Annotated in this window: 93 protein-coding genes, 1 tRNA gene and 4 pseudogenes (3 of these 98 only partly in view); 55 read left to right on the top strand and 43 right to left on the bottom strand. The window is 73.8% G+C overall.

The window, feature by feature from the left end; translation table 11 throughout:
* Positions 1-23, bottom strand: a pseudogene (locus GR130_RS40940) (STM4011 family radical SAM protein) (its annotated part extends 163 nt beyond the left edge of the window); the annotation flags it as partial.
* Between GR130_RS40940 and GR130_RS42035 the strand changes: the two are divergent.
* A protein-coding gene (locus tag GR130_RS42035; protein ID WP_443043779.1) for a DUF6745 domain-containing protein crosses the window boundary here: on the top strand, positions 1-171 show its 3' portion. It extends 54 nt beyond the left edge of the window; 171 of the gene's 225 nt are visible here — the last part of the coding sequence; its start codon lies off the left edge, out of view; its stop codon occupies positions 169-171. The pseudogene GR130_RS40940 and the gene GR130_RS42035 sit on opposite strands and share 77 nt — an antisense overlap.
* On the opposite strand, the gene GR130_RS26650 is transcribed toward GR130_RS42035, so the two are convergent.
* Positions 121-1,095, bottom strand: a complete 975-nt coding sequence (locus tag GR130_RS26650) for a carbohydrate kinase family protein (RefSeq protein WP_159507062.1) — start codon at positions 1,093-1,095, stop codon at positions 121-123. The two genes, GR130_RS42035 and GR130_RS26650, sit on opposite strands and share 51 nt — an antisense overlap.
* A 1,224-nt stretch (positions 1,096-2,319) precedes the next feature.
* Between GR130_RS26650 and GR130_RS26645 the strand changes: the two genes are divergently transcribed.
* From GR130_RS26645 to GR130_RS26620, 6 genes are all read left to right on the top strand, one after another.
* Positions 2,320-3,522, top strand: a complete 1,203-nt coding sequence (locus tag GR130_RS26645; RefSeq protein ID WP_236573516.1) for an MBL fold metallo-hydrolase — start codon at positions 2,320-2,322, stop codon at positions 3,520-3,522.
* A gap of 283 nt (positions 3,523-3,805) precedes the next feature.
* Complete coding sequence (locus tag GR130_RS26640; RefSeq protein ID WP_159507061.1) at positions 3,806-5,839, top strand: sensor histidine kinase; 2,034 nt, start codon at positions 3,806-3,808, stop codon at positions 5,837-5,839.
* Entirely contained in the window at positions 5,829-6,278 is a 450-nt protein-coding gene (locus GR130_RS26635) for a roadblock/LC7 domain-containing protein (RefSeq protein ID WP_159507060.1), read from the top strand. Before GR130_RS26640 ends, GR130_RS26635 begins: the two co-directional genes overlap by 11 nt.
* 41 nt (positions 6,279-6,319) lie before the next feature.
* The gene (locus GR130_RS26630; RefSeq protein WP_159507059.1) at positions 6,320-6,679 is read left to right on the top strand and encodes a DUF742 domain-containing protein; all 360 of its coding nucleotides are present in this window, start codon (positions 6,320-6,322) and stop codon (positions 6,677-6,679) included.
* Positions 6,657-7,277: a GTP-binding protein gene (locus GR130_RS26625; protein WP_159507058.1), complete on the top strand. Its 621-nt coding sequence runs from the start codon at positions 6,657-6,659 to the stop codon at positions 7,275-7,277. Before GR130_RS26630 ends, GR130_RS26625 begins: the two co-directional genes overlap by 23 nt.
* A gap of 68 nt (positions 7,278-7,345) precedes the next feature.
* The gene (locus tag GR130_RS26620; RefSeq protein ID WP_159510236.1) at positions 7,346-7,942 is read left to right on the top strand and encodes a GAF domain-containing protein; all 597 of its coding nucleotides are present in this window, start codon (positions 7,346-7,348) and stop codon (positions 7,940-7,942) included.
* Between the two features lie 90 nt (positions 7,943-8,032).
* On the opposite strand, the gene GR130_RS26615 is transcribed toward GR130_RS26620, so the two are convergent.
* Positions 8,033-9,283 (bottom strand): acyl-CoA dehydrogenase family protein, encoded by a 1,251-nt coding sequence (locus tag GR130_RS26615; protein ID WP_159507057.1) that lies wholly within the window; start codon positions 9,281-9,283, stop codon positions 8,033-8,035.
* A 295-nt stretch (positions 9,284-9,578) separates the two neighbouring features.
* The gene (locus GR130_RS26610; RefSeq protein WP_159507056.1) at positions 9,579-12,794 is read right to left on the bottom strand and encodes an amidohydrolase family protein; all 3,216 of its coding nucleotides are present in this window, start codon (positions 12,792-12,794) and stop codon (positions 9,579-9,581) included.
* Between the two features lie 166 nt (positions 12,795-12,960).
* Between GR130_RS26610 and GR130_RS26605 the strand changes: the two genes are divergently transcribed.
* Positions 12,961-13,875: an alpha/beta fold hydrolase gene (locus tag GR130_RS26605; protein WP_159507055.1), complete on the top strand. Its 915-nt coding sequence runs from the start codon at positions 12,961-12,963 to the stop codon at positions 13,873-13,875.
* Between the two features lie 28 nt (positions 13,876-13,903).
* On the opposite strand, the gene GR130_RS26600 is transcribed toward GR130_RS26605, so the two are convergent.
* Positions 13,904-14,806 carry a transketolase family protein gene (locus GR130_RS26600; RefSeq protein ID WP_159507054.1) on the bottom strand — a complete coding sequence of 301 codons (903 nt, stop codon included), beginning with the start codon at positions 14,804-14,806 and terminating at the stop codon, positions 13,904-13,906.
* Between the two features lie 79 nt (positions 14,807-14,885).
* Complete coding sequence (locus tag GR130_RS26595; protein WP_159507053.1) at positions 14,886-15,626, bottom strand: transketolase; 741 nt, start codon at positions 15,624-15,626, stop codon at positions 14,886-14,888.
* 226 nt (positions 15,627-15,852) lie between these two features.
* Between GR130_RS26595 and GR130_RS26590 the strand changes: the two genes are divergently transcribed.
* The 6 genes from GR130_RS26590 (at position 15,853) to GR130_RS26565 (ending at position 21,185) form a co-directional block, all read left to right on the top strand.
* Positions 15,853-15,926, top strand: a tRNA-Pro gene (locus tag GR130_RS26590).
* A 330-nt stretch (positions 15,927-16,256) separates the two neighbouring features.
* On the top strand, positions 16,257-16,763 hold the full coding sequence (locus GR130_RS26585) for a helix-turn-helix domain-containing protein (protein WP_159507052.1): 507 nt from the start codon (positions 16,257-16,259) through the stop codon (positions 16,761-16,763).
* Positions 16,764-16,824: 61 nt separating this feature from the next.
* The gene (locus GR130_RS26580) at positions 16,825-17,397 is read left to right on the top strand and encodes a hypothetical protein (RefSeq protein ID WP_159510235.1); all 573 of its coding nucleotides are present in this window, start codon (positions 16,825-16,827) and stop codon (positions 17,395-17,397) included.
* Entirely contained in the window at positions 17,390-18,619 is a 1,230-nt protein-coding gene (locus GR130_RS26575) for an MAB_1171c family putative transporter (RefSeq protein ID WP_159507051.1), read from the top strand. Before GR130_RS26580 ends, GR130_RS26575 begins: the two co-directional genes overlap by 8 nt.
* Before the next feature lie 161 nt (positions 18,620-18,780).
* The gene (locus tag GR130_RS26570; protein ID WP_159507050.1) at positions 18,781-20,013 is read left to right on the top strand and encodes a cytochrome P450 family protein; all 1,233 of its coding nucleotides are present in this window, start codon (positions 18,781-18,783) and stop codon (positions 20,011-20,013) included.
* Positions 20,014-20,219: 206 nt separating this feature from the next.
* Complete coding sequence (locus GR130_RS26565; RefSeq protein ID WP_159507049.1) at positions 20,220-21,185, top strand: D-alanyl-D-alanine carboxypeptidase family protein; 966 nt, start codon at positions 20,220-20,222, stop codon at positions 21,183-21,185.
* A gap of 50 nt (positions 21,186-21,235) precedes the next feature.
* Here the strand turns inward: GR130_RS26565 and GR130_RS26560 are convergent, their stop codons facing one another.
* The 3 genes and pseudogenes from GR130_RS26560 to GR130_RS26550 all read right to left on the bottom strand — a co-directional run.
* On the bottom strand, positions 21,236-21,850 hold the full coding sequence (locus GR130_RS26560) for a DUF309 domain-containing protein (protein ID WP_443043778.1): 615 nt from the start codon (positions 21,848-21,850) through the stop codon (positions 21,236-21,238).
* 373 nt (positions 21,851-22,223) lie between these two features.
* Positions 22,224-22,553 (bottom strand): DUF427 domain-containing protein, encoded by a 330-nt coding sequence (locus tag GR130_RS26555; RefSeq protein WP_159507048.1) that lies wholly within the window; start codon positions 22,551-22,553, stop codon positions 22,224-22,226.
* A gap of 448 nt (positions 22,554-23,001) precedes the next feature.
* A pseudogene (locus GR130_RS26550) lies at positions 23,002-23,395 on the bottom strand (helix-turn-helix domain-containing protein); the annotation flags it as partial.
* 41 nt (positions 23,396-23,436) lie between these two features.
* Here GR130_RS26550 and GR130_RS26545 point away from each other — a divergent pair.
* The 5 genes from GR130_RS26545 to GR130_RS26525 all read left to right on the top strand — a co-directional run bounded on the left by GR130_RS26545 (position 23,437) and on the right by GR130_RS26525 (position 31,456).
* Positions 23,437-25,500, top strand: a complete 2,064-nt coding sequence (locus GR130_RS26545; protein WP_159507047.1) for a SpoIIE family protein phosphatase — start codon at positions 23,437-23,439, stop codon at positions 25,498-25,500.
* A 78-nt stretch (positions 25,501-25,578) separates the two neighbouring features.
* Complete coding sequence (locus GR130_RS26540; protein WP_159507046.1) at positions 25,579-26,955, top strand: glutamine synthetase family protein; 1,377 nt, start codon at positions 25,579-25,581, stop codon at positions 26,953-26,955.
* Between the two features lie 5 nt (positions 26,956-26,960).
* Entirely contained in the window at positions 26,961-28,100 is a 1,140-nt protein-coding gene (locus GR130_RS26535) for an amidohydrolase family protein (RefSeq protein ID WP_159510233.1), read from the top strand.
* A gap of 79 nt (positions 28,101-28,179) precedes the next feature.
* Positions 28,180-29,478: an MFS transporter gene (locus GR130_RS26530; protein ID WP_236573511.1), complete on the top strand. Its 1,299-nt coding sequence runs from the start codon at positions 28,180-28,182 to the stop codon at positions 29,476-29,478.
* A gap of 580 nt (positions 29,479-30,058) precedes the next feature.
* Positions 30,059-31,456, top strand: coding sequence for an NADP-dependent succinic semialdehyde dehydrogenase (locus GR130_RS26525; RefSeq protein WP_159507044.1), 1,398 nt, complete (start codon positions 30,059-30,061; stop codon positions 31,454-31,456).
* A gap of 27 nt (positions 31,457-31,483) precedes the next feature.
* On the opposite strand, the gene GR130_RS26520 is transcribed toward GR130_RS26525, so the two are convergent.
* The 5 genes from GR130_RS26520 to GR130_RS26500 form a co-directional block, all read right to left on the bottom strand.
* Positions 31,484-32,992 carry a caspase family protein gene (locus GR130_RS26520; RefSeq protein WP_159507043.1) on the bottom strand — a complete coding sequence of 503 codons (1,509 nt, stop codon included), beginning with the start codon at positions 32,990-32,992 and terminating at the stop codon, positions 31,484-31,486.
* 124 nt (positions 32,993-33,116) lie between these two features.
* Positions 33,117-35,264, bottom strand: a complete 2,148-nt coding sequence (locus tag GR130_RS26515; RefSeq protein ID WP_159507042.1) for a SpoIIE family protein phosphatase — start codon at positions 35,262-35,264, stop codon at positions 33,117-33,119.
* A gap of 114 nt (positions 35,265-35,378) precedes the next feature.
* The gene (locus GR130_RS26510; protein ID WP_159507041.1) at positions 35,379-35,921 is read right to left on the bottom strand and encodes a DUF1990 family protein; all 543 of its coding nucleotides are present in this window, start codon (positions 35,919-35,921) and stop codon (positions 35,379-35,381) included.
* On the bottom strand, positions 35,918-36,685 hold the full coding sequence (locus tag GR130_RS26505) for a crotonase/enoyl-CoA hydratase family protein (protein WP_159507040.1): 768 nt from the start codon (positions 36,683-36,685) through the stop codon (positions 35,918-35,920). The genes GR130_RS26510 and GR130_RS26505 overlap by 4 nt, the downstream gene beginning before the upstream one ends.
* Entirely contained in the window at positions 36,685-38,334 is a 1,650-nt protein-coding gene (locus GR130_RS26500) for an acyl-CoA dehydrogenase family protein (RefSeq protein ID WP_159507039.1), read from the bottom strand. Before GR130_RS26500 ends, GR130_RS26505 begins: the two co-directional genes overlap by 1 nt.
* A 139-nt stretch (positions 38,335-38,473) precedes the next feature.
* Here GR130_RS26500 and GR130_RS26495 point away from each other — a divergent pair, with 139 nt between their 5' ends.
* A complete protein-coding gene (locus tag GR130_RS26495; protein ID WP_159510232.1) occupies positions 38,474-39,226 on the top strand; it encodes a PaaX family transcriptional regulator C-terminal domain-containing protein in 753 nt (250 codons plus the stop codon).
* 661 nt (positions 39,227-39,887) lie between these two features.
* Positions 39,888-40,589, top strand: coding sequence for a LysM peptidoglycan-binding domain-containing protein (locus GR130_RS41655; protein ID WP_159507038.1), 702 nt, complete (start codon positions 39,888-39,890; stop codon positions 40,587-40,589).
* Positions 40,590-40,746: 157 nt separating this feature from the next.
* Here the strand turns inward: GR130_RS41655 and GR130_RS26485 are convergent, their stop codons facing one another.
* Positions 40,747-41,556, bottom strand: coding sequence for an amino acid permease (locus tag GR130_RS26485; RefSeq protein WP_268977979.1), 810 nt, complete (start codon positions 41,554-41,556; stop codon positions 40,747-40,749).
* Between the two features lie 83 nt (positions 41,557-41,639).
* Positions 41,640-42,815 carry a lactonase family protein gene (locus GR130_RS26480; protein ID WP_159507037.1) on the bottom strand — a complete coding sequence of 392 codons (1,176 nt, stop codon included), beginning with the start codon at positions 42,813-42,815 and terminating at the stop codon, positions 41,640-41,642.
* A 245-nt stretch (positions 42,816-43,060) separates the two neighbouring features.
* Here GR130_RS26480 and GR130_RS26475 point away from each other — a divergent pair, with 245 nt between their 5' ends.
* Positions 43,061-44,149, top strand: coding sequence for a tetratricopeptide repeat protein (locus GR130_RS26475; RefSeq protein ID WP_159507036.1), 1,089 nt, complete (start codon positions 43,061-43,063; stop codon positions 44,147-44,149).
* Here the strand turns inward: GR130_RS26475 and GR130_RS26470 are convergent.
* A complete protein-coding gene (locus GR130_RS26470; RefSeq protein WP_159510231.1) occupies positions 44,043-45,467 on the bottom strand; it encodes a lipase maturation factor family protein in 1,425 nt (474 codons plus the stop codon). The two genes, GR130_RS26475 and GR130_RS26470, sit on opposite strands and share 107 nt — an antisense overlap.
* A gap of 397 nt (positions 45,468-45,864) precedes the next feature.
* On the opposite strand from GR130_RS26470, the gene GR130_RS26465 reads away from it, so the two are divergent.
* Positions 45,865-46,050: a hypothetical protein gene (locus GR130_RS26465; protein ID WP_159507035.1), complete on the top strand. Its 186-nt coding sequence runs from the start codon at positions 45,865-45,867 to the stop codon at positions 46,048-46,050.
* A gap of 81 nt (positions 46,051-46,131) precedes the next feature.
* On the opposite strand, the gene GR130_RS26460 is transcribed toward GR130_RS26465, so the two are convergent.
* Positions 46,132-46,707: a TIGR03086 family metal-binding protein gene (locus tag GR130_RS26460; protein WP_159507034.1), complete on the bottom strand. Its 576-nt coding sequence runs from the start codon at positions 46,705-46,707 to the stop codon at positions 46,132-46,134.
* A gap of 749 nt (positions 46,708-47,456) precedes the next feature.
* On the opposite strand from GR130_RS26460, the gene GR130_RS26455 reads away from it, so the two are divergent.
* The gene (locus GR130_RS26455) at positions 47,457-49,019 is read left to right on the top strand and encodes an AMP-binding protein (RefSeq protein ID WP_159507033.1); all 1,563 of its coding nucleotides are present in this window, start codon (positions 47,457-47,459) and stop codon (positions 49,017-49,019) included.
* A gap of 25 nt (positions 49,020-49,044) precedes the next feature.
* On the opposite strand, the gene GR130_RS26450 is transcribed toward GR130_RS26455, so the two are convergent.
* Entirely contained in the window at positions 49,045-49,887 is an 843-nt protein-coding gene (locus GR130_RS26450; RefSeq protein ID WP_159507032.1) for a nitroreductase/quinone reductase family protein, read from the bottom strand.
* 402 nt (positions 49,888-50,289) lie between these two features.
* Here GR130_RS26450 and GR130_RS26445 point away from each other — a divergent pair, with 402 nt between their 5' ends.
* Entirely contained in the window at positions 50,290-51,432 is a 1,143-nt protein-coding gene (locus GR130_RS26445) for a glycoside hydrolase family 88 protein (protein WP_159507031.1), read from the top strand.
* A 412-nt stretch (positions 51,433-51,844) separates the two neighbouring features.
* Positions 51,845-53,983 (top strand): restriction endonuclease, encoded by a 2,139-nt coding sequence (locus GR130_RS26440; protein WP_159507030.1) that lies wholly within the window; start codon positions 51,845-51,847, stop codon positions 53,981-53,983.
* A 109-nt stretch (positions 53,984-54,092) separates the two neighbouring features.
* Here the strand turns inward: GR130_RS26440 and GR130_RS26435 are convergent, their stop codons facing one another.
* The gene (locus GR130_RS26435; protein WP_159507029.1) at positions 54,093-55,049 is read right to left on the bottom strand and encodes an aminoglycoside phosphotransferase family protein; all 957 of its coding nucleotides are present in this window, start codon (positions 55,047-55,049) and stop codon (positions 54,093-54,095) included.
* Between the two features lie 157 nt (positions 55,050-55,206).
* Between GR130_RS26435 and GR130_RS26430 the strand changes: the two genes are divergently transcribed.
* The 7 genes from GR130_RS26430 to GR130_RS26400 all read left to right on the top strand — a co-directional run bounded on the left by GR130_RS26430 (position 55,207) and on the right by GR130_RS26400 (position 63,228).
* Entirely contained in the window at positions 55,207-56,478 is a 1,272-nt protein-coding gene (locus tag GR130_RS26430) for a CapA family protein (RefSeq protein WP_159507028.1), read from the top strand.
* Between the two features lie 250 nt (positions 56,479-56,728).
* Entirely contained in the window at positions 56,729-57,349 is a 621-nt protein-coding gene (locus GR130_RS26425; protein ID WP_201305006.1) for a TetR/AcrR family transcriptional regulator, read from the top strand.
* 243 nt (positions 57,350-57,592) lie between these two features.
* Complete coding sequence (locus GR130_RS26420; RefSeq protein ID WP_159510229.1) at positions 57,593-58,822, top strand: cytochrome P450; 1,230 nt, start codon at positions 57,593-57,595, stop codon at positions 58,820-58,822.
* A 65-nt stretch (positions 58,823-58,887) separates the two neighbouring features.
* Positions 58,888-59,082 (top strand): ferredoxin, encoded by a 195-nt coding sequence (locus tag GR130_RS26415; protein ID WP_159507027.1) that lies wholly within the window; start codon positions 58,888-58,890, stop codon positions 59,080-59,082.
* Entirely contained in the window at positions 59,079-60,386 is a 1,308-nt protein-coding gene (locus tag GR130_RS26410; protein WP_159507026.1) for an NAD(P)/FAD-dependent oxidoreductase, read from the top strand. Before GR130_RS26415 ends, GR130_RS26410 begins: the two co-directional genes overlap by 4 nt.
* 77 nt (positions 60,387-60,463) lie before the next feature.
* Positions 60,464-62,935 (top strand): excinuclease ABC subunit UvrA, encoded by a 2,472-nt coding sequence (uvrA, locus tag GR130_RS26405; protein WP_159507025.1) that lies wholly within the window; start codon positions 60,464-60,466, stop codon positions 62,933-62,935.
* 80 nt (positions 62,936-63,015) lie between these two features.
* Positions 63,016-63,228, top strand: coding sequence for an EF-hand domain-containing protein (locus GR130_RS26400; protein ID WP_159507024.1), 213 nt, complete (start codon positions 63,016-63,018; stop codon positions 63,226-63,228).
* Positions 63,229-63,276: 48 nt separating this feature from the next.
* On the opposite strand, the gene GR130_RS26395 is transcribed toward GR130_RS26400, so the two are convergent.
* The 5 genes from GR130_RS26395 to GR130_RS26375 form a co-directional block, all read right to left on the bottom strand.
* Positions 63,277-65,655: a GH92 family glycosyl hydrolase gene (locus GR130_RS26395; RefSeq protein WP_159507023.1), complete on the bottom strand. Its 2,379-nt coding sequence runs from the start codon at positions 65,653-65,655 to the stop codon at positions 63,277-63,279.
* 171 nt (positions 65,656-65,826) lie between these two features.
* Positions 65,827-67,266 carry an amino acid permease gene (locus tag GR130_RS26390; RefSeq protein ID WP_159507022.1) on the bottom strand — a complete coding sequence of 480 codons (1,440 nt, stop codon included), beginning with the start codon at positions 67,264-67,266 and terminating at the stop codon, positions 65,827-65,829.
* Positions 67,267-67,385: 119 nt separating this feature from the next.
* The gene (locus GR130_RS26385; RefSeq protein WP_159507021.1) at positions 67,386-67,601 is read right to left on the bottom strand and encodes a dodecin; all 216 of its coding nucleotides are present in this window, start codon (positions 67,599-67,601) and stop codon (positions 67,386-67,388) included.
* 94 nt (positions 67,602-67,695) lie between these two features.
* Entirely contained in the window at positions 67,696-68,157 is a 462-nt protein-coding gene (locus GR130_RS26380; RefSeq protein WP_159507020.1) for a universal stress protein, read from the bottom strand.
* Positions 68,158-68,230: 73 nt separating this feature from the next.
* Positions 68,231-69,025 (bottom strand): PAS domain-containing protein, encoded by a 795-nt coding sequence (locus GR130_RS26375; RefSeq protein WP_443043666.1) that lies wholly within the window; start codon positions 69,023-69,025, stop codon positions 68,231-68,233.
* Positions 69,026-69,172: 147 nt separating this feature from the next.
* Here GR130_RS26375 and GR130_RS26370 point away from each other — a divergent pair, with 147 nt between their 5' ends.
* Entirely contained in the window at positions 69,173-72,358 is a 3,186-nt protein-coding gene (locus GR130_RS26370) for a cytochrome P450 (RefSeq protein ID WP_159507019.1), read from the top strand.
* An 82-nt stretch (positions 72,359-72,440) separates the two neighbouring features.
* Here the strand turns inward: GR130_RS26370 and GR130_RS26365 are convergent, their stop codons facing one another.
* The gene (locus GR130_RS26365; RefSeq protein ID WP_159507018.1) at positions 72,441-72,992 is read right to left on the bottom strand and encodes a DUF2165 domain-containing protein; all 552 of its coding nucleotides are present in this window, start codon (positions 72,990-72,992) and stop codon (positions 72,441-72,443) included.
* 176 nt (positions 72,993-73,168) lie between these two features.
* Between GR130_RS26365 and GR130_RS26360 the strand changes: the two are divergent.
* Positions 73,169-74,249, top strand: a pseudogene (locus GR130_RS26360) (phosphatidylinositol-specific phospholipase C domain-containing protein).
* On the opposite strand, the gene GR130_RS26355 reads toward GR130_RS26360, so the two are convergent.
* From GR130_RS26355 to GR130_RS26325, 7 genes are all read right to left on the bottom strand, one after another.
* Positions 74,246-75,298, bottom strand: coding sequence for a trypsin-like serine peptidase (locus GR130_RS26355; RefSeq protein WP_159507017.1), 1,053 nt, complete (start codon positions 75,296-75,298; stop codon positions 74,246-74,248). The pseudogene GR130_RS26360 and the gene GR130_RS26355 sit on opposite strands and share 4 nt — an antisense overlap.
* Before the next feature lie 229 nt (positions 75,299-75,527).
* Positions 75,528-76,460, bottom strand: coding sequence for a phosphatidylinositol-specific phospholipase C (locus tag GR130_RS26350; protein ID WP_159507016.1), 933 nt, complete (start codon positions 76,458-76,460; stop codon positions 75,528-75,530).
* Positions 76,461-76,570: 110 nt separating this feature from the next.
* Positions 76,571-77,533: an L-histidine N(alpha)-methyltransferase gene (egtD, locus tag GR130_RS26345; RefSeq protein WP_159507015.1), complete on the bottom strand. Its 963-nt coding sequence runs from the start codon at positions 77,531-77,533 to the stop codon at positions 76,571-76,573.
* Positions 77,530-78,285: an ergothioneine biosynthesis protein EgtC gene (egtC, locus tag GR130_RS26340; RefSeq protein WP_159507014.1), complete on the bottom strand. Its 756-nt coding sequence runs from the start codon at positions 78,283-78,285 to the stop codon at positions 77,530-77,532. The genes egtD and egtC overlap by 4 nt, the downstream gene beginning before the upstream one ends.
* Entirely contained in the window at positions 78,285-79,610 is a 1,326-nt protein-coding gene (egtB, locus tag GR130_RS26335; protein WP_159507013.1) for an ergothioneine biosynthesis protein EgtB, read from the bottom strand. Before egtB ends, egtC begins: the two co-directional genes overlap by 1 nt.
* Positions 79,607-80,944 (bottom strand): ergothioneine biosynthesis glutamate--cysteine ligase EgtA, encoded by a 1,338-nt coding sequence (egtA, locus tag GR130_RS26330; RefSeq protein ID WP_159507012.1) that lies wholly within the window; start codon positions 80,942-80,944, stop codon positions 79,607-79,609. The genes egtB and egtA overlap by 4 nt, the downstream gene beginning before the upstream one ends.
* A 212-nt stretch (positions 80,945-81,156) precedes the next feature.
* Positions 81,157-82,368 carry a pyridoxal phosphate-dependent aminotransferase gene (locus GR130_RS26325; protein ID WP_159507011.1) on the bottom strand — a complete coding sequence of 404 codons (1,212 nt, stop codon included), beginning with the start codon at positions 82,366-82,368 and terminating at the stop codon, positions 81,157-81,159.
* A 112-nt stretch (positions 82,369-82,480) separates the two neighbouring features.
* Here GR130_RS26325 and GR130_RS26320 point away from each other — a divergent pair, with 112 nt between their 5' ends.
* From GR130_RS26320 to GR130_RS26310, 3 genes are all read left to right on the top strand, one after another.
* Complete coding sequence (locus tag GR130_RS26320; RefSeq protein ID WP_159507010.1) at positions 82,481-83,143, top strand: winged helix-turn-helix transcriptional regulator; 663 nt, start codon at positions 82,481-82,483, stop codon at positions 83,141-83,143.
* A gap of 23 nt (positions 83,144-83,166) precedes the next feature.
* Complete coding sequence (locus tag GR130_RS26315) at positions 83,167-83,649, top strand: phosphatase domain-containing protein (protein WP_159507009.1); 483 nt, start codon at positions 83,167-83,169, stop codon at positions 83,647-83,649.
* Between the two features lie 93 nt (positions 83,650-83,742).
* Positions 83,743-84,075, top strand: a complete 333-nt coding sequence (locus GR130_RS26310; protein WP_201305005.1) for a hypothetical protein — start codon at positions 83,743-83,745, stop codon at positions 84,073-84,075.
* Here GR130_RS26310 and GR130_RS26305 read toward each other — a convergent pair.
* Complete coding sequence (locus GR130_RS26305) at positions 84,013-84,906, bottom strand: helix-turn-helix transcriptional regulator (protein ID WP_159507008.1); 894 nt, start codon at positions 84,904-84,906, stop codon at positions 84,013-84,015. The genes GR130_RS26310 and GR130_RS26305 overlap by 63 nt on opposite strands.
* A gap of 199 nt (positions 84,907-85,105) precedes the next feature.
* Here GR130_RS26305 and GR130_RS26300 point away from each other — a divergent pair, with 199 nt between their 5' ends.
* From GR130_RS26300 to GR130_RS26290, 3 genes are read left to right on the top strand one after another with little or no spacing between them, the layout of a single operon-like run.
* Positions 85,106-86,101, top strand: a complete 996-nt coding sequence (locus GR130_RS26300) for an NADPH:quinone oxidoreductase family protein (protein WP_159507007.1) — start codon at positions 85,106-85,108, stop codon at positions 86,099-86,101.
* Complete coding sequence (locus GR130_RS26295) at positions 86,101-87,312, top strand: acyl-CoA dehydrogenase family protein (protein WP_159507006.1); 1,212 nt, start codon at positions 86,101-86,103, stop codon at positions 87,310-87,312. The genes GR130_RS26300 and GR130_RS26295 overlap by 1 nt, the downstream gene beginning before the upstream one ends.
* The gene (locus GR130_RS26290) at positions 87,309-88,454 is read left to right on the top strand and encodes an acyl-CoA dehydrogenase family protein (protein WP_159507005.1); all 1,146 of its coding nucleotides are present in this window, start codon (positions 87,309-87,311) and stop codon (positions 88,452-88,454) included. The genes GR130_RS26295 and GR130_RS26290 overlap by 4 nt, the downstream gene beginning before the upstream one ends.
* A gap of 110 nt (positions 88,455-88,564) precedes the next feature.
* On the opposite strand, the gene GR130_RS26285 is transcribed toward GR130_RS26290, so the two are convergent.
* Complete coding sequence (locus GR130_RS26285) at positions 88,565-89,125, bottom strand: hypothetical protein (RefSeq protein ID WP_159507004.1); 561 nt, start codon at positions 89,123-89,125, stop codon at positions 88,565-88,567.
* Positions 89,126-89,342: 217 nt separating this feature from the next.
* Between GR130_RS26285 and GR130_RS26280 the strand changes: the two genes are divergently transcribed.
* Positions 89,343-90,689: a hypothetical protein gene (locus GR130_RS26280; protein ID WP_159507003.1), complete on the top strand. Its 1,347-nt coding sequence runs from the start codon at positions 89,343-89,345 to the stop codon at positions 90,687-90,689.
* Between the two features lie 69 nt (positions 90,690-90,758).
* On the opposite strand, the gene GR130_RS26275 is transcribed toward GR130_RS26280, so the two are convergent.
* Positions 90,759-91,280 (bottom strand): cell wall hydrolase, encoded by a 522-nt coding sequence (locus GR130_RS26275; protein WP_159507002.1) that lies wholly within the window; start codon positions 91,278-91,280, stop codon positions 90,759-90,761.
* Positions 91,281-91,392: 112 nt separating this feature from the next.
* On the opposite strand from GR130_RS26275, the gene GR130_RS26270 reads away from it, so the two are divergent.
* The 7 genes and pseudogenes from GR130_RS26270 to GR130_RS26240 all read left to right on the top strand — a co-directional run bounded on the left by GR130_RS26270 (position 91,393) and on the right by GR130_RS26240 (position 98,474).
* Complete coding sequence (locus GR130_RS26270) at positions 91,393-92,619, top strand: S1 family peptidase (RefSeq protein ID WP_159507001.1); 1,227 nt, start codon at positions 91,393-91,395, stop codon at positions 92,617-92,619.
* 131 nt (positions 92,620-92,750) lie between these two features.
* The gene (locus GR130_RS26265) at positions 92,751-94,346 is read left to right on the top strand and encodes an ABC transporter substrate-binding protein (protein WP_159507000.1); all 1,596 of its coding nucleotides are present in this window, start codon (positions 92,751-92,753) and stop codon (positions 94,344-94,346) included.
* 29 nt (positions 94,347-94,375) lie between these two features.
* Positions 94,376-95,341 carry an ABC transporter permease gene (locus GR130_RS26260; RefSeq protein ID WP_159510227.1) on the top strand — a complete coding sequence of 322 codons (966 nt, stop codon included), beginning with the start codon at positions 94,376-94,378 and terminating at the stop codon, positions 95,339-95,341.
* Complete coding sequence (locus tag GR130_RS26255) at positions 95,334-96,239, top strand: ABC transporter permease (RefSeq protein WP_159506999.1); 906 nt, start codon at positions 95,334-95,336, stop codon at positions 96,237-96,239. Before GR130_RS26260 ends, GR130_RS26255 begins: the two co-directional genes overlap by 8 nt.
* Before the next feature lie 71 nt (positions 96,240-96,310).
* Positions 96,311-97,236: pseudogene (locus GR130_RS26250) on the top strand (ABC transporter ATP-binding protein).
* Positions 97,229-97,909 carry an ABC transporter ATP-binding protein gene (locus GR130_RS26245; protein ID WP_159506998.1) on the top strand — a complete coding sequence of 227 codons (681 nt, stop codon included), beginning with the start codon at positions 97,229-97,231 and terminating at the stop codon, positions 97,907-97,909. Before GR130_RS26250 ends, GR130_RS26245 begins: the two are co-directional and overlap by 8 nt.
* Positions 97,910-97,988: 79 nt before the next feature.
* Positions 97,989-98,474, top strand: a complete 486-nt coding sequence (locus tag GR130_RS26240; RefSeq protein ID WP_236573507.1) for an acyl-CoA thioesterase — start codon at positions 97,989-97,991, stop codon at positions 98,472-98,474.
* A 37-nt stretch (positions 98,475-98,511) separates the two neighbouring features.
* Here GR130_RS26240 and GR130_RS26235 read toward each other — a convergent pair whose 3' ends face one another.
* Positions 98,512-99,300, bottom strand: a complete 789-nt coding sequence (locus tag GR130_RS26235; protein WP_159506997.1) for a DeoR/GlpR family DNA-binding transcription regulator — start codon at positions 99,298-99,300, stop codon at positions 98,512-98,514.
* Between the two features lie 283 nt (positions 99,301-99,583).
* On the opposite strand from GR130_RS26235, the gene GR130_RS26230 reads away from it, so the two are divergent.
* The 5 genes from GR130_RS26230 (at position 99,584) to GR130_RS26210 (ending at position 105,840) form a co-directional block, all read left to right on the top strand.
* The gene (locus GR130_RS26230) at positions 99,584-100,903 is read left to right on the top strand and encodes an MFS transporter (protein ID WP_159506996.1); all 1,320 of its coding nucleotides are present in this window, start codon (positions 99,584-99,586) and stop codon (positions 100,901-100,903) included.
* A gap of 13 nt (positions 100,904-100,916) precedes the next feature.
* Positions 100,917-102,563 carry an FGGY-family carbohydrate kinase gene (locus tag GR130_RS26225; protein WP_236573505.1) on the top strand — a complete coding sequence of 549 codons (1,647 nt, stop codon included), beginning with the start codon at positions 100,917-100,919 and terminating at the stop codon, positions 102,561-102,563.
* Positions 102,556-104,064: an FGGY-family carbohydrate kinase gene (locus tag GR130_RS26220; protein WP_201305004.1), complete on the top strand. Its 1,509-nt coding sequence runs from the start codon at positions 102,556-102,558 to the stop codon at positions 104,062-104,064. The genes GR130_RS26225 and GR130_RS26220 overlap by 8 nt, the downstream gene beginning before the upstream one ends.
* Positions 104,061-104,687: a histidine phosphatase family protein gene (locus GR130_RS26215; protein WP_159506995.1), complete on the top strand. Its 627-nt coding sequence runs from the start codon at positions 104,061-104,063 to the stop codon at positions 104,685-104,687. Before GR130_RS26220 ends, GR130_RS26215 begins: the two co-directional genes overlap by 4 nt.
* 127 nt (positions 104,688-104,814) lie before the next feature.
* Complete coding sequence (locus GR130_RS26210; protein ID WP_159506994.1) at positions 104,815-105,840, top strand: 2-hydroxyacid dehydrogenase; 1,026 nt, start codon at positions 104,815-104,817, stop codon at positions 105,838-105,840.
* A gap of 128 nt (positions 105,841-105,968) precedes the next feature.
* Here GR130_RS26210 and lysX read toward each other — a convergent pair whose 3' ends face one another.
* Together lysX and GR130_RS26200 are read right to left on the bottom strand one after the other, a co-directional pair.
* Positions 105,969-109,286: a bifunctional lysylphosphatidylglycerol synthetase/lysine--tRNA ligase LysX gene (gene lysX / locus GR130_RS26205; RefSeq protein WP_159506993.1), complete on the bottom strand. Its 3,318-nt coding sequence runs from the start codon at positions 109,284-109,286 to the stop codon at positions 105,969-105,971.
* A 175-nt stretch (positions 109,287-109,461) separates the two neighbouring features.
* Positions 109,462-110,283 (bottom strand): Ig-like domain-containing protein, encoded by an 822-nt coding sequence (locus GR130_RS26200; protein WP_159506992.1) that lies wholly within the window; start codon positions 110,281-110,283, stop codon positions 109,462-109,464.
* A 345-nt stretch (positions 110,284-110,628) separates the two neighbouring features.
* Between GR130_RS26200 and GR130_RS26195 the strand changes: the two genes are divergently transcribed.
* Positions 110,629-110,823 (top strand): hypothetical protein, encoded by a 195-nt coding sequence (locus GR130_RS26195; protein WP_159510224.1) that lies wholly within the window; start codon positions 110,629-110,631, stop codon positions 110,821-110,823.
* 99 nt (positions 110,824-110,922) lie between these two features.
* Here GR130_RS26195 and GR130_RS26190 read toward each other — a convergent pair whose 3' ends face one another.
* The 4 genes from GR130_RS26190 to GR130_RS26175 form a co-directional block, all read right to left on the bottom strand.
* Positions 110,923-112,170, bottom strand: coding sequence for a phosphodiester glycosidase family protein (locus GR130_RS26190; protein ID WP_159506991.1), 1,248 nt, complete (start codon positions 112,168-112,170; stop codon positions 110,923-110,925).
* 140 nt (positions 112,171-112,310) lie between these two features.
* The gene (locus GR130_RS26185; protein WP_159506990.1) at positions 112,311-112,961 is read right to left on the bottom strand and encodes an N-acetylmuramoyl-L-alanine amidase; all 651 of its coding nucleotides are present in this window, start codon (positions 112,959-112,961) and stop codon (positions 112,311-112,313) included.
* A 251-nt stretch (positions 112,962-113,212) separates the two neighbouring features.
* Positions 113,213-114,628, bottom strand: a complete 1,416-nt coding sequence (locus GR130_RS26180; RefSeq protein ID WP_159506989.1) for a family 2B encapsulin nanocompartment shell protein — start codon at positions 114,626-114,628, stop codon at positions 113,213-113,215.
* A 144-nt stretch (positions 114,629-114,772) separates the two neighbouring features.
* Positions 114,773-115,343 carry the end of a family 2B encapsulin nanocompartment shell protein gene (locus GR130_RS26175; protein ID WP_159510223.1) on the bottom strand. It continues 842 nt past the right edge of the window, so 571 of the gene's 1,413 nt are visible here — the last part of the coding sequence; its start codon lies off the right edge, out of view; it ends in the stop codon at positions 114,773-114,775.

The following is a 115,343-nucleotide window of genomic DNA, read 5'->3' as shown; positions in this document are numbered from 1 at the left end:
CTGTACGGGAAGAGCGGGTCCGAACCGGACGGCACCCACCGCACGTATCGGCTGCGGGTGCCGCCGTGGACGCCTACGGCCCAGGAGGGCTTGTTCGGACCTTCGAGCGGGGGCGGAGGGCTATGCGCCGGCAGTGGAGACCTGGGCGTCGGCCGCGGCCGGCACCGGTGACGGGGGAGAAGGGGTGAGCACGGCGCGCAGTGCGGCCCGGCCGACGAGGGCGGTGTGGGTGCCCTCCGCGGTGCAGGCGTAGGCGCCCGCGACGGCGCCCAGGCGTGCGCACTCCTCCAGGTCCCGGCCCCTGCGCCGCCCGTAGAGGAATCCGCAGGTGAAGGCGTCGCCGGCGCCGTTGCTGTCCACGACGGGGGCGGGCGGGACCGCGGCGGGCACCAGACGCGGGGTGCGGTCCTCGGGCGTGAGGAGGTAGGCACCGCCGGCGCCGGCCGTGGCGATCACCGCTTCGGCGCGGCCGTCGCGGAGGATCTCCCGCATGACGGAGCTGATCCGCTCCCCGGCGCCGACCGTGCTGAGGAAGACCAGGTCCGAACGGAGCGCGAAGTCGCGGTGGTGTTCGGTGAGGCCGTCCCAGTCGTGCAGGTCCGTGGAGACGGGCAGCCCCAGTGCCTCGATGTCGTCGTACAGGAAGCGGGCGAAGTGGGTGATGGACAGATGGACGTGCCGGGTGCGGCGCAGGAGCGGGAGGTAGTGCTCCGGCGGCATCCGCAGATCGAGCGGGTCGCGGGCGTCGTAGAAGGACATCCGACGGCCGTCGGGGGAAACGAGGTTGACGGCCCGCCGGGTGCCGTGCGGAGAGATCAGCGGATGGAAGTCGACACCGCTGCCGGCGAGGCGCTCGCGGATCAGGCTGCCTGGATGGTCGTCGCCGAGGAAGTCGACGAATCCGGTGGTGAGCCCCAGCGCCGCGCAGCCGAGCGCGACACCGGTGCCCGTGTGCCCCGCGTCTTCGCGGATCGGCGGCACTCCGTGGCTGTCGGCGGGCGGTACGGGCAGTGCATCGACCCGCACGGTGGTGTCCACGCCCGATCCGCCGACGACGAGGACGTCATATGGCTCAGATTCCTGCTCGAAGGTCACAAGCGTCCCTGAATCCCTTGCTGAAGAGACGAATCCCGTTGCTGGTGGGAGCGGCTGCGGGCGCGGCGCGCCCGCTGTCGGGAGTGTAGACGCACAGTCGCCGCATATCGGGATTGTCAGGGACGGGTGTGACCCGCGGGAGGGACGGGGGTGCGCCGAAACCTGTGGGGCGGCGCGGCGCCCGGAGGCGAGCGGGTGCGGCGGCGCGGCTGACGGTGTGTGATGCGCGGTGCGGGGCCCGTGCCGGAGCCGCGGAAGGGCTCTACTCGGCGGCGGGAAGGGGGCGTTGGGACGGTCGTTGCCGGGATGCGGAGGGCGCTGAAGCCTGCGGACCGTCAGGGATCGAGGTCCCGGGAACGGTGGCCGGGGGCCGACCGGCCGGCAGCGCAGCTTCGGCGACCGCCGGTATCCGACGCTCAGCGTCACCCGACCGGTCCTGGACGCCGTGGTCCGCGAACGCGCACTGCGGGCGGCGGCCGGCTCACCGCCCCGCCCTCCCGCCTGATGGCCCCGCGCATCCTCCCGCGCACCGTCTCCTGCCCCGCCGCGCAGGCCGGCAGCCGCCGTCGAACGTGCCTGCCACCGGGACCTGCCGGGCCGGCCCCGGTTCGGAGCGGGCCCCGGTCCCCGGAGCGGCCGGTTGCCGGACGGCGGCGGAGGAGGGAGCGGGGCCGGGCCCGGCCCCGACAGGGGGACGGAGGGGGCGGCAGGTAACCGGGGTGAGTGGGGGTGGCGCGTGTACGGGGTCGGGCGGGGCGGGTGCTCGCGCCGTGGCTGCCCGGGGCGCCGCCGGTGCGATTCGGCGCCGCGGCACTCGGTTCCGTTCCGTTCTCGTTCTCACCCGAATGGCCGCGTCCGAGTTGCGGTATGCATCCGGGGGTCGCAAGGGTCGAGGTGCCGTAGCGGTCGGTCGGCACGGGGCCGCAGTGCGCCCGTGAGCGCCGGACACCTACGGCCGACCGGGACGGCGGACCGGGGCAGCGGAGCGGCACGGCGGGCCCGAAGGGGGATGCCTGACACGGAGGGGGCACGTCTGACGCGGCGCAGCTCACACCGCTGACCGGAATGTCGCGGCAGGTCGCGCGGTTGGTATCGGAGGGCGATGGTGTTGAGTCCGGGGGCCGCGTGCACCGCCGTACGGCGGTGCGGGGCGGCTCGGGCGTGCCGGAACCCTCCGCTCACCCGGCCCGTTCACTTCGCGACCGCCCCGACCATGGAGGTGCCGTGACCGCATCCCGACCCCGTCGTTCGCCGCTCACCGCGCTGCGCCCCGCGAGCTTCGGCGCCGAGCCCACCGGGGAGCGGCTGGCCAGGATGCGCAGTTCGCCGCAGTTCGTGGACGGGCAGTTCCGCAATCCGGCGCCCACCCGGCAGTTGCTCCGGGGTGCCGCGCTGCCGATGGCCCGTACGCAGCTGAGCCGTGAGGGCCGGTTGCGGCGGGCACCGGTGGGCCGGATCCCGGTGTACCGCCCGACCGCCGCGGACTGGGGCCGCCCGCCCGCCTCCGGGCTGCGGATCACCTGGATGGGGCATTCGAGCGTGCTCGCAGAGATCGACGGCCATCGGGTGCTCTTCGACCCGGTCTGGGGTGAGCGCTGCTCCCCCTTCAGCTGGGCCGGGCCCAAGCGGCTGCATCCGGTGCCGGTGGAGCTGGCGGAGCTGGATCCGGTCGACGCCGTGGTGATCTCGCACGACCACTACGACCACCTCGACATGCCCACGGTCCGGGGCCTGATCCGCTCCGGCGCGGCCTTCGTCGCGCCGCTCGGCATCGGCGCCGACCTGGAGTTCTGGGGTGTCCCCCCGGAGCGCATCACCGAGCTCGACTGGCATGAGTCGACCCGGGTCGGCGGGCTGACGCTGACCGCCACGCCCGCCCAGCACTTCTGCGGGCGCGGCCTGCGCGGCCCGCAGCACACGCTCTGGGCCTCCTGGGTCGTCGCCGGTGCCGAGCACCGGATCTTCCACAGCGGCGACACCGGCTACTTCCCCGGTTTCGCGGAGATAGCGGCACACGGCCCGTTCGACCTGACCATGATCCAGGTCGGCGCGTATTCGGACTTCTGGCCGGACATCCACATGACGCCGGCGCAGGGGGTGCAGTCCCATCTCGACCTCCAGGGCGGCGAGCCCGCCGGGGCGCTGCTGCCGATCCACTGGGGCACCTTCAATCTGGCCCCGCACCCGTGGGCGGAGCCGGCGGAGTGGATGATGTCCGCGGCCCACGAGGCCGGCGTGGCGTCCGTCGCGCCGCGGCCGGGGGAGCCGTTCGAGCCGGCCGACAAGCCGGCCGTGGATCCGTGGTGGCGGGCGGTGGCGGTGCCGCCGGTCCATGGCTGGCCTGCCTGGCCGCCGGTGGCGGCGACCCGGGAGTCCGCGGGGGCGGCGGACGCGTTCGTGGGCGACGACCTCGTCGGCGAGCGGTGACCGCGCGGCGAGGAACACGGAGGGGGCGCAGGGGCACGGAAGGGGATTCGCGGCCGGGGTGGCGTGGCGGTGCGGGGGCGGCCGCCGTCCGGACGTGGTCGTTGCGGTATCAATTCCCCTTCGCTGAACGGGGGTTCGTATCTTTTCGCACTGTCGTGCGCGCCATGCCTACCCAAGGAGGTGGCGTGGGGTAGCGAAACCCCGAAGTGGGTCCGGACACCACCCCCGTACCAACTAGCGTGCGAACTCCGCGAACTGCCAACGGCCGATCCGGAGGGCGCCCATGCCTACCGCACCCCCCCACAGGACCCAGACGTCCCAGGAGGCTCAGAGGTCCCATGGGGGACGGCACGGTCGGGCTTCCTTCCCCGATTCGGCCGCCGACTCGGCGATACGCTCCCGGCTGGTCCGGCTCGCCGCCGTTCCCTGTCTGCTCGTCGCCGTCATCTGCACCGGCGTCGCCGCCTTCGTCGTCCAGAGCGGCGGTGCCCGACTGACCGGCAGGGAATGGCCGGTGCTCACCAGCGGGCTCGTCGTGGTCTGCGTCATCGTGCTGATCGCCGGCGTCGCCGGGAACTCCGAGGCGCGCGCGGTGGTGAACCGCTATGCGCGGCTGCGCCAGGTGTGCGCCCGCAGCCAGTCCGAGCTGTACGACCTCCTCGACCGCGTCCGCCGTGACGAGTGGATCGAGCACCGCGAACCCGAGCCGGTGCCGGAGCCCGGCGGCGACGCCCTCGACCTGCTCGCCCAGGAAGTCGCCGCCGCGGGCCGGGCCGCCGAGGCGGCCGTCATCGACGCGGTGGGCATCGCCCGCTCCAACGCCACCGGGAACGAGCAGAAGCTGGAGGTCTTCGTCAACCTCGCCCGGCGGCTGCAATCCCTGGTGCACCGTCAGATCCAGGTGCTGGACGAGCTGGAGCACCAGGTCGAGGACCCGGACCTGCTCAAGGGCCTGTTCGTCGTCGACCATCTGGCCACCCGGGTCCGCCGGCACGCCGAGAACCTCGCCGTGCTCGGCGGCGCCGTCTCCCGCCGACAGTGGACCCGCCCGATCACCATGACCGAGGTACTGCGCTCCTCGACCGCCGAGGTCGAGCAGTATCCGAGGATCAAGCTGGTGCCGCCGGTGGAGGGCACCCTGCGCGGCACCGCCGTCGCCGATGTCGTCCACCTCCTCGCCGAGCTGGTCGAGAACGCCACCATCTACTCCGCGCCGGAGACGCCGGTCACGGTGCGCGCGCAGCACGTCAAGGCGGGGCTCGCGATCGAGGTCGAGGACCGCGGCCTGGGCATGTCGGCGGAAGAGCAGGACCAGATGAACCGGCTGCTCGCCGACCCCGAGCAGATGGATCTCACCGAGCTGCTGGACGACGGCCGGATCGGTCTCTACGTGGTCTCCTCGCTCGCCCAGCGGCACGGCATCGTCGTCCAGTTGCAGAGCAACATCTACGGCGGCGTGCAGGCCGTGCTGATCCTGCCGCCGTCGCTGCTCGGCGCCAACTCCGCCCAGGTGCGAGACGAGTTCGACGGCTCGGTGGTGCCCCAGGCGTCCCTGGAATACCGCGAAGAACCCGCCGCCGACCAGGGGCGCGCCCCGGGCGACGGGTACGACGAGGGCGGCGCCGGCCCCTCGTACGACGGCGGGGGCGGACGGCACGACGACCTCATCTATCCCGGCGGGGGATTCGACGCGACGACCGACGCCGGTACCGAGGCCGCCCGTATGGTCGCCTATCACCGGGCGATGGCCCGGCTCGCGACCGACGCCGACATCGACGCCGGCGCGATCGAGATCCGGCCGCCGGCCGGCGCCAAGGCCCGCCCGGCCGCGCCCGCCGAGGGCCGTCCCGCCGCGCCCGTCGCCTCCCGCCCGGCCGCGAACGCCGACGGCCGGCCCGCTCCGTCCGCCGACCCGCGTCCGGGTGCCCCCGCCGAGCGCCGGCCCGCGGACCCGGGACCCGTCGTCCTGCCGCCCCCGCCGCCGGTCGACGACGACGCGTCCCGGCCGCGGCTGCCGCGCCGGATCAAGCAGACCCACATCGCGCCCCAACTCCGCGACGACCCGAGGCAGTTGCCCCGCCGCGAGGGGACCGAGCGCATCCACGACCCCAACCTGATGGCCGCCTTCCAGCGCGGTTTCAGCCTCGGGGACCCCAGCTACGCGGCCGGCCTCACCACGGCCGGCCAGACCGCCGCCGTCCCCGGCCACACTCCGGGCCGGGACGGCGGCCCCGCCGACCCCGACCCGCTCTTCGACCCTGACCACGACGCCCCGAAGGCCCGCCCCCGAGGAGACGACCACAACCATGGTGAGTGATGTGCATGCGCAGACGCACGCCGAGTTCCGCGGCAGTCAGCACACCGACCTTTCCTGGCTGCTGACCGGACTCGTACAGCGCGTACCGCACACCCGAAGCGCCGTTCTGCTGTCCTCCGACGGCCTCGTCAAGGCATCCCACGGCTTCGAACCGGATGTCGCCGACCATATGGCGGCGCTGGCCTCCGGTCTGTACTCGCTCGCCCGCAGCGCCGGTGCGCGCTTCGGGGAGGGCAGCGACGTCCTCCAGGTCGTCGTCGAGCTGGAGGAGACCTTCCTGTTCGTCTCGGCCGCCGGCACCGGCGCCTGCCTGGCGGTGCTCGCCGGGCGCGACGCCGACGCCGCGGTGCTCGGCTACGAGATGGGGATGCTCGTCAAGAGCGTCCGGCCGTATCTGTCCACCCCCGCACGCCATCAGGCCCCGGCGGGCGGTCGTTGACCGTGGCCCTGCCTCGCCGACGGTGGCCGGGCGGGCAACCCATGTACGACGGTGCAGCGGGCGAGATGATCCGCCCGTTCACCGTCAGTACCGGCCGGACCCGCCCCACGGCGCAGTTCGACCTGCTGACCCTGGTGCTGGCGACCGGACGGCGGCCCGCCGGCTCCCAGGGGCCCGACCACGTCCGCGTCCTCGGGCTGTGCGACCGGCCGGTCTCGGTCGCCGAGATCGCCGCGCACATACGGCTTCCGGCCGTGGTCACCAAGGTGCTCCTCGCCGACCTCGTCGCCTGCGGCGCGCTCACCGCGCGGGCCCCCGCCGCCGTTTCGGCGGGGGCCGCGTCCCGTACCGACCGTGCGCTGCTGGAGGCGGTGCTGCATGGACTTCGTCAACGACTGTGACCCCCCGGCCACGGGGGAACCCGGACCCGATCCCTTCCCGACCGCGCTCAAGATCCTGGTCGCGGGCGGTTTCGGGGTCGGCAAGACCACCTTCGTCGGTGCGGTGAGCGAGATCGAGCCGCTCAGCACCGAGGAGGTCATCACCCAGATCAGTGTCGGCACCGACGACCTGGCCGGGGTCGAGGAGAAGACCACCACGACCGTCGCGATGGACTTCGGCCGGATCACCCTCGACTCGGACCATGTCCTCTACCTCTTCGGCACGCCCGGTCAGACCCGCTTCTGGTTCCTGTGGAACGAGCTGTCCGACGGCGCGCTCGGCGCGGTCATCCTCGCCGACACCCGGCGCCTCGACCAGTGCTTCGCCGCGGTCGACTTCTTCGAGCGCCGCGGCATCCAATTCATCGTCGCCGTCAACGAGTTCGACGGCTCCCACCACTACGAGCCCGACGAGATCCGGGCCGCAATAGACCTCGCGCCGGAGATCCCCGTCGTCCTCTGCGACGCCCGGCAGTGTTCCTCCGGCACCCATGTCCTGGTGTCCCTCGTCGAGTACCTGCTCACCCCCGCCCTCGCCGCCACCCCGGAGCTACCGTGAACCACCCGGCCCGTTACCCCTTCGCCCATTTCCCCCATTTCCCCGCCTCGCGCTACCCCTCTTCCCGTATCCCTTACGCGTCGTACGACCCGACCCGCCATCTGCTGCTCACGCCGCAGGACGACGAGGCCCCGGCCCGGGTCCGCCGGCTGCGCGAGCTGGGCATCGGCAAGGATCCGCTGCCCGCTTTCGACGACTTCGCGCGCAAGCTCGCGCGCACCACCGATACCCCGTATGCCATGGTCAACTTCATCGACGAGCACGAGCAGTACTTCGCCGGTCTCTACGTACCCGGCCAGGACAAGGCCGTCGAGCTGGGCCCGGCGCCCGCCAGCGGCCGGCCGGGCCGGGTGATGGCCCGCGACCACGGCTACTGTCCGCACGTCGTGGTACGGCGCAAGGCGCTGGTCCTGGAGGACGTCTGCGACTACCCGCGGTTCGCCGGCAACCCCGTCGTCGACGAGCTCGGCATCCGCACCTATATGGGCGCGCCGCTGATCGACCATACGGGGACGACGCTGGGCACCGTCTGCGTGGTCGACCTCGAACCGCGCCCCTGGGGGCGGGAGGGACTGCACACGATCAAGTCGCTGGCCGCCGAACTCGTCGAGCAGATTCACGAGATGGAGCGCCGGCAGAAGGCGTCCGAGTCCGGGGAGTCCTGAACCGGAGCACCCGGCCCCGGGGTCCGTCCGGCCGGCTCCGGGGCCCGGCACGGCGGTGGCCGCGCCCGGCGTCGAGCCGCCGGACGGACCCTAGATCAGGCGCGCGAGCGGCGCCGTCCCGTCCGGCAGCTCCGCCTCCTCCGGCCAGTCGGCCGGATCCCGCCGCACCAGCTCCGCGAGTCGGCTGGACCACTCGCCCTTGGCCTGGCCCAGCGCCAGTTCGCCGAGCCGCAGCAGCTGGATGTCCGAGGTGCCGGCCGGCGCGAAGATGTGGTGCGCGTCGCGCAGGAAGCGCTCCACGGGCCGGTCGGTGAACAGTCCGCAGGCGGCGTGGATGTCCATCGCGTCGCGCGCCGACTCCAGGGCCGACTCCACGTTGACCAGCTTGGCGTTCATCAGCTCCGCGTCGCACGGCAGCCCCTGGTCCAGGAGATGGACCGCGTGGTACGCGGACAGCCGGGCGAGCAGCAACCGGGACTGGATTCGGCCGAGTTTGAGCTTGACGGCGCCCAGGGAGGCCAGCGGTTTTCCGTAGCGCTGCCGCTCGGTGCAGAAGCGCGTGGTCTCGTCCAGCACCGCCTGGTGGATGCCCAGTGACACCGCGGTCAGGTTGGGCCGCCCGTACAGCACGCTGGAGGAGTACGCCACGGACAGGCCGTCGCCCTCCTCGCCCAGCAGATTGGCCGCCGGCACCCGGCAGTCGTCGAAGAACAGCTCGCCGAAGCTGAACCCGTGCAGTCCCATGGTGGGCTGCTCGGCGCCGACCCGGAAGCCGGGGGTACCGGTCTCGACAAGGAAGGCCGACAGGCCCCTGGAACCCTCGCCGGTGCGGACCACCACACCGTGCAGATCGCCGACATGGCTGTTGCCCACGTAGATCTTGCGGCCGTTGAGGACGTAGTCGTCGCCGTCCCGGACCGCGGTGGAGGCCATGCCCAGCACATGGCCGCCGGACTGCGGTTCGGTGACCGCGATGGTCGGCAGGCAGTCGCCCGACGCGATGGCCGGCAGCCAGGTCTTCTTCTGCTCCTCGCTGCCGAAGTGGACGATCTTCGCGACGCCCAGTTGGGACGCCTGCACCATGGCGCCCATCGCGGCGCTGACCCGCGAGATCTCCTCGATGACGAGGGTCTTGGCGACATGGCCCGCGCCCATCCCGCCGTAGGCGCGGTGCACCGTCGCGCCGATCCAGCCCTGCCGGGCGATCAGTCGCGACAGGTCGTGGCAGACCGTGCGGTGCGCCTCCATCTCCGCAATCCGGGGCCGCACCTCGCGCTCGGCGAAGTCCCGCACCCGCTGTCGGAGTGCCTCGTGCCGCTGGTCGGTGAAGTAGCGCTGCAAGGCTAGCCCTCCTCCGCGAACTGGCCCGCGCCGGCCGCTCCCTCCTCGGGGCGGCACCGGCGGCGCCGCCTGTGGTCGTACCGGAACGTGATGTGTCGCTTACCGCGTGCAACACCCGTTGGCATACCTACTGCGGCCGGCGTGAAACATCAACCGGGTGCGTTTGCGTCAGCGGCTGGCGCACGCGGAACGGCCGCACAACCCCCCGTGCCCGCAACGCCGATGGCGCGGCCCCGGGCCGTCCCGGAACCGCGCCACCCCGAGCCACCTGCCCCGCGGTGATCGATACCGCAGGTCAGTGGCCGGTGCCGCAGCAGGACTCGCGCCGCTGCTGGCGGCCCACCTCCAGCCAGTCGGTACCGGCCGCGGAAGCCGAGCGCAGCGCGGGCCCGCCGGGCGCGGGGAAGGCGTCCACCAATGCCCGCTGCTCGTACAGCCGTCCGCCCTTGACCACCGCCGAGGTCCGCACCAGGGTGCTGAAGTCGCTGAACGGATCGCCGTCCACCAGCGTCATGTCGCCCAGCTTGCCGACCTCCAGCGTCCCCAGGTCCCGCTCCGCGCCGAACACCCGGGCCGGCAGCGCGGTCGCCGTCCGCAGTGTCTGACTCACCGTCAGTCCGCCGCGGTGCAGCGCCCGCAGCGCCAGATGCAGGGACAGCCCGACCGCCACCAGCGGCTGGTCGGTGCCCAGCGCGATCAGCCCGCCGCCGCCCAGAATCCGCCGGTAGGCGTCCACTTCGGTCTGGATGTCGGCCAGTTGCGCGGGCGTCGGCCGGTGCCCGGCGCCCTCCCGTACGACCGCGGTGTCCCACGGCGGCATCAGCCTGGTCACCCGCACGTCCTCGGCCAGCGCAGGATCCTCGCCGATCAGCGCGGTCGCCGAGAACGGGGTGGCGAGCATGTGGAAGCCGCCGCCCGTGTAGACCTCCTCGACGTCCTGGTACGCATGTCCGGTGCTGGACACCGCGTGCCCGAACTCCAGCCTCTGGGTGGCTTGGAGATGGGTCGTCAGGTCCTGACCCAGCTGCACGCCCGGGGTGAGCAGATGGCTCCCGGAGCGCACGCCGAGCCGCTCGTGGGCGAACCGCGCGGCCTCCGCCATCACCCAACCCGGCGCCCTGACATAGGTCTTGACGAAGTCCCAGTCCAGCGCCGCGCCACGCTCCAGCGACCGCCGCAGCCCCTCCCGTGTGCGGTGCGCCCGCCCCATGCTGTACGCGACCCGGCCGCCGTCCAGCAGCTCACCGCAGGTCAGCAGCCGCGGCCCGGTGAGCGCCCCGGCGGCCAACGCCTCCCGGAGCCGGGCCTGTTCGTAGGAGAAGCCGCCGCACGAGACGGTGGTGGTGATGCCGTACGCGAGCTGGAGCGCGGTCTGCCGGCCGCCGTAAGTTGTCTGCCAGGGGTGCGTGTGTGCGTCCCAGAAGCCGGGCAGCACGGTCCTCGCCGAGGCGTCCACCCGCCGGGCGGTACCGGCACGCGACGCCCGGTGCGGCTCAATGGCCGTGATCCGCCCCTCCCGTACGACGACGTCGACGTCCTCGCGCACCGCCTCGCCGGTCCCGTCCCAGAACCGGCCCGCGTGCACGACGGTGTCCCGGGCGCGCGACCCGCGGCGCTGCAGGGCGACCGGCACGGTCCGCGCCGGACCGCCGGCCGCCGGGATCAGCCGCAGCTTCCCGGCGGAGAGGTACAGCAGCGTCGCGGAGTCCCCGGACCAGGAGGGATGGTCGGCGCTCTCCTCGGTCAGCTGCCGAGGGGCACCGTCCGGCGTGCCGTCGGGCCGCACCGGCAGCACCCACAGCGCCGACTCGGCGATCAGCGCCAGCTGCCGGCCGTCCGGCGACCAGACCGGGCCGGAGTCGTAGCGGTCGGCGATCGAGACGTGCTCGGCGACCGGGTGCAGCCGGTCCTTGCCGGACTCGGCGTCGACGATCCGGATGACGTTGTAGCCCTCGCGGAACCGGCGGTTGAGCCGGTTGCGGTCGCACAGCGCCAGATAGCGCCCGTCCGGCGACCAGCTGGGCCGGCCCGGCAGCCCGCCCGCGCCCATCGGCGCGGCCAGCACCTTCTCCGTGCCGTCCGCCAGGCTCCGCACGACGAGATTGCCCGACATGTCGAGCGCGGCCAGCCGCCCGCCGTCGGGGGACAGCGCCGGCTGCACCCGCCCGCCGGCCGCCAGCACCGTCTCCGCCCCGGACTCCAGGTCCCGGCGGCGCACCGCGAACAGCCCGTCCCGGTCGTCCGCGTACACCAGCGACCGGCCGTCGCGCGACCAGCTCGGCGCGAGCACATAGCGGGTGGCGTCGGCGGCGGTGATCCGGCGCGGCGCACCGCCTCCCGAAGTGGGCGCCAGCCAGAGGGAGTTGAGCGCCGCGAAGGCGACCTTGCGGCCGTCGGGGGAGAGTGCGGGCAGATGGACCCCGCGCACCGGACCGGCCGCGGTGCGCTCGAAGCCGTAGTCCTTGAGGCGGTAATCGGGGCGGTGCAGCGGCAGCCGGGCGGTGAACGGGATGTGCTCGGCCCGCTCCGGGGTGTCCGGCCGTACGATCCGGAACTGGCCGCCGACCGTCAGCAGCAGCTCGTCGCGCGACACCCACCGCGGCGGCACCGGCTCCACGTCGCCGCCGACCGCGACCGCGGCACCGTCCACCACCAGCGTGCAGGTCGGCCCCGGATAGTCGGTGGTCCGCAGGTACGCCAGCCGGCCGGCCGGGGAGAGCGCCGGCACCATCACCTGCGCCGTGGCGGTCTCGGTGTGCTCGGTGCGCACCGAGCCCCGCCCGTCGGCGGGCACCGACGCGACCGTACGGGACGCCAGCGCGGCGCCGGCCACCTGTCCGCGGACGAAGAAGAGCCGCGAACCGTCCGGCGACCAGCACGGGTCGAAGTCCTCCCAGGCGCCGTCCTGATGGGGACCCTCCTGGCCGGGCAGCCCGGTCACCCGGGTCAGCCGCCCGGTGTCGACCTCCAGCACCCATAACCGGTACGGGCTGCCGCTCACCGCGTCGCCACCGCGCTCCGAGGCGAACGCGATCCGGGTCCCGTCCGGCGACCAGGCGGGCCCGCGGTCGTCCCAGGGGCCGTCGGTCAGCTGCCGGAGGCCGGAGCCGTCGGGGTGCAGCGTCCAGAGGTGGAAGTTGCCGCCCCGGTAGGCGCAGACGGCGATCCGGCGGCCGTCGGGGGAGTGCACCGGACGGGTCGGCTCCAGGTCGGGCGGGGTGAGCGCCACCGCGTCGCCGCCGGTGCGGGGCAGCGACCACAGGACGTTCTGGACCTCGGCGACCAGCCGGTCGCCGGAGGGGGCCAGGGAGGCCGCGCCATTGGTCGCGGCGGTGAAGGAGAGGGCGGCGCCGGACGCGCCGGCGGCGGGCTGCGCCGCCGCGGGCGCCGGGGCGGCGACCCCGGCGAGCCCGGCCGCCGCGGCGGCCGAGGCGGTGCCCTGGAGAAATCTGCGGCGGGACAGTGGCGAACGCCGGATCGGAGCGTCGCCGGAAGGGTCTGCGGTGTCCAACGGTCCTCCTGCGAAAGGGGGTTGCGGCACAGGGCCGACACAGAACCGCCCGATCGTGCCATGCCGCACGGGCCGCGGGCCAACTCCGCCGCGCGCCCCGTGGCGCACCGCCGCCCGGCGGGACAGAGTGGGCGCGACCGACGCCCGCCAGCCCCAGGAGGCAGCGATGCAGCAGGACTTCCACCAGGCCCCCGACGGCGCCCGTATCGCCACCTACACCTGGCTCCCGGAGTCCGGGGCGCCGCGCGCCCTCGTCCAGATCGCCCACGGCGCCGCCGAACACGGCCGCCGCTACGACCGCTTCGCCCGTTTCCTGACCGGCCACGGCTACGCGGTCGTCGCCTCCGACCACCGCGGCCACGGTGCCACCGCCGCCACCACCGGCGGCCTCGGCGTGGTCGGCGAGGACGCCTGGCGGGCGATCGTCGGCGACCTCAAGGGCATCGGCGACCACGCCGCCGCGGCCCACCCCGGCGTCCCGCTCGTCCTCCTCGGCCACAGCATGGGCGCGATGCTGGCCCGCGACTACGCCCAGGAATACGGCGCCGACCTCGCCGGACTGATCCTCACCGGCACCTTCCGCACGCTGCCGGGCCTGGACATCGACGCCGCGTCCGCCGCACTGGAGGCGGAGATCACGGCCCACGGCCGCGCCCACCTCTCGTCCTTCATCCCGCGCACCTTCGGCTTCTTCAACGACGCCTTCCCGCACCGCACCGGCTACGAATGGCTCTCCCGCGACACCGCCGAGGTGGACCGCTACGTGGCCGACGAGCGGTGCGGCTTCCCGTTCTGCGCCGGGCTCGCCCTCGACTGGGTACGGGCCGTCCGCAAGGTCAACGACCCGGCCCACCTCGCCCGCATCCCGCGCGGCCTGCCCGTCCACGTCGCGGTCGGCGACCAGGACCCCTGCCACCAGCGGATGACCCTGGTCCATGAACTCCTGGAGGACTTCCGCTATCTCGGCATCCGCGAGCTGACCTGGCGCGGCTACCCCGGCGCCCGCCACGAGATCCTCAACGAGACCCACCGCGACGAGGTCCAGCGCGATCTGGTCCGCTGGCTCGGCAAGCACGTCTGACCCCGCCGCGGCCGGTCCCCCGGAGGTGTCATGCGCCCAGGAACCCGGTGATGCGGGCCCGCAGGCCCCACGGGTCGAGCCCGTGCCCCGCCAGGTGCTCGTCGAGCCGTCCGTAGCGGCGCAGCTCCCGGCGGCCCACGCCGAGCCCGAGCACCCGGTGCGGCCGGTCGGCGAGCGCGTCGTTGGCGTACCGGGTGGAGGTGCCCGCCAGGTACGGCTCGACCAGCACCACGTCGGCGGCGTCGGCGGCCCCGGCGGCGGCGCGCAGGGTCCGGGCGTCGAAGGGCCGCACGCTCGTCGCGTACAGCACGGTCACGTCCAGGCCCTCGGTGGCGGTCAGCACGTTGTCCAGCATCGGCCCCACGGCGGCCACCACCCCGCGGCGGCCCTGCCGCAGGGTCAGGAACCCGTCCCCGCCCACCGGCCGCGGGGACGCGTTGACCTGGAGGGACAGCCGTACGTAGACCTTGTCGTCGCCGGCCGCCGTGGCCTGCCGGAGCAGGGTCTCGGCCTCGTCCGGGTGGCCGGGAACGTGCACCGTCCAGCCGTCGAGGGTGTCCAGCAGTGCCACGTCGCCCGGTGCCATGTGCGTGAAACCGCCGCTCGGCCAGTCGTAGGAGGCGCCGGCGCTCACCAGGACGCCGCCGGTGCCCTGGTGGCCGAAGTCCAGCTTCAGCTGCTCGAAGGGCCGCTCCACCAGGAAGCTGGCGAAGGTGTGCATGACCGGCCGCAGTCCGGTCAGCGCCAGCCCGCCGCCGACGCCGATGAGCAACTGCTCGCGGATGCCGACGTTGACCACCCGCTCGGGGTGCCGACGGGCCGCGTCGGCGAAGCCGTCCAGGCCGATGTCGGCGAGGACGAGGGCGAGCCGCGGGTCCTCGTCCAGCAGCCGCGAGGTGACCGCGGCGAAACGCTCACGCATGGTGTCCATCACTGAGAACCTCTCGAAGTCGGGGCAAGTCATGGTTGGTGGGGGAAGTCGGGGAAATCGGGGAAGGCGGCGGGGGCCGTCAGAAGACCCGCTTCTCCTTGGGCTCCACGCGGGCCACCACCGCATGCGGACGGCCCGGGTGCGGTGCGCTGAACGCCTCGTACAGCGCCTGGTGGTCGCGGCCGTCCACGGTCGCCGTGGACCAGCCGGCGGCTGTGAACCGGGAGGCGATGCCGCCGTACCAGCCGTGGGTGGCGGAGGAGTTGTCGATGACGAGGGTGTGCAGCCGGTCGAGGCCGGCGGCGCCCGCGAAGGCGAGCGCCTCGTGATTGCTGCCCTCGTCCAGTTCCGCGTCGCCGATCAGCACCCAGACCGCCGGCTCCGGGCGGCCCTGGGCGCGCAGGCCGAGCGCGGTGCCGACGGCCAGCGGCAGCCCGTGCCCGAGCGATCCGCTGCCGATCTCGGCGCCGGGCACCAGCTCCCGGTCGGGGTGGTGGCCGAGCGGCGAATCGTATGCGCCGAAGCCCGGCAGCCAGTCGGTCGGGAAGAAGCCCTTGGCGGCCAGCACCGCGTAGTAGGCCATGGGGCCGTGGCCCTTGGAGAGCAGGAAGCGGTCCCGCCCGGGGTCGGCGGCGGTGGCGGGGGAGACCCGCAGCACCCGGTCGTAGAGGACCCACAGGGCGTCGAGGGTGGAGGTGGCGGCCGGACCGTGCTTCTCATCGCCCGTCATCAGGCCCATGAGGCGGGGCAGTTCGCCGAATCCGATCGGGGTGTCGCCGGTGCGGGCTTCCGGTGTGGTGTCCGTCGCTGTGTTCGTCATGCCGGAAACGGTGCAACCTCAAGCTTGGTCGAGGTCAAGTGGGGGTCGCGGGTCCCCCGCGTCGGCCCGGTGGTCCCGATCGCCGGTGCGGCCGGAGGGCGGTGCGGCCGCTCACCCCGTCCGCCGCCCCTCGTGCCCGGTCCGGCCGGAATGTGGCGACGCGGACCCTCTGACATGGGGTATTGTTCTCGTGCACGACCGGCCGGGGTTTTGGCAGGACGGGCATCGGGACGTGGCGCAGCTTGGTAGCGCACTTGACTGGGGGTCAAGGGGTCGCAGGTTCAAATCCTGTCGTCCCGACTTGTGACAGCACAGGTCGGAAACCGTCTCCTCATCAGAGGAGGCGGTTTTTTCGTCGTCCCCGCCGTATGCGTCGCACCCCGCCGTCCCGGACGCGCCCGCCGTTCCCGGCCCGCTCGCCGTCCCCGCCGTCCCGCGCACCCCTTCCGTCCCTCTTGCCAGGGCTGTCCCGGCGCGCGGCCGTTGCCCGGTCACTCAACTCGTGGTTAAGTCCAGCCGCCCTCACTGTCCGCATATGGACTGGTGCGGCGCGTTCCGGGCATGACAGGATGGAGAGCACGGTTTCCGCGGCCTTAACTGTTCGTTGGGCTCGATCGATGGGACGGTGGCATGGCAGTGGGGGGCGACGGCCGGTCCAAGGGGACGGGGGGCCTGCTCGCGGAACGGCTCAACCACCTCTTCGCGCACATGCACCCGCCCGGCGCGCCGTACACCAACGCCTTCGTGGCCGACGAGATCAGCGGCGGGGCGGCGGAGTACGGCGGGGTCAAGGTCACCGAGCAGTATCTGTCGATGCTGCGCAACGGACGGCGGACGAACCCGAGCCCCGAACTCCTGCGCGCGCTGGCCAAGTTCTTCGCCGTGCCGGTCGGGTATCTGCTGGGTGACCTCTCTCAGCCGCAGGCCGCTCGGGTGGAGGAGGAGGTCCGGTTCCTGGCCGCCATGCGGGACCAGCGGGTGCGGGCCATCGCCCTGCGCTCGGTCGGGCTGCCGCCAGAGGTGCAGGACAGCCTGACGACGATCATCTCCCAGTTCCGCCGGCAGATGAACCTGCCGGCCGAACCGCCGGAGCAGGGTGGTGATCGACGTGGCGAACGGCCCGATACGGACCGCTGAGCACGACCGCATCTTCACTACCTGGCGGCGGGCCGCAGACGAGGACGGGACGAGCATGCGAGTGGGGCGGATACGCAGGCGGTGCAAGCAGCTCATCAAGGAACTGGAGCTGCCCGCCTCGACCGATCTGCGGGGGGTCTGCGACATCGTCGCGGCACGGGTGGAGCGGCCGGTCCACCTGGTGCCGATGAGCCTGGGCGGGGTGGTCTCGGGGATGACCGCCACCACGGACGACGGCTACTGGGTCTTCTACGAACTCAAGACCTCCCCCTGGCACCAGACCCATATCGTGCTGCACGAACTCAGCCACCTGCTGCTCGGGCACGCCCAGGACCCGGCCGTCACCGAAGAGGCGCTGCGGATCTGGACACCGTCCGTCGACGTCGCCACCGCCATGCGGCGGATGGGCCTGACCATGGGCTTCGCCCGGCACCACGGCTATGACAGCCTCGCCGAGCGGGAGACGGAGGTGCTCGGCACGCTCCTGATGGAGCGGGTGGTGCCGTCGGAGGTGGAGCGGGAGGTCCCCCTGGAGGGGCCGGCCGCCGAGGTGGCGGCGGCGCTCGGGCCCGCGCTCCAGCACATCCGGCGCCAGCAGGAGGACGCCGGGCAGGCGGGAGGTACCGGTGTTTGACGTCGTCTACCTCTGCTTCGGAGCCGCCGCCTGGGCGCTCGTGGCGTACAAGTCCGTCGCCTGGTTCCGGGACCGCAGCAACACGGACCTGGGGCTCGCCTGTGTGATGACCGGTGGAGTGGCGACCGTCTTCCTCTTCTCCGCGCCCAGCCTCTACCGGGGATTCGACCGGCTGCTCGGGGTGGCCAACCTCGCCATGGTCTTCCTCTACTCCTCCGTCGTGGTCTTCGCGGCCGGTGCGCTGGTGCTGCTGCTGCGCTGGACGACGGGGGACGCCGAGGCGGCGCGGGCCCGTGCGCGGGTCAGGGCACGGGTGGCGGTCGGGGTGGTGGCCGCGCTCTGGGCGGTGGCCGTCACCGGCTTCGCGGCCGGCCGGCCGGACGCCGTCGAGCACCCCCGCGACTTCAGCACCGCCTACACCGGCGCACCCGGTGTGATGCTCTTCCTGGTGCTGTATCTGGCCATCCTGGGATCGAGCCTGGCGGGCCTGGGGACGCTCTGCCCGCGATACGCCGCCCGGCTCGGCGGATCGTGGCTGGCGCGCGGGCTGCGGGTGCTGGGCGCCGGCTGCTGGCTCGGCCTGGTCTACTGCGCCTGCAAGGTCATCGGCTTCGTCCTGTCCTGGTGCGGGCATCCGGCGCTCTGGCTCTCCAACGGCGTCGCCCCGCTGAGCGCCTCCGTCGCCGCGATCCTGGTCCTGGCCGGATTCTCGCTGCCGGCGGCCGGCCCGCGCGTCGCCGCCTGGCGCCGGCTGCGCCGCCTCTCCCCGCTCTGGCGGACCGTCACCGCGCAGAGCCCCGAGGTCACCATGGACGGCTCGCGGTGGTCGGGCCGCTGGCCGTTCGCCGACCTGGAGTGGCGGGCCAACCGGCAGATGGCCGAGATCCGCGACGTACAGCGCGGGATCCGCCGCCATGTGGAGTCCGACGCGGTCGACATCGTCCTCGAACGGGCCCGCGCGGTCGCGCTGGACGACCGGCAGCTGGCCGCGGTCGCCGAGGCGGCGGCGCTGCGGCGCGGCCTGGAGAACCGAGCGGTGGGCCATGTCCCCGCCCACGGTGCCGACAGCGTCGTGGTCGACGCCGTCCCCACCGGCCGGGAGGGCGCCCGACTCGCCGCCGAATACGAGCACTTGGCGCTGGTCGCGGACGTCTACCGCTCGCCGCTGATCGAGACCGTGCTGACCGAGCTGCGGGAGCGCAGCGCCCGGCCGCGCACCTGATGCGCGGTCGCACAGACGGGGTGGCCCGGTACGGGGGTCCGGGCCGCCCATGCAGCGCGGCGGCACCGGCCCGTACGCCGGTGCCGCCGGCGGGGGTTCAACGCCCTGATCCGGATCCTGCCCGACCCCGAACCATCGGCCAGGCCATAGAGTCGGGAACCATGCAGAACACCGCCGAGACCGGCCCCGACGCCCCCATCGACGTGACGCCCCTCCTCGACGATCCGCACGCCGGTTACGCCGCGCTGCGCGAAGCCGGCCCGGTGCACCGGATCACCGGCGCCGACGGGCGGCCCGCCTGGCTGGTCACCCGCTACGACGACGTCCGCCGCGCGCTGGCCGACCCCCGGCTCTCCCTCGACAAGCGCCATGCCGCGCCCGGCAGTTACCGCGGTTTCGACCTGCCGCCCGCCCTGGACGCCAACCTGATGAACATGGACCCGCCGGACCACACCCGGATCCGCCGCCTGGTGTCCAAGGCGTTCACCCCGGGGCGCGTCCGGGCACTGCGCGCCCCCGTGCAGCGGGTCGCCGACGCACTGCTGGACGCCATGGAGGGGAACGGCCGCGCGGAACTCGTCGCGGACTACGCGGGCCCGCTGCCGATCACCGTCATCTGCGAGCTGCTCGGCATCCCGCAGGACGACCGGCGCGACTTCCTGGCCTGGTCGGACGCCCTCATCACCCCGGACCCCGGCCGGCCGCAGGCGATGAAGGAGGCGATCGGTGCGATGCAGGAGTTCTACACCGGGCTGATCGCGGCCAAGCGCGCCGAGCCCGGCGACGACCTGCTCTCCGACCTGATCGCGGTGCGCGACGAGCCGGAGGACGCTGCCGCCGGCGCGGCCGGCGACCGGCTCACCGAGGACGAACTGACCTCGCTCGCCTTCCTCATCCTCTTCGCCGGCTACGAGAACACCGTCCAGCTCATCGGCAACGCCGTCCTCACGCTGCTCGATCACCCCGTGCAGCTCGCCCAGTTGCGCCGAAATCCAGCCGAACTCCCGGCGGCCGTGGAGGAGTTCCTTCGCTTCGACGGACCGTCTCCGCTGGCGATCCGCCGCTTCCCCGTCGAGGACCTGGACATCGGCGGCGTACGGATCCCGGCGGGCGAGGCGGTGCTGCTGTCGATCGCGTCCGCGAACCGCGACCCGGCCCGGTTCCCCGATCCGGACAGGCTGGACCGGGGCCGGGAGCTCTCCGGGCACCTCGCGCTGGGCCACGGCATCCACTACTGCCTGGGTGCGTCGCTGGCTCGTATGGAGGCGGAGATCGCGCTCGGGGCGCTCATCAATCGCTTCCCGGGGCTGCGGCTGGACGTTCCTCGGGGGGAGTTGCGGCACCGTCGGGCACTTCGGGCACGTGGCCTGATTTCGCTGCCCGTGGCCTGGTAATCCGTAAACGAACACGTTTTTGATGCGTAACCGTTCAGCCATGCGGTAGAAAAGTGCTGTGACCCGCCCGGTGTGCATCCCCCGTCGCACCGGGCGGGTCCTTTGCAGCTGCGCACGGATCCGGTGCGCCGCGCGGATCACGGACCGCATGGCCCGTCTGGCGCATCTGTGCTGCGACTCCCGCGCGCTCTCCATAGCGTGACGACATGGCATCTGACGCGTGTGTGTCCAAGAAGGCCGGTGCGATGGCGCTCACCGCCGTCGCCGTGATGACCCTGACGTCCATACCGGCCCATGCCCACCCCAACCGATCGACCGGCCGCCACCCCGCCCTGGCCGCCGCGGCGCGGGCCGCGGCGCCCGCACGGCGGCGGCGGTTGCCCAGCGGCCTGAGCGCCCTGGCCTGGACGGTCGCCGACGCGGATACCGGGCGCGTGCTGGCGGCCAGGAATCCGCATCGCCAACTCGCCCCGGCCAGCACCCTCAAGACCCTTTTCGCGGTCACCGTCCTGCCGAAGTTCTCCGCCGGCCGGGTCCGCCAGGTCGGCTCCGAAGACCTCGCCGGCCTCGGCGCCGGCAGCAGCGTCGTCGGCGTCCGCCAGGGCGGGCGCTACAGGGTCTCCGACCTGTGGCACGGAGTCTTCCTGCGCTCCGGCAACGACGCGGTGCATGTGCTCGCCTCGATGAACGGCGGCTGGTCGGCCACCGCCCGCGAGATGCAGCAGACCGCCCGGAAGCTGGGCGCCCACGACACCACGGTCAAATCGCCGGACGGCTACGACGAGCCCGGCCAGGTGTCCTCGGCGTACGACCTGACGGTCTTCGCCCGCGCGGGGCTCGCCAACGCCGACTTCGCCCGCTACTGCTCCACCGCCCACGCCAGGTTCCCGGCCGCCGGCGGCGCCACCACCGAGATCGAGAACACCAACCGGATGCTGGTCGGCTCGCACGGCCTGTCCCGCTACCCGGGCATCATCGGCGTCAAGAACGGCTACACCAGCAAGGCCGGCAACACGCTGATCGCCGCCGCCCGGCGCAACGGCCACACCCTGATCGCCACCGTCCTCAACCCGCAGTCCGGCGAGGTCAACGGCGTGTACAAGGAGGCCGGGGCGCTGCTCGACTGGGGCTTCGACGGCGCGGACGAGGCCGATCCGGTCAACCGCTCCTAGCCTCCGACCTCCCTCTCCATGGGACAGGCCCTGGGGGACACGACCCGTCCTCAGGGCCTGCGCAGCCTGGGTGCCGTCCCGGCCGCCGGTACCGGACCGCCCGCGCGGCCGGACGGAGCGTCGCCGAGGCGGTCCGTCAGCTCCCGCACCCAGGCCGTCAGCCCGCCGACGTCGATCCCGTACGGGGCCGTGGCCGCGTACGGGGCGATGCCCGCCGCGCCGCGGACCAGCAGCGCGGTACCGCCGGTGGCGTTGCCGCGGGCCGCATGCGTGAGTCCGACGGCGAGCTGGGCCAGTCCGCGCCACAGCTCACGCTCGGCCTCCGGGGCCGCCTTCCAGGCGTCCTCCAGGACCTCGTGGGCGTGGAACGGCATCCCGGCGTCCAGCAGCCGCTGGGCTTCGGACAGCGACGCCTCCGGCGTACGCGCCACCCCCTCGGGCTGCCGTGCGACGCCCTCGGACCCGTACGGGAGGGGGCGGCCGAGCCCGTCGCGCGGGCGGGCGTTGCGAGCCCGGCCCTGTTCGTCGCGGTCCCGGTGGCGACCGGGGGCGGCGGGCCGGGGCTCGGCGGCGGCTCCGGTGTCCGTGCCGGTCGCTGCGTCCTGCTCCGCGTCCTGCTCTGCTCCGCAGTGGTCGCAGACGGTGCTGCCGGGCCGTTCGCGGATCCGGCCGCAGGCGTCGCAGACCTGGTCCAGCCAGCAGGCGGGGTCGCCGCCCTCGTCGTGACGGGGCGGGCGTCGGGTTTCCTCCGGGTCGCTCACCCTTCGATTGTGCGCCGTCGGGCGGTGGACGCCCTAACCGCGGGCCGTCCCGGCAGATGCCAGCAGAGCCCGGAGGAGCCCGGAAGACCCCGGAAGAGCCCGGAAGAGATCGGAAGGTCCGGGAAGTCGGCCATGTCTGCGTCAGGGGACCCGCGCTCGCTGGCGGGAGGCTTTCCCCGAGGGTCTGCTGCCCGGGGCGAGGCGCGGTGCCGGGAGACACCTCCCGGCGGTAGCCGGGGGAGTATCGCGGGCCCGGCCCCGCCCCACTGGACAGCCGCTAGCCCAACCGCACGTCATAGAAGCAGAGATGGTCCTTGATCTGCGCGACCGCGGCGTGCGGTTCGGGGTAGGCCCAGGCGACGTCCTCGGGGCCGTCGGCGAGCGACCAGTAGGAGGCGGTGCCCTTGAACGGGCAGACGGTGTGGGTCTGAGACGGAGTCAGCAGATCGGTGCGGACATCCTCCGGCGGCAGGTAGTACCGCACCGGGTAGCCGGTTTCGCGGAGCAGCAGCGGACGGCGGCTGTCGGCGAGCAACTGCCCGCCGAGCTCGACCCGGACGCGCTCGGTGCCCTGCTCGATCTCGATGCGGTGGCCCTGAGTGGACATAACCCTGATCTCCGTTCGCCTGTGGGACGCGTGCGGTCTCAGGGTCGCATCCGGGGCGGTTCAGGGAGATCCCTGAGGGCAGCGTGGCGGAGAACCGGCACCGTGTTTGCCATGACCAACGCCATGACGTCGTCCGGCTCTTCGTCTCCTTCCACTCCCTCGTCCGCCGCCGCTGCCTCTTCCGCTCGCCTGTCCTCGCCCTTGTCCCGTAGGGGGGCAGTTGTGGGGGCGGCGCCGGCCGGCGCGGCGGTGGTGGCGGGCATCGGCCCCGCGCGCGCCGCGACCGCAGCGCCGCCGCGACCCCGCTCATCCCTCTCACCCCGCTCACCTTCACCGCCTTCGTCGTCTCTCCCGCACCTCGATGTGGCGGCGCTGCGCGCGGCCCTCTCCGACCTGGAGCACCCGGAGGCCACCGGCGCCCAGCTGCGCGTCACCGGGTCGGCGGGGCGGTGGCGCGCCACTGCCGGTGGTAGTGCCCGTGCGGCCGCCCCACGGCGGTGCCGCGGGCGGCCTGCGCCCACAGGTCGAGCCGGACCGGCCACTGCCGGCGCCGCCGCTCGGTGCGCGGGGGCCGCGGCGTGATCAGACCCAGCGGCTCGGCGTGGGCGTCCGGGGCCGCGGCGAGCCCGGCCGCGCGCTGCTCGGCGTCCTCGTCCTTGCGCCGGCGTCCTTGCACCGGCGCAGGGCCGCCTCCAGCAGCTCGTCGCGCCGGGGAAGTGGTGGGGCACGGCGGCCTGGCCGGTGCCGCAGGCGGCGGCGAGGTCGGCGACCCGTACGCCGCGCAAGCCGTGCTCGGCGATCAGCAGGACGGTCGCGCGGGCGATCTGGAGCGGTCGGCCGCCTGGACAAGCCGCAATACGGGTGAATGTGGCAAAGTGACGGCATGGCTGACCGGGGAGCGAAGAGGCCCACCGTGTCGGTGCCGGACGACTGGCCCGCCCACCCGGACCTGACCCTGGCCCTCAACGGGATGGGCGGCTTCGACTGGGACCTCGACAGCGGGCTGATGCACCTGGATCCGCCCGCCCTGGAGGTTTTCGACCTGCTTCCGGAGGAGTACGACGACCGTCCGGAAACCCTCAGCTGCCGTGTACCGAGCCATGAGGCGGCCCGGCTGGACGCCCTGGTGACCCGTGCGCTCAAGGACGGCAGCCACTCCTTCGGCGCCTACTTCCGGGTCCGGATGCGGGACGGCGCACTGCGCTGGACGCACGCCCAGGGCAGCATCCGCCGCGACGAGTCCGGCCGGCCGCGCCGGGTCATCGGGGTGGTGCGGGACGCCAGCGACGAATACACCCAGGCGGCCGAGCGGATCGCGATCACCGAGGAGCGCCGCCGGCACACCAGCCTGGTCGAGCGCACCACCGCCGCCCTGGCCCACGCCAGAACGGTGGGCGAGGTGATCGCGGTACTCGCCGACGAGCAGGGGCTGAGCCGGCTGGGGGCGGAGAACGTGATCCTCGGACTGGTCGAGGCGGGGCGCATCCGGCTGGTCTCCGAGGGCAGGGCCGGGAGCTTCGTACCGGATCTGGAGTTCACGCGGATCGGCGACGCGTTCCCGATGAGCGAGGTCGTGCGGTCGCTCACCCCGCGCTTCGTGAAGACCCGGGACGAGTTCCGGTACGGCTATCCGAGGCTGTGGCCGGCCATCGAGCCGCTGAAGATCGGCTCCGCCGCGTATCTGCCGCTGATCGCCCAGGGGCGCCCGATCGGCGCCATCGGGCTGTTCTTCGAGCGCGAGAGCGAGTTCCGCGACCAGGAGCGCAATGTGCTGGTCGCGCTGGGCAGCAGCATCGCGCAGAGCCTGGCCCGCGCGATGCTCTACGACCAGGAGCACGAGATCGCCGCGGGCCTCCAGCAGGCGATGCTGCCGCGCCGGATCCCCGGCGTCGCGGAGGCGCAGATCGCCGTCCGCTACCGCTCCGCCCGGATGGGCCGGGACATCGGCGGCGACTGGTACGACGTGATCCCGCTGCCGGACGGCCGGGTCGCCGCGGTCGTCGGCGACGTCCAGGGGCACGACACCCAGGCCGCGGCGCTCATGGGGCAGCTGCGGATCGTGCTGCGCGCGTACGCCGCCGAAGGGCACGCGCCCGCCACCGTGGTGGCCCGCGCCTCCGCGTTCCTGAACGAGCTCGACACCGACCGCTTCGCCACGTGCACGTACGTCGACGCGGACCTGAGCACCGGCGCGGCCCGCTTCGTACGGGCCGGCCACATCGATCCGCTGGTGCGGCACGCGGAGGGCATCTGCCGCCGACTGCCGGTGGCCGGCGGGCTGCCGCTCGGGATCTCGTCGGAGTTCCGGCTGCTCGACTACCCGGTGACCACCGTCCATCTCGCGCCGGGGGACACCCTGGTGCTGTGCACGGACGGCCTGGTCGAGGAGCCGGGCACCGACCTCGACATCGGGATGCGGCACCTGGCCAGGGACATCCGGGAGGGCCCCCAGGACGTCCAGCAACTCGCCGACCGGCTCTGCGAGTCGGCGGACGGCCGGACCGGCGAGGACGACATGGCGCTGCTCCTGCTGCGCCGGCTCGGCGTGCCGGAGCACGACACCGTGGGCCGCTTCCGGCAGCACATCGCCCCCGCCGACCCCGAAGGGCTCTCCGCCGCCCGGCACATGATCCGTGCGGCGGTACGCGCCTGGGGCGCCCGGGAGCGCTCTGAGGAGATCGAGCTGGTCGCCGACGAGCTGATCACCAACGCACTGCTGCACACCGACGGCGAGGCCGTGGTGAACATCCGGATGCCGCACGGTGTCGAGCGGCGGCTGCGGGTGGAGGTCGAGGACCGGTCCAGCAGCCTGCCGCGGCGCCGGGAACCGGGCGAGGCCGGGGTCTCCGGCCGCGGACTGCTGCTCGTCGACCGGCTGGCGGATGTGTGGGGAGTGGAGCCGCGCGGCGGCGGAAAGTGCGTATGGTGCGAGTTCAACTGCTCCTGACCGGGAAGGCCCTGGCCCGACCGGCGCACAGCGGGAACGGGCGCCGAGGAATCGGCACGGCCAAGTGAGGACTGCTCTATGGGATCGCGGGCTGCGGAACAGCGCGAGACCGCCCGTCAGTCGGCGGCGCGGCTGGAGGCGGAAGGCGTCCGGAACGTCGTGCTGACCTCGGTGGACAACGCGGGCATCACGCGCGTCAAGACCGTTCCGGCGCAACGGCTCACCGACGCCGTGGAGCGGGGCGTGGGGATGTCGCCGATCTTCGACGTCTTCACCTCCGACGACGCCATCACCGAATCCGCACATCTCGGCGGGCCCGACGGCGATCTGCGGCTCTTCCCCGACCTGGACCGCCTCACCTCCCTGGCCGCGCAGCCCGGTTGGGCCTGGGCACCGGCCGACCGCTACGACCAGCTCGGGCAGCCGCACCCCGCCTGCCAGCGGCTGTTCGCCCGCAGGATGGCCGAACGGGCCACCGCCGCCGGCCTCGACCTGCGGATGGGCTTCGAGACCGAGTGGGTGGTCACCCGGGCCACGGACGACCCCGACGCCCTCGCATACCCGTGCCTGGGCCCGGCGTACGGCATGACCCGGGTCGTCGAGCTCTCCGACTACCTCCGCGACGTCACCGAGGCGCTGACCCTCCAGGGCGTCGACGTCCTCCAGCTCCACCCCGAGTACGCGCCCGGTCAGTTCGAGATCACCACCGCGCCCGGCGATCCGGTGCGGGCCGCCGACGACACCGTGCTGGTCCGCGAGACCGTCCGCGCCGTCTCCGCCCGGCACGGCCTGCGCGCCACCTTCGCCCCCGCCGTCGTCGCCGGCGAGGTCGGCAACGGCTGCCATCTGCACCTGAGCCTCTACCGCGACGGCACGAGCCTGCACCGCGCACCGGACGCCGCATGGGGCCTGGCGCCCGACACGGTGTCCTTCCTCGGCGGCGTACTGGACGCGCTGCCCGCCCTCCTCGCCATCGGCTGCCCCTCGCCCGCCAGCTACCTGCGGCTGCTGCCCTCCCACTGGGCCGGGATCTACCAGTGCTGGGGCGTGGAGAACCGCGAGGCCGCGCTCCGCCTGATCACCGGCGCGCCCGGCGACCCGGACGGCGGCCACGCCGAGGTCAAGACCTTCGACGCCGCCGCCAACCCCTACCTCGCGGTCGGCGCGGTGATCGCCGCCGGGCTGCACGGCATCGAGACCGCCGCCCAGCTGCCCGACCCGCAGTCCGGCGATCCGGGCGTCCTCGGCGTCCGCGAGCGCGCCCGGCGCGGCATCGTCCGGCTCCCCGCCACCCTCACCGAGGCCGCCGACCGGCTGGAGAAGTCGGCACCGCTCCACGAGGCGCTCGGCGAGGTGCTGCACGGCGCGGTGCTCGCGGTCCGCCGGGCCGAGGAGGCGCACTTCGCGGACAGCGCCCCCGAGGCGATCGCCGCCGCCACCCGGTGGCGCTGGTGACGGCCGTGGACGCCCCGGAGCCCGGTACCCCCGACGAGCTGCCGCCGCTGGTGGACCACCACTGCCACGGCGTGCTGCGGCACGAGCCGGACCCGGGGACGTTCGCCGCGTTCCTCAGCCAGGCGGAACGGCCGCCCGCGGCGGGCACCAGCTTCTTCGACACCCAGGCCGGGTTCGCGGTCCGCCGCTGGTGCCCGCCGGCGCTGGACCTGCCCGTGCACTGCCCGCCCGGCGACTATCTGGCCCGCCGCCGCGAGCTGGGCCCGGCGGAGACCCGCCGCCGGCTGCTGTCCGCCGCCGGGATCGGCACCTACCTGGTGGACACCGGGCTGCCGGGCGATCTCACCGGCCCGGCCGAGACCGCACAGGCGGGCGGCGGCACCGGCTTCGAGGTGGTCCGGCTGGAGTCGCTGGCGGAGCGGATCGCGGGCGCGGCGAGCGGCACCGAGGAGTTCCTGGACGGCCTCGGCCGGGGCGTCCGGGAGGCGGCGCGGACCGCCGTCGGGTTCAAGTCGGTGGCCGCCTACCGGCACGGTCTCGCGCTGGATCCCCGGCCGCCCGGCCCCGCCGAGACAAGGGCGGCGGCCGGCGCCTGGCTCGCCGCCGGCGCGACCCGGCTCAGCGACCCCGTACTCCTGCGCCACCTCATCTGGCTGGCCGTGGCCACCGGCCGCCCGCTCCAGGTCCACACCGGCTTCGGCGACCCGGACCTGCGGCTCGACCAGGCCGACCCGACGCTGCTCACCGGCCTGATCCGGGCCACCGCCGACACCGGCACCGACCTGGTGCTGCTGCACTGCTACCCGTACCACCGGCAGGCCGCCTACCTGGCCGGCGTCTTCCCGCACGTCTACGCCGACGTCGGGCTGGCGCTCACCCACGTCGGTCCGCGGGCCCCGGCGGTGCTTGCCGAGTTCCTGGAGCTGGCACCGTTCGGCAAGCTGCTGTTCTCGACCGACGCGCACGGCCTGCCGGAGCTGTATCTCGTCGGCAGCGCACTGTTCCGGACCGCCCTGGGCTCCGTCCTGGGCGCCTGGACGGAGTCCGGGGCCTGGTCGGCACAGGACGCCCGGCGGGTCGGCGCGATGGTCGCGGCGGAGAACGCGCAGCGGGTGTACGGGCTGGCCGAGCCCGGCGGCCGGTAGCGGCGGGCACCCGGCCGGTAAGGGGTGCTACCGCCCTGCGCCTGTTCCATCGCGTCCGTACCGCGTGGTTTACTGCCGCGTGCCACCTACAACGACTTCTGACGCGACGCCCTCCGAGAAGGACGGGCCCGGTGAAATACCCCTGCGCGCACGGATATTCGCCGATCTGACCCCGCTGCGCGCCTCCCCCGACTACCGCCGCCTGTGGTGCGGCAACACCGTCTCCTGGATGGGGCAGCAGATGACCGCGCTCGCGGTCTCCCTCCAGGTCTACGCCATCACCCGGTCCACCTTCTCGGTCGGCCTGGTGGGCCTGTGCTCGCTGGTCCCGCTGGTCGTCTTCGGGCTCTACGGCGGCGCCGTCGCCGACACCGTCGATCGCCGCAAGCTGGGCCTGTGCAGCGCCGCCGGCGCCACCACGATGTCCGTCGTCCTGGCCGCCGCCGCGCTGGCCGGCTACCACCGCGTATGGCTGCTCTACTCCGTCGTCGCCCTCCAGGCCGTCTGCTTCGCGCTGAACTCGCCGGCCCGCTCCTCGATGATCCCCCGCCTGCTTCCCAAGGAGCAGCTGCCGGCCGCCAACGCCCTCCAGTCGCTGACCACCAACCTCGGCCTGATGGGCGGGCCGATGCTGGGCGGCGTCATCGTCGGCCTGTGGGGCTACCAGGCCGCGTACCTGGTCGACGTGGTGGCGTTCGGCGGCTCGCTGTACGCGATGTGGCGGCTGCCCGCGATGCGGCCCGACCGCGGCGACGGACCGCGGCGCCGCGCCTCCGTCCTGGACGGGCTGCGCTTCCTCGCCACCCGGCCGAACCTGCGGATGACGTTCTTCTCCGACATGGCGGCGATGGTGCTGGCCCAGCCGCGCGCGCTGTTCCCCGCGATCGCGGTCCTCTGGTTCGCGGGGGACGCCAAGACCGTCGGCCTGCTGGTCGCCGCGCCCGCGGTGGGCGCCGTCCTGGGAGGGCTGTTCTCCGGCTGGCTGGGCGGCGTCCGCCGGCACGGCCTGGCCATCCTGATCGCGGTCGCCGCCTGGGGCGCCGCCATCGCCGCCTTCGGCCTGTCCCGGCACCTGTGGCTGGGCCTGCTCTTCCTGGCCGTCGCGGGCTGCTCGGACACCGTGTCGATGGTGTTCCGCAGCACCATGCTCCAGGCCGCCACCCCGGACCGGATGCGCGGCCGTCTCCAGGGCGTGTTCATCGTGGTGGTCGCGGGCGGCCCGCGACTGGGCGACTTCCTCGCCGGGTCCGTGTCCTCTCTGACCTCGCCCGCCACGGCCGTGATCGGCGGCGGACTGGCCTGCATCCTCGTGGTGGCCGGACTCGGGCTCGGGCGGCGGGCGTTCGCCCGGTACGACGCCCGGGACCCGCAGCCCTGACGGCCGGCCGCGGCCCCGGTGCCGGTGCCGGGCCGGCCGGCGCTCCGGCCGCCGTGCCGCCCGCCGGCGGTCCCACCCGCGGCAGCCCGTCGTGCGCCCGGGCCGTGAACGGGCGAGACTCGGGTACGGGGGCTCATACGCCACCAGCCGTCTCAACCCGGAGGCCCGCAGTGCAGCGGCAACCGCTACCGCGCAGCGACCGCGCGCGCATCCGCGAACCCCAGCCCCCGCCGATTCCCCCGGACCCCGGAGGCCCCCCGCCCGGCCCTGTCCCGGAGCCCCCGCCGAGCCCTGTCCCGGAGCCCCCGCCGAGCCCGGTCCCGGAGCCGCTCCCCGGACCGCCGACCCCGCCCGCGCCGCCTGAACCCATCCCACCGGAGCCCTCGCCGGTACCGCGGCCCCCCGGGCCCGACCCGGACCCGGTCCCGGAGCCGTCCCCGGCCCCGTCACCGCTCACCTAGGGGCGCCCCGGCCCTCCGCGTCCGTACGCGCACCGGGGACGGCCGCCGCGCCGCGCGCCCGCTCCCGACACGCCCCTTCCGCCGCGCACCACTCCCGCACCGCCAAGGAGGTGCCGATCATGGCGATCGCCACCGTCAACCCGGCCACCGGTGAGACCCTCAAGACCTTCGACGCGCTCAACGCCGGCGAGATCGAAGACCACCTGGTCCGTGCGGACCTGGCGTTCCAGGAGCACCGCACCACGACCTTCGCCCGCCGCGCCGAACTCCTGCACAGCGCCGCCGATCTGCTGGAGGCCGACCGGGACGGCATCGCCCGCACGATGACCACCGAGATGGGCAAACCCCTGGTCCAGGCCCGCGCCGAGGCCGCGAAATGCGTCAAGGCGATGCGCTGGTACGCCGACCACGCAGAGGAGTTGCTCGCCGACGAGCACCCCGACCCCGCCGACGTCAGCGACTCCGGTGCGATCCGCGCCGTGGTCCGCTACCGCCCGATCGGCACCGTCCTTGCCGTCATGCCCTGGAACTTCCCGCTCTGGCAGGTCGTACGGTTCGCCGCCCCCGCCCTCATGGCCGGCAACACGGGGCTGCTCAAGCACGCCTCGAACGTCCCGCAGACCGCCCTCTACCTGGAGGAACTCTTCCGCCGCGCGGGCTACCCCGAGGGCTGCTTCCAGACCCTCCTGGTCGGCGCCGCCGCCATCGAGGAGATCCTCCGCGACCCGCGGATCGCCGCCGCCACGCTGACCGGCAGCGAGCCCGCCGGGCGCTCGGTCGCCGCCATCGCCGGCGACGAGGTCAAGAAGACCGTCCTCGAACTGGGCGGCAGCGACCCGTATCTCGTCCTCCCCTCCGCCGACCTCGACAAGGCCGCCCGGGTCGCGGTGACCGCCCGCGTCCAGAACAACGGGCAGTCGTGCATCGCGGCCAAGCGGTTCATCGTGCACCAGGACGTCCACGACGCCTTCTGCGAGCGGTTCACCGCGCGCATGGCGGCGCTGACCGTCGGCGACCCGATGGACGAGCACACCGACATCGGGCCGCTCGCCAGCGAGCAGGGCCGCTCCGACCTGGAGGAACTCGTCGACGACGCGGTCCACCAGGGCGCCCGCGCGCTCTGCGGCGGCCGGCGGCCACCGGAGCACCGCGCCGGATGGTTCTACGAGCCGACCGTGCTCACCGGCGTCACCCCGAGCATGCGGATCCACCGCGAGGAGGCGTTCGGGCCGGTCGCCACGCTCTACCGCGTCGCCGACCTGGACGAGGCGATCGCCCTCGCCAACGACACGCCGTTCGGGCTCGGTTCCAACGCCTGGACCCGCGACGCCGGCGAACAGGCCCGGCTGGCACGGGACATCCAGGCCGGCGGGGTCTTCTTCAACGGCATGACCGCCTCCCACCCCGGCCTCCCCTTCGGCGGCGCCAAGCGCTCCGGCTACGGACGGGAACTCTCCGGGCACGGCATCCGCGAGTTCTGCAACATCACGACGCTGTGGTACGGGCCGGAGGACTGAGCCGGGCGCCTGCCGCTCGGGGCCTGGTCAGGGCGCGGCCCACACGGTGACGGACAGCTCGAACGTCGGGTTGTCCGCCGTGGCGTTGCTGCTGGTGTCCGTGCTGTCCACCTTGTCGAAGGTCATCTTCGCCACCTGGTTCTTCGTGGTCACCACGCACCAGACCGTGCCGGGGGCGATCTTCCCGGCGTTGGTGTTGGCACCCAGCGGGTTGCCCTCGGCCGCCGCCCGGCACGCCTCGCCGGTGTCGGTCCCGGCGTCGGCGGTGCCCGCCCTGACCGGGCTGCCGTAGCCGCCGCCGACGGTGATGACGGCCTGGGCGCCGCTCATCCCGTGCTGGCAGCCGACGTAGTCCAGCTCGGTGTCCTGGGAACCGTCCAGCAGCCCGGGGGTGACGGAGGGTGTGTCCAGGTCCAGGGCCTGGGACACCTGGCCCAGGCAGCTCGCCGCCCGCCAGGTCAGGTGGTGGTTGCGGAACACCACCTTCGCGGCGCCGGCCCGGGCGGCGGCGGACGGTGTGCCGCCGCCCTGAGGAGTGCCGGTGGCGGTATCGCCGCTGCCACCCGTGTCGCCACCGAGGGCCCCTCTGACCAGCGACGACGTCAGCAGGACCGCCAGCGCGCCGCCTGTCGCCGCGGCGATCAGCAGCGGCCGGCGGCGGCCCGGCGGCCGGGACGGAGCCGCGGGGGAGCCCGGTGCGTACGGCGGCGGTGGAGGTGTCTGCGGGGGCGGCGGCGCCGACGGAGGCGGCGGAACCCTCCCCGGCGGCCGGACCGTCTGTGCCGCGCCGGCCACCTCCGACGGGCCCCGCACGAGCGCCAGCGTGCCGGCCGCGCCCGCCGACCGGCGCTGCGGCCGGGGCAGCCCCCGGCCGTGCAGCTCGCGGTCGACCCGCTCGTGGATCTCGTCCAGGGTGAGCGGGTCGGGTGCCGCCAGGGCGCCCAGCAGCGCACCGGTGAAGGCCGTGTACGCCTCCCCGACGGGCGCGTGCGCGGGGGCAGTTCTCGTGGTGGACGTGAGGGTGTAGGTTCCCGTCAGGTCGAGCTGGCCGACGGCCAGGTTGGTCGGCTCGGCCATCGCGGAGACCGCTCTGCCCGAGAAGCAGCAGTCGACGAGCAGCACCCGGGCCTTCGCCCGGGCCTCGCCCACATGGCGTTTGACCAGATCGATCGGCACGGCGGAGAAGCCGACCTGGTCGAGGTCGGTATGGACCAGGCCGAGGTGCAGCAGCCCGCCGTCGTCCAGCACGCCATGGCCCGCGTAGTAGACCAGCAGCAGGTCGTCCGCCTCGCGCACCGCCCAGGCCAGCGCCGCCCCGACGGCCGACGCGTCGGTCGGGTCCGCCACCACCCGGCAGTGCTCCGGAGCCAGCAGACCCCGGCCGGGGTGGGTGAGCGCGGCCCACAGCGCCTGGAGGTTGGCCGCGACCGAGGGGATGCCGGGCAGATCGGCACTGGTGAAGCGGCTGGTCCCGATCAGTACGGCGCGGCCGGCGCCCTTGCCCGGAAACCATCGCCCGGCACTCGTCCCCCGCATCATGCCCTCCCCATGGCAGACGTCGCCGCCATCCTGGCACGGCGGACGCGGCAGTTCGCGTGATTCCGGCGGCTCGGTCCCGGCTGCTCCTCCGTCACGCAACAGCCTTGCGCAGTGCGGCAGTTCAGTCCCCGGCCCGGGCCGGGTCGTCCGGTAGGGCGAACTCGCACCACAGCGCCTTGCCGGACCCGCGCGGCTCGGCGCCCCACCGGTCCGCCAGCGCCTCGACCAGCAGCAGCCCGCGCCCGGAGGTCGCGGTCTCGCCGGGCCTGCGCCGCCGGGGCCACTGGCTGGAGCGGTCCTCGACCTCCAGCCGGATGCGGGGCGGGGTGCCGGGCAGCAGCTCCACGGAGACCAGGGCGCCGCTCTCGGTGTGGGTGAGGGCGTTGGCGATCAGCTCGGAGGCGGCGACCTCCACGCTGTGGGTCAGCGCGCCCGCGCGCCACTGGTCGAGCGTGCGGCGCAGCGCCGAGCGGACCTCCGCGGTACCCGCCGGATCGGCCTGGTGGACATGGAGCCGCAGCCGGGGCGTCGCGGCCTCCCCGGGGACGGCGTGCCGGCGCAGCAGCAGGAGGGCCATGTCGTCGTCCGAGCCGGGCTCGGCCCACAGGTGGGCGGAGAGCTGGTCGGCCAGCGCCTCCAGTTCGCCGGGTCCGGCGCGGACCGCGGCGGAGAGCGCGTCGATGCCGTCCGAGATGTCCCGGCCGGGCTGCTCGACCAGGCCGTCGGTGCACAGCAGCAGCGTCGAGCCGGGCTCCAGGAACAGCTGGGTCTCCGGGAAGTGGTCCTGCCCGAAGCCGGTGGCCAGCCCCAGCGGCAGCCCGCCGCGGATCTCGGGCCAGGCGATGTGCCGGGAGCTGTTGCAGATCAGCGGGCCGAGGTGGCCGGCGCGGGCGATGTGCAGCGCCCCCGATTCCAGGTCCGCCTGGACGTAGGTGCAGGTCGCGAAGCGCTCGGTCTCCAGCTCGCCCAGGAAGCGGGAGGCGCGCACCAGCACCGTCTCCGGTGCGTGCCCCTCGCTGGCGTAGGCGCGCAGCGCGATGCGCAGTTGGCCCATCACCGCGGCCGCGTGCGTGTCGTGGCCCTGGACGTCGCCGACCACCAGCCCGACCCGCCCCTGCGGCAGGGCGATCACGTCGTACCAGTCGCCGCCGACGTCGCGCCCGACGCTCGCCGGGTGGTAGCGGACGGTGACCTCGCCGCCCGCGATGGGCGGCAGCCGGCGCGGCAGCATCGCCGCCTGCAGCCCGGTGGCGAACTCCCGCTCCTGGTCGAAGAGGGTCGCCCGCTGCACCGACTGCGCCACCACGCCGGCCAGTGCCAGCGCCAGGTTCCGGGCCTCCGGCGACTGCACCGCCGGCTCGTGGTTGAACAGCCCCAGCGCCCCGATCACGGTGTCCTGGGCCACCAGTGGCAGGAACGCGGCGCTGCCGGTCGGCAGCAGGTCGACGTACGGGCGCAGCCGCGGATAGCGGGCGATCAGCTCGCCGCGGGTGCCGAGGAAGCTGGGCCGGCGGGAGCGCACCGCGTCGGACAGCGGAAGGGTGTCGTCCAGCCGCGAGTTCATCATGTCGTCGGGGACGTCGCCGGCCATCCCGGCGGCGGCGATGACCTCGAACCGCCCGTTCCTGACCAGGCCGAGGACCAGTCCGTCGGCGCCGAACCGCCGGGCGCCGCCGGGGCCGGTCAGCACCCGCGTCACGTCCGCCACGGACAGCGCGCGGGCCAGCGCCGCCGTGGTCTGCTGCACCATCACCGTCTGCCGCTGCCGCTCCCGCTGGAGCGAGCGCAGCAGCGCGGAGTCGGCCAGCTCGCTGGTCGCCTCCCGGACGATGCCGATGACGCGGTACGCCACGCCGTCCCTGTTGCGCAGGATCCGCCCCTGGGAGTGCGTCCAGCGCCGGGTCCCGTCGCGGCACTGGACACGGAAGTACGCGCCGTACGACGCGTTGCCGTCCTGGAGGGCCTGGGAGAGCGCCGCGTCCAGCCGGGTGCCCTCCTCGGGCGGCACCCGGGAGATCAGGGACATCGGTCCGCCGTCGTACTCGCCCGGCCGCAGGTCGAAGACCTCCATCGCCCCGGCGTCCAGATCCATGAACCCGGTGTCCAGGTCCCAGTCGAAGGTGCCCATGCGGTTGAGCGCCAGCCGCTCGCGCAGGGCGATGGGCTCGTGGTCGGACACCCCGGGCACGTCCTCCTCGACCCGGGGCGGGTTCCGGTCGGCACGGGGGTCGTAGCCCTCCGTGGAGGGATCGGGGGGCCGCGGGGCCATGCGAACACCTTAGGCGGGGCCCCCGGGCCCCGCACTCCCGCTCCGGTCACGCACTGTAACGGCGTCACAGTGCCGCGGCCCGCGACACGGGCCCCGGGCGTGGACGTACCGATCTCAGCGGGCGGCGGCCGGGCGGCGCGCCAACCGGCGGAGGGTGCGGCCGAGTCGGCGGACGTAGCAGTGCTGGAACACCGGGACCAGTGGCCCGGCGAGCCGGGTGAACCACCGGGCCGGGCGGCTGAAGGCGGTGACCGTGAACCACACCGAGCCGTCCGCCCGCAGCTCGACGACGAACGCCTCCTCGCCGCACTCCGGATGCCCCTCCCGGGTCCCGTACGCAAAGCCGACCCGGTCCGCGTCGGCCACCGCCCACACCACCCGGCAGGGGCCGGTCACCCGCAGCGGCCCGATGCCCACGGAGACGTCGACCGGCACACCCGGAGCGGCCCGCGGCGCGCCGGCCCTGACGCGGGTGCCCGCGGCCCGGTGCATCCGGAAGGCGGTGACCGCCGCACCGGCCGCGTCGAACACCGCCCGGCCGTGCCCGAGCGGCAGTGCCACCCGCAGATGGTGGTAGCCGGCGGGCAGCGGAGCGCGCCGGGTGCCGCCGTGCTCCGGGTACGTGAGATCGGCGGGGCCGAGGTCGTCCGTGCTCATCGCCCGCCGTCCGCCTCACCGTGCCGTCCGGCCCCCGCGGCGAACCGCGCCGCGCCCTTGAGGCCGTCCGCCAACACGGCCCGGCCGTAGTGCAGTTCGGCCGCCATGGCGTCCCGCTCGGGCTGCCCCTCCTGGTCCAGCAGGGACGCCCGGTCACTGCGCAGGCACGCCTGGGGGAGGCGGGCGAGTTCCGCGGCCAGCCGCTCCGCCTCGGCACGGGCCGCGCCGGCCGGGACCAGCCGGTGCACCAGCCCGATGTCCAGCGCCTCCACGGCCGGTACCGCGCGCCCCGTCAGCACCAGGTCCATCGCCCGGCTCGCGCCGATCAGCCGGGGCAGCCGCACCGTGCCGCCGTCGATCAGCGGCACCCCCCACCGGCGGCAGAACACCCCGAAGACCGCGTCCTCCTCCGCCACTCGCAGATCGCACCAGAGCGCCAGCTCCAGTCCGCCGGCCACCGCGTGCCCGGCGACCGCCGCTATCACCGGCTTGCTCAGCCGCATCCGGGTCGGCCCCATCGGACCGTCGCCGTCCGGCGCCACGCGGTTGCCGCGCCCGGTGCCGACCGCCTTGAGGTCGGCCCCCGAGCAGAACGTCCCGCCCTCGCCCCACAGCACCGCCACGCTCGCACCGTCATCGGCCTCGAACGCGCGGAAGGCGTCGGCGAGTTGCCGCGCCGTCGTGCCGTCCACCGCGTTGCGGGACGCGGGCCGGGACAGCACCACCGTCGTCACCGGCCCCGCGCGCTCCACCCGTACGGACATCAGGCGCCGTCCCCGCCGGTCCGGGCCCGCCCCAGAACCGCCGCCAGATCGACGCCGGCCGGCAGCGTGCCGAACGCATGGCCCCACTCGCCGCCCAGCCGCGAGGCGCAGAACGCGTCCGCGACCGCCGGATGGCTGTGCCGCACCAGCAGCGCCCCCTGGAGGACCAGCGCCATCCGCTCCGCCAGCGAACGCGCCATCAGCTGCGCCCGCTCCGGATCGGCGAGCCCGCCGACCATCGTGCGCAGCCCGGCCGCCGCCGCGTCCAGCCGCCGGTCGGCGCCCGCCGCCACGTCCACCTCCGCGAAGTACGCGTCCAGCGCGGCGGGTTCCCGGCCCAGCGCGCGCAGCACGTCGAGCGCGGCGACGTTCCCCGAGCCCTCCCAGATCGACAGCAGCGGCGCCTCCCGGTACAGCCGCGGCATGCCGGACTCCTCGACGTACCCGTTGCCGCCCAGGCACTCCAGCGCCTCCGCGGCATGCGTACTGCCGCGTTTGCACACCCAGTACTTCCCGGCCGCCAGCGCCAGCCGGCGCAGCGCCGCCTCCTGCCCGTCGCCGGCCTGCGACCGGTCCACCGCGGCGGCCAGCCGCATCGCCAGCAGCGTCGCCGCCTCCGACTCGACCGCGAGATCGGCGAGCACCGCGCGCATCAGCGGCTGCCGGTCCAACTCCCGTCCGAACGCCCGGCGGTGGGCGGTGTGGTGCAGTGCCTGCCGCAGCCCCGCCCGCATCCCGGCCGCCGAACCGAGCACGCAGTCCAGCCGCGTCATGTTCACCATCTCGACGATGGTCCGCACCCCGCGGCCCGGCTCGCCCACCGGCCAGGCGACCGCATCCTCGTACTCGATCTCCGACGAGGCGTTGGAGCGGTTGCCCAGCTTGTCCTTGAGCCGCATCAGCCGCATGCCGTTGCGGGTGCCGTCCGGCAGGACCCGCGGCAGCAGGAAGCAGGTGAGCCCTTCCTCCGTCTGCGCCAGGGCGAGGAACACATCGCTCATCGGGGCCGAGGTGAACCACTTGTGGCCGCTGATCCGGTGGCTGCCGTCGCCGGCCGGCACCGCACGGGTGGTGTTGGTCCGTACGTCGGAGCCGCCCTGCTTCTCCGTCATCGACATCCCGGCGATCAGCCCCCGCTTGGTCAGCGGCGCCCGCAGCCCGAAGTCGTACGTCCGGGAGGCGAGCAACGGCTCGTACCCGGCGGCGAGTTCGGGAGCTGCGCGCAGCGCCGGGACCGCGGCGTAGGTCATCGAGATCGGGCAGCCGTGGCCCGGCTCGGCCTGCGACCACACATAGAACTTGGCCGCGCGCACCAGATGCGCCCCGGGGCGGTCGTCGGCCCAGGGCGCGGCGTGCAGACCGTTCGCCACGGCCGCGGTCATCAACTGGTGCCAGGCCGGATGGAACTCGACCTCGTCGACCCGGTGCCCGTACCGGTCGTGGGTGTGCAGCCGGGGCGGCTGCTCCTCCGCCCAGCGCGCCTGCTCCTGCACAGCGGCCGAACCGGCCAGCGCGCCCAGCTCGGCCACCTCGCGCTCGCCCCAGCCGGCGCCCTCCCGGCGCAGCGCCTCCAGGAGGGCCGGCTCGTCCGCCGTACTGAAATCCACGAGCGGCGGGGCCTGATTCGTTACGTCATGGGTGACGGTCATGGCACTGACGTTACAGATTTCATACAGCCGCGGGAAGTATGTAAGGCCGTCGAGCCTGCGGCCGGTGGCATACCGGGGCACCGCCCGTACCGCCGGCCAGGGCCTGCCCATCGGGCAGGCCCTAGACTTCGCGGCACCTATGAACGACGACCCCCTCGCGCTGCGCCCGCTGACGGCCCGTTCCATCGTGCTGAGCACCCTTCTCGGACACCATCCGCCCCGGCTCCCGGCGCGCGCCCTGGTACGGGTCGGGGAACTCTTCGGCATCGCGGAGGGCACGGTCCGGGTGGCGCTCTCGCGGATGGTCGCGGCCGGCGACCTCCAGCAGCGGGCGGGTTCGTACGGGCTCACCGCCCGGCTGCTGGCACGCCAGGCCCGGCAGGACGAGAGCCGGTCGCCGCGCACCCGGCCCTGGCACGGGGAGTGGGAGATCGCCGTGGTCACCACCTCGGAGCGCCGGCCGGCCGCCGACCGCACCGCGCTGCGCCAGGCCATGGCGGCGCTGCGGCTGGCCGAGCTGCGGGCCGGCAGCTGGCTGCGCCCCGCCAACCTCGACCGGCCCCGCCCGGCCGTCGTCACCGCGCAGTGCACCTGGTTCACCGGCGCCCCGGACGGCGATCCCGCCACTCTGGCCCGCGGGCTGTGGGACCTGGACGGCTGGGCGGCGCGGGCGCGGGCGCTGCTCGCGGCGCTGGACCGGGCCGGCACCCCCGCCGAACGCTTCACCGTCTCGGCCGCGGTGCTCCGGCATCTGCTCGCCGACCCCCTTCTCCCGCAACCCCTGTTGCCCGAGGGGTGGCCGGGGTCCGCGCTCCGGTCGCGCTACGACGCGTTCGAGGCCGAACTGCGGGAGCTGCTGCGGCAATACCTGGCGCCCGACGGCGAGGGGTGAGCTTGCCCGGCGCACGTGCCACCCCCTTGGCACGGCGGTCGCCGCCCCCTTCGTGCGGCGGGTCGGCACGGCCGAGGGGCGCACGGGCGGCGCGGTGACGCGCAGCGACGCGGAGCGTGATGGCGCGGGCGGGGGCGCGCGGGGCCGGGCGGCCGTCGGCCCTCGGGTGCGCCGGGCAGGTTTGCGCCGTCCGGCGGCCCGCCGTCCCGGGCAGGGCCTGCCAACTCCTGAGCAAACATGGGCGGTTGCACCGGCCCGGCGGTCCGTGCGCGGTGTGTGCAGCCCCCGCCGCGCATATGCACCGAGGCCGGCGGACGCGCTCGGCGCGATCGCTCCAGGCCGAACGGGTGTGTGAATTCTTCAGGTTTCCGGCCTCTGGAGCGCGAGGGGTGCGCCCCTACCCGTCGGGTCCATGCGCCATGCGGAGGAATCCGTACCCCTTCCGGCGGTGAGGGGGCAGGCCGGCCGCTGAAGGCGCACCCGCGCGCTCTGCCCATGCGAACTCCGGCCGTGGTTGTCTCTTACTCGGCAAATTCACGACGCCGCGAAGAAAACGCAACATCAGTCGAAAACCCAGAACTCGCCAAACTCGCGGAAATCACTGGAATATCTCCGCGAGGGAAATGTCGGTAGGTACGGAACACGCGACGGGAGCAGGCACATGGAAATTTCGCAGGTATCGGAATCGCAGGTATCGGAAAACCGGGCAAGGGAAGCGGGCGAACGCGGTGAAATGCTGCGCGGCCGCGGGGTCCGGGGCGTCACCGCAGCCGCCGTCCTGCTGGCGGCCGGCGCCCTCAACCTGACTGCCGAGGAGCCGGCCGAGGCCGTCAGCGGCACGCACTGGGACCGCCTGGCCCGGTGCGAGAGCGGCGGCAACTGGGGCATCGAGACCGGGAACGGGTTCTCCGGCGGCCTCCAGTTCACCCACGCGACCTGGCACTCCTACGGCGGCGGGGCCTACGCGAACCGGGCCTCGCGGGCGACCAGGGAGCAGCAGATCCAGGTCGCCGAGCGGGTGCTGGCCCGGCAGGGCTGGGGCGCCTGGCCGGCCTGCTCGGCCTCGCTGGGGCTCGCCGGCCTCGCCCGCAGCAGCGCCCCGCACACCCTGCCGAAGCGCGAAAAGGCCCAGCCGCACCGCAATCGGATGCACCGTTCGCAGCACCAGGAAAAGCCCTACAAAAACGAGCGGCACCGGCCGGTGAGTGGCGCGAGCGGCTCCGTCGTCGTCAATGACGGCGATACGCTGTGCGGTATCGCCACCCGCCACGGAAAGATCTGGCAGGAGCTCTACCGACAGAACCGCCAGGTGATCGGTGGGGACCCGAACCTTATTTTCCCCGGCATCCGGCTGCACCTCTGAAATTCCTCCGCCGGCCGACCGGAAGCTGAGTGAATTCGACCTCGGGTAATCGGTCGAATGAATTCGGCGGAGTGAATTCCGAGAACTTCCGGAATGTGTGCATGGGGGAATGCAGGCCGTCCGTGGCGCCGCGGACGGCCTGCCCGCACGCGGGCCCTCAACTCCGCCGCACCTGCCGCACCCGCCGCCGGGCCTCGTACCCGGCCAGCACCACGGCCGGCGTCAGCAGGCTCAGCCCGAACTGGGCGCGGCTGTCCGGCGGAAAGGCCATCGCCCCGATCACCGCCGCCATCAGCGCGATGGTCACCCAGCTCAGCCACGGGAACAGCCACATCTTCAGGGTCAGCCGCTCCGGTGCGTCGCGCTCCAGCCGGCGCCGCATCCGGACCTGCGCGACGGCGATCGCCAGATACACGAACAAGGCCATGGCGCCATAGGAGTTGATGAGGAACCGGAAGACCACATCGGGCGAAAACCAGGCCGTGATCACCGACAGATACCCGACCGAGGTCCCGGCCGGCAGCGCCCGGCGCGGCACCCCGCTCGCACTCAGCCTGGTGAATCCGCGCGGCGCGTCCCCGTTGCCGGTCAGCGCGAACAGCATCCGGGAGGAGGTGTAGAGCGCGGAATTCAGGCAGGAGAGGACCGCGATCAGCACGATCGCGTTCATCACCGTGCCGGCCGCGGGCACCGCCAGCCGGTCCAGCACCGCCGCGTACGCACTGACCGCGACCGCCTGCGACGTCCAGGGCACCACCGCGACCACCAGGAAGACCGACAGCACGTAGAACGCCACCACGCGCAGCACGATCGAGCGGATCGCCTCCGCCACCGCCCGCTCCGGCTCCACCGATTCGGCCGCCGCGACGGTCACGATCTCCGCCCCGGTGAAGAAGCCCACGCACGGCACGACGGCGGCCAGCACCGCCCCGACGCCGTGCGGCGCGAAGCCGCCGTGCGCGGTCAGCCGCGCCGGCCCGCCGCCGTGCGCCCCCGGCCACGATTCGGCCGCGCCGGCTCAGCGGGCCGGGCCCGGAGCCGTTGCGGCCCTCACAGCGGCAGTACGCACACCGGCACCGGCGCCGCGAACGGCGGGCCCGCCGCCACCAGCGCCCCGGTCCGGGTGTCCACCGAGAACACCGTCACCGACCCCGACTTCTGGTTCGCCGCGAACAGCCACCGCTCGTCGGGCGAGAAGGCGATCTGCCGCGGGAAGTCCCCGCCCACCGGCACCGTGTCCAGCAGCCGCAGCCGGGCCCCGCCGGCCTCCACCGCGTACCGGGTGAGGCTGTTGTGGCCGCGGTTGGCGAGAAAGGCGAACCGGCCGTTGCCGGTCACCAGGATCTGCGCCGGGTAGCTGACGCCCGCACCCGTCCCGGTGGACTGCGGAGCCCCGGGCACCAGCCGCCCGTCGCGCCGGTCGTAGCCGCAGACCACCACGGTGTCGTCCACCTCGTTGGCCAGATAGGCCCACGCGCCGGAGGGGTGGAAGGTCAGATGCCGGGGCCCGGCGCCCGGCCGCAGCGCCGCCTGCGACACCGGCGCCAGCGTCCCGGCCCGCTCGTCCAGCCGGTAGGTGTAGACGGTGTCGTTCCCCAGGTCGACGGCGAGCACATGGCGGCCGTCCGGAGCGGTGGTGATCTGGTGGGCGTGCGGCCCGGTCTGCCCGGGGCCGGGCGGCGGGCTCGTGTGGACGACCAGATCCGTCCGCTCGCCCAGCGCGCCGCTGCGCCCGTCGATCGGATGGACCGCCACGCTGCCGGACAGGTAGTTGGCGCTGAGCAGCCAGCGACCGCGGGGATGCACCGACAGATGGCAGGGCCCGGCCCCACCGGTCGACCGGCTGCCCAGCACCACGGGCGGCCCGCCCGTGCCCCACGGCAGCGCCATCGCGGTCACCGCGCCGTCCTGCTGCTCGTCGACGGCGTAGAGCGTCCGCCCGGACGGCGCGAGCGCCAGATACGACGGGTCGGCGACCCCCGGGACCACGCCGCCGGCGGTGAGCGCGCCGGTGGCCGGGTCGTAGCCGCCGAGCCCGACGCCGGCGCCGCCGCCCGGGGTGGAGGTGTACGTCCCCAGGAACAGCGGCCGGCCGCGCCGCGGCGTCCGCGCGGCGGCGGGGTCCCCGGCCGTCAGGGCCGCCGCCCCGGCCAGTCCCGCCGTGACCGCCGTCACGAACCGCCGCCGGCCGAACCCGCCGCGCGCCGCTGCCGCCGCTTCGCCCATGCCGCACCTCCGGTACCGGTGCTGCCAGGGTGACCCGCGCCCCATACCCCCGCAAGGGGACGGTACTTGACGCACCATCAGCCCGCCGGACCCCGACGGCCCCGTACATCCCGATGATGACCCCCACCCCCACCCGTAGCACTCCAGTCGTACATCACAACCCATACGCGGACGGATTCGCCGGCCCCCTGCCACCTCGTAGTTTCGTGATCAAGGCAAACAGACGATCGAGAGGCCAGGGATCGATGTACGGCAAGGCATTCGCCCCGGAGTACCAGGGCGAACTGGGCTCGGCACTGAGCGTGAACTCCTCGTACGAGGAGGTGCTGGACACCGCGAACCGGGCGCTCGCCGACGCGGACACCGCGCTGGAGCGGGCCCGCGCCCAGCTCGCGGTCGCCGAGGCCAACCGGCGGCTGGGGCGGGTCGACGCGGCGGGCGGCGCCTGGCGGGCGAGCTACCGCAGCGCCCGCGACACCGGCGACCCGGCCGCCATGGCGTGGGCGCTGTGGAGCGGCGGCACCCTGGCCCGCCAGTGCGGCACCCTGCCGCTCGCCCGCCGGCTGCTCGGCCACGCCGTCACGCTGGCCGCCGACAGCGGCGACCGGCTCGCCCAGGGCTACGCCCTCGCCGGCCTCGCCGAGACCGGCCGCATCCAGGGCGACTACGCCGCGGTCGCCGAGCTCCACGAGCAGCTGCTCGAACAGGGCCGGGCGCACGGCGAGGCCCGGCACATGGTCTGGGCGATGTCCGGCATCGCGCAGATGCACCGCAACACCGGCGACTACGACAAGGCCCTGGAGCTGTTCGAGGAGTCCGTCCGGATAGCCACCGAGGCCGACGACGCCCGCGGCCGGGCCTGGTCGCTGCGCGGCGTGGCGGACGTGCTGTCCGTCCGCGGCGAGCCGGACCGGGCGCTGGACCTGCTGTCCGAGGCGGAGGCCATCTGCCGCACCATGGACCTGGCCAGCGCGCTCGCCTACAACCACAAGATGCGCGGCAACGTCCTCTACCGCGCCGGCCGTTACGCCGCCGCCCGCGACACCTACGCCCTCGCGCTGCGGGAGTTCACCGAGATGTACGAGCCGCGCGGCGAGGCGCTCTCCCGGCTCGGGCTGGCCAAGTCCCGCGCCCGCCTGGGCCGCGACCGCACCGAGACGCTGGCCGAACTCGACGCCCTGGAAGGGGACTTCGACCGCATCGGGCTCCGCCACGCGCGCGAGATGGTCATCGCCTTCCGAGCAGAGCTGACCGCGACACCGGCGCCAGGAACTCCCGCTCCGCGCTCCGGTGCCACCACTCACCGGTCTCCCGCAGTTCCCGCCAGGTCGTGAAGCGGTAGCGGAAGACCCGGGCCCGCACCCGCGCCGGCGGCAGATCGGGGAACGGGTTGCGGCGCAGCAGCCGCAGGGTGTCCCGGTCGTTCTCCAGCAGCCGCGCCACGAACGGCAGGAACCACGACCGCGCATAGGCCGGCGACAGCGCCGCGAACCACATCAGCCAGTCCAGCCGCAGGTGATACGGGGCGAACTGGCGCGGCAGACGGGACGGTTCACCCGGCTTGCCGTGGAACTCGTACGCCTTCCAGACCGTGTCCGGCCCGCTCACCGCGTCCTCGGTGCCCTCGACGACGACCTCACGGCGCACCCGGGTGATGCTGCCGAACGCGCCGTAGGAATTGACCAGATGCAGCGGCTCGAACGAGGTGTTCATCAGCTGCGCCCTGGACAGCAGATTGCGCGCCGGACGGTAGCTGAGCCCGACGACGCCCGCCGCGGCGGCGACGACCAGCACCTCGAACCACACCGGCGGTGCGCCCGGCGACGGCGGTGGACCGGCCCACAGCGGGGCGGCGGCCGACAGGGCGAGCGCGATGGTCACCCAGTTCAGCCAGGAGAAGTTGCCGGACAGCACCAGCCACAGCTGGGTGGCGGCCATCCCGAGGGCCGCCCATCCGGCCACCGGCTGCGGGGTGAACAGCAGGACCGGAAGGACGAGTTGGGCGACGTGGTTGGCGCCGGTCTCCACCCGGTGCAGCGGCTTCGGCAGACGGTGGAAGAACCAGCTCAGCGGCCCCGGCATCGGCTGGGTCTCATGGTGGTAGTAGAGGCACGTCAGATCGCGCCAGCAGCTGTCGCCGCGCATCTTGATCAGCCCGGCCCCGAACTCCACCCGGAACAGCAGCCAGCGCAGCAGCCACATGACCAGCACCGGGGGAGCGGTGTCGGCATTGCCGAGGAAGACCGCCAGCGCCCCCGCCTCCAGCAGCAGCGTCTCCCAGCCGAAGCCGTACCAGGTCTGCCCCACATTGACGACGGACAGATACATCGCCCACAGCACCGCCCACACGGCCATCGCCGCCCCCAGCGGCACCGCGTCCGCCCCGCCCGCCGCCACCCCCGCCGCGAGCACCGCGCCGCTCCACGCCCAGGCCGCGAAGAACCGGTCCGAGTAGTGCAGCTGGAAGACCGACGGCGAGAGCCGGAACGGCACCCGCGCCACGAAGTCGGGGATCGGCAGCATCCCGCGCGCCCCCAGCAGCGCCCGGAACTGTCGGGCCGCCGCGACGAACGCCACGCAATAGAGCACCGCCAGCATCCGCTGGAACACCAGCCGCCCGAGCCATGCACCAGGATCCGAGAACCATTCCACGCGCACATGGGTAGCACCGCCGCCACCGGCCGAGGACGCGGCGCGCGGGAGGGTGACCGCCGCGAAGCGGGCCACCTTCCCAGCCTACGGAAGCGGACGGACCCGGCAACCCGGCTGCTCCGGCGAGCCCGCGGACTGCCATTCGGGTGAGTGACGCACCGTATGCCGCGCCCCTGTGCCCTTGTCGCACACGGGGGCGGTTTTTTCCCGTTCCCCTGACATGCCTTTATCGCCGGAAAAAGTCGAGCGGCGCACGAGGGGCGTCGATATTCTGGAGGGCGACGGACGACCCTTCTGGGAGACGCCAACACCATTGGCCCGTCGCGGGAACGCCACGAACCCTGGCCGACCTCCCGGTCTGTGAACAAGGCGCCACCGCGTCGGAACCAATACCTCGATGAAGGAGTACGTGGTGGCTTTGCACAAGGCTCAGAACAAGCAGCCCCGTTTGAAGCAGGGCGAGCGCCCCGGCCGTATCAAGGAAGTCCGCAACCTCGAAGCCTGGGATCGCTGCGGCCCGGTGCGTCTCGCCGGCTGCGAGGAGGATCCCGTCGAACCGCACATCTTCCGCGGCATCGACTGACCGCGGCCCGCGGCGCTCCCCGGCCCGATTCCCGGTGAGCGCCCGGCGGTCCCGCTCCGCCGGCCCTGGCCCCGCTCCGGGTCAGGGCCGACGCCCGAGCAGACACAGCAGCCGCGTCAGATCGTCCGCGTCCTCCGGCGGCTCCACCGGGGTGGCGAACAGTCCGGACCCCTCCAGCTTCCCGGCGTACGGCTCCACTTCGCGCAGCGCCGCCTTCGCCAGATGGTCCGGCAGCCGTTCCTCGGCGCCGATCGCGCGGGAGAGGTCCCAGGTGTGCACCACGGCGTCGGCGGTCATCTGCGAGCAGTACGCGTCGGCCGGTGCCGTGCCGTACGAGAGGTGGACCGAGCGGTGCAGCGCGCCCGGCTCGGCGAACGCCGCCATGGCGGCCGTCGACGCCCGGTCCCAGACCCCGACCGGATCCTCGCCGAGCTGGTCACCGTCGAAATCCGGGCCCACCTCGGCGATGGTGGCACCGTCGCGCACCAGGCGCGGCACCCACAGCTGCTCGGCGGTGACGTGGTTCACCAGATCGAACACCGACCACTCCGTGCACGGCGTGGGCGCCTCCCACTGGTCCTCCTGGATGGCATGGACCCGGGACCCGAAGAGCTTCAGCGCCTCGCCGTGGGTGCGCAGGACGTCGTTGTTGTTCATGGTCCTTGAGGATAGGAGGGTGCGGCCCACGTTGCCGTCTTTCCCACCGGGGGTGACCCCCACGTAGCCGGCTTTCCCGCCGCGGTTGCCCACCGGGGGTGACTCCCACGTTGCCGGCTTTCCCGCCGCGGGGGAGCGGGTGCGGTTTTCCCGCCTTCGGCGGGAGCGGAAGGGGTTGTGGGCCGGGGCGCCTTGTGGGTGGCGGGGCCGGGCCTCCGGCGCCTGTGTTGTGGACTGCTTCGCTTTACGTCCACAACACAGGCGCCTCCGGCCCGCCCCCTCCCGCCGGCGGGGCGCCCCCGCCCGGTGGGGGATGGGGTTGTTCGGGCCGTCGTGGTGACCCTGGGAGCAGAAGCGCGGGTTGGGCGTGAGTACCGAGGGCCTCCCTTCCTCCCTCAGGGGTGGGGTCCCGCTGACGTACGGGAGGGTGTGGGGCCGGAGGGGTGGTGTCGTGGACGTAAAGCGCAGCAGTCCACGACACCACCCCGGAGGCCCCGCACCCGGCACCCACCACCCACCCGGGGCCCCACCCCGAACACCCTCTCCGCCGAAGGCGGAAAACCGACCACTCACCCTTCCCGCTCCCGCCGAAGGCGGGAAAACCGCACCCGCTCCCCCGCGGCGGGAAAGCCGGCAACGTGGGGGGAACAACGGATGGCGCAGCGCGCTCTGGTGGGCGGCCCGGGTTGGCTGTTCAATGGGCCGGACCGGTGAGTGCGCCGGTCCTGGCCGCACTCGATGGAGGCACCATGGAAGCCGCCGCCCACTCCGCCGCCGGCGCACCCGCCATCCGTTCCGCGGGACATGAACGCGGCTATCCGGAATTCCTCGACCGTGCCGGGCGGATGGCAACCGGTCTGCGCGCGTGGGGAGTCGCCCCCGGTGACCGGATCGCCGTCGTGCTGCGCAACGAGCCCGCGCATCTGGAGATCACGGCCGCCGCCGCCCAGCTCGGCGCCTCCGCGGTCCCCGTCAACTGGCACTTCAAGCAGGACGACCTGCGGCATGTGCTCACCGACAGCGGGAGCAAGGTGGTCTTCGTCCACACCGATCTGCTGCCGGCGGTGACCGCCGTGCTCCCCGACGGCGTACGGATCATCGAGGCCGCCGTGCCGGCCGGTGTCGCGGCCGCCTGCGGTTTCGCCGCCCCGGCCGCGACCGGCCGGCACCCGCTCCTGGACGACTGGCTGATGGAGCATCAGCCGCTGGCGCGGCCCGCCGACGAGAGGCCGCCCACCGTCATCTACAGCTCCGGAACGACCGGCCGCCCCAAGGGAGTTCTCCGCGAACCGCTCGGCCCGGACCGGCTGGCCGAAGCGGTGGAGTCCTTCCTGGAGTACTTCGCCGTCGCGCCCGGCAGCCCTACGCTGATCCCCGCCCCCCTCTACCACGCGTCGCCCAGCCAGCAGGCGGTGCTCGCGCTCGCCGCGGGGCTGGACATCACGCTGATGCCGCGCTTCGACGCCGAGGAGTTCCTGCGGCTGGTCGCACGGCACCGCATCCAGCACGTGCAGATGGTGCCCACCATGTTCGTACGGCTGCTGCGGCTGCCCAAGGACGTCCGCGAGCGCTACGACGTGTCCTCGCTCACCTCCGTCGTGCACGCCGCCGCGCCCTGTCCGCCGCATGTCAAACACGCCATGATCGACTGGCTCGGGCCGGTACTGCTGGAGTACTACGGCGGCAGCGAGACCGGCGCGGTGACCTGGTGCGACAGCGCCGAATGGCTCGCCCACCCGGGCACCGTGGGCCGCGCCGAGGGTACCTGCGGGGTCGTCGTCCTCGATCCCGCCGGGAAGCCGCTGCCGAACGGCTCCACCGGCGAGATCTACCTCAAACCCGCTGACGACTGGCCCCGGTTCACCTATCTCGGCGACCCGGACAAGCGCGCCACGATGGAGGCACCGGGGCTCCCCGGATACGTCACCATCGGAGACATCGGGCATCTCGACGAGGACGGCTACCTCTATCTCAGCGACCGGCGCAACGACATGGTGATCTCCGGCGGGGTCAACATCTATCCGGCGGAGATCGAGGGATGTCTGCTGTCGCTGGAGGGGGTGCGGGACGTGGCGGTGTTCGGCATACCCGACGAGGAGTTCGGCGAGGTGCTGGCCGCCCACCTCCAGACCGAGCCCGGCGTGCGGCTCAGCGCCGCGGCGGTACGCGCCCACGTCGCGGAGCGGCTCGCCGGGTACAAGGTGCCCAGGGCCGTGGTGTTCGAGGAGCTGCTGCCGCGCGACGAGTCCGGGAAACTCTTCAAGCGGCAGCTGCGGGAGCCCTATTGGGCCGGGCACGGCGGTCTGATCTGAGCGCGCGGTGCCCGTCGCCCGCCGTTCAGGGAGCCATGGCGTCCAGCACCGGTATCAACTGCTCCTCCTCGTACGCCAGATGCGCCTCCAACGCCTCGGTCAGCCGGTCGACCTCGGCGAGCAGCCGTCCCGGCTCGGCGCCGTCGCCGGATATCACCTGCCGGAGTTCGTCGAGGAGCGCCGCGATCTTCCGGTGCTCCTCGTCCAGGCGGTCGAGGACCGGGGCGAGTTCGGGCCACCGGTCGCGGAGGAACGGGAACATCGCGCGGTCCTCGCCGCTGTGGTGGTTGTGCAGTCCCTGGCAGATCGTCAGGCAGTTGACGCGCAGCTGGGCGGCCAGCACCGGGCCCGCGTCGGCCACCTCCTTGCGGATCAGGGCGAGTTCCCGGCGGAAGGCGTCGTGCAGGATCGTGATGGCCTCGCCGGGTGTCGCCCCGGCGAAGTTCGGCGGCCCCGCCTCGACCGAGGTCAGGGCCACCACGGGGAGGACGCGGGTCGTGTTGTCCTGGTACGCGGCCCACCCGGGGTTGGCCTCGGCGGCGCGGGCGAAGACCCGGTCGCGTTCCTCGCCTTCCAGGACGACGGCCTCGGCCTCGTAGGTCAGGACGCCGTCCTCGACCGTGACACGGGGGTGGGCGACCAGGTTGCGGAACCAGTCGGGGTGGTGCGGTGCGCCGCCGGCCGAGGCGATGACGAGTATGCGCTCACCACCGTCGGGGAGGTAGGCCACCGGGGTGGTGTGCCGGGCGCCGGAGCGGGCCCCGGTGGTGGTCAGCAGGATCAGCCGGCCGCCCTCGAAGGGGCCGCCGACCCGGCCGCGGTTGGCGCGGAACTCGTCGATGACCTGCTGGTTGAAGGGGTTGGGCATAAGGGTGTTCGTCTCCAGGGAAAAATGTGTTTCGGGCAGGGGGGATTGCAGGCGGAATTGACCACGCGGCAGCGCGCTGCGAACGGCAGCGCAGGGCTGTGCCCGTGGTGGAGGAAGAAAGTCGCGCGCGATCCGCGCGGAATGCGGAGGCGAGGGGCAAGGGGGCGGGTCTCTCACCCGCCGCGCGGTCACGAAGTGACCGGGTGCCCCACTCGCTCGTGGCCCATGGCCGACCCGGTAGTCACGGCGACAAAGGTAATGGGCGCATTCGGTAAAGGCAATGGCGGGCCAGGATCCCCCCTTCCGCCGGCGGGAGTTGGCTGCCACCATGTCCTCGCCGTTCCTCATGTGGCAGAACGCTGTTCGTGGACATGAATGCAGGAGTCCCGGAGGGGTGTCTTCATGGAACGTCGGCAATTCCTCACCACCGGCGCGGCGCTCGCGGCCGGCACCGCGCTGCCCGCGCGGCCGGCCGCCGCCGCGACCGGCCGGGTGCCCGACCACCGGCCGCCGGCCCGCGCCGCGACCGTCGCCGTATTGCGCCGGGTCGCCGACCACTGGATCGGCGCGCACCCCGACCCCGGCGACAACCAGTGGGCCTGCGCCACCTTCTTCAGCGGGCTGATGGCACTGCACGCCCTCACCCGCGAGCCCCGCTACCTCGCCTATGCGCGCGGTTGGGCCGAGAAGCACGGGTACGGCCTGCACAACGGCGTCGCCACCCGGCACGCCGACGACCACTGCGCGGGCCAGGTCTACCTCGACCTGTACGCCCTGGACCCCGTTCCCGACCAGGCGAAGGTCGCCGCCATCGAGGAGTCGCTGCGGCGGATGGCCGAGACCGCGGCGCAGCGGCACGACGACTGGTGGTGGGACGACGCGCTGCACATGGCGATGCCGCCGTTCGCCCGGCTCGGCGCGCTGCGCGACGACCGCTCCTACTGGGACGCGATGCACGCCCTGTACACCCACACCAAGAGCGCCGAGGGCGGGCCCGGCCTCTACGACCGCGCCACCGGCCTCTGGTACCGCGACAAGCGCTTCCTGCCGGGCGGCATCGCGTCCCCGAACGGCAAGCCGGTGCTGTGGTCGCGCGGGAACGGCTGGGTGGCGGGCGCGCACGCCAAGGTGCTCGCGGCGCTGCCGGACACGTTCGCGCCGGTGGCCGGGTACCGCCGTACGTTCGCCGGCCAGCTGGCCGCGCTGCGGACCGTGCAGAGACCGGACGGGTTCTGGAATGTGAACCTGGCCGACCCCGGACAGCTGCCGGGACCGGAGACCAGCGGTACCGCCTTCTTCACGTTCGGGATGGCGTACGCGGTCCGCACCGGCGTCGTCCCCGCCGGCCTTTACCGGTCCGTGGCGGCCCGTGCGTGGAATGCGATGGTGACCACCGCGGTCCATCCCGACGGCTTTCTGGGATATGTCCAAAAAGCCGGTGACCGGCCGGAGTCGGGCCAGCCGGTCACCTATGACTCCACCGCCGATTTCGGCGTCGGGGGCTTTCTGCTGGCGGGCACGGAAATGGCCGCACTGGGCGGCTGACCCACCGGACAGGCCCGGCCGGATCCCGCCGTGCCGCCCGCTCCGGCCGTCACCGCTGGGGCAATGCCACCGCCTTGACGGAGGTGGCGTGCCGAGCCCCGGACGTCAGGGCGGTTTCGGTGCCGGCGAGCGGGTGGCGACGGGTGACGAGCCGGTCCGGGGCGGCCGCGTCGGAGGCGACTGGTGCCCGGCGTACCCGAGGACGACGGCCCCGCCGAGACATCGGCCCGGATGCGCGCCGCGACGGCCGGCCGACGCCCCCCGCCGCCGCCCGCCGCGCCCGCCCCCTGATGGGCGCGCCGTGCCCCCCGATAAAGTCGGACCGACCACCAAAGACACGGCAAACGCGGCAGACGCGACCGCTGCCGCAGAGTTCCGGGGGCGGGCGCCCCGGGGGAGGACGTACCGCGAGATGAGCCGCCGTTCCCAAGGGTTAGTCGGCATCTGGGCCGAGGCGCAGCGCCAGCAGCAGCGCCGGCAGGAGGCCGAGCACCGTGCGCAGGTACAGCGGCAGCGGGAACAGGAGCGGCAGGCGCGGGCCGCGGAGCGCGCCATGGCGCGGATGCACCGGGAGCGGCAGGCCGCCTACCGCCGGCAGCGCGAGGCCGACGCCCGGCGGCGTACCGAGGAACTGGACGCCCGGGTCGCCGTGTTGACCGGCCTGCTCGCGGACGGCTGCCGGGCGCCCGCCTTCACGGCCGCGGCCCTGCGGCGGCCGGAGCGGGTCGAGCCGTTCGCGCCCGGTGCGCTGGCCGAGCCGGTGGCGATGCCCGACCCGGCCCGCTATCAGACGCCGGCCGGCGGGCGGCAGTTCGGGATCCGCCGCGACCGCGCCCAGGAGGAGGCGCGCGCCCGCTTCGAGCGGGACTGGTACGCGGCGCAGGCCGCCGAATCCCGACGGCAGGCCCAACTGGCCGCGTACCGGCGGCAGTACGACCAGTGGGCGGCCGGTGCGCTGGAGGGCATCCGGCGGCACAACGCGGGCATCGAGGAGCTGACCGCCGGTCTGCGAAGCGGGGACCCGGACGCGGTGGTCGAGTACTTCTGCGCCGCGCTGTACTCCGGCGCCGCCTGGCCGGAGGGCTTCCCGCGGCAGGTCGGCGCCGCGTACGACAGCGCTGCCCGGCAACTCGTCCTGGACTGGGAACTGCCGGGCTTCGCCATCGTCCCCGAGGCCAGGGCGGTCCGCTACCTGCCCACCGCGGACGAGGAGCGGGAGACCGCCCGCCCGGCCGCCCAGCGCCGGGCGCTCTACCGCGATGTGCTCGCCCAGAGCATCCTGCTGGTCCTGCGCGACCTCTTCGCCGCCGACACCCACGGGGCGCTGGACTCGGTGGCGCTCAACGGCTTCGTCGACGACGTGGACCCGGTCACCGGCCGTCCCGCGAAGATCTTCCTCGCCACCGTCATGGCGCCCCGCGACGCCTTCGCCGCCTACCACCTGGCGCAGGTCAGCGCCGTGGACTGTCTGACCGACGGACTCCGCGGCCGGCTCTCGGCCCGCCCCGACCAGCGCGCCGCGGTACGCCCCGGACGGCAGCCGGGCGACGTCGGCGGCGGTGGCGCGGTCGTCCGGCACGGCGACGAGGGGGAGCCGGACCTCCACGAGATGGACCCGATCGCGTTCGAGAACCTGATCGCCGAGCTGTTCCGGGCCATGGGGATGCAGGCGGTGACCACCCAGCGGTCCGGTGACGGCGGCGTCGACGTGGACGCGCTGGACCCCGACCCGATCCGCGGCGGCAAGATCGTCGTGCAGGTCAAGCGCTACCGGCACACCGTCCCGCCCACCGCCGTACGCGACCTCTACGGCACCGTGCAGTCCGAAGGCGCCAACAAGGGCGTGCTGGTGACGACGTCCCGGTTCGGTCCCGGCGCGCACACCTTCGCCAACGGCAAGCCGCTCACCCTCATCGCCGGCCCCGAACTCGTCGATCTCCTGGGGCGGTTCGGGCTGCGCGGGCGCCTCGGCCCCGGCGCCCGCCAGGCCGGTCCCACCGCCGGTGGCGACCGGGCCGCCCCCGAGGCCGCCGACCGGGCCGCCGGCGATTCCGCCGACGGCACCGCGGAGCACAACGTCCTCGGCATGAACTGGTCCGGCGACGTCGCCCTCGACGTCTGCGCGCTGGTCTGCAAGGGGACCACCGTGCTCGGCGACGACCACTTCGTCTTCTTCAACAACCCGCGCACCCCGGACGGCGCGGTGCGGATGCTGCCCGGCTTCGCCCCGGACCGGGCCGCGATGCAGGTGCGGTTCGAGGACCTGCCGGCGGACGCCGACCGGCTCGTCCTGGTCGCGGCGATCGACGCGGAGGCCGACCCGGACGCGGATCTCGCCGGATTCACCGACGCCCGGATCCGGCTGCTGGACGCCGCCGGGACGGAACTGGGGCGGCTGGAGGTCTCGGACGGGCGGCGCGGCGAGCGGGCGCTGGTCCTCGGCTCGTTCCGTCAACGGGCGGGCGGCGACTGGGACTTCGTCCTCGGCGGCAAGGGCTACGAGGGCGGTCTGGAGGCGCTGGTCCAGGACTTCGGCATCGAGGTGGCGTGAGCGCCGCGCCCGCTCCCGGTGCGGCGGCTCGGCTCCGCCGCAGCCGCGCCTGCTCTCGCACCCGAGGGGCGGACGGCCCCCGATCGCGAGCCGGCGTGCCCCGGCAAGGTCACAGTCCGGCCAGCTCCGCCAGCACCCGCACCTCGGCCAACTCCTCCTCCCCGCCCGGCACATCGTCATGGTCCGCGCTCCACAGCGCGCTCTCCACGCCGCGCGCCACCGACCAGGCGAGCAGCCGTGCCGGATCCTCGCCGAGCACCTCGCCGGCCAGCGCGTACCGCTCGCGCAGCACCGGCCGCGGATCGGGGTGCTCGAAGGGGTCGTCGATCTGGAGGAGGAGCGGCGTGGGATCGTACGCCGGGTCGCCGACCATCGGCTTGGGGTCGATGGCCAGCCAGGGCAGGCGGGTTGCGGCCAGCACATTGCCCGGGTTGGCGTCGCCGTGCACCACGACCTCGCGGGCGGCGGTGGCCGGCAGGGTGCGCAGCAGCTCGGCGCCGAGCGCGACCAGCCCCGGGTCGTAGTCCGGCCGCAGCCGCCGCATCCGCTCCTGGAGCAGGTCCGCCCACTCGGCACAGACCGCGTCCATCCGCTCCAGCGTCCCCCACCGGCCTTCTTCCGGCACGTGTGGGGACCATATGTCGCGCAGGACACGAGCGCCCACGGCGAGTTGCTCGTCCGGCGGCAGCGGGGCGTCGCCGAGCAGGGTGCCCGGGGTGCAGCGCTCGATCAGCAGCGCGCCCCGCTCGCGGTCCCAGCGGTGCAGCCGTACCGCGCCCCGGCCGCCCCACGCGTGCAGCGCCGGCGCCTCGCCCGCGGCCTCGCGGTGCGGCCAGGTCACCTTGAGGACCGCCGGTACGCCGTCGGGCCCCTCCGCGGGCGCCACCCACGAGCAACTGCCGCCGTGCACCGGCGGGCCGAGCCGCAGCTCCCAGCGCTCCTCGACGTCCCGGACGATCCCCGGCAGCCGGTCGAGCCAGGCCCGCCCCGACGCGGTGCGCCCCATCTCGGTCAGTACCGGCAGCCCGGCGGGAAAGCGGTCGTGGGCCTGCGAGGTGTGTGCCATCGGGGCAGCGTAACGGGACGGGCGAGGGCCCCAGGACCGCGCGTCGACCGCACGGCGGGCCGCGGCCGCGGCCGGGCTCCACGGCCGTACGGGGGATAGCGCCGGACACCACGGCTCACGGTGAAATCCCGGCCGAAGCGGCTGGTATCTGTCGGACATGAGCGCGTTCACACGGTGTGCGGCGGCCGTCCTGCTCGCCGCTCTGGCCGCCGGCTGCGGCAGCCGGGCCGATGCCCCGCCGGACACCCCGCGGCGCGGCCCGGCCTACCGGGCCGCCCGGCCCTCCGCCGCCGGGGCGCGGCACCGGCGCGCGGGTACCCGGCCCGCCGCGGCCGGTCCCGCCCGGCCGTTCACCATGGTCGCCTCCGGGGACGTCGTCCCCGCCCACCCCGAGGCGCTCGGCACCGCGCAGGACGACGCCCCGGTGGACGGCGGCTACGATTTCCGGCCGATGCTCCGTGGCGTGCAGCCGGTCATCCACGGAGCCGGTCTGGCGCTCTGCCATCTGGCGGCGCCGCTCGGCCCGCTGGACGGTCCGTTCACCGGCTACCCGAAGCTCCAGGCCCCGCCGCAGGTCGCCACCGCGCTGAAGGCGACCGGCTTCGACGCCTGCGCCACCGCCTCCAACCACGTCCTGGACCAGGGCGTGGCAGGGGTGCGGCACACCCTCGACGTCCTCGACACGGTCGGGCTGCGGCACACCGGCTCGGCCCGTGGCGCCGCCGAGGCCGCCCGCCCGGTGCTGCTCCGGGCCCCGGGCGGCGCGCGGGTGGCGCAGCTCTCGTACACCTACGGCACCGACGGCGCGAAGCGCCCGGCCGGTGCGCCCTGGGCCGCCAACCTGCTCGACCCGCGGAAGGTCGTTGCGGATGCCCGGGCGGCCCGCCGGGCGGGCGCCGACATCGTGGTCGTCAGCGCCCACTGGGGCACCGAGTACCGGACCGCGCCCGACGCGCAGCAGCTCCGGCTCGCCCGCGCCCTCACCGCGGCCCGCACCGACGGCCGCCCCGACATCGACCTGATCGTCGGCAGCCACACGCACACCCCGCAGCCGTACGAGAAGGTCGACGGGACCGGGGCCGGCCGTCCACAGGACGGCCGGGCAGCGGCCGATGACGTGCACGGCAGCGGTACGTGGGTCGCCTACGGGCTGGGCGACCTCATCGGGGGCAGTACGCATGACGAGCGCGGCGACATGAGCACCGCCGCCCGGTTCACCTTCACGCCCCCGGCCACGCCGGGCGGCCGCTGGGAGATCACCAAGGCCGAGTTCGTCCCGCTGTGGTGGGACGCCGAGGCGGGCCGCGTGATCAACGTGAACCAGGCGATCAAGGCCGGACGGCGGGACCTGGAGCCCCTGCGCCACCGCATCCGGGGCATCGTGCTGAGCAGGGGCGCACACCAGGCCGGACTGGTCATGGGCAGGTGACGGCACGGCGCACCACCACGCCGGGCGAGGCTGCGGGCGGCACCGTCTCCGCAGGCTACGGAGCGGCCCCGCGCGCGTCCGCCGGCCCCGCCGGTGCGGCGGCGCCGGGAGGGGCAGGTGACGCGGCGCCCGTGCCTCCGGGTGGGCCGGTCCTCGGGTACGGTCCGCGGCACCGGTGTGAAACCCTGGTGGAGGAGTACGGACCCCGTCGAAGGTCCACATCGGCACGACCAGGAAGGACCGGAGGGCAGTGAGCGAGAGTGCGGCCGTCCGGCCCCGTAACCCGCGCGGACAGGGCGAGCGCCTGCGGGAGGAGCTGCTGCGGGCGACCGAGCGCCTCCTGGAGCAGGTCGGCAGCGAGGACGCGCTGTCGCTGCGCGCGGTCGCCCGGGAGGCCGGCGTCGCCGCGCCCAGCATCTACCGACACTTCGCCGACAAGACCGAGCTGGTCTGGGCGACGCTGGAGGTCAATTACGAGCGGCTCGCGCGCGCCATGTCCGAGGCCGCCGCGAAGGCGGACCCGGACGACCCGGTGGACCGGCTGCGCGCCCAGCTGCGTGCGTACTGCCGCTACGCCATCGCGCACCCCGCGAACTACCGGCTGCTCTACGAGACCCGGCAGACCCCGGTCGGCCCGGAACGGCTCGCCGGCCACCCGGCGGGGCTGCTGGTGCGCAGCTGGCACAACGCGCTGACCGCCTGTGAGGAGGCGGGCTGGCGGGTGCGCGGGTCGCGTGGCGAGGCGCCGTATCTGCTGTGGTCCGCGGTGCACGGCCGGGTGATGATCTGGCAGGTCATGCCGAGCCGCAAGGACACCAGCCGGCTGGACCGGTTCGTGGACGAGATCCTCCAGCTGCTGCTGGAGCGCTGACCCGGCCCCCGGGTTCTCTTCTCCTTCTCCCCGCTCCCTCCCTTTCGTTCTCTTCGCCCCCGGCCCCTCGACGGCCGGGGGCGTTCACGTGTGCCCGCTGCCTCCGGGCCGCGTGCCCGTTCGCCACCCCCCCCCGGCGCGTTTACGTGGTCATTACACATGTAAGTTTACGCTTGTTAGGCGAACGTTTGACGTATGGCGCACGTCCCTCCCGGTGTGCGCGCGAGGAGCGAGATGACCGAGATGACCGACACCATCGACACCGAACGTCCCCCCGCCCCGGCACCCCTGCCCGTCGAGCCGCCCAGCGGCTGCCCGTTCGAACCGCCGGCCGAGTTCGGCGCTCTGCGCGCCGAGGAGCCGATCTCCAGGATCTCGCTCCCCGACGGAAGTTGGGCCTGGCTCGCGACCCGCTACGCCGACATCCGGGCGATCCTCGGTGACACCCGCTTCAGCTCCGACACCACGCTGCACGGCTATCCGCTCAGCGGGATGACCGGCGGCGCCAGCACCCAGAACCGCGGCTTCATCCGCATGGACCCGCCCGAGCACACCCGGCTGCGCCGGATGGTCACCCGCGAATTCATGGTCAAGCGCGTCGAGGCGCTGCGCCCGGAGATCCAGCGGATCACCGACGAGCTGTGCGACGCGCTGGAGCGGACCGAGGGGCGCACCGCCGACCTCGTCGAGACGCTGGCGCTGCCGGTGCCGTCGCTGGTCATCAGCCTGCTGCTGGGCGTCCCGTACGACGACCACGAGATCTTCCAGCGGCTCACCGGCACTCTGCTGTCGCGGTCCGTCGCCGACGCCGAGCGCGAGGCCGCGCGGGTCGAACTCCGCGACTACCTCGACCAGTTGGTTACCGCCAAGGAGGCGGACCCGGGCGACGACATCCTCGGCCGGCTGATCACCGAACAGCGGCAGACCGGCGAGATCAGCCACGACGAGGTCGCCGCCTTCGCCGCCCTGCTGCTGGTCGCCGGGCACGAGACCACCGCCAACATGATCGGGCTCAGCGCGCTGACCCTGATGCAGGACCCGGCGACCGCAGAGCAGCTGCGCCGGGACCCCGCGCTGATCCGCGGCGCCGTCGAAGAGCTGCTGCGCTTCCACAGCATCATCCGCAACGGCCCGCGCCGGGTCGCCACCGTCGACGTCGAGATCGGCGGGCACCTCATCCGGGCCGGCGAGGGCGTGGTGGCGGCGGTGCCGTCCGGCAACCGCGACGAGAGCGTCTTCGCCGACGCCGACCGCCTCGACGTCCGCCGGCCCAACGCCCAGCACCACGTCGCCTTCGGCTACGGCATCCACCAGTGCCTCGGCCAGGCGCTGGCCCGCGTCGAACTCCAGGTCGTCATCGCCACGCTGCTGCGCCGCTTCCCGGCGATGCGGCCCGCGGTGCCGGTCGAGGAGATCCCGTTCCGCACCGACATGGCGATCTACGGATGCCACTCCCTGCCCGTGACCTGGTGAAACGCCACCAGGCACCGTTCCCCCGACCCCTGACGACCCCTGACGATCCCCACGGAGCCCCTGCCATGAAGATCACCCTTGATGCCGACAAGTGCTGCGCCGCCGGCCAGTGCGTGCTGATCGCCCCCGAGGTCTTCGACCAGCGTGACGAGGACGGCGTGGTCGTGCTCCTCGACGCCGAACCGGCCGCCGACCAGCACGCCGCGGTCCGCGAGGCCGCCGCCATCTGCCCCGCCGCGGTCATCGAGGTGCACGAGTGAGCGCCCGGCCGATCGCCGTCGTCGGCGCCTCGGCGGCCGGGCTCGCCGCCGCCGAGGCGCTGCGCCGCTCCGGCTGGCACGGCCCGCTGACCCTCATCGGCGACGAGGACCAACTGCCCTACGACCGGCCGCCGCTGTCCAAGCAGCTGCTGCACGGCACCTGGGAGCCGGACCGGCTACTGCTGCGCACCCGGGACCAGCTCGACCCGCTCGGCCTGGACCTGCGGCTCGGCACCCGGGCCACCGGGCTCGACGCGGCCACCCGCACCCTCACCCTCGACGGAGGTGTGGGGGTCCCCCCGCTTGAGCAAGGCCGAGAGCGGGGGAGGCTCGAATGCGCCGGGGTGATCGTCGCGACCGGTGTCGCCGCCCGCACCCTCCCCGGGGCCGACGGCCTCGCCGGAGTGCACACCCTGCGCACCCTGGACGACGCGCTGGCGCTGCGCGCCGGCCTGGCGGACCCGGCGCGCCGTCTCGTCATCGTCGGCAACGGCGTCCTGGGCTGCGAAGCCGCCGCGGTGGCCCGGGAGTTGGGCCACGACGTCACCCTGGTCGGCCGGGACCCGGTCCCCATGGCCGGCGCCGTCGGCACCGAGGTCGGCGAACTGCTCGCCGAGGAGCACCGTGCCCGGGGCGTACGGCTGGTGACCGGCGCGGTCGACGGGTTCACCGTGGCAGAGGACGGCGCCCCGGCCCGGGTCGGCGGCGTACGGCTGGCCGACGGCAGCCTGCTGCCGGCCGACGTCGTCCTGCTCGCCATCGGCTCCACGCCCGCCGTCGACTGGCTCGCCGACCCGGCCCTGGACACCTCCGACGGGCTGCGCTGCGACGCGTACTGCGCCGCGGCGCCCGGGATCTACGCCGCGGGCGACGTGGCCCGCTGGGACCACCCGGTCCACGGCCGGCCGGTGCGCTTCGAGCACCGGATGAACGCCACCGAGCAGGGCATGGCCGCCGCCCGCAACCTGCTCGCCGAACTGGCCGCCGAAGGCGCCCACGACCCCGGCGACACCCCGCCGGAGCGCCGCCCCTTCGCGCCGGTGCCGTACTTCTGGTCCGACCAGTACGCCCTCAAGATCCAGGCGTACGGGCTGACCGCCGGCGCCGACCGGGTCGAGACCACCCTCCTGGACCGCGACGAGCGCCGCACCGTCGCGCTCTACGGACGCGGCGACAGCGCCGTCGGCGTGCTCGCGGCCGGTATCCCGCCGCGCCAGATCCGGGCGCTGCGCGCGGTGGTCGCCACCCCCGTCCCCTGGGACGAGGCCCGCGAGCGGGTCGCGGCGGCCACCGCCGCGAGCTGACCGCGCCGCCCGCCGCGGGCGGCCGGTCACGGGGGGACGGTACCCGGCTCCGGCGCACCGTGCCCGATCATGGAGGCATGTCCGACTCCTACGTACGGGTGCGCGGCGCCCGTGAGCACAACCTCCGCGGTATCGATGTGGACATCCCGAGGGACGCGCTGGTCGCGTTCACCGGGGTGTCCGGATCGGGCAAGTCCTCGCTGGCCTTCGGCACGCTCTACGCCGAGGCGCAGCGCCGCTACTTCGAGTCGGTCGCCCCGTACGCCCGGCGGCTGATCCACCAGGTCGGCGCGCCGAAGGTCGAGGACATCACCGGACTGCCGCCCGCCGTCGCCCTGGAGCAGCGGCGCTCCGCGCCCACCTCCCGCTCCTCGGTCGGCACCGTCACCACCCTCTCCAACACCCTGCGGATGCTGTTCTCCCGCGCGGGCGACTACCCGTACGGCGTGACCGGGCGGCTGGACTCCGACGCCTTCTCGCCCAACACGGCGGCCGGGGCCTGCCCGGAGTGCCACGGCCTGGGCACCGTCCATCGCGTCACCGAGGACTCCCTCGTACCCGACCCGGACCGCTCGATCCGCGACGGCGCCGTCGCCGCCTGGCCCGGCGCCTGGCAGGGCAAGAACCTCCGCGACATCCTCGCCGCCCTCGGCCACGACATCGACCGGCCGTGGCGCGACCTGCCGGCCGCCGACCGCGACTGGATCCTGTTCACCGACGAACAGCCGGTCGTCACCGTCCACCCGGTCCGCGAGGCCGGCCGGATCCAACGCCCCTACAAGGGCCAGTACATGAGCGCCCGGCGCTATGTCCTGCACACCTTCGCCGACTCCAAGAGCGACACGCTGCGCAAGCGCGTCCAGGGGTTCATGGTCGCCGGGCCCTGCCCGGTGTGCCGCGGGCGGCGGCTGCGCCCCGAGGCGCTGGCCGTCACCTTCGCGGGCCGGGACATCGCCGCGCTCGCGGCCCTGCCGCTCGGCGCGCTGGCCGCACTGCTGCGCCCCACCGCGGACCGCCCCGACGAGGGGGTGGCCCCGACGCTCGCCCGCGACCTGGTCGCCCGCATCGAGGTGCTCGCCGAACTCGGCCTGGGCTACCTCAGCATGGACCGCCCCGCGCCGACCCTCTCCGCCGGGGAACTGCAGCGGCTCCGCCTCGCCACCCAGCTGCGGTCCGGCCTCTTCGGCGTCGTCTACGTCCTGGACGAGCCGTCCGCGGGCCTGCACCCCGCCGACACCGAGGCCCTGCTCACCGTGCTCGGCCGCCTCAAGGCCGCCGGCAACTCGCTCTTCGTCGTCGAGCACGACATGGACGTGGTGCGGCGCGCCGACTGGATCGTGGACATCGGGCCGCGGGCGGGGGAGCACGGCGGACAGGTGCTGCACAGCGGCCCGGTGGCCGCTCTCGCGGACGCCGCCGACTCCGCCACCCGCCGCTTCCTCTTCGCCCCCGCACCGCCCCCCTGCCGCACCCCGCGCACCCGCACCGGCACCCTGACCCTGCACGGCGCCACCCTGCACAACCTGCGTGACCTGGACGCCGCCTTCCCGCTCGGCGTCTTCACCGCCGTCACCGGCGTCTCCGGATCGGGCAAGTCGACGCTGGTCACCCGGGTCCTGGCGGAGGCCGTACGGGACCACCTCGGCGCGGACCGGGCCGCCGCCGACGCCGAGGCGGAGACCGGCGACCGGGACACCGGACCGAAGGCCCGTCTGCAACTGGCCGCCGCCAAGGGCCTGGAGGCCGTCGACCGGCTGGTCCGCGTCGACCAGAAGCCCATCGGCCGCACCCCGCGCTCCAACCTCGCCACCTACACGGGTCTGTTCGACGCGGTGCGCAAGGTCTTCGCGGCCACCGACGAGGCACGCGCCCGCGGCTACACGGCCGGCCGGTTCTCCTTCAACGTCGCCGCCGGGCGCTGCGAGACGTGCCAGGGCGAGGGCTTCGTGGCCGTCGAACTCCTCTTCCTGCCCGGCAGCTACGCGCCCTGCGCCGACTGCCACGGCGCCCGCTACAACCCCGAAACCCTCCGCGTCACCTACCGGGACCGCACCGTCGCCGACGTCCTCGCGCTGACCGTCGACGACGCCGCGGCGTTCCTCGCCGACGTCCCCGCCGCCGCCCGCAGCCTGTGCACCCTCCAGGACGTCGGCCTCGGTTATCTGCGGCTCGGCCAGCCCGCCACCGAGCTGTCCGGCGGCGAGGCCCAGCGCATCAAGCTCGCCGCCGAACTCCAGCGGGCCCGCCGCGGCCACACCCTCTACCTCCTCGACGAGCCCACCACCGGACTGCACCCCGCCGACACCGAGGTGCTGCTGCGGCAGCTGCACGGCCTGGTCGACGCGGGCAACACCGTGGTCGTCGTCGAGCACGACATGGGGGTGGTGGCGGGCGCCGACCACGTCATCGACCTGGGGCCCGGCGGCGGCGCGGAGGGTGGCCGGATCGTCGCGGCCGGCACCCCGGCCGAGGTCGCCGCGGCCCCCGGCAGCCGCACCGCGCCTTACCTCGCCCGGTACCGCGGACGGGGGCGGATGGCCGAATCCTGACGGTCCGCTCATGTACGCGGGTCAGATCACCAGCACAGACCGCGCGCAGCGACCTGCGGCACGACGAAGGGGCACCTCCCGTGGCAGACATAGAGCAGGCCAGGGCGACGTTCGCACGGTTCGACGCGGACGGCGACGGACAGGTCACGCCGGACGAGTTCAAGCGGGCGATGGCCGAGATGGGGGACCCGTACGTCACCGGCCCGATGGCCGAGGCGGTCATCCACGCCAAGGACAGCGACGGCGACGGCCGGATGTCGTTCGACGAGTTCTGGAACTCCCTCCAGGACTGAGCCGCGGGAGACCGGGCCCCGGGCCCGGTCTCGGCGCTCGCCCCCGGCCTACCGCCGCGTGGTGGTGGCGAGTGCCTCCGGCGTCCCCACCGGCGGCGGGGCGGCACGGTCACCGGTGCCCCACCGGGTCGGCCGCGCGCCCATGGAGAAGGCCAGTTCGCGGCCCGCGCGCAGCTCCGCGGTGGTGAGGTACGTACGGTCGTGCGGGGTGCCGTCGAGCCGTACGGACCGGATGTACCGGTCGGTGGCCGACGTGCCGGGCGCCGTGACGGTGAAGTGCCCGGCCGGGAAGTACCGCCGGTCCAGCGTCAGATCCACCCGGTCGAAGACCGGAGTGCTCAGGCCCCAGGTGTCGGTGCCGGGCTGCACCGGGAACACCCCGATCGAGCTGAGCACCATCCACGCCGACATCGTCCCCAGGTCGTCGTTGCCGGTCATTCCGGAGGGGGCGTCGGTGAACAGCGTCAGCGCGGCATGCACCACGTCGGTGGTCTTCCACGGGCGGCCGGTCGACAAGTAGGCGTACGGCGCGGTGAGATCGGGCTCGTTCTCCGGGTTGTACTTGTCCGCGTTGTCGTAGTCGTAGGGGCCGTGCACCCAGACCTTGCGCGCCGTCCGCGCCGGGTCCCGGAGCAGTCGCGGGTAGGCGAAGAAGGAGTCCAGCCGGGCGTCGACCCGGTCCCGGCCGCCGATCAGCCGCATCATCCCCGGCATGTCCTGCGGCACCAGCCACTGGTACTGCCAGGCCGTGCCCTCGTGGAACCCCTCGCTCCTGGCCGGGTCGGAGGGTCCGGTGAACGCGCCCCGGCCGTCCCTGGCCCGGAAGAAGCCGGTCGAACGGTCGAAGACCCTACGGTAGTTGAGCGCCCTGGCGGCATAGCGCCCGGCGTCCGCCCGGTGGCCCAGGTCGCGTGCCGTCTGCGCCAGCATCGCGTCGGACAGCGCGTACTCCAGCGTCGCCGAGGCGCCGTGGTCGAAGTCGGAGTCCCCGGGCTTGGTGTGCGGGCGCCCCTTGAGGTAGGGGACGTAACCGTTCTTCACATACGGGACATTGGCCTCCCGCCCGACGGCCGGAGAGGCGGCCGGCGGCACCCGGTCGGCGTTCTTCCGCAGCGCCGCGTACGCCTCCTCCTCATGGCCCGTCAGCAGCCCCTGCCGATAGGCATTGGTGAGGAACGGGGTGACCGGGTCGCCGGTCATGATGTTGGTCTCGACCGTGCCGTAGCCCCACTTGGGCAGCCAGCCGCCCTCCTTGTCGATCCGCAGCACGGACAGCGCCATGTCGCGCGCCTCGCGCGGCGCGAGCAGCGACAGCAGCTGTGTCTGGGTGCGGTAGGTGTCCCACAGCGACCAGTTCTGGTAGTAGGTGAACCCCGTTGCCCGGTGCGGGCGTTGGTCCCAGCCGGTGTAGCGGCCGTCCACGTCGCCGCCGATGTTCGGCGCGAGGAAGGACCGGTAGAGGGAGGAGTAGAAGGTGCGCCGCAGTGCCGGGTCGCCGCCCTGGGTGCGTACCACGGCCAGCCGGCGCTCCCAGGCCGCGTCCGCCGCGGCCTTCGTGCGGTCGAAGGAACTCCCGCCCTCGGCTCGGAGGTTGCGCGCCGCACCGGTCGCGTCCACATAGCTGAGGGCGGTGGTCGCCTCGACGGTGCGGTCCTTGCGGGTGTCGAAGCGGACGTAGGCGCCGTTGTGCCCGGTGGCGGTGGATGCCCTGGAGCCGGGCGTCACCTTGTCCCCGTGCCAGGTGCCGTACGCCGTGAACGGCCGGTTGAAGCGGGTGAGGGTGTAGACCGTGTACGGCGCGGTGTCCTGGCAGAAGCCGCGGCCGGTGATGGCGGTGCGGACGGTCCGCGAGTCGAGCACCTCGACGCGGGTGGAGACCGTCTTGTGCAGCGACTGCCCCGAGTTGAGCAGCACATTGGCCTTGCCGGTGGCCGGGAAGGTGAAGCGCTGCCGGCCGGTGCGGGCGGTGGCGGTCAGCTCCGCGGTGATGCCGCCGTACGAGGTCAGGCCGACGCGGTAGTAGCCGGGCCGGGCCGACTCGCCGTGATGGGTGTACGCGGCGGCGTACTTGGCGTTGTCGGTGGCGGTGATGTCGCCGGTGGTCGGCAGCACCGGGAGGTCGCCGCCGACGCCGCAGCCGACGCCGGAGAGGTGCACCGCGCCGAACCCGCGGATACGGCTGTCGTCGTAGCCGTAGCCGGTGGAGTGGCCGGTGTCGGGGGAGAGCTGCACCATGCCGAACGGCACGGCGGCCCCGGGGTAGGTGTTGCCGTCGTTCCGGGTGCCGATGAACGGGTTGACCAGGTCGGTGAGACGGCCGCCGGGCGGCGCGGCCTGCGCGGCGGGGGCGGTGAGCGTCCCGCCGAGGAGCGCCGCCGCCAGCACCGCGCCCGCGGTGCGCAGTCGATTGCCTCCGAGCCAGGGCATGGACAGAACCTCCAGGAGGGCCGACAACGTTGTCGGAGCGCGGTCATTCTTCGGGTCGCGCGGGGACGCGTCAAGGGGCACGGCCGGCCGCCGGCCACTCCGTCGGGCCACCCTGAAGAGGTTCCGCGTCAGGTGCAATTGATGGACCATCAGAAGTGCATCAGAAGTGCGTCAGGTGTCCGCGTCCGCGCCCTGCACCGCGGCCAGCCCCGAGTGGCGGTAGGAGTACGAGAAGTAGACGACCAGCCCGAGCAGGAACCACACCACGAACCGGACCCAGGTCTGCCACTCCAGGAAGGTGATCAGCCAGAGCGAGAAGCACACCCCGATCGCGGGCACCACCGGCATCCCCGGGGTGCGGAAGGTGCGCGGCAGTTCGGGTCGCTTGTAGCGGAGCACGATCACCGAGACGCAGACCACCACGAACGCCAGCAGGATGCCGATGTTCGTCAGCTCCGCGGCCTCGCCGATCGGCAGGAAGCCCGCGATGAGCGCCGAGGCGACGCCGACGATCCAGGTGACCCGGACCGGCACGTGGTGGGTGGCACTGGTCTTGGCGAACCACTGCGGCAGCAGTCCGTCGCGGCTCATCGAGAACCACACCCGGGTCACCCCGAGCATGAAGGTGAACATCACCGTCAGGATGCCGATGATCGCGCCGACCGCGATGACGTCCGCCAGCGCGTCCAGGCCCACCGACTTGAACGCGGTGGAGAACCCGCTCTCCGGGTCGATGTGCCGGTAGTTCTGCATCCCCGTCAGCACCAGGCAGGCGAGGACGTAGAGGACCATCGAGAGCGCCAGCGAGTACATGATCGCCTTCGGCATGTGGCGCTGGGCGTCCTTGGACTCCTCGGCCGCGGTGCTCATCGCGTCGTAGCCGAAGACCGCGAAGAAGACGGTGGCCGCGCCGGTGAACGCGCCGCCGACGCCGAACGGGAAGAAGGGGTGGTAGTTGGCGGTGTCGATGTGGAGGAAGCCGACCCCGATGACGACCAGGACGACCAGCACTTTCAGGCCGACCACGAGTGTCTCGAAACGAGCGGCGTTCTTGATGCCGAGGGTCAGCAGGTACGCGATGAGCAGGCAGAGCACCGCGGCGAAGAGGTCCATCCGGTGGCCGGGCCCGGTGCCGGGGGCGCCGAGCATCCAGACCGGCAGCCTGAGCCCCATCTCGCCGAGCAGGAAGGAGAAGTAGCCGGAGATGCCGATCGCGACCACCGCCACGATCGCGGTGTACTCCAGCAGCAGATCCCAGCCGATGAACCAGCCGGCCAGCTCGCCCAGCACCGCGTAGCCGTAGGTGTAGGCCGAGCCCGCCTTCGGGATCAGCCCGGCGAACTCCGCGTACGAGAAGGCCGCCGCGGCGCTGGCCACGCCGGCGATGAGGAAGGAGACCAGGACCGCCGGGCCGGCCGTGCCGTTGGCGACGGTGCCGGCCAGGGTGAAGATGCCCGCGCCGATGATGCCGCCGACACCGATGGCGGTCAGCTGCCACAGCCCCAGTTCCCGGGTCAGTTGCTGGCCCGCGGTGCCTTCGGGCTCCTCGATGTGCTCGATCGGTTTACGGCGCCATACGCCCGCTCCCTCGCGCAGCCCCCTGCGTGCCATGCGTGATCCCTCCGTACGCTCCGTACGGACCGAGCTGGTCCGACGGCGGATCATCATGGCTGCTGGGCGGGCCCGGAGAAAGGCGACTCGGCGTCAGGGCGCCAATCGGCCCCGGGGCTTCAGTCGGCGTCCTCCAGCCGGAATCCGACCTTCAGTCCGACCTGGTAGTGGTCGATCTGCCCGTCGACGATATGGCCGCGGACCTGGCAGATCTCGAACCAGTCGAGGTTGCGCAGGGTCGTGGAGGCGCGCTTGATGCCGTTCTGGATCGCGGCGTCCACGCTGTGCTGGGACGTCCCCACGATCTCGGTGACGCGATAGGTGCGGTCGGTCACGGTGGTCTCCCTCGGCCGGGGCGGCGCTCCGCCCGTCCATCTCCCACCGTGCCTCAGCCCGGCCCACCCCACCAGCGGAGCTTGCCGCCGCGGGCTACGGGACGACTGTGACGGGCCACCGCCCGGCCTTGACCAGGCGCACCGCGACCGATCCCATGATGCGGTGCCCGGCGGACTCCGAGGCGCCGACCACCACCGCGTCCGCCTTCAGCTCGTCGGCCATCTGCACCATGCCGCTGTACGGGTCCCCACGCAGGGTGTGGAACTCCCAGCGCAGGTGGTAGATCCCGTCCAGCCGGTCGGTCGCCTTGCGGATCTCGGCCATCAGCTCCTCGGCGACCTCGGTGGTGGTGTCCACGACCGGGGCGCCCATCGCCGCTCCGGCCGGCAGCACCGGCTGCACGTAGACCATCACCAGCTTCGAGCCCTGGCGCCGGGCCAGCCCGGCGGCGTAGGCGGTGGCGCGCCACGACGAGTCGGAGCCGTCGACGCCGACGACGATGACCTTCGGGCCGTCCGTTCCGCGCTCGAACGGCGCTGCTGCGTTCTCCTCCACACCACGGAGGTTATCCGCACACGCGCGGCGGCGGGCTGCCGGGCCCGGCGGGGCGGGGGGCTTCGGCCACCGGTCACGCGGGGGCGGGCGGCCAGCTGTCCGGGGACAGTACGCCCAGCACATACGCCCTGGCGACGAGTGCGGTGCGGCCCTGCACCCGCCAGCGGCGGGCCAGCCGGGTGAGGTGGTAGTTGACGCCGTCGACCGTCAGCCCCAGTGCGGTGCCGATCGACGCGGTGGTGGCGCCGCCGGCCGCCAGCGCCAGGATGCGGGCCTCCACGGGGCTGGCCGCGGCGCGCGGCGCGGGCGCCGGCGCGGTCTCGTTCACCCGCAGCAGCACCAGCAGCGCGGGCGGCCGGACGGACGGATCGCCGACCGGGTCCACCGACAACTCGCCCTCCCGCTCGGGCCCTTCGGCGCCGACCCGCCAGCGCACCTCCACCGGGTAGCGCGACCGGTGGCCCAGCCGCAGTGCCTCGGTGAGCCGGGTGATCTGCGCCTTGTCGCGGGGCCGGAACTGGTCCAGCAGATTGCGGCCCCGCAGCTGCCCGGGGGAGGCGCCCCACTGGGCGGCCATCGCCGGGTTGGCGACCAGCACCTCGCCGTCGGCCAGGCACACCGCGATCGGGGTGGGGACCCGGTCCAGCAGCATCCCGAAGTAGTCGCGGTAGGGAGTGGCCGCGCAGCGGCCGGACAGATCGAGCCGGGGCGGGCCGTGCGCACCCGCCGCGGGGTCGGGCGCACGGTCCGCGCCGGGCGGGCCCGCCGTGCCGTCCGGTGCGGTCGCACCGCCTCGCGCGCCCGTGCCGGACGCGTCCTCGCCGCCGTCCGGCGCACCGTCGCCGGTCCGGCCCGTCCGCGTGCCCATCGCCCCGATTCCCTCCCTTTCTCCCGCCCCGGCCCTCGCCGCTGCCCCATCGCGGGCCGGCACACAAGAGTGTTCAGCGATAAACCACTGCACAATCATGCAGTTGCCCGGCCCGGCCCCGCACACCGGGCGGGTCACGCTGGAGACATGACCGACACCATCGCGCCCCAGACGGGCGAACGAGCCGCCGAGACGAGCCTCCCGGTCGCCGACCTCACGGCGTCCGGGATCGCCACGACGCCCATCCAGCAGGCCATGGACCTCGCCCGGATCCACGGCCCGGCGTTCCTGCGCAAGTTCGGCGAGCGCGAGACGCTGTTCCTGTCCTCGCTCGACCTGGTCACCGAGGTAGCCGACGAGACCCGCTTCGCCAAGGGCGTGTCGGTCGTCCTGGAGGACGTCAGAGAGTTCGCCGGTGACGGTCTGTTCACCGCCTACAACGACGAGCCGAACTGGGCCAGGGCGCACGAGGTCCTGATGCCGGCCTTCGCGCTCGGCTCGATGCGGACCTACCACCCGGCGATGCTGAGGGTCGCCCGCCGGGTCATGGCGAGCTGGGACCGGAAGCTGGCCGACGGCACGCCCGTCGAGGTCGCGGACGACATGACCCGGATGACGCTGGACACCATCGGGCTCGCCGGCTTCGGCTTCGACTTCGAGTCGTTCTCCCGGGACACCCCGCACCCGTTCGTCGAGTCGATGGTGCGCTGCCTCGAATGGAGCATGACCAAGTTCGCCCGCAAGCCCGGCACCGACCACTCCGCGGCGGACGCGGCGTTCCGCGCCGACGCCGACTACCTCGCGTCCGTCGTCGACGAGGTGATCGACGCCCGTACGGCGGGCGGTGACCGCGGCGAGGACGATCTGCTCGGCCTGATGCTCGCCGCCACCGGCGAGGGCGACGGGCGCCAGGGGCCGGTGCTGGACCTCGCCAACATCCGCAACCAGGTCATCACCTTCCTGATCGCCGGCCACGAGACCACCTCCGGCGCGCTCTCCTTCGCCCTGTACCACCTCCTCAAGGACCCCCTCGCGCTGCGGATGGTCCAGCGCGAGGCGGACGAGCTGTGGGGCGACGAGGCCGATCCCGACCCGTCCTTCGAGGACATCGGGAAGCTGGCGTTCACCCGGCAGGTGCTCAACGAGGCGCTGCGGCTGTGGCCCACCGCCGCCCTCTTCAGCCGGCAGGCCCGCACCGACACGGTGCTCGGCGGACGCTACCCGGTCCGGGCCGGCGAACTGGTCACCGTCCTCACGCCGATGCTGCACCGCGACCCGGTCTGGGGCGACAACCCCGACCTGTTCGATCCGTTCCGCTTCAGCCCGGAGGCCGAGGCGGCCCGCTCGCCGCACGCCTACAAGCCGTTCGGCACCGGTGAACGCGCCTGCATCGGACGGCAGTTCGCGCTCCACGAGGCGACGATGCTGCTGGCCCTCCTCGTCCACCGCTACCGCCTGATCGACCACGCCGGCTACCGGCTGCGCATCAAGGAGACGCTCACCCTCAAGCCCGACGGCTTCACGCTCACCCTCGCCGCCCGCACGCCCGCCGACCGGGCCGCGGTCCGCGCCGCGCTGGCCGTGCTGCCCGGTGCCGCGGCCGACGGCGGGACGGTGGACGCCGCGGCCGACGACCAACTGCCCACCCGCGTCCCGCAGGACACCGGGCTGCTCCTGCTGCACGGCACCAACTACGGCACCTGCCGGGAGTTCGCCGAGCGGCTCGCCGACGAGGCCGCCGTGCTGGGCTTCGCGCCCGAGGTCGCCCCGCTCGACGCCTACGCCGGCGTGCTGCCCGCCGACCGCCCCGCCGTCATCGTCGCCGCGTCCTACAACGGGCAGCCGACGGACGATGCGATGGCGTTCGTGGACTGGCTCCGGACCGCTCCGGACGGTGCCGCGTCCGAGGTCCCGTACGCCGTCCTGGGCGTCGGCGACCGCAACTGGGCCGCCACCTACCAGCAGGTGCCCACCCTCATCGACGACCGGCTGGCCGCACTCGGCGGCCGGCGGCTGCTGCCCCGCGGCGAGGCCGACGCCTCCGGCCAACTGGCCGCGTCCGTGAAGGAGTTCGGCGCCGCACTGCGCACGGAGCTGCTGACCCGCTACGGCGACCCGGCGAGTATCGGCGCGGGCACCCCGACCGCCGACGGCGCTGGCTACACCGTCGCGGAGGTCACCGGCGGCCCGCTCGACGCGCTCGCCGCCCGGCACGAGCTCACCGCGATGACCGTCACCGAGGCGTACGACCTCACCGCCCCGGACTGGCCCCGCCCCAAGCGGTTCCTGCGCATCGCCCTCCCGGACGGCACCTCCTACCGCACCGCCGACCACCTCGCCGTACTGCCCGTCAACACCCCGGAGGCGGTGGCCCGAGCCACCGCGGCGCTCGGCGCCGACCCGGACACCGTGCTGTCCCTGGGCGCGCCCGCCGGCCGCCCGGCACGCGACACCCTCCCCGTCGACCGGCCGCTCGCCGTACGCCAACTCCTCGCGAACCACCTGGAGTTGGGCTCCCGTCCGACGGCCGAACAGGTCGCCCTGCTGGCCGCCCACAACCCCTGCCCGCCCGAGCGCCTGGCGCTGGAAGCCCTCCCCGAGGACGATCCGCGCACCGTCGTCGAGCTGATCGAGGCCCACCCCGCGCTGCGCGGCGCGCTGCCCTGGCCGGTGGTCCTGGAGCTGCTGCCGCCGCTCCGCACCCGGCACTACTCCCTGTCCTCCTCGCCCGCCGGCGACCCGCGCCACGCCGATCTGATGGTCTCGCTGCTGCCCGGCGGCACCGGCTCCACCTATCTGCACACCCTGCGGCCCGGCGACACGGTGCTGGCCCGCGTCCAGCCGTGCCGCGAGGCGTTCCGCCTCGACCCCGCCGAGGACACCCCGGTCATCATGGTCGCGGCCGGCACCGGGCTGGCGCCGTTCCGCGGGGCCGTCGCCGACCGCGTCGCGGCCGGCCAGACCGCCCCCGCCCGGCTCTACTTCGGCTGCGACGACCCCGACGGCGACTACCTGCACGCCGCCGAGTTCGCCGCGGCCCAGGAGGCCGGCGCGGTCTTGGTGCGCCCCGTCTTCAGTGCCCGCCCGCAGCACGGCCACCGCTTCGTCCAGCACCGGATCGCTGCCGAGGGCGCCGAGGTGTGGGCGCTCCTCCAGGCCGGGGCCCGGGTCCACGTCTGCGGCGACGGCAGCCGGATGGCTCCTGGCGTACGGGCCGCCTTCCGCGAGCTGCACGGCGCGCAGACCGGCGCGTCGGCGCAGGAGTCGGAGGCGTGGCTGCGTGAACTGACCGCCTCCGGGCGGTACATCGAGGACGTGTACGCGGCGGGCTGAGCCACCGCCGGCACGGCCCCGGTGCGTCAAGCGGACTGGACGCCGCGGACGCACCGGGGCCGCGGTGGCAGGCCGCCGCCGGTCAGGCGGACGGTTCCTGCGCGGCCTGCCGCGGCCGTCCCGACGCCCCCGGCAGGTGGATCACCAGCAGCACGATCCCCGCCACGGTGAAGTTGCGCACCGCGGCCTCGACCCCGTTCCACTGCTTCGACTGCCACATCGAGAACCACTCCCCGCCGATCGCCAGGAACCCCGCCCCGAACAGCACCAGCACCATCAGCAACCCCGCGGTCGCCACCCGCCGGGCGCGGTCCAGGTCGCCGCGGCGCGCCCCCACGACCCACAGCACCGTGGCGGCCAGCAGGGCCAGCGCCGCCACCGACTCCCAGGCGATGATGGCCACATACGCCGCGTCCTGCAGTGTGTGCGAGGTGATGGCCCGCCACATCAGATCCGGGTCATGGAAAGTGGTGTCCATCGCCAGGACATGCCGCACATACTGCTGGTTGGTACCGAAGTCCGTGATGTTCCCGAAGACGACCAGCGCGACATAGAGCGCGACCGTCCCGGTCAGCACGGCCGCCGCCGACGTCAGGCCCGTGCCCGCCGCCGGTATTCCCCCGCGTTCCCTCACCCGCACAACTCCTCCAGAGCGTCACTCGCGCGGCCACCCGGCCGCACTCGGACCATTGTCCGTAATCGCGCCGCCGCCGCGCCCGGCACCTCCCGTACGCTGCTCCCCGATCGGTTCGGGGCCCGACCCACCGGACAGGCCCCGGGGCATGACGGGACATCGGGAGAGCGGGGCTCATGGACGACGAGAGGCGTGCGGGGACGGTGGCCGCCGCTGCGGCGGTGATCGCGGCGGCCGGCCCGACGGGCGCCGGTGCCGCCGCCCCGACGGGCTACGGCACCAGTACGGCGGTGGGCGTGCACAACGCCTACGAGAAGGCCAAGTACCCCCTACTTCGCGGACGCGCTGGACTCCGGAGCCTCGCTCGTCGAGGTCGACGTCTGGACCAACGGCCTCGGCTCGTCCTGGCGGGTCTCGCACAGCAACCCCCTGGGCAGCGACAGCAACTGCGTCGGCGCCACCGGCGCCGCCGAGCTGCGCACCGGCCACCGCGACCAGGACTTCGCCGGCTGCCTCGCCGACCTGCGGGCCTGGCACGACGCGCACCCCGGTCACCGCCCGATCCTCGTCAAGACGGAGATGAAGGACGGCTTCCACGCCAAGGGCGGCCGGGGACCGGCCGAATTCGACGCGCTCGTACGGGAGAAGCTGGGCGAGACGGTCTACGGACCCGGTGACCTGACCGCGGGCCACGCCACACCCGACGAGGCGGTCCGGGCCGGCGGCTGGCCGGCGCGCGCCGACCTCGCCGGCAGGTTCCTCTTCGAGCTGATACCGGGCACCGTCGAGGAGCACAACCCGCTCGACCGACTGCGGACCGACGTCGCATACGCCACCCACCTCAAGGACCTGGCCGCCCGGGGCGAGCTGCACCGGTCCACGGCGTTCCCCGCCGTCCACGGAGCGGCTCCCGGAGACCCCCGCGACCGCTACGCCGACCCGGCCCTGCGCCCCTGGTTCGTGGTCTTCGACGGCGATGCCGCGACCTACCTGGACGGCACCATCGACACCGCCTGGTACGACGCCCGGCACTACCTCCTCGTCATGACCGACGCCCACAAGGTCCCGCCGGCCCTCGACCCCACCCACCCCACCGAGGCCGAGGCGCTGGCCCGGGTGCGCGAACTCGCCGCCGCCCACGCCAGTTTCGCCACCGCCGACTGGTACCCGCTCCCGTCGGTCCTGTCGGCGGTGCTGCCGCGCGGCACCGCACAGCCGGGCGGTCCGCCCGGCCGCTACGCGCCGGACGGACCCTAGGACGCGGCCCGGTGGTAGAGCGCCGCCACGGCGTCCCCGAACCGGCTGCTGTACGACGTCGCGTCGTCGCCGCCCTCGTCCAGGCCGCCGATCACCCCGATCAGCGAGCCGGTGCCGGTCTCCGGATCGAGGTCGGTGAGCATCGGGCCGCCGCTCGTACCGGTCGGGAATCCGGGGCAGGGGAAGCGGAGCTGGCCGGGGCCCTGGGCGTCGGCGGTGTGCCGGCAGGTGAGCGGGGTGTCGTTGTCGCCGGGGTAGCCGGTCAGCTGGGCCGGGCGGCCGGGCGGCGCGCCGAACCGGATCCGCTCGGCCCCGGTGACGTCCTCGATCCGCTCGTCCGACCGCCCGTGCCGGCGCACCTGCACGAACGCCACATCGCGGTCCGGGTCCCGGTCGCTGATCCAGCGGGGGTCGACGTCGACGCGGGTGGCCACCCACAGGCCGTACGGCGCGATCCCGTCGTGCAGACCCGGCGCGAAGACCAGCCGGGTGCGGAATCCGCCGTCGTACACGCAGTGCGCGGCGGTGACGATGAGGTTCCCGGAGGGGGCGTCCACCACGCTCGCGGTGCAGTAGTGGGCGGGGGCGCCGTCGTCACCGGGCGAGAACAGCGCGCCGATCGGCGGCGCGGGGGCCGCCGGGGTCGCCGTCAGGGGCCGGGAGGCGGGCAGCGGCGCCGGGCTGCCGGCGGCGCTGCGCACGCTGGTCACCGGCGGGCCGGGGCGCTCCTTGTACGGCCCGGCCAGGACCGCCGCGGCGGCCTGGTCACCGATGGAACGGGAAGCGGTGTACGTCCCCATGGCGGGGTTCCCGGGCGCCACGAACGGATCGCGCTGGGTGGCTCCCAGCGCCAGCGCCGCGCCGCCCACGACGACCGTCAGCAGTCCGAGCGCCAGGGTGGCCCGCAGCGGCACGCCGGAGCGGGACCGCCCCGTGCGGATGCGCCGGGCCGGGCGCGGGCACTCGGGCGGGGCGGGTCCGCCCGACGGTTCGGCCGCCCGGTCCGCGTCCTGTGCCGTCGTCGTGAGCCCGCGATCGCTCGTGTCCACCTGGTGTCGCCTCGTTGCATCAGCCCGGGGCACCGTGTCGTGAGGGGGAGGGCGCCGCCGGATCCAGACATTTCAACCAGTCTGATGCACGGCGGCCCGCGGTGGTTCGGTCCCGGCGGCGGATCATGCGGATCGTCACGTTCCGCGGTGGCGGAACCGGCTTCCGGGACGCCCGTTCTACGGCGGTTCCGGGGAGCGCGGGGCGGACGGTCGCGCCGCCGGCCCCGGCCTAGCCCACGAGGGTGACGCCCCGGCCCGCCAGGTTGTGCCCGATCAGCGTCCGGGCCAGCCCGAACTCGTTCGGGAAGTCCATCGGGACGATGCCCAGCCCCCGCCAGCCGTTGCCCTCCGCGCTCTCCAGCAGGGTCTTGACCTGCGGGTTGAGCCGGTCCGCGTTGGAGCGGGGCGGCAGCAGGGCGGCGGTGCTGACGTAGTTGACGAAGAGCTTCCCGGGCTGCGCGACGGCCTTGCGGAACTGCGCCTCGATCTTGGGCCACTTCCCGAACGGCTCGGTCATGTAGTCGTCCTGGATGTCGAAGAGCCGCGGGTCGGCGTACCGGACGCCGCCCAGCCCGTCGGAGTCGGCCAGCAGGACGACCCGGCCCCGGGCCCGGCCCAGCGTCGGCAGGTCGGGCTCCAGCCGGAACAGCGGGCGGTAGCCCTTCGCGTCCAGGTAGATGCCGAAGATCCGGCGGAACTCCGCGGCGGAGACCTCCGAGTACTCCTGCTTGACGCGCATCAGCACCGTCTCGGAGGGGTGCGCCCGGAGGAACGACCGGCAGGCGTCGAGCACGTCGCCGAACATCAGCTCCTGGTAGAAGGCGCCGTGGTGGATCGCGAAGACGTCGTCGATGGCCCGGCACCGGACGTCCAGGAACCGTATGCCGCCGGCCAGTTGGTCGGCTACGGGGGCGTTCTGGCAGGCGACCCACGGGCCGCCGTGGCGGGCGCCGGAGTCATGGGTGCCGGGGATGGTCAGCCGCTGGACGGGGGTGGCGTCGCCGAGCGCCGACATCCAGTCCGGTACGGAGAGCGCGCGACGGCGGCTGCGCTTTCGGGACGCCGCCGCAGCCGTGGACTGCCCGCCGCCGGTGCCTGCCAGTAATCCGGCGGCGGACAGCCCCGCCGCGCCCCTGAGGAATCCCCGCCGATCCAGCCCCATCCCCCTGCCCCTCCGTCGAGTCCGTGCGCGACCGGCCGCGCGCCCTGGAGCGCGCGAACACACGATCGGGGCATCGCATCACATCGACGGGGGACGGGGCTACCCGGCTGTCAGTTCCGGATGGCGAGGGACAGCGCGAAACGGCCGGCCTCGTCCGTCCACCACTCCGTCAACTCCAGCCCGGCGGAGCGAAGTTCGTCCCGCACCCGGCCCTTGCGGAACTTCGCGGAGACCTCGGTCCGCAGCTCCTCGCCGGCCGCGAACGGCACCGCCAGATCGATGCCCGGGATCTTCACGGTCAGCTCCTCGCGGGCCCGGAGCCGCATCTCGATCCATTCGTGCTCCGCGTTCCAGAGCGCGACGTGGTCGAAGTCCGCCGGGTCGAAGTCGCCGCCCAGTTCGCGGTTGACGACCTCCAGGACGTTCTTGTTGAAGGCGGCGGTCACCCCGCGCGCGTCGTCGTACGCGGCGACGAGCGTGGCCTCGTCCTTGACCAGGTCGGTGCCCAGCAGCAGGGCGTCGCCGGGGGAGAGCAGGTCGTGGACGGAGCGCAGGAAGTCGGCGCGCTCGTCCGGGAGCAGGTTGCCGATGGTGCCGCCCAGGAAGGCGAGCAGCCGGGGGCCGGGCGCCGGCGGCAGCGCGAGGCCCTGCTGGAAGTCGGCGACCAGCGCGTGCACGGTGAGGCCCGGGTGCTCGGCGAGCAGCGCCTCGCCGGCCTCCCGCAGCGCCGACTCGCTGACGTCGATGGGGAGATAGGTGTCCAGGTCGGTCAGCGCCCGCAGCAGATGGCGGGTCTTGTCGGACGAGCCGGAGCCCAGCTCGATGAGGGTGCGGGCACGGGTGGCCGCGGCGATCCGGTCCGCGACGGCGAGCAGGATCTCGCGTTCGGCGCGGGTGGGGTAGTACTCGGGGAGCGTGGTGATCTCGTCGAACAGCTTGCTGCCGCGGGCGTCGTAGAACCACTTGGGCGGCAGCTGCTTCGGCGTGGCGGTCAGGCCCTGGGAGACGTCGGCGCGGAGCGCGGCCGCGGTGGCGTCGGCGGGGAGGGTGCGGGTGATGCTGAGGGGGCTCACGTTGCGGGCTCCTTGAGCGGGGTGAGGTGGACGTCGCTGCGGGTGGCGCGCAGCAGCGTGCGGTCGGGGACCTCGGTCCAGTGGGGGGAGTCGTCGTAGGGCTCGGAGGCGACGACCCGGCCGCCGCCGGGCACGGCCAGGTGGCAGAGGGTGTCGCCCCACGAGGTGGCGGCGATGGCGGTGCCGTCGGTCAGCAGCAGGTTGAGCCGGGAGCCGGGCGCGGCTCGTGCCACCGCCCGGACCGTGCCGGCCAGCGCCTCGTCCACGTCGTCGCCGAGGGTCAGCCGGTGCTGGACCAGCGCCCACAGGAAAGCGGTGTCGCAGCGCGCCTGGAGGCGGAGCAGCTCCACGGCCGGCAGCTCGGCCGCCAGCGGGGCGAGCGTGTCCGGCCAGCCGGCCACCGCGCCGTTGTGGCTGAAGAGGTACCGGCCCGCGGCGAACGGCGCGGCTGCCGCCTCGGCGTCCGCACCGGCCACGGTCGCGTCCCGTACGGCGGCGAGCACCGCGCCGGTGCGGACCACCCGGGCCAGGTCCGGCAGCTGCTCGTCGGCCCAGATCGGGCCGGCCCGGCGGTAGCGGGCGGGAACCGGGTCGCCGGGCGCGTACCAGCCGACCCCGAAGCCGTCCGCGTTGACCGTGCCGTGCCGCTGGCGGCGCGGCGCCCAGGACTGCCGGTACAGCCCGTTCGGCGGCGCCAGCACGATCTGCCCGAACGGTATCTCCGGTCCCAGATAGGCCATATGACGGCACATCAGAGGGATCCCGGAGCGTCCGGTCCGGCGTCCCGGGCGGTGCGGAACCCGGCGAAGATCTGCCGCCGGATCGGCAGGTCCCAGTTGCGGAAGGTGCCGCGGCAGGCCACCGGGTCGACCGCGAAGGAGCCGCCGCGCAGCACCTTGTACGCGTTGCCGAAGAACACCTCCGAGTACTCCCGGTAGGGGAAGGCGGCGAAGCCGGGGTAGGGGAGGAAATCGCTCGACGTCCACTCCCAGACATCGCCGATCAACTGGTATACGCCGAGGGGGGATTGTCCTTCCGGGTAGCTGCCGACCGGGGCCGGGCGCAGATGCCGCTGGCCGAGGTTGGCGTGCGCCGGGGTCGGATCCTCGTCGCCCCACGGGTAGCGCATCGCCCGACCGGCCGCCGGGTCGTGCCGGGCCGCCTTCTCCCACTCGGCCTCGGTGGGCAGCCGCCGGCCGGCCCAGCGCGCATAGGCGTCCGCCTCGTACCAGCTCACGTGCAGCACCGGTTCGTCCGGCGGCACCGGTTCGGTCACCCCGAACCGGCGGCGCAGCCACTGGTTTCCCTCGCGCCGCCAGAACAGCGGTGCGCGCAGGCGGTGTTCGCGCACCTGCGCCCAGCCCTCCGGCGCCCACCAGCGCGGCTCGCCGTAGCCCCCGTCCTCGATGAAGCGCTGGTACGCGGCGTTGCTGACCGGGGTGGTGTCGAGCAGGAACGCGGGCACCTCCCGGCGGTGCGCGGGCCGCTCGTTGTCCAGTGCCCAGGGTTCCGTGGAGGTGCCCATGGTGAACGGCCCGCCGGGGACGAGGACTTCGGACGGCGGGCGGACTCCGGGGGCGGCCGGGGGCTCGGGCGCGGTGAGCACGGCGGGCCCCTGGCGCAGCTGATGGGTGATCAGCATCGTTTCGTCGTGCTGCTGTTCGTGCTGCGCGATCATCCCGAAGGCGAAGCCGGAGTCCAGCAGCGGTCCGCCGTGCAACGGGGTGCGCTCCAGGACGTCCAGCACCCGGCCGCGGACCTCGGCGACATAGCCGTGTGCCTCGCCGGGGCCCAGCAGCGGCAGGGTGGGGCGTTCGGCGCGCGGATGCTCGAAGGCGTCGTAGACGGAGTCGATGTCCGGACGGAGCGCCTCCCGGCCGCCGACGGTGCGCAGCAGCCACTGCTCTTCCTGGTTGCCGATGTGGGCCAGGTCCCACACCAGCGGGGACATCAACGGCGAGTGCTGGGCGACGAGATCGGGGTCCTCGACGCAGGTGGTCAGTAGACGGGTACGGTCGCGGGCGGCGAGCAGTGCCGCCGCCGCGCGCTCCCGGAGCGACTCGGAATCGGTGGTCACTGGCTGTCCTTCCCAAGGGTGAGGCGGTTGCGGGCCGCGGTGCCGGGGGCGCCTTCGCCGGCCCTGCCGTGGTCGGTGCGGCCGGTGCCGTCCGCCGCGTGCAGCGCGTCGAGGCGGTCGTCCGCGGGGCACCGGCCGCGCGCCACATAGCGCTCGGTGAACTCCGCGACCGCCGCGCGGACGCCGGCCGGGGCCCCCAGCCGGGGCAGCGCCTCCTGCGCCGCCGCGAAACAGGCCACCGCGGCGGTGCGCAGCTCGGGGTCGGTCAGCGCGCCCCGGGCCGCCCGCCGCCACAGCGGATTCCGTGGTGCGGGATGCGAACCGGCCGTCTCCGCAAGGGGCTTGACGATCCGGTAGGCATGCTCGGACGCCTCAGGATCGTCGAACAGCGCCGCCGTGACGGCCAGCGGAACGATCCACCCGGCGTCGCCGGGCTGCGCGTCGATCATGCGCAGCTCCAGATGGCCGCGCGGCCGTACGGGCGGGAAGAGCGTGGTCACGTGGTAGTCGAGGTCCTCCCGGGTCGGGGGGCGGGGCACGCCGGTACGGATCCACTCGCGGAAGGTGAGGCCCGGCGGCGCGTCCCAGGGGCCGTCCGTGCTGCGGATGCACATCACCGGGGCGTCCAGCACATAGCGGGACCACGCGGCGCGCGGGTCGGGGCCCAGCGGCGGGGCGAGCGTCCGGCCCGGGTCGAGCTGCGACCAGACGGCCTGGCGGGTGGTGCGGAAGCCGGTCGGGATCCCCTCGCTGACCGGCGAGTTGGCGAACGCGGCGGACAGCACCGCGCCCAGCAGGTGCGCCAGCACCCACCGCCTGCCGAGCCCCAGCGTCCCCGGTTCCTCGTACCCGGCGTCCACGCAGACCTGTACGGACGCGGTGGCGCACATCATGGAGCGCCCGGCCGGGCCCCACCGGTCGAGATACGCCTCCATGGCGTCATAGCGCGGCTCGTTGAGGATCCGCCGGGGGGAGTGCCACGGATCGTGGCCGTGGCCCGCGATGCCGAGGCCCAGGTCCCGCATCGCGGGCCGGACCCGTGCCAGATCGTCCGTGACGGACGCGACGCAGGCGCTGAGCGAGGTGGCGGGCAGCGAGCTGAGCTCCAGCTGGCCGCCGGGTTCGAAGCTGAGGGAGGAATGGAGGGGCAGGGCACGCAGTGCGGCTGCCGCGGCGCGCATCCGGGACGGTTCGACCGGACATCGGGGGTTGCGCGCGTCATGCACCAGGAACTCGATCTCGACGCCTATGCGGCGAGGCGGTCCCGTCTTGAAACAGATCCCGTGCAGGTGGGCCTCAAGTTCCGCTTCCGACACTGCCGGCCGTACGCGCATCGCTTCCCTCTCCCCTCCGGGGCGGCGGCTGGATTGCCGTCCTCCACCTAAGCCCCTGGGGACGTCGCGCTCAAGAGCGCCTGTCCGCCGCGGGCGGTCCCGGGCCGGTGACCGGCCTGGTGAAGAGGGGGTCGGGCGCGGAGAAACCCGTACGCCCGTTCGGGTGTCCTGTGGCCGCCGCCGGGGGAGGGCGACGGCCGCCCGCCCCGCCGCTACTGCCGGTACCCCGCAAGGAAGCGCCCGATCCGGCTGATCGCCGCGTCGAGGTCGTCCGCGTGCGGGAGGGTGAGGATCCGGAAGTGGTCCGGGCGCGGCCAGCTGAAGCCGGTGCCCTGGACGACCTGGATCTTCTCCCGCAGCAGCAGGTCGAGCACGAACTTCTCGTCGTCGTGGATCTTGTGCACGGCGGGGTCCAGTCGCGGGAACGCGTAGAGCGCGCCCCGGGGCTTCACGCAGGAGACGCCCGGGATCTCGTTCAGCCGCTCCCAGGCCCGGTCGCGCTGCTCGCGCAGCCGGCCGCCCGGCAGCACCAGGTCCCGGATGCTCTGCCGGCCGCCGAGCGCCGCCTGGATCGCGTACTGCGCCGGGGCGTTGGGGCACAGCCGCATCGAGGCGAGGGTACCCAGCCCCTCCAGGTAGTCCGCGGCGTGCTCCTTGGGTCCGGAGACGACCAGCCAGCCGGAGCGGAACCCGGCCACCCGGTACGACTTGGACAGCCCGCTGAAGGTCAGGCACACCAGGTCGGGGGCGAGCGCCGCGGCGTGGTGGTGGACCTCGTCGTCGTACAGGATCCGGTCGTAGATCTCGTCCGCGAAGACCATCAGGTGGTGGCGGCGGGCCAGGTCGAGCATGCCCTCCAGCAGCTCCCGCGGATAGACGGCGCCCGTCGGGTTGTTGGGGTTGATGATGACCATCGCCCGGGTCCGGTCGGTGATCTTCGAGGCGAGGTCGTCGAGGTCCGGCAGCCAGTCGGCGGACTCGTCGCAGAGGTAGTGCACCGCCTTGCCGCCGGCCAGGGTGGTGACCGCCGTCCAGAGGGGGAAGTCCGGCGCCGGGATCAGCACCTCGTCACCGTCGTCGAGCAGTGCCTGGACGGCCATCGAGACCAGCTCCGAGACGCCGTTGCCGAGATAGACGTCGTCGACGCCGACGTCCGGCAGCCCGGCCTCCTGATAGCGCTGGGCGACCGCCCGCCGGGCCGGGAGGATGCCGCGGGAATCGGTGTAGCCGTGTGCGCGGGAGAGGTTGCGCATCATGTCCTGGAGGATCTCCTCGGGACATTCGAAGCCGAACAGCGCCGGGTTGCCGGTGTTCAGCCGCAGCACGCTGTGGCCCGCCTCCTCCAGCGCGTCGGCGTGCTCGATCACCGGCCCGCGGATCTCGTAGCAGACGTCGGCCATCTTGCTGGACTGCTTGAACTGCATGCGGCGGCCTCCCGGTCTCTCGCCCGCCGCGTGGTGCGGCAGTGGTCGACACCGTACTTGGTTTTCCCAACTTCCAACTTGGAAAATCCAACCACATGTCTATCCTGGTGTCATGCCGCGCCGAAGCTATGACCAGTACTGCGCCATCGCCCGAGCCCTGGACGCCGTCGGCGACCGCTGGACGCTGCTGATCGTCCGGGAGCTCCTGGGCGGCTCCCGGCGCTACACGGACCTGCACGCCGACCTGCCCGGCGTCAGCACCGACATGCTCGCCTCCCGCCTCAAGGACATGGAGCGCGACGGCCTGCTCACCCGCCGCCGCCTCCCGCCGCCCGGCGCCGCCTACGTCTACGAACTCACCCCGCGCGGGCGCGCCCTCCTCCCGGCCCTGACCGCCCTCGCCGACTGGGGCGCCCCCGCCCTCGGCGAGCAGCGCCCCACCGACGCGGTCCGCGCCCACTGGTTCGCGGTACCGCTCATGGCGCGGCTGGCCCGGCACTTCACGGACGGCACGGTACGCGTCATCGACATCGCCCTGGACGAGGGCGCCTTCCACATCACCCTCGGCCCCGGCCGCGCAGACGGAGAAGGGGAGACCGCCACCCCCGCCTATGCCGACGGCCCCGCCGAACTCCCCGACGTCCGCCTGTCGTTGGACGCCGCGACCTGCGCCGCCATCGCGTACGATCGGCTCTCGCTCGCCCAGGCCATCGACTCCGGCCGCATCACGCTCACCCACCCCGAAGGCCGCCCGGAGCCCGCGCCCCTCGCCTGAGCCCCTCCGGAGGACGACCCCTCATGACGCCGCGCCCCCTGGCGGTCTTCGACCTCGACGGCACCCTCGCCGACAGCGGCCACCGGCAGCACCTGCTGCGCCGCAGGCCGCGCGACTGGACCGCCTTCTTCGCCGCCGCCACCGAGGACCCGCCCCTCCCCGAGGGCGTCGCCCTGGCCCTGCGCAACGCCGAGGACTGCGAGGTCGTCTACCTCACCGGTCGCCCCGAACGCTGCCGCCGGGACACGCTCGGCTGGCTCGCCCGGCACGGCCTGCCCGACGGCACGCTGTGGATGCGCCCCGACCGGGACCGCCGCCCGGCCCGGCAGACCAAGCTGGACATCCTGCACCGCATCGCCCGCGACCGCGAGATACGCCATGTCGTCGACGACGACGAACTGGTCTGCGACGCCTGCGAGAAGGCCGGCTTCCGGGTCGTCCGGGCCCGCTGGGCACCCCAGTCCACGACGCTCCGGGACGCCCAGCAGCGGTCCGGCCGTACCTGACACGGGGGCCGGGCGGCCGACGACTTGCCCCGGGCCGGCGCTCCTGGCGCCGTCGGACGATGCGAGGAGATCCTGCGAGGCGCCACGGCCACCATGCCCCGGGACCGGATCGAGCCGGCCTTCCCCGGCTACGGGTGGGACTGGGTGCCGGGCAGCGGCCGGCGGGCCGGGCATGTGACGTGGCACGAGGCCGAGGCGCTGCGCAGGCGGGCGGGGGCCGCGTACCACTTCGACGAGGCGTCGGGCACCCCCCACTTCCGGTACGTGCGGGGCGCCGAGGAGCACCAGGTCTGGTACCAGGACGCGCGGGGCGTACGCGACCAGCTGCCGCTGCCGGCGAAGTACGGGGTGCGCGGGATCGGGCTATGGGCGCTCGGGTTCGAGGACCCGGGCGTCTGGGCGGCGTTCCGCGGCGAGCAGGCGTAGCGCGGCCTCGGACGGGGAGCCCTCCGCTGCGGTGTACATCAGCACGCCCTGGCCGGAGCCGTCCGGGGTGTGCATCATCTCGAAGTCCAGCGTCAGTGCGCCGACCAGCGGATGGTGGAAGTGCTTGGTGCCGAAGGTGCAGTTGCTGACGGCATGGCGCGACCACAGTGCGCTGAACTCGGCGCTCTTCATGGACAACTCGCCGATGAGCTCCGTGAGTTGCGGGTCGTCGGGGAACCGTCCCGCGGCCACCCGCAGGGACGCGACGGCGCGGCGGGCCTCCTGCTCGCGTTCCGGGTAGAGCTCGCGGGTGTGCGGGTCGAGGAAGAACAGCCGCTGGGTGTTGGGGCGGTCCAGGGGGCGCGCGGGGCTGTCGAAGCAGAGGTGGCCGGCGAGCAGCGCGTGGCCGAGGCGGTTCCAGGCCAGCACCTCGAAGCGGGGGCCGAGGGCCACGGCGGGGACGCCGTCGAGGGCGGAGAGCAGCTGCCGGATACCGGGCCGGGCCGTGTCGTGGCGGACCGCGGGGCGGCGGCGGGTCCGCGCCGGGCGGGACAGCTGGTCCAGATGGGCGCGCTCGTCGGGGCTCAGCCGGAGCGCGCGGGCCAGTGCGTCGAGCACCCCCTCGGAGGCGTGGTGGCTCTGGCCCTGTTCGAGGCGGGTGTAGTAGGCCACGCTGACGCCGGCCAGCTGGGCGAGTTCCTCGCGCCGCAGGCCGGGGACCCGGCGGCGCACCCCGTAGGAGACCAGGCCGACGTCCTCGGGCCGGAGCCGGGCGCGGCGGGTGCGGAGAAAGTCCCCCAGTTCGGTGGGGCCGGTGGCGGGTGAGTCCATACCGGCCAGTCTCCGCCATCGGCCGGCGGGCAGCCTGTCCCTGCCAGTGCCAGGCTCGCGGGGCGGGCGGCCGGCGGAACCCGCGCGGCGGGTCGGCCGGGACTGTTCCGTCAGGGATACCGACCGCTTAGTATGCCCGTGGCGAGGGTCCGCTGCGGCCCCGCACCAGCCGAGTGACCGAGGTCTGTGGAGGCATCAGGTGAAGGCATGGCGCGTACACGCGAACGGCGAGCCGCGGGAGGTGATGCGGCTCTCGGAGGTGCCGGATCCGCGACCGGGGCCGGGGCAGCTGCTGCTTGGGGTCCGAGCCGCCAATGTGAACTTCCCGGACGCGCTGCTGTGCCGCGGCCACTACCAGGTCCGGCCGCCGCTGCCGTTCACCCCGGGCGTGGAGATCTGCGGTGAGGTGCTGGCCGCGGGGGAGGGGGCGGCCGGCGAGGTCGGCGCGCGGGTGCTGGCCCAGCCGCCGCTGCCCGACGGCGGCTTCGCCGAGTTCGTGGTGGTCGAGGCGGCCACGGTGCGCCCCGCCCCCGAAGCGCTGGACGACGCCGAGGCCGCCGCGCTGCACATCGGCTACCAGACCGGCTGGTTCGGACTGCACCGCCGGGCCCGGATCCGGGCGGGCGAGACGCTGCTGGTGCACGCCGCGGCCGGCGGGGTCGGCAGCGCCGCCGTGCAACTGGGCAGGGCCGCCGGCGCGCGCGTCATCGGCGTCGTCGGCGGTGCCGAAAAGGCGTGTACCGCCCGGGAGTTGGGCTGCGACGTGGTCCTCGACCGGCGCCGTGACGACATCATCGCGGCGGTGAAGGAGGCCACCGGCGGGCGGGGCGCCGACGTGGTCTACGACCCGGTCGGCGGCGACGCGTACGCGCAGTCCGCCAAGTGCGTCGCCTTCGAGGGCCGTATCGTCGTCGTCGGCTTCGCCAGCGGCACCATCCCCACCCCCGCCCTCAACCACGCCCTGGTCAAGAACTACACCGTCCTGGGCCTGCACTGGGGCCTCTACAACGCCAAGGACCCGGCCGCCGTCGCCACCTGCCACGACGAACTCACCAAGCTCGCCGCCCAGGGGGCGGTCACACCGCTGATCGGCGGCCGGGTGCCGCTGTCGGGCGCCGCCGAGGCCGTCCAGCGGGTCGCCGACGGCGACTCCGTCGGGCGTCTCGTCGTGGTTCCCGGAACGGAGGAGACGTGATGACCGACGCCGCCGAACTGCGCCGGCGCACCGCCGAGTTGCTGGCCGCCAACCCTCCGGGGGCCACGGACCGGCTGGACTTCCTGCGGGCCCGTTTCGACGCCGGGCTGGCCTGGGTCCACTTCCCCGAAGGGCTCGGCGGACTGGACGCGCCCCGCGCCCTCCAGGCCGTCGTGGACGCGGAGCTGGAAGCCGCCGGCGCCCCCGGGAACGACCCCGGCCGGATCGGCATCGGCCTCGGCATGGCCGCGCCCACCATCCTGCGCTACGGCACCGACGAGCAGCGGCGGCGCTTCCTGCGCCCGCTGTGGACCGGCGAGGAGGTGTGGTGCCAGCTCTTCAGCGAGCCCGGCGCCGGCTCCGACCTGGCCGCGCTCGCCACCCGGGCGGTACGCGACGACGGCGGGGACTGGATCGTCGACGGGCAGAAGGTGTGGACCTCCAGCGCGCATCTGGCGCGCTGGGCGATCCTGATCGCGCGCACCGACCCCGACGTGCCCAAGCACCGCGGCATCAGCTACTTCGTCTGCGATATGACCGACCCGGGCGTCGAGGTGCGCCCGCTGCGGCAGATCACCGGCGAGGCCGAGTTCAACGAGGTGTTCCTGACCGGCGTGCGCATCCCGGACGCGCACCGGCTCGGCGAGGTCGGCGAGGGCTGGCGGGTCGCCCAGACCACGCTGATGAACGAGCGGGTCGCCATCGGCGGCGTCCGCACCCCCCGCGAGGGTGGGGGCACCCCCGCCGAAGGCAGGGGGAGCATGATCGGCGTCGCCGCCGCCGGCTGGCGGGCCCGCCCCGAACTGCGCACCCACGACCTGCACCGGCGGCTGCTGACGCTGTGGGTGGAGGCAGAGGTCGCCCGGCTCACCGGCGAGCGGCTGCGCCAGCAGCTCACGAAAGGCCAGCCCGGCCCCGAGGGCAGCGGGATGAAACTGGCCTTCGCCCGGCTCGCCCAGCAGATCAGCGGCTGGGAGGTGGAGTTCCTGGCCGAGGACGGGCTGGCCTACGACGACTGGACGCTGCGCCGCCCCGAAGGCGTCGACTTCACGGGCCGCGAGGCCGGCTACCGCTATCTGCGCGCCAAGGGGAACTCCATCGAAGGAGGCACCTCCGAAGTGCTGCTCAACATCGTCGCCGAGCGCGTGCTGGGCCTGCCGCCCGAGCCGCGTACCGACAAGGACGTCGCGTGGAAGGACCTCCCCCGATGACCACCGCCACCGACATGCCGGACCCCGACCTCCTCTACAGCGACGAGGAGGAGGCGCTGCGCGCCGCGGTCCGCGCGCTGCTCGCCGACCGCTGCGATCCGGCCGCCGTGCTCGCCGGCGCGGAGTCCGGCCGGCCGTACGACCCGGAGCTGTGGCGGGCGCTCGCCGTGGACATCGGCACCGCCGGGCTGCTGGTCCCGGAGAAGCTCGGCGGGCAGGGCGCGAGCGCCCGCGAGGCCGCCGTCGTCCTGGAGGAGCTGGGCCGCGCGGTCGCACCGGTCCCGTATCTGACCAGTGCGGTGGTCGCGGTCAGCGCGCTGCTGGGCTGCGACCCGTCCCGGGAGGAGGTCGCGGGGCCGCTGGCCGCGCTGGCCGAGGGCAGCGGCACCGGCGCGCTGGCCGTCCCGCTGCCGGCCGCGCCCGGCGGGAGTGGCGCGCCGACCGTACGGGCCGACGCCGCCGGCGCGCTGACCGGCCGGGTCGGCTCGGTCGCGGACGCGGCGGGCGCCGGGCTGCTGCTCGTGCCGGCCGAGGGGCCCGACGGCCCGGCCCTCTACGCGGTCGACGCCGGTGCGCCGGGCGTACGGGCCGAGGCCGTCACCCCGCTCGACCTCACCCGCCCCCTCGCGCACCTCGCCTTCGACCGGGCCCCCGGACGCCCGCTGGCCACCGGCGAGCGGGCCCGGGCCGCGGTGGACCGCGCGCTGCTCACCGGGGCGGGCCTGCTCGCCTCGGAGCAGCTGGGCATCGCCGAGTGGTGTCTGACCGAGACCGTGCGGCACACCGCCGAGCGCACCCAGTTCGGCCGCCCGGTCGGCTCGTTCCAGGCGCTCAAGCACCGGATGGCCGCGCTGTGGCTGGAGGTCGGCTCGGCCCGCGCCGCCGCCCGCAACGCCGCCGACGCGCTGGCGAGCGGCAGTTCCGACGCCCCGGTGGCGGTCGCGGTGGCGCAGGCGTACTGCGCACCGGTGGCGGTGCACGCCGCCGAGGAGTGCATCCAGCTGCACGGCGGCATCGGCATGACCTGGGAGCACCCTGCGCATCTCTTCCTCAAGCGCGCCAAGAGCGATGAACTCGCCCTCGGCACGCCGGGGCGGCACCGGGACGCGCTGGCCGCACTGGTCGACCTGGCCGCTCCGTAGCCGGCGTCCGGGTTCCGGGATCCGCCGCGCCGCCACCGGTCCGGCCGGCGCCGCGGTGGATCCAACGGGCCGGTGGCGCACGCCGGTTGGCGGCCCGGCCGGCCGCGCACTCAGTCGGTGACGGCGAACGGCTTGCTGTAGGCATGGACCGCTCCGTCGCCGGCGACCACCTCCACGGAGTACGCGGGGCCGGGCCGCACCCGCGGCAGGGTGACGATCGCCTCGCCGGCCGCCGCGGACCCGGCCCGCGGGGAGACCCGCGCCAGCCGCTGGGCGCGACCGCGGCCCGCCGCCGCGTTCAGCCAGACGTCCACGTCGGCACCGGTGGTGTTCGTCCAGGCCACCGGGAAGCTGCCGTGCGCCCGCAGGCTGATCGGGCCGGTGGGGGTGGTGACGTGGATCCGCCCGGCCGGCGGCGGTCCGGTCCCGGGCCGCCCGGGGGCGCGGGCGATGGCACCCAGCGCGGTGGTCGAGGCGCGGGCGGCCGAGCCGCCCCGGACGGCGCCGGTGTCGTCGACGAGGGCGGCACCGGCGGGGTCGGAGGTCGGGAGCGGGGTCTTCTGGAAGCCGGGGTGGTGCGAGGGGGCGAGATCGAGAACCAGCATGCAGCCGACAGCGGTGGCGGCGACGGTGATGGCGAGGGAGTTGGCCATCTCGGCGGCCCTGCCCATCGTGTCCTCCTTATCCTCGGGGGAGGGACGAGCCGGAACATCCCCGGTGACCTTGATCATCAAAAACGGCACGCGGAGCGACCACCCGGCCGGGCAGCTCCCGCGCGACAGGGCCGGAAAAGGCGTGCATACTGCGCCGCCGGCGGGCCCTTCCCGGTGTGCCGCCGGTCACCGTCGGAGGGTGTCTTGAAAGTGCGGTTCGGGTAGCGTCGAAGCCATGAAGACCGCAACCCGGCGTGTGCTGATCGGACCGGTTCTCCTGCTGCTGGCCGCTCTGCTGGCGGTGGCCGCGGTGGCCGCACCGGGTGCGTATGCCGCAGGTGGGCTGGACGAGGCGGCGGCCGCGCTGCGCAAAGGGCCCGTCTACGTGGACCCCCGGGCCTCGGGTCAGTTTTCGGCCAGCCAGGCGGATGCCCTCGCCAAGAAGATCAAGGACTCCGGCAAGCCGGTCTTCGTCGCCGTCCTGCCCCGCGCCTCCGACTACCAGCCCCGGACGCTGCTCCGGGACCTGCGCACCAAGGTCGGCATCAGCGGCGTCTACGCGGTCGAACTCGGCAACGCCTTCAACGCCGGCGCCGACCCCCGCGTCATGCCGCGCAGCGCCGTCCAGAACCTGGTCGGCGCGGTCAACCGCTCCGCGTACCCGACCGTCGCCGAGCGCCTCAACAGCTTCGTCGACACGGCGGCCGGCGAGGCGCGCGGCCACGCCCCGTCCTCATGGGGCGGCACCGGCGGCACCGGCTTCGACACCGGTACCGCGATCGGCATCGGCGCACTGATCGTCATCGGTGGCGGCGGTGCCTACGCCATCGCCCGCCGCAACCGCCGCCGGCGCGCCGAGGCGGAGCGCGCCGCCCTCGAAGACCTGCGGGTGGTGGTCGACGAGGACATCACCGCCTTCGGCGAGGAGCTGGACCGGCTCGACTTCGACCCCGGCGAGCCCGGCGCCGACGACGCGATGCGCGCCGACTACACCCACGCCCTGGACGCCTACGAGGACGCCAAGTCGGCGATGGCCGCGGCCGAGCACCCCGGCGACGTGCAGGCCGTCACCAAGGAGCTGGAGGACGGCCGCTTCTCGCTCGCCACGCTGGCCGCCCGCCGCGAGGGCAGGCCGCTGCCCGAGCGCCGGCCGCCGTGCTTCTTCGACCCGCGGCACGGCCCGTCCGCCGTCGACGTGGCCTGGGCCCCGTCCGGCGGCGCCGAGCGCACCGTCCCGGTCTGCGCCGCGGACAAGACCCGCCTGGACGAGGGCCGCGAGCCGCTGGCCCGCACGGTCCGCACCCCGCAGGGCGACCGCCCCTACTGGGACGCGGGACCCGCCTACGGCCCCTGGGCCGGCGGCTACTTCGGCAGCGGGCTGCTCCCCGGCCTCCTGGCCGGCACCGTGCTCGGCCACATGATGGCGTCCACGCCCGCCTACGGAGCCGACTTCGGCGGCTATCAAGGCGCCGACGGCGGCGAGGTCACCGGCGCCGACTTCAACCCCGACGACTTCAGCGGCGGGTTCGGCGGTGACGGCGGCTTCGGAGGCGGCGACGGAGGCTTCGGCGGCGACTTCTGACCCGGTACCGCCCCGGGCCCGGCTCCTCTCCAGGGGCCGGGCTCCTCGTATGCCCCGGCAGGTCACCCGCTAACAGCCGCCCTCCGCACCGGAGTTGGCCACCACCACCCGCTTGGCACCCAGGAAGCGCGCATAGCGCGGCCGGGCCGCGAAGTCGGCGTAGCGCCACACGGCCGGCCGGCCCACCTCCCGGCACAGGTGCAGCACTTGGTCGGGTCCCAGGTGGACGCCCACGTGCGCGCCGTAGCCCGGCGGCCGGTCCGCGACCGGGCCGGCGTCGAAGAGGACCAGGTCCAGCGGGCGGGTCGGGTCGGCCGGCCGGGTCGCGTCCCGGTCCGCCCAGAGTTCGGCCGAGCGCAACGGGGGGACCAGCAGGCCGAAGTGGCGCAGGACGGCGTAGGCGTAGCGCTGGCAGTTGGCGCCGCCGGTGAGGGCGGAGTTCCCGTCCGCCGCGTATGACGGGCATTCAGGTGGCGTCGCTCCCGGATGGCGGACGCCCGAGTAGGCGACGTTGCGCAGCGCCCCGGGCAGCGCGTCGAAGGCGACCGGGCCGCGCACGGAGGGGACTTGGGGACGGGCGTCGGAGGGCACCGGCCCATCATGCAGGTGCTCTCTCCCGTGCCGCCTGTCGCGGGGTCGAGGAGTCTGGGGGCCTGAGCCCGGCCGGATCCGACGTGTACTCGACACCGCGAGGAGATCCCCGATGGAACGCCGCTTTCGCAAGGCCGCTCTGTGGAGTGCGGCCGTGGTCGCCATGCTGGCGGCCGTCGCACCGCACAGTCCGGCACACGCCCTGCCGCAGTCCGACCCCAGTCCCCAGCCCTCGCAGCGCGGCATGCTGGATGCGATGCGCCGCGACCTGGGGCTGACGCCGGCTCAGGCGCGAACCCGGCTCGCGCAGGAGGCCGAGGCGCAGCACACCTCCCTCGCGGTGCGCCGGGCGCTGGCCGTGCCGCCCGCCGGGATGTGGTTCGACAAGCAGACCGGCAAGCTCGTCGTCGCGGTGACCAACGCCGCCGACGTCCGCCGCGTCCGGGCCGCGGGGGCGGTGCCCAAGGTCGTCCGGCACAGCCGGGCCACGCTCAACGGGGTGGTGCGGCAGATCGCGGAACGGGCCGGCCGCGGCGTACCGGGCGTCACCGGCTGGGGCGTGGACGAGCGCGCCAACGGGGTCGTGGTCCGGGTCGACCGCGCGGCGCGGACCAAGCGGACCGCCGGTTTCGAAAGCGCGGTACGGCAGGTCGCCGTCCGCTCGCGGGTCCCGGTCACCGTCGAGCGCAGCGACCAGGCGCCGCGCCAGCAGAGCGGCACGGTCGTCGGCGGCCAGCGCTGGATGCCGGGCACCGAGGGCATCTGCTCCATCGGCTTCTCGGTGACCGGTCCGGGCAGCTACCGCGGCTTTCTGACGGCGGGTCACTGCACCCTCAAGCCCGACCTGCCGGCGTACGGCAAGGACGGCAGCCTGATGGGGATCTCGAACGAGGGCGGGGCGCACAGCGTCAACGGGCACGACGGCGACTTCGGGCTGGTCACGGTCAACCAGCCGGACTGGCGGCTGAGTTCGGCGGTGGCGGGCCAGGGCGGCAGCCCGGTCGCCGTCACCGGTGCCCAGGAGGGCATCGTCGGGACGTCGGTCTGCCACTCGGGCCAGACCAGCGGGTGGCGCTGCGGTGAGATCACCCGCACCGGGCAGACCGTGGACTACGGCACCGCCGTCGTCAACGGGCTGTCCTTCACCAACGCCTGCTCGGCGGCTGGGGATTCGGGCGGATCGTACGTCTCGCAACCCGGCGCCCCGAAGGCCGTAGGGGTGCACTCCGGCGGCGGTGCCGCGACCTGCAAGACCGGCGGGGACACCGTCACCATCTTCCAGCCGATCCAGGAAGCGCTGGAGAAGTGGGATCTGCGGCTGGTGACCGGCACCCCGTGAGCCCCGGCCCGGGGCGTCCCCGGACGGCAGCCCCGGACCGATTCATGACCATGCCTTTACGTGCTGTTTAATGGCAGCTGCTCAATTGCGAGCAATGCGCAATAACAGTCGATCTTCAAAGGGGTGTGGGCATGACGGCCCGGTCCATACGGGGAGCGGTCGCCGCGGCCACGGCGGCCACCATGGCGCTCGCGGCGACGGCCTGCGCGGCACCGGACGACGGCCGCGGCGCCGGCAGGGCCGCGGACTCCGCCGTCGTCGGGATCGCCCACGAACCGGAGACGCTCAGCCCGCTGCTGGGCTACGGCAAGGACGGCAACTCCAAGATCTTCGACGGACTGCTCACCCACGACGCCGGGATGGCGCTCCGGCCCGCCCTCGCCGCCGCCCTCCCCAAGGTCACCGACGGCGGTACAACCTACACCTACCCGCTCCGCCGGGGCGTCACGTTCAGCGACGGCAAGCCCTTCACCGCCGACGACGTGGTCTTCACCTACCGCACCATCCTCGACGCGAAGACCAACAACGCCTCCAAGGCCGAACTGGACGCCATCGAGAAGGTGGAGAAGAAGGACGACCGGACCGTCGTCTTCCATCTCAAGTACCCCTACGCGCCGTTCGCCGAGCGCACCGTGCTGCCCATCGCCCCCCGGCACATCGCGGGCGAGCAGGACGTCAACACCGGCTCCTTCACCACCAGGCCGATCGGCACCGGGCCGTACGTCCTCACCGACTGGTCCAAGGGCGAGAAGCTCACTTTCACCGCCAACCCCCACTACTGGGGCGGGGTGCCCAAGGTGAAGCGCCTCACCATGGCGGTCGTCAAGGACGACGACATCCGCGCCACCCGGCTGCGCTCCGGCGACCTCGACGGCGCCATCCTGCCGCCCGACCTCGCCGCCGCCTTCAAGGCCGACAAGGGCCGTACCACCCTCGCCGCCAAGACCTTCGACTACCGCAACGTCACCCTGCCCGGCGCCAACCCGGTCACCGGCGACCGGGCCGTACGCCGGGCACTGGACCTCGCGGTGGACCGCCGGGCCATGGTCAAGGGCATCCTGAGCGGCGCCGGCAAGCCGGCCTACGGGCCGGTGCCCACCGACAGCCCGTGGTTCGCCAAGGGCACCGAGCGCCCGTACGACCTCGCCGAGGCGCGGCGCATCCTCGACGGCGCGGGCTGGACGGAGGGCCTCGACGGCATCCGGGAGAAGGACGGCCGCCGCGCCTCCTTCACCCTCTGGTACCTCTCCGGCGACACGCTCCGCCAGGAGCACGCGCTGGCCTTCGCCTCGGACGCCAGGAAGGCCGGCATCGAGGCCAGGGTCGAGTCCGGCACCTGGGAGGCCATCGCACCGCACATGAAGCAGGACGCGGTGCTCGCCGGCGGCGGCAGCCCTGCCGACCCCGACTTCGACCAGTACCTGCTGCTGCACTCCTCGCTCGCCGGCGACGGCTTCAACAACATGTCGCGGTACGCCGACGCCACCGTCGACGAGCAGCTGGTCGCGGCCCGCCGCACCGACGACCGGGCCGCCCGCAAGGCCGCCTACGACACCATTCAGCGGCGCCTGGCCGAGAACCCCGCCTACGTCTTCCTCACCCACGTCGACCACCTCTACGTCATCGCCGACCGCTGGCAGGGCCTGACCACCCAGGTCGAGCCGCACGACCACGGACTGGCCTCCGGCCCCTGGTGGAACGCAGAGGACTGGCAGCCCGCGAAGTGACCGCCCTGTCCTCGCCGCCCTGGGGGCCGATGGCGCGGATGACCGCACGGCGGGCGCTGCTCGCCGTGCCGGTCCTGCTCGCCGTCACCCTCGGGGTGTTCGCGATCGCCGCGGCCTCGCCCTTCGACCCGGTGCAGGCGTACGCCGGCACCGCCGGGCTGACCGCCTCGCAGCACAACCTCGACCAGCTCCGGCACAACCTCGGCGCCGACCGCCCGCTGCTCGCCCGCTGGTGGGACTGGCTGACCGGCGCCCTCACCGGCGACCTCGGCGACTCGGCCGCGCTGCGCGCCCCGGTCTCCCAGGTCATCGGCGAACGCATCGGCTGGTCCGTGCTGCTGTGCGCCCTCGCCTTCACGCTCGCCGTGCTCGCCGGCACCCTGCTCGGCGTGCTGGCCGCCCGGCGCCGCGGCGGCCCGCTCGACCGCGCGGTCACGTCCGCCGCCTACACCCTCGAAGCCGCGCCGCCGTTCTGGCTCGGACTGCTCGCCGTCTGGCTGGGCGCGATCGAACTGGGCGTGCTGCCGGCCGGCGGACTCACCGACACCGGCAGCGACGTCGCCACCGCGGGCCAGATCGCCCGCCATGCGCTGCTGCCCGCGCTGGTGCTGGCCGTCTCCCAGCTCCCGTGGTTCGTGCTCTACGTACGGCAGGGCGTCGGCGACGCGCTGGACGAGGACCCGGTACGCGGCGCCCGGGCGCGCGGGCTGCGGGAGCGGACCGTACTGCTCGGGCACGCGCTGCGCTGCGGACTGCTGCCGGTGCTGACCCTCGTCGGCTCCCGGGTCCCGGAACTGATCACCGGTGCGCTGCTGGTCGAGACCGTCTTCAGCTGGCCGGGCATCGCCGCCGCCACCGTCCAGGCGGCCACCGGCGTGGACTTCCCGCTGCTGGCCGCGCTGACGGTGCTCGCCACCGCCGCCGTGCTGGCCGGCAACCTGCTGTCCGACCTGCTGTACGGACTGGCCGACCCGAGGGTGGGGTTCGATGGCTGACACCGCCAAGTCCCTTGATGCGCATGGTGGTTGGCGCGATGTGCCGACCGCGGGACGCGCGGCCGGCGGCCGTACGGCGCGCGCCCTGCGGGTGCGGGTCTGCGCCGGACTGCTGGCGCTCGTCGTCCTCGCCGTGCTCGTCGTCCCGCCGCTCCTCCCTCTGGACCCGCAGGCGGTGGCCCTGGCCGAAAAGCTCCAACCCCCCTCCGCGGCCCATCCGTTCGGCACCGACGAGGTCGGCCGCGACCTGCTGCTGCGCTGCGTCCACGGGCTGCGGGTGTCGCTGCTGGTCGGAGTGGTCGCGGCGCTGGCCGCAAGCGTCCTCGGCACCGCCGTCGGCGCGCTGGCCGGCGCCCTCGGGGGCTGGGCCGACCGCGCCGTGATGCGGGTGGTCGACCTCTTCTCCTCCGTGCCGCACCTGCTGCTGGGCATCTTCGTCGTGGCGATGTTCCGGCCCGGCGTCTGGCCGGTGATCGTCTCGGTGGCGCTGACGCACTGGCTGTCGACCGCCCGCATCGTCCGCGCCGAGGTGCTCTCGCTGCGCTCCCGGCCGTATCTCGACGCGGCACTCACCGGCGGCGCCTCCCGCCGGCGGGTGATGGCCCGTCACCTCCTGCCCGCCGTACTCCCGCAGGCCGGACTCGCCGCCGTCCTCATGGTCCCGCACGCCATCTGGCACGAGTCCGCGCTGTCGTTCCTGGGCCTGGGGCTGCCCGCCCACGAGGCGAGCCTGGGCATCATGGCCAACGCCGCCCGCGGCTCCCTGCTGGCCGGGGCCTGGTGGCCCACGCTCTTCCCGGGCCTGTTCCTCATCGTCCCCACCCTCGCCGTCGCGGGCCTGGCCGGCGCCTGGCGGGAGCGGATCAACCCGCGCCGCCGATCGGAGCTGATGCTGTGACCGCCACCGACCCCACGGGCGCCGGCGGCCGGCCCGTGCTGTCCGTCCGCGGGCTGTCCGTCCGCTTCCGGATGCCCGGCGGCCGGTCGGTCGCCGCGGTCACCGATGCCACCTTCGCGCTGGCGCCGGGGGAGTGCCTGGCCCTGGTCGGGGAGAGCGGCTGCGGCAAGTCCGTGCTGGCGTCGGCGCTGCTCGGACTGCTGCCCGGCAACGCGCAGACGGCCGGTACGGCGCTGCTGTCCGCCGGCCGCGCGGAGACCGAGCTGCTGACCGCGTCCGAGGCCGAGCTGGCCCGGTCGATTCGCGGCCGGCGCATCGGTCTCGTACCGCAGAGCCCGGCCGCGCACCTCACCCCCGTACGCACCGTACGCGCCCAACTGGAGAAGCAGTAAGGGAGTTGGCTGGAGTCAGGGGGCGGGTGGAGCTGCGGGCGGCGGCGGAGCGGGCCGCCGGGCGCGCCGCCTTCCCGTCGGACCACCTCGACCGTCACCCCCACCAGCTCTCCGGCGGCCTGGCCCAGCGCGCCGCGACCGCGCTCGCGCTGGTCGGCGACGCGCCGCTGCTGCTCGCCGACGAGCCGACCACCGGCCTGGACCGCCCACTGGTGGACCGTACGGTCGACGAACTCAAGCGGCACACCGGCGGCGACCGCGCACTGCTGATGATCACTCATGACCTGGCGGCGGCCGAGCGGATCGCCGACCGGGTCGCCGTGATGTACGCCGGCCGGATCGTCGAACTCGCCGACGCACCACGGTTCTTCGGCACCCCCGGACCCCGGCACCCCTACGCCCGCGGACTGCTCGCCGCGCTGCCCGACCGGGCCTTCACCCCCATCCCCGGCATGCCGCCCGAACTCGGTGCGCTGCCGGACGGCTGTGCCTACGCCGCCCGCTGCGACCGGGCCACCGCCCGCTGCGCGCAGGTCCCCGCCCCCTACGACGGCGTCGCCTGCCACCACCCGGTCACGGCGGAAGAGGACGCACGCCATGCTTGAACTGCGCGGCATCACGGCCGGATACGACCGCCGCGCCCCGGCCGTCCGCGGCCTCTCGCTCACCATCGCCCCCGGGGAGGCGGTCGGACTGCTGGGTCCCAGCGGCTGCGGCAAGTCCACCCTGGCGCGGGTCGCCGCCCTGCTGCACCGGCCCGACGCCGGCACCGTGACCGTGGACGGCGAGCCCGCCCGCGGCTGGCGGCACCGCGCACCCCGGGACCTGCGCACCGCCTTCGGCGTGCTGTTCCAGCAGCCCCGGCTCTCCGCGGATCCCCGCCTGCGCCTCGCCGAGCTGATCGCCGAGCCGCTGCGCGCCACCGGCCGCCGAGCCGAGATCCCGTGCCGGGTAGGGGAGTTGGCGGACCGGGTCGGCCTCGGCGCCGACCTGCTCGCCCGCCGCCCGCACGAGGTCAGCGACGGCCAGCTGCAACGCGCCTGCCTGGCCCGCGCCCTGGTGCTGCGGCCGCGCTGGCTGATCTGCGACGAGATGACCGCGATGCTGGACGCCTCCACCACCGCGGCGCTGGTGGCCGTCGTGGAGTCGTACCGCAGGGAGAGCGGCGCCGGACTGCTCGCGGTCGGCCATGACCGCACCCTCCTGGAGCGCTGGTGCGACCGGACGGTCCGCTGGGCCGAGTTGGGCGGCTCCCCGGAAATGCCGCCCGCCCGCTGATCACCGCCGCCTACGATGGCCAACCAGGAAGCCGGGAGCGGGGACCCGTAGCGGGGACCCGGGAAGAACGGGAGAGAGCGTGGCGGACGGGGCGAAGGCAGTGGCGGACGCGAGCGGGACTCCGGCGGCAGGGGCGGCCGAGCCGTTCACCGTGCCCATCACCGTCCGGGGCTACGAGACCGACACCCAGGGCCACCTCAACCAGAGCGTCTACCTCCAGTACGCCGAGCACGCCCGCTGGTCGCTGCTCCAGGCGTGCGGCATCGGGCAGAGCGCCATGGTCGCCACCGGCGTCGGCCCGGTGACCGTCGAGACCACCATCCGCTACCGGCGTGAGCTGCGGGCCGGCGACGAGGTCGAGGTGAGCGCCGCGATCGTCTGGGGCGAGGGCAGGACCTTCGTCTTCGAGCAGACCGTGCGCAAGGCGGACGGCACGGTGGCCGCCGAGATCAGCGCCGTCTGCGGGCTGCTGGACCTCACCGAGCGCAAGCTGGTCAAGGACCCCGGGGCGGTGCTGCGCACGCTCTCTGACGACCCGTCACCGCTCGGCCTGAGCGCGAAGTGAGGCGGCCGGGGGAGACGCACCGCGCGGCTCCCCCGGGTCACGACCCGCCGCGCGCCGGCACCACCAGCACCTCCGTGCCGCCCGCCCGCACCGCCCGTACCTGCTCCGCCGGCAGCCCGTCGTCGACGATCAGCAGGTCGAAGTCGGCCAGCGGCGCCAGCGCGTAGAGCCCGTCCTTGGTGAACTTGGTGTGGTCGGCGACCAGCACCCGCCGCGCCGCGCTCTCCATCATGGCCCGTTTGACCTGCACCGTCTCCGGTGAGGTGTGGTAACAGCGGCCGTTGGCGACGGCCGTGGTGGACAGGAACAGCACATCGGCGCGGTAGGCCCGTACGGCGTCCGCGGTGTGCAGCCCCATGAAGGCGTCATAGGCCGGGAAGTACGCCCCGCCGAGCGTGATCAGCGAGATGCCGGGCTCCTTGGCGAGCGTGGTGACGGCCGGCAGCGAGTTGGTGATCACGGTCAGCGGGGTGTGCTCGGAGACGTGGTGCGCCAGCAGCAGACAGGTGGTGCTGTCGTCCAGCAGCACCGTCTGGCCGGGGACCAGCAGCCGTGCGGCGGCCCGCGCCAGCAGCTGCTTGGTCGCCGCCATGGTCGCCATCCGCTCCGCCACGCTGCCGTGGAACTGCGCCGACGGCAGCCCGGTCGCGCCGCCCCGCACCTTGCGCAGCCAGCCCTGTGCCTGCAGCGCGTCCAGATCCCGGTGGGCCGTCATCAGGCTGATCCCGAACTCGGCGGCGAGGTCCGAGGTCCGGACGAACCCCCGGGCGATCACGCTCTCCCGTATCCGGCGCCGCCGTTCCTCCTGCGCCTCGACCCGGTCCATCGCCCCGTTCCTTCCCGCCGCCGCGCGGCGCACCGCGCTCCCGGCACGGCCCGCCCCGCGTGAACTCGCCACGTTATGTTCGCACGGATTTAACACCGTGCCCGCGGGCGAGCGCACCGCAGATGCCGATTCCGCTCCGACGCAACACGGCAGGTCGCCGCCCCGATGCGAAGATTCCGGCCACCCTTGACGCCCCTTTTACGCCAGCGGTTGCATCACTGCGTCCTCCACCGGCCGCCGCCGAAATCCGCCGCAGAATCCCGCCGCAGAAAGGGGAGCTTCGATGACGAACCCTCCTCCGCGTCCGCCGATCACCCGCCGGGCGCTGATCACCCGTCTCGGCATCCCGCCCACCCTCGCCTGGGGCTACCTCGGGCTGCTCCTCTTCATGGTCGGAGACGGAGTCGAGTCCGGCTACCTCTCGCCGTACCTCATCGACCGCGGCATCCCGGAGTCCCGGGTCGCGCTCCTGTTCACCGTCTACGGTATCGCCGCCGCCCTCGCCGCCTGGCTCTCCAGCGTGCTCGCCGACCTGTGGGGCCCACGCCGGGTGATGTGGACCGGACTCGTCATCTGGGCCGCCTTCCAGCTGCTCTTCCTCGCCGCCGCCCTCCCGTCGTCCAGCTATCCGCTGATGCTGCTCGGCTACGGCCTCCGCGGCCTGGGCTACCCGCTGTTCGCCTACGGGTTCCTGGTCTGGATCGCCGGCGTCGCGCCCCGCGCACGGCTGGGCACGGCGATGGGCTGGTTCTGGTTCGCGTTCACCGGCGGGCTGCCGACGCTCGGTTCCCTCGTCGCCGGCGGGCTGATCCCGCGCATCGGCGCCTACGCCACGCTGTGGGCGGCGCTGGCGCTGGTGGCCGCGGGCGGGCTGATCGCGCTGCTGCTCGTCCGCGACGCCCACGGCGGCAGGCGGCAGCGGCCCGAGGGCGAGGGGCCGCTGGCCACCCTGCTCGGCAGCGTCACGATCCTCTGGCGCAACCCCCGGGTCGGCGCCGGATCCGTCGTACGGGTCATCAACACCGCGTCGCAGTTCGGGTTCTTCGTCATCCTGCCGATCCACTTCACCAAGACCGTCGGCTTCGGCCTCACCCAGTGGCTGCATCTGCTCAGCGCGATGTTCGCCACCAACATCTTCGCCAACCTCCTCTTCGGCGTGGTCGGCGACCGGCTCGGCTGGCGGCGCACCATCGCCTGGTTCGGCGGCGCCGGCTGCACCCTGAGCACCCTGCTCCTCTTCTACGTCCCGACCACCGCGGGCCCGAGCTTCCCGCTCGCCTTGGCCGTGGCCGCGTTCTACGGGGCTACGCTGGCGGGATACGTACCGATATCAGCGTTGATGCCTTCTCTGGAGCCGCGGCACAAGGGACAGGCGCTGGCCGCGCTCAACCTGGGCGCCGGCGCCAGCACCTTCGTCGGACCAGCCGTCGTCGCGGCCTTCGTCGGGCCGCTCGGCGTCGAAGGGGTGGTCTGGATCTTCGCGGGGATGTACGCGGTGAGCACCGGACTCACCCTCTTCCTGAAGCTGCCGGACGAGTCGGCCGCGGGGGCGGGCGCCGGCCGGGACGCCACCGCGCCGCAGACCGCGTCGGCCCGGGCGTGAAAGGACACCACTGATGTCCGTACTGACCATCGACGTCGGCACCACCGTCATCAAGTCCGTCGTCTTCGACGACCAGGGCGCCGAGATCGCCGTCTCCCGGGTCGCCACCGAAGTGCTCCGCCCGCACCCCGGCTGGGCCGAACAGGACATGGACGCCGTCTGGCACGCCGTCGTCCGCACCGTCCGCGAGGTCCTCACCGAGCTGACCGACCCGGTCCGGCTGGTCTCCTTCACCGCACAGGGCGACGGCGCCTGGCTCGTCGACGGCCGCGGGCGCCCCACCGGCCCGGCGATCCTCTGGTCCGACGGCCGGGCCGGGGACCAGCTCACCGCCTGGCAGCGCGCCGGAGTCCTGGAAGCGGCCTTCCGCCGCAACGGCTCGCTGACCTGCACCGGCATGCCCAACGCCCTCTTCAGCTGGCTCGCCGCCCACGACCCGGACCGGCTCGCCCGCTCCGCGACCTCGCTCACCGCCGCCGGCTGGCTCTTCCTCCGCCTCACCGGCGTGTGCGCCAGCGACGAATCGGACGCCTCGGCGCCGTTCCTCGACCACACCACCGGCGACTACGACCCGGAGATCCTCGACCTGTTCGGCCTGGCCGCGTACGCCCGGCTGCTGCCCACCGTCCTCGGCGAGTCCCAGCGGATCGCCGAGATCACCCGCGAGGCCGCGGACCAGCTGGGGCTGCCCGCCGGGCTGCCCGTCGTGATGGCCCCGTACGACATCGCCGCCACCGCCCGCGGCGTCGGCGTCGTCAACCCCGGCCAGGCGTGCAGCATCCTCGGCACCACGCTGTGCACCGAGATCGTCCGCACCGAGATCGACACCACCGGCGAACCGTCCGGCATCACCATCGCCTACCGCGGGCGCGAACGCGTACTGCGCGCCTTCCCCACCCTCAACGGCGCCGAGGTCCTCGGCTGGGCGGCCCGGCTGCTGCACCTCCCCGGGCCGCCGGAACTGGCCCGCCTGGCCTTCGAGTCGCGGCCCGGCGCCCGCGGCCTGATGTTTCTGCCGTACCTCTCCCCGGCCGGCGAGCGCGCGCCGTTCCTCGACCCGGCCGCCCGCGGCTCCTTCTGGGGCCTGTCCCTGGAGCACACCCCGGCCGACCTCGCCCGCGCCGTCTTCGACGGGCTCTCGCTGGTCCTGCGCGACTCGCTGGCGGCGGCCCGCACGGACGTCACCGAGCTGCGGCTGTGCGGCGGCGGCGCCAACAGCGACGCCTGGTGCGCGCTGATCGCCGACACCACGGGAGTGCCCACCGCCCGCTCCTCGGACACCGAACTCGGCGCCAAGGGGGCCTTCCTCACCGGCCTGGTCCGCACCGGCGCGGAGACCAGCATGCACCGCGCCGCGGACAAGTACGTGCGGATGCAGCGGAGTTGGCAGCCCGACCCGGAGCGTACGGAGTTCTACGCCGCGCTCTACGAAGACTTCCTCCACTGGCGCGCCGTCACCCGGGAGGCGGGCTGGCGGGGCGCCGCGACCTGGCCCGCGGACACCCGGCCAACGGCCCCCGGCGCGTCCGGCACGTCCGGCGCATCCGCCACGTCTGGCACGACTGACACGACTGGCACGTCTGGCACTTCCACAGTCCGCCGCATCGACACCACCCACCACCCCGCCGCGACCCCCGCCCCTGGAGGCACCCGTGTCTGACCAGCACCCTCCCGGAACGACCGCCCCCCTCGACGGCATCTGGCTCGGCCTCGACCTCGGCACCCAGAGCGCCCGCTGCCTCGCCGTCGACGGCACCGGGCAGGTCCTCGCCGGCGCCGCCCGCCCGCTCACCAGCCGGCGGGTGGGCAAACGCCATGAGCAGGACGCCGAGGAGTGGTGGAGCGCGCTGTCCGCGGCCTGCCGGGAGGCGCTGGAGGGCATCGACGCCACCCGGGTCCGCGGGCTGGCCGTCGACGGCACCTCCGGCACCGTCCTGCTCGCCGACGCGCACGGCACCCCGCTCACCCCGGGGCTGATGTACGACGACGGGCGCGCCGTCGACCAGGCCGCGGCGGTCAACGAGGCCGGGGGAGCGGTCTGGCGCGAGCTGGGCTACCGCAGCATGCCGCCCTCCTGGGCGCTGCCCAAGCTCCGCTGGCTGCTGGACCACGAGCCGGGACTCGCCGACGGAACCCGGCTGCTGCACCAAGTCGACGTCATCACCTGGAAGTTGGCAGGGCGTCAGCTCCCGAGCGACGCCAGCCACGCGCTCAAGACCGGCTACCACCTCGTCGAGGAGCGCTGGCCGCACGAGGTGCTGGACCGGCTCGGCGTCCCCGAGACCCTGCTGCCCGACGTCGTACGGCCGGGCACCGTACTCGGCACCGTCTGCGCCGAGGCCGCCGACGCCACCGGCATCCCCGCCGGAACGGCCATCGTCGCCGGCATGACCGACGGCTGCGCCGCGCAGATCGGCGCCGGCGCGCTCACGCCCGGCGCATGGAACGCGGTACTCGGCACCACCCTCGTCCTCAAGGGCAGCAGCGACCACCTGATCCGCGATCCGGCGGGCGTGGTCTACTGCCACCGCGGACCCGGCGAGACCTGGCTGCCCGGCGGCGCCTCCAGCAGCGGCGCGGGCGTCATCTCCCAGTACTTCCACAGCGAGAACCTCGACGTGCTCACCGAGCAGGCCGCCGCCCTGGACCCGGACGCGGTCGCCTACCCGCTGGTCTCCACCGGCGGCGAGCGCTTCCCGTTCCGCGCTCCCGAGGCCGAACCCTTCATCCTCGGCGACGTCCCCACCCGCGCCGCCGAGTTCCACGCCTACCTGCTCGGCGTCGCCTGCGTCGAACGGCTCTGCTTCGACTACCTCGACCACCTCGGCGCGCCCACCGGCGGCCCGCTCACCTTCACCGGCGGCGGCGCCCGCAACGCCTACTGGTGCCGGCTGCGCGCCGAGGTCCTGGGCCGCCCGGTCCACGTCCCCGAACACGCCGAAGGCGCCCTCGGCATGGCCGTCCTCGCCGCCACCGCCTCCGGCGCGAGCCTCCAGGACGCGGCCGCCGCGATGGTCCGCCCCGGCACCGAACTCCGCCCCGACCCCGCCCGCACCGCCCGCTACCTCCCCGTCTACCGCCGCTTCGTCGACGAACTCACCCGCCGCGGCTGGCTCGACCCCGCCGTGGCCGAACACGCCCGCAGGAGGGCCGCGCAGTGACCGACTTCATCCTCGTACGCCACGGTGAGACCGTCTGGCACGCGGAGAACCGCTACGCCGGCCGCTCCGACGTCCCGCTCACCGAGCACGGCCGCGAGCAGGCCCAGGCCCTCGCCCACTGGGCCGCCACCGCCGGCCTCACCGCCGTCTGGAGCTCCCCGCTCTCCCGTGCCCGGCTCACCGCCGCCCCCGCCGCCGACGCCTGCGGACTGACCCCGCACATCGACGAACGGCTCTACGAGGTCGACTTCGGCCAGGGCGAGGGCCTGACCCGGGAGGAGATGCGCCGGCGCTTCCCGCAGCGGCTGGCCGCCTTCCTCGCCGACCCGGTCGAGAACCACCTCCCCGGCGGCGAGCACCCGCGCCGGGCCGCCGAACGCGCCGCCGCCTGCCTCGCCGACATCGCCCGCGAACAGCCCGACGGCCGGGTTCTCCTGGTCGCCCACTCCACCCTTGTCCGGGTGCTGCTCTGCCACCTGCTGGGCATCCCGCTCGCCGACTACCGCCGGGTCTTCCCCCAGCTGCACAACGGCGCCCTCACCGAGATCCGGGTGGACCACGGGCAGACCGCGCTGCTGCGCCTCAACGCCCCCGCCCTCGCCCAGACCCCCGCCCTGCACTGACCGGCCGCACGGCCCACGACGCCCACCGCCTCTGAGGAGACACACCCCGCATGAGTGAGCGAAGCGAACGAATCATTGAAAGGTGCCCCCCGTGCGCATGCACGGCCGAGCGAAGCGAGGTTGTGGCATGACCACCACCGTCCTCGCCGCCGGCAACCACTTCATCCGCCCGAGCCTGTTCAGCGCCGCCGTACGCACGGCGGCCGGGGACACGCCCCTGGAGATACGCGAGATCCAGTTCGGCTGGCCGCACACCCCCTTCGGCCCGGTCGCCGAGGTCATTGAGGCGTCCGGCACCGAGGACGAGATGATCGAGGCCCTCCAGGGCGTCGAGATCTGCGTCACCGAACACGGCCCGCTGACCGAGCGCATCCTCGCCCACTGCCCCGATCTCCGGCTCTTCTGCACCAGCCGCGGCGGCCCGGTCAACGCCAACCTCGCAGCCGCCACCCGGCACGGCGTCGCCGTCTGCCACGCCCCCGGCCGCAACGCCACCGCCACCGCCGAACACACCCTCACCCTGCTGCTGGCCGCCGCCCGCGGCGTCGGCGACACCCACACCGACCTGCGCCGCGGTGTCTGGCGCGGCGACTACTACGACTACGACAACTGCGGCATCGAGATCGACGGCGCCACCGTCGGCCTGATCGGCTTCGGCGCCATCGGCAGCCGCGTCGCCAGGGTCCTGCACGCCATGGGCGCCCACGTCCTCGTCCACGACCCCTACGTGCGCCCCGAAGCGCTGGCCGGCATCGCCGAGCAGGTCTCCCTCGACGACCTGCTCACCCGCTCCCGCATCGTCTCGCTGCACGCCCGGGTCACCCCGGAGACCACCGGCATGATCGGCCGCGACCAACTCGCCGCGATGCCGCGCGGCGCGGTGCTCGTCAACTGCGCCCGGGGCGCGCTGCTGGACTACGACGCGGTCTGCGACGCCCTGGAATCCGGGCAGTTGGCCGGCGCCGGCCTCGACGTCTTCCCCGAGGAGCCGATCCCGGCCGGCTCCCGCCTGCTGACCGCCCCCCGCGTCGTCCTCACCCCGCACATCGCGGGCGGCAGCCGGCAGGTCGCCCACAAGGCCGCGGAGATCGTCGCCGGCGACGTCGGCCGCTACCTGCGCGGCGAACCCCTCCGCCACCAGGCCAACAAGTAACAAGCAACCCGTACCAAAAGCGCCGGGCGGGCTGGAAAATCCAGCCCGCCCGGCGCTTGAGGACCGAGGTCCGGGGCGGAGCCCCGCGCGTCCGGACGGGAAGGTCCGGACGTCGGCACTGCGCGCGGTCAGCGCCTGCGCACCAGCGGGAACGGCAGCGTCTCGCGGATCGACAGACCGGTCAGGAACATCACCAGCCGGTCCACGCCGATGCCCAGACCACCGGTCGGCGGCATCGCGTACTCCAGGGCCTGGAGGAAGTCCTCGTCCAGCTCCATCGCCTCCGGGTCACCGCCGGCCGCCAGCAGCGACTGCGCGGTGAGCCGCCGCCGCTGCTCGACCGGGTCGGTCAACTCCGAGTAGGCGGTGCCCAGTTCGGTGCCGAACGCGACCAGGTCCCAGCGCTCGGCGAGCCGCGGGTCGACCCGGTGCTGACGCGTCAGCGGCGAGACATCGGTGGGGAAGTCCTTGTAGAAGGTCGGCAGCGTGGTCTTCTCCTCGACCAGCCGCTCGTACATCTCCAGCACGATGTCGCCCCGGCCCATCTCCGGCTTCACCGGCACCGACGAGGCGTTGCACAGCCGCCGCAGCACGTCGGGGTCGGTGTCCGCGTCGACCTCCTCGCCCAGTGCCTCGGAGATCGCGCCGTAGACGGTCTTGACCGGCCAGACGCCCGAGATGTCGTGCTCGACCAGCCGCCCGTTCTTGTCCGCCTTGCGGGCCGTGGCGCTGCCGAACGCCGCGACCGCCGCGCCCTGGATCAGCTCCCGGGTCAGGTTGAGCATCACGTCGTAGTCGGCGAACGCCTGGTACGCCTCCAGCATCGTGAACTCGGGGTTGTGCTTGTACGAGATGCCCTCGTTGCGGAACGTCCGCCCCATCTCGAAGACCTTCTCCATACCGCCCACGCAGAGCCGCTTGAGGTACAGCTCCGGCGCGATCCGCAGATACAGGTCCAGGTCGTAGGCGTTGATGTGGGTCTGGAACGGGCGGGCGTTGGCGCCACCGTGGATCTGCTGGAGCATCGGGGTCTCGACCTCCAGGTAGCCGCGTTCGATCAGCCCCTGGCGCAGCGCCTGCACTGCCGTGCTGCGCGCCCGCACGTTGTCCCGCGCGTCCGGCGAGACGACCAGGTCCACATACCGCTGGCGGACCTTGGCCTCCGGGTCGGACAGACCGCGCCGCTTGTCCGGCAGCGGGCGCAGGCACTTTGCGGTCAGCCGCCACCGGGTCACGAACACGGTCAGCTCGCCGCGGTCGCTGGTGCCGACCTCGCCCTCGGCCTCGACGTGGTCACCGAGGTCCACGTCCTCGGCGAAGCGCTCCAGCAGCTCGGCGCCGCTGCCGTCCCGGGTCAGCGCGATCTGGAGATCGCCCGACCAGTCCCGCAGCACCGCGAACAGCACGCCGCCGTGGTCGCGGGTGAGCAGCACCCGCCCGGCGACGGTGACGGTCTTGCCGGTACGCTCCCCGGCCGCCAGCTCCCGGTGCTCCTCGCAGACCTGGCCGAGGGTGTGCGTCCGCTGCACGCCGACCGGGTACGGGTCCGTGCCGGCCTCCCGCAGCCGCTCCAGCTTGCGGTGCCGCACTCGCACCTGCTCGGGCAGCGCGGCCAGCTCCTGCTCCCGCAGCTCCTTCTCGCCGGCCGGCGGCGCCTGCACCAGGCCCAGCTCGTCCAGCGACGGCAGGCCCGCGGTGCTCGCCGGGGCCAGCACCCGCTTCTTGTGCCCCTTGCCCCACAGCTTGCCCAGGCTCGGCACGGCCACGAAGCCCTCGGCGATACCGGAGGCCATACCGATCCGGGCCAGCGCACCGGCGTCCGCGTAGCACAGGAACCGCGGGTACCACTCCGGGAGGTACTTCGAGTTCGAGCGGTAGAGCGCCTCCAGCTGCCACCAGCGGGAGAAGAACAGCAGCAGCCGGCGCCAGAACTTCAGCACCGGACCGGCACCGATCCGGGCGCCCTCCTCGAAGGCGGACCGGAAGACCGCGAAGTTCAGCGAGATCCGCCGCACCCCGAGCGTGCCGGCCTGGGCGCACAGCTGGGCGACCATGAACTCCATCACGCCGTTGGGCGCGCTGCGGTCGCGGCGCATCAGGTCCAGCGAGATGCCGTCCTTGCCCCACGGGACGAAGGAGAGCAGCGCGATCATCTTGCCGTCGCCGTCGAACGCCTCGGCCAGCAGGCAGTCGCCGTCCTGATCGTCGCCCAGCCGGTCCAGCGCCATCGAGAAGCCGCGTTCGGTCTCGGTGTCGCGCCAGGCGTCCGCGCGGTGGATGACCTCCTGCATCTCCGTGTCGGTTAGCTCGGAGTGGCGCCGTACGCGGAAGGTCGCGCCGGTCCGCTCGACGCGGTTGACGGCCTGGCGGGTGACCCGCATCTCACGGCCGTCCAGGTCGAACCCGGCGACGTGCAGGATCGCCTCGTCACCGAGCTGCAGCGCGCCCATCCCGGCGCGGGCGAACGCCTTCGCACCGTCCTCGCTGGCGCCCATGACGGCGGGCTGCCAGCCGTAGCGTCCGGCGACCTCCAGCCATGCCTCGATGGCCGGGGCCCATGCCTCGCGGTCACCGACCGGGTCACCACTGGCCAGGCAGACGCCGGTCTCCACGCGGTAGGTCACGGCGGCCTTGCCGCTGGGGGAGAAGACCACGGCCTTGTCCCGGCGGGTGGCGAAGTAGCCCAGCGAGTCCTGGCTGCCGTACTTGTTCAGCAGTGCCCGGATGCGGGCCTCCTCGTCGCCGTGCAGCGCGGCTTCCATCCGCTGCGAGCGGAAGAGGGTGGCGGCGGCGTTCAGCAGCGCCAGCGCGCCCAGCAGTCCGAGGACGGTACCGGTCCAGTGCGGCGGGTGTCCCTCGACGATCCGGCCGCCGACCAGCCCGCCGCAGACGCGGTTGGCGGCCCACAGCAGACGGTTGCCGCCGCCGTGCTCCAGCGACCCGGGCGTCAGTGAGACCAGCCCCCAGCCGAGCAGCACGGCCACCACGAGCCCGGCGCCCAGCACCAGGGAGGCCCGCAGGAACGCACCGCGCCGGGTGATCGCGTAGAACTCCCGGTGCGCGACGAGCAGCAGCACCAGCGCCCCGGCGCACAGCACCAGGGAGATGCTGTACTCCCAGTACCCGGCGGCGAGGAACAGCGCGTCCGCCAGGACGTTCAGCATCATGTACGCGACAACAAACCACAGGGCGACCCGCTTGCGCGCGGCCATCGCCGCGCCCAGCAGGAAGAGGAAGACCGCGTACGCGAAGTTCGGGGTCACCGGGATGGTGAGCGCGTCCAGCCAGTAGATCACCGAGTGGAACGCGCGCCGAAGGGGCCCGATCAGCGCCGTCAGGGCGCAGAAAAGCCCCAGCACGCTGAAGATGATGGCGAAGCCATTCGGGATGCGGCGCCGGAAGCGCCGCCACCCCGTGAGTTGATCCTGGTCCTGCACGGTGCTCATTCCGTCACATTAGGCTCTGAAAGGGGTCAGCGGCTCGACACAAGGGGCCCTGTATTCCTGCCACTGGTTTGCTGCTGTGCTGCTGCCGACGGGACCGGCCGACCATCCAGTCTCCGATTCCGTCCCTCCTGTTGTCTCTCCCTCGTACGGAGGGTTCGGCGGCCGTTCATGGGGGTCACCCACCTGGACCTTGCCATAAAGCAGGCGTAAGTCCGAGTCCGGGAGTGGTGTAGGCGCCCGCATCGAGGTCCGCCCGCACCGCCCCGCTCCGGCCGATGGTGAAGCTCAGACCGTAGTCCTTGGTGAAGAAACGGCCGCCGCCGGAGTCCACGCCGTTGAGTTCGGCGCGCAGTGTGACTTTGGTCCCTGGCTGCCACGCGTCCTCTGGCCGCCAGGCGATCCGGTCCTTGCCGTCCCTGGTGCGCGCCCAGCTCCACGACCCCTCGGTGGGGTGGTCGGTGATCACCTTCAGCCGCCGCTCCACCGCCGCCCGCTGGGTCACCGGGAAGGCGAAGGTGAGGGTGATCGGCTCGGTGACGCCGACCACATCGCCGTGCGGGGCGGGGCTGAGCCTCGCCCGGTTCCGCTTGGCCACCTTGCCGGTGGTCAGCGACTCCTTCGCCTCGCCGGTGTCGCCCTGCGGGTTCTTCGTACGGGCGAGTACGGAGTACTTGGTCTCCGGCGCCGCCTTGGCCCGCGACGTCCACACCGTCCCGCCTCCGGAGAGCCCGCCGACCAGCTGCCGGCCCTGGGGGTCGGTCACCGTCACCTCGGTCAGCACACCGCCGTCCGCGCTTACCCGCAGCCGGTCCCCGGCCTGCACCGTCGCCGTCCCGCTGGCCGCCCCCAGCCCCACTTTCACCGGCTGCCCCTGGGACGCCGACGCCTTGGTGGCGTCGCACGCCGCGAGCGTGCCGAGCCCGATCAGCGGTACCAGCGCGAGAGCGGCATAGAACGACCGTGTCGGCCGGCGGTGCCGGTCGGGGCTCTGGCTCATGGGCAGGGACTTTCCGTCTGCGGTGGGGGGAGGAACGGCGGCAATGTCGGCCGCTAAGACGGACTTTCGCAACACTCCGTTGCGGGGAGTGATGTGATCCATGCCACAACTTCGCCGAGTTGTGGGTCAGTCCGTGAACAGTGGTGATGCGCCGGGAAGTTGAGGTCCCGCCGACGCGGGACGGGCGCGCGCCGCGGCGCCGGAAGAAATCCCCGCCAACGCCCCGTGACCCGTAGTGATCACCTGTTTGGAGCACCCGGACTCGAACCGGACATACCTGGAAATGCGCCAAACTGGCCATCTCTTGCCGCCTGTTCGGGCGGCGGTCGAGGAGGTGTGGTGGCCGTGGCCGTGTCCGTCTCGGTGATCCTGCTGCTGGTGGTCCTGATGGTGATCTTCCTGCGCAGCGGCAAGCTCAAGTTCTCACACGCCCTGGTCTGCGGGCTGCTCGGGTTCTATCTGGCGGGCAGCAGCCTCGCCCCGGACATCCACCACGGGCTGGCCGGCGCGGCCGACGTCGTCAGCAGCGTGCGCCCCTGACGCCGGCCCGCACCCGGCCACCGTGACCGCGCGGTCGCTGACCGTGCCCCCTGCCCTGATCGGCTTCGGCGGCCTCCTCGCCGCCGGCCGCGGGCGCGATCACTCGGTGGAGAAGACCCCGATGGCGTTCGCCACCGGCCGCTCCTTGCCGGTCGACGGATGGTTGCGCACCCGCAGCTCCTGGTCGTCCGGGTCGCGGCTGACGAACGTCGACGATCCGCCGCCGTCCAGATCCATCGCCTCCCCGGCCCCCAGCCGCAGCATCAGCTCCGCCAGCTCCCGCACCGTCAGCCCCGTCTGGTGCCGTCCCTTCTCCCCGTCCGTCGCCATCAGGTACAGCGTCCGGCCCCGGTCCGCGATGCCCACGGAGGTCCGCATCGTCACCGCGGCGGTGTTCAGACCGCCCACCGGACGGGCGTTCCGCACGATCGGAAAGCCGCCGACCGCGAACCGCGGCAGGCCCGGCCGCTGCCCGACCAGCCCGTGGCCGATCCGCACCCGCTCGCCGACACGCAGCGTGCGCAGCCGCCGCGCTCCCTCCTCCCGGCCCAGCAGCACCACGCTCCCGGCCGCGATCCCGCCGCGGCCCGGCGGGCCGCCCACCTTGGCCACCCGCCCGTGCCGGACCGTGACCGCGGCGGTGTCCTTGGCGCACCCCGCGCTCCGGTCGGTGTCGGTGCCGCAGACCGCGCGCCTGCGGGACACCGGGCCCCATGCCGCGGTGTACGCGCCGATCCCGCCCACCGGCAGCGCGTACTGGTTCAGCCCGCGCAGCGGCCAGGAGCCCTCGGCGCTGCGGACCGTGCCGCGCAGCGCCAGCCGGTCCAGCCGGGCCCGGTGGTCGCGGCCGACGGCGAGGACGTCCTCGGTGGTCGCACCGGGCGGCAATACAGGACCGAACCGCTGGCCGTTCGGCACCGCGCCCTTCAGCTCCCGCCCCGAGGCCACCGCGGGCCCGACCGGGGCACCGGTCACCTCGACGCCCGGGTGCTGGGCCTCGCTGATGTCGAAGAAGTCGCCGTTGACGGCCCCCACCGCGTCCTCGTCGTCGGCCAGCTCGGATACCGGGGCGCGCTCGGCGACCGCCGCGGGGTACAGCAGGTCGACCGAGACGTCCGGATCGGTCAGGTCGACGGTCAGCAGATGGCCGTGCACGGTGCCGCGCGGCAGCCTCATGCGGAACTCGTCATAGGTCACGCCGGGTGCCACCCGGACCGCTTCCGTACGCTCGATGCCGTGGTCCGCGGCGACGGCCCGGCCGCCGTCCGCCAGTCCGCCGCCGACCAGGACGCCCCACGCGACCAGCGCCGTCGCCGTCGCCCGTGTCCGGCCGAATCGCTGCTTCACCAGAGCCCCCTGACGTCGCGTCAACTGTCGCAGGTGCTTGAAGCGCTCACTATGACCCGCGGGTGTCGGGAATCCGTACACCTGCCGAACGGCCGTCGTGTCGCCCGACGCGGGCGGCACGAAGGCTGAGTGACGGCCCGTCACATGTCCAGGATGTTCTCCCAGAACGCCGCCCTGTTGACCAGTTCCATGTAGCGGGCCCAGTCCCAGTGCGGGCCGGGGTCCTTGTGGTCGGTGCCGGGGACCTCGACGTGCCCGATGATGTGCTCGCGGTCCTTGGGGATGCCGTAACGGTCGCAGACGGCGGCGGTCAGCAGCGCGGACCGGGTGTAGAGGGCGTCGGTGAACCACTTCGGGTCGTCGATCCAGCCCTCGTGCTCGATGCCGACGCTGCGGGTGTTGTAGTCCCAGTTGCCCGCGTGCCAGGCGACGTCCCGCTCGTGGACGCACTGGGCGGTGTAGCCGTCGGCGGACCGTACGACGTAGTGCGCGGCGGCCTTGTGTGTGGGGTCCTGGAAGAGCCGGAGGGTGTCCGGGAAGGTCTCCTGGGTCACATGGATCACGATCATGTCGATCGGGTACCGCGACGGGCGGTGGGCGGCGGTGAAGTTGGCGGGGTTGGCCGGAGTCCAGTGGACCGGGGGGTAGGCGCCGCCGCCGCGTGCGGCCCGTTTCCTGGGTGCCGCGGCGGCGGTGGCCGTGGTGAGGGGGGTGAGTGCGGCGGCCGCGGCGAGCGCGGCCGCGCCGGTGAGCAGCCGCCGTCGGGCCGGGAGATGCGGGTCGGGCTCCATGTGAACTCCTGACAAGGACCGAGGGGTGGTCGCATACATGTCACGCACATGCCGATGAGTTCATCATGCGCAACAGTGCGCGCCCTGCCAAGGCAATGTCCGTTGTGTCCATGGCTTGACCAAAGACGGGCCGCGGTGGTGCGAAAGAGCCCGATCACCCCTGATCGGACGTCACCCGGGTGCCGGACAGCGATTCTGACGGAGCGACAGATGTCGGCGGTCGGCACCCGAGTGACCACGCCGGGGCGTGGTCAGTGGCCGATCTCGACGTCCTCCAGCACGCCCAGCGCGTCCGGCACCAGAACCGCCGCCGAATAGTAGGCGCTGACCAGGTACTTGATGACGGCCTGCTCATTGATGCCCATGAAGCGCACCGACAGACCCGGCCGGTACTCGTCCGGGATGCCGGTCTGGTGCAGCCCCACCACGCCCTGGTTCTCCTCGCCGACCCGCATCGCGAGGATCGAGCTGGTCTGGTCCGGGTTGACCGGGATCTTGTTGCAGGGCAGCAGCGGAATGCCCCGCCAGGCGCGCACCGCCGTCCCGTCGATCTCGGTGTTCGCCGGGTAGATCCCGCGCGCGTTCCACTCCCGGCCGATGGCCGCGATGGTGCGCGGATGCGCCAGCAGGAACTGGGTCTTGCGGCGCCGGGAGATCAGCTCGTCCAGGTCGTCGGGGGTGGGCGGGCCGTTGCGCGTGTGGATGCGCTGCTTGAGGTCGGCGTTGTGCAGCAGCCCGAACTCGCGGTTGTTGACCATCTCGTGCTCCTGGCGCTCGCGCAGCGCCTCCACCGTGAGCCGCAGCTGCTGGTCCAGCTGGTTCATCGGGTCGTTGTAGAGGTCGGCGACCCGCGAGTGGATCTTCAACACGGTCTGTGCGACGCTGAGTTCGTACTCCCGCGGCGCGCGCTCGTAGTCGACGAAGGTACCCGGCAGCTCGGGCTCGCCGACATGGCCGGCGGCCAGTTCGATGGCCGCCTCACCGTGCTTGTTCTGCGCGGGCACCAGCGCCGTGCGGAAGTTCTCGACATGCTCGCGCAGCGCCTCCGAACGGCCCAGCACCTCTTCGTACCCGGCGCGCGACAGCGTCAGCGCGGTGCCGCGGGTGACCGCCCGTACGGTGTGCTCCCACTCGGCGTCCGGCATCAGCAGCGCCACCTCGCCGACCGCGTCGCCGTCGGCGAGCACCGCCACCACGGTCTCGTCGCCGTACTTGCCGGTGCCGAGCCGTTCGAGCTTGCCGTGGGCGATCAGGATGACCTGGTCGGTCGGCGTGCCCCGTTCGGCGAGGACGTCGCCGGGGGCGAAGTCCCGCTGGACGAACCGGTCGGCCAGCGCCTCCAGCGTCGGGTTGTCGTCGAAGCTGCGCAGCGGCGCCATCTCCCGCAACTCCTGTGGAATGACCCGGACTTCGGCGCCCTGGGTGACGAACTCCACCCGGCCGTCGCCGAGTGTGTGGGTCAGCCGCCGGTTCACGCGGTAGGTGCCGCCGCCGACCTCCGCCCAGGGCAGGATGCGCAGCAGCCACCGCGAGGAGATGCCCTGCATCTGCGGCGGCGTCTTGGTCGTGGTCGCCAGCTTGCGGGCGGCGGCGGTGTCCAGGCTGGAGCGCAGCTGCTCGATGCCGGACGCCTGCGGGCCGGAGGTGGGGTCCACCGATGTGGTCATGGCGAGGGTTCACCTGTTCCGTTCGGTACGTAACGCTCTGCACGAGCCGTGAAGAAGACAAGGAAGAAGACAAGGAAGAAGACGTGCGGGAGGGGGCCGGAACGCCGGGTGCGCGGTCCGACCGGACGGTGAGGTGGTTTCCCCTCAGTGGCCGATTTCCACGTCCTCCAGGACGCCGAGCGCATCGGGAACGAGAATGGCCGCCGAATAGTAGGCGCTGACGAGATAGTTCATGATGGCCGTGTCGTCGATTCCCATGAAACGCACCGAAAGGCTCGGCTCGTATTCATCCGGAATTCCACTGCGGTGCAGACCGACCACACCCTGCTTGTCCTCGCCGGTGCGCAGCAGCAGCACCGAACTCGTCCGCTCCTTCGTCACCGGGATCTTGTTGCACGGGAAGATCGGCACCCCGCGCCAGGACGGCACCGAGTGGCCCATGACGGAGACCGGGTCCGGGTACAGCCCGCGGGCACTGCACTCCCGGCCGATCGCCGAGATGGTCCTGGGGTGCGCCAGCAGGAAGCCCGGGTCCTTCCAGACCGTCGCGAGGAGTTCGTCGAGGTCGTCGGGGGTGGGCGGGCCGGTGCGGGTGTGGATGCGCTGCTTGAGGTCGGCGTTGTGCAGCAGCCCGAACTCGGGGTTGTTGATCATCTCGTGCTCCTGGCGCTCGCGCAGCGCCTGGACCGTGAGCTTCAGCTGCTCCTCGACCTGG

Origin of the sequence: Streptomyces sp. GS7 (genome assembly GCF_009834125.1) — a bacterium.
Classification (GTDB): domain Bacteria; phylum Actinomycetota; class Actinomycetes; order Streptomycetales; family Streptomycetaceae; genus Streptomyces.
Note: the sequence above shows the minus strand (reverse complement) of the source record. Positions and strands in the feature narration are given on the sequence as shown.

What these genes read in the sequence shown, in the direction of transcription:
- GR130_RS26640 (WP_159507061.1), top strand. Translation starts at nt 3,806, where the DNA reads ATGCCTACCGCACCCCCCCACAGGACCCAGACGTCCCAGGAGGCTCAG.
- GR130_RS26635 (WP_159507060.1), top strand. Translation starts at nt 5,829, where the DNA reads ATGGTGAGTGATGTGCATGCGCAGACGCACGCCGAGTTCCGCGGCAGT.
- GR130_RS26630 (WP_159507059.1), top strand. Translation starts at nt 6,320, where the DNA reads ATGTACGACGGTGCAGCGGGCGAGATGATCCGCCCGTTCACCGTCAGT.
- GR130_RS26625 (WP_159507058.1), top strand. Translation starts at nt 6,657, where the DNA reads ATGGACTTCGTCAACGACTGTGACCCCCCGGCCACGGGGGAACCCGGA.
- GR130_RS26605 (WP_159507055.1), top strand. Translation starts at nt 12,961, where the DNA reads ATGCAGCAGGACTTCCACCAGGCCCCCGACGGCGCCCGTATCGCCACC.
- GR130_RS26600 (WP_159507054.1), bottom strand. Translation starts at nt 14,806, where the DNA reads ATGGACACCATGCGTGAGCGTTTCGCCGCGGTCACCTCGCGGCTGCTG.
- GR130_RS26595 (WP_159507053.1), bottom strand. Translation starts at nt 15,626, where the DNA reads ATGACGAACACAGCGACGGACACCACACCGGAAGCCCGCACCGGCGAC.
- GR130_RS26585 (WP_159507052.1), top strand. Translation starts at nt 16,257, where the DNA reads ATGGCAGTGGGGGGCGACGGCCGGTCCAAGGGGACGGGGGGCCTGCTC.
- GR130_RS26570 (WP_159507050.1), top strand. Translation starts at nt 18,781, where the DNA reads ATGCAGAACACCGCCGAGACCGGCCCCGACGCCCCCATCGACGTGACG.
- GR130_RS26565 (WP_159507049.1), top strand. Translation starts at nt 20,220, where the DNA reads ATGGCATCTGACGCGTGTGTGTCCAAGAAGGCCGGTGCGATGGCGCTC.
- GR130_RS26555 (WP_159507048.1), bottom strand. Translation starts at nt 22,553, where the DNA reads ATGTCCACTCAGGGCCACCGCATCGAGATCGAGCAGGGCACCGAGCGC.
- GR130_RS26545 (WP_159507047.1), top strand. Translation starts at nt 23,437, where the DNA reads ATGGCTGACCGGGGAGCGAAGAGGCCCACCGTGTCGGTGCCGGACGAC.
- GR130_RS26540 (WP_159507046.1), top strand. Translation starts at nt 25,579, where the DNA reads ATGGGATCGCGGGCTGCGGAACAGCGCGAGACCGCCCGTCAGTCGGCG.
- GR130_RS26525 (WP_159507044.1), top strand. Translation starts at nt 30,059, where the DNA reads ATGGCGATCGCCACCGTCAACCCGGCCACCGGTGAGACCCTCAAGACC.
- GR130_RS26520 (WP_159507043.1), bottom strand. Translation starts at nt 32,992, where the DNA reads ATGCGGGGGACGAGTGCCGGGCGATGGTTTCCGGGCAAGGGCGCCGGC.
- GR130_RS26515 (WP_159507042.1), bottom strand. Translation starts at nt 35,264, where the DNA reads ATGGCCCCGCGGCCCCCCGATCCCTCCACGGAGGGCTACGACCCCCGT.
- GR130_RS26510 (WP_159507041.1), bottom strand. Translation starts at nt 35,921, where the DNA reads ATGAGCACGGACGACCTCGGCCCCGCCGATCTCACGTACCCGGAGCAC.
- GR130_RS26505 (WP_159507040.1), bottom strand. Translation starts at nt 36,685, where the DNA reads ATGTCCGTACGGGTGGAGCGCGCGGGGCCGGTGACGACGGTGGTGCTG.
- GR130_RS26500 (WP_159507039.1), bottom strand. Translation starts at nt 38,334, where the DNA reads ATGACCGTCACCCATGACGTAACGAATCAGGCCCCGCCGCTCGTGGAT.
- GR130_RS26495 (WP_159510232.1), top strand. Translation starts at nt 38,474, where the DNA reads ATGAACGACGACCCCCTCGCGCTGCGCCCGCTGACGGCCCGTTCCATC.
- GR130_RS41655 (WP_159507038.1), top strand. Translation starts at nt 39,888, where the DNA reads ATGGAAATTTCGCAGGTATCGGAATCGCAGGTATCGGAAAACCGGGCA.
- GR130_RS26480 (WP_159507037.1), bottom strand. Translation starts at nt 42,815, where the DNA reads ATGGGCGAAGCGGCGGCAGCGGCGCGCGGCGGGTTCGGCCGGCGGCGG.
- GR130_RS26475 (WP_159507036.1), top strand. Translation starts at nt 43,061, where the DNA reads ATGTACGGCAAGGCATTCGCCCCGGAGTACCAGGGCGAACTGGGCTCG.
- GR130_RS26465 (WP_159507035.1), top strand. Translation starts at nt 45,865, where the DNA reads ATGAAGGAGTACGTGGTGGCTTTGCACAAGGCTCAGAACAAGCAGCCC.
- GR130_RS26460 (WP_159507034.1), bottom strand. Translation starts at nt 46,707, where the DNA reads ATGAACAACAACGACGTCCTGCGCACCCACGGCGAGGCGCTGAAGCTC.
- GR130_RS26455 (WP_159507033.1), top strand. Translation starts at nt 47,457, where the DNA reads ATGGAAGCCGCCGCCCACTCCGCCGCCGGCGCACCCGCCATCCGTTCC.
- GR130_RS26450 (WP_159507032.1), bottom strand. Translation starts at nt 49,887, where the DNA reads ATGCCCAACCCCTTCAACCAGCAGGTCATCGACGAGTTCCGCGCCAAC.
- GR130_RS26445 (WP_159507031.1), top strand. Translation starts at nt 50,290, where the DNA reads ATGGAACGTCGGCAATTCCTCACCACCGGCGCGGCGCTCGCGGCCGGC.
- GR130_RS26440 (WP_159507030.1), top strand. Translation starts at nt 51,845, where the DNA reads ATGAGCCGCCGTTCCCAAGGGTTAGTCGGCATCTGGGCCGAGGCGCAG.
- GR130_RS26435 (WP_159507029.1), bottom strand. Translation starts at nt 55,049, where the DNA reads ATGGCACACACCTCGCAGGCCCACGACCGCTTTCCCGCCGGGCTGCCG.
- GR130_RS26430 (WP_159507028.1), top strand. Translation starts at nt 55,207, where the DNA reads ATGAGCGCGTTCACACGGTGTGCGGCGGCCGTCCTGCTCGCCGCTCTG.
- GR130_RS26420 (WP_159510229.1), top strand. Translation starts at nt 57,593, where the DNA reads ATGACCGACACCATCGACACCGAACGTCCCCCCGCCCCGGCACCCCTG.
- GR130_RS26415 (WP_159507027.1), top strand. Translation starts at nt 58,888, where the DNA reads ATGAAGATCACCCTTGATGCCGACAAGTGCTGCGCCGCCGGCCAGTGC.
- uvrA (WP_159507025.1), top strand. Translation starts at nt 60,464, where the DNA reads ATGTCCGACTCCTACGTACGGGTGCGCGGCGCCCGTGAGCACAACCTC.
- GR130_RS26395 (WP_159507023.1), bottom strand. Translation starts at nt 65,655, where the DNA reads ATGCCCTGGCTCGGAGGCAATCGACTGCGCACCGCGGGCGCGGTGCTG.
- GR130_RS26390 (WP_159507022.1), bottom strand. Translation starts at nt 67,266, where the DNA reads ATGGCACGCAGGGGGCTGCGCGAGGGAGCGGGCGTATGGCGCCGTAAA.
- GR130_RS26375 (WP_443043666.1), bottom strand. Translation starts at nt 69,025, where the DNA reads ATGGGCACGCGGACGGGCCGGACCGGCGACGGTGCGCCGGACGGCGGC.
- GR130_RS26370 (WP_159507019.1), top strand. Translation starts at nt 69,173, where the DNA reads ATGACCGACACCATCGCGCCCCAGACGGGCGAACGAGCCGCCGAGACG.
- GR130_RS26350 (WP_159507016.1), bottom strand. Translation starts at nt 76,460, where the DNA reads ATGGGGCTGGATCGGCGGGGATTCCTCAGGGGCGCGGCGGGGCTGTCC.
- egtC (WP_159507014.1), bottom strand. Translation starts at nt 78,285, where the DNA reads ATGTGCCGTCATATGGCCTATCTGGGACCGGAGATACCGTTCGGGCAG.
- egtA (WP_159507012.1), bottom strand. Translation starts at nt 80,944, where the DNA reads ATGCGCGTACGGCCGGCAGTGTCGGAAGCGGAACTTGAGGCCCACCTG.
- GR130_RS26325 (WP_159507011.1), bottom strand. Translation starts at nt 82,368, where the DNA reads ATGCAGTTCAAGCAGTCCAGCAAGATGGCCGACGTCTGCTACGAGATC.
- GR130_RS26320 (WP_159507010.1), top strand. Translation starts at nt 82,481, where the DNA reads ATGCCGCGCCGAAGCTATGACCAGTACTGCGCCATCGCCCGAGCCCTG.
- GR130_RS26315 (WP_159507009.1), top strand. Translation starts at nt 83,167, where the DNA reads ATGACGCCGCGCCCCCTGGCGGTCTTCGACCTCGACGGCACCCTCGCC.
- GR130_RS26310 (WP_201305005.1), top strand. Translation starts at nt 83,743, where the DNA reads ATGCCCCGGGACCGGATCGAGCCGGCCTTCCCCGGCTACGGGTGGGAC.
- GR130_RS26305 (WP_159507008.1), bottom strand. Translation starts at nt 84,906, where the DNA reads ATGGACTCACCCGCCACCGGCCCCACCGAACTGGGGGACTTTCTCCGC.
- GR130_RS26295 (WP_159507006.1), top strand. Translation starts at nt 86,101, where the DNA reads ATGACCGACGCCGCCGAACTGCGCCGGCGCACCGCCGAGTTGCTGGCC.
- GR130_RS26290 (WP_159507005.1), top strand. Translation starts at nt 87,309, where the DNA reads ATGACCACCGCCACCGACATGCCGGACCCCGACCTCCTCTACAGCGAC.
- GR130_RS26285 (WP_159507004.1), bottom strand. Translation starts at nt 89,125, where the DNA reads ATGGGCAGGGCCGCCGAGATGGCCAACTCCCTCGCCATCACCGTCGCC.
- GR130_RS26280 (WP_159507003.1), top strand. Translation starts at nt 89,343, where the DNA reads ATGAAGACCGCAACCCGGCGTGTGCTGATCGGACCGGTTCTCCTGCTG.
- GR130_RS26270 (WP_159507001.1), top strand. Translation starts at nt 91,393, where the DNA reads ATGGAACGCCGCTTTCGCAAGGCCGCTCTGTGGAGTGCGGCCGTGGTC.
- GR130_RS26265 (WP_159507000.1), top strand. Translation starts at nt 92,751, where the DNA reads ATGACGGCCCGGTCCATACGGGGAGCGGTCGCCGCGGCCACGGCGGCC.
- GR130_RS26260 (WP_159510227.1), top strand. Translation starts at nt 94,376, where the DNA reads ATGGCGCGGATGACCGCACGGCGGGCGCTGCTCGCCGTGCCGGTCCTG.
- GR130_RS26255 (WP_159506999.1), top strand. Translation starts at nt 95,334, where the DNA reads ATGGCTGACACCGCCAAGTCCCTTGATGCGCATGGTGGTTGGCGCGAT.
- GR130_RS26245 (WP_159506998.1), top strand. Translation starts at nt 97,229, where the DNA reads ATGCTTGAACTGCGCGGCATCACGGCCGGATACGACCGCCGCGCCCCG.
- GR130_RS26235 (WP_159506997.1), bottom strand. Translation starts at nt 99,300, where the DNA reads ATGGACCGGGTCGAGGCGCAGGAGGAACGGCGGCGCCGGATACGGGAG.
- GR130_RS26230 (WP_159506996.1), top strand. Translation starts at nt 99,584, where the DNA reads ATGACGAACCCTCCTCCGCGTCCGCCGATCACCCGCCGGGCGCTGATC.
- GR130_RS26225 (WP_236573505.1), top strand. Translation starts at nt 100,917, where the DNA reads ATGTCCGTACTGACCATCGACGTCGGCACCACCGTCATCAAGTCCGTC.
- GR130_RS26210 (WP_159506994.1), top strand. Translation starts at nt 104,815, where the DNA reads ATGACCACCACCGTCCTCGCCGCCGGCAACCACTTCATCCGCCCGAGC.
- lysX (WP_159506993.1), bottom strand. Translation starts at nt 109,286, where the DNA reads ATGAGCACCGTGCAGGACCAGGATCAACTCACGGGGTGGCGGCGCTTC.
- GR130_RS26200 (WP_159506992.1), bottom strand. Translation starts at nt 110,283, where the DNA reads ATGAGCCAGAGCCCCGACCGGCACCGCCGGCCGACACGGTCGTTCTAT.
- GR130_RS26185 (WP_159506990.1), bottom strand. Translation starts at nt 112,961, where the DNA reads ATGGAGCCCGACCCGCATCTCCCGGCCCGACGGCGGCTGCTCACCGGC.
- GR130_RS26180 (WP_159506989.1), bottom strand. Translation starts at nt 114,628, where the DNA reads ATGACCACATCGGTGGACCCCACCTCCGGCCCGCAGGCGTCCGGCATC.